At 72.5% G+C, this 114532-nt stretch carries 97 protein-coding genes, 3 tRNA genes and 1 pseudogene (2 of these 101 only partly in view); 53 read left to right on the top strand and 48 right to left on the bottom strand.

The features are described from left to right. The 3 genes from AC1DYZ_RS02350 to AC1DYZ_RS02340 form a co-directional block, all read right to left on the bottom strand. A protein-coding gene (locus AC1DYZ_RS02350; RefSeq protein WP_477063613.1) for a helix-turn-helix transcriptional regulator crosses the window boundary here: on the bottom strand, positions 1-1024 show its 5' portion. The gene continues 1715 nt to the left of window position 1, outside the view; only the first 1024 of its 2739 coding nucleotides appear in the window; it begins with the start codon at positions 1022-1024; the stop codon falls past the left edge of the window. 120 nt (positions 1025-1144) lie between these two features. After that, positions 1145-1396: a hypothetical protein gene (locus AC1DYZ_RS02345; protein ID WP_477063612.1), complete on the bottom strand. Its 252-nt coding sequence runs from the start codon at positions 1394-1396 to the stop codon at positions 1145-1147. Continuing rightward, positions 1393-2916, bottom strand: a complete 1524-nt coding sequence (locus AC1DYZ_RS02340) for an MFS transporter (protein ID WP_477063611.1) — start codon at positions 2914-2916, stop codon at positions 1393-1395. The genes AC1DYZ_RS02345 and AC1DYZ_RS02340 overlap by 4 nt, the downstream gene beginning before the upstream one ends. A gap of 113 nt (positions 2917-3029) precedes the next feature. Between AC1DYZ_RS02340 and AC1DYZ_RS02335 the strand changes: the two genes are divergently transcribed. The 4 genes from AC1DYZ_RS02335 (at position 3030) to AC1DYZ_RS02320 (ending at position 5392) form a co-directional block, all read left to right on the top strand. Next, positions 3030-3602, top strand: coding sequence for a TetR/AcrR family transcriptional regulator (locus tag AC1DYZ_RS02335; protein WP_477063610.1), 573 nt, complete (start codon positions 3030-3032; stop codon positions 3600-3602). A 2-nt stretch (positions 3603-3604) separates the two neighbouring features. Next, positions 3605-4522, top strand: coding sequence for a pseudouridine synthase (locus tag AC1DYZ_RS02330; protein WP_477063609.1), 918 nt, complete (start codon positions 3605-3607; stop codon positions 4520-4522). Positions 4523-4592: 70 nt separating this feature from the next. Next, positions 4593-4904 (top strand): YtxH domain-containing protein, encoded by a 312-nt coding sequence (locus AC1DYZ_RS02325; protein ID WP_477063608.1) that lies wholly within the window; start codon positions 4593-4595, stop codon positions 4902-4904. Then, a complete protein-coding gene (locus tag AC1DYZ_RS02320; protein WP_477063607.1) occupies positions 4901-5392 on the top strand; it encodes a DUF427 domain-containing protein in 492 nt (163 codons plus the stop codon). Before AC1DYZ_RS02325 ends, AC1DYZ_RS02320 begins: the two co-directional genes overlap by 4 nt. A 69-nt stretch (positions 5393-5461) precedes the next feature. Here AC1DYZ_RS02320 and AC1DYZ_RS02315 read toward each other — a convergent pair whose 3' ends face one another. After that, positions 5462-5968: a gluconokinase gene (locus tag AC1DYZ_RS02315; protein WP_477063606.1), complete on the bottom strand. Its 507-nt coding sequence runs from the start codon at positions 5966-5968 to the stop codon at positions 5462-5464. Positions 5969-6187: 219 nt separating this feature from the next. Here AC1DYZ_RS02315 and AC1DYZ_RS02310 point away from each other — a divergent pair, with 219 nt between their 5' ends. Beyond that, the gene (locus AC1DYZ_RS02310; RefSeq protein WP_477063605.1) at positions 6188-7471 is read left to right on the top strand and encodes an MFS transporter; all 1284 of its coding nucleotides are present in this window, start codon (positions 6188-6190) and stop codon (positions 7469-7471) included. Here AC1DYZ_RS02310 and AC1DYZ_RS02305 read toward each other — a convergent pair. The 5 genes from AC1DYZ_RS02305 to AC1DYZ_RS02285 all read right to left on the bottom strand — a co-directional run bounded on the left by AC1DYZ_RS02305 (position 7468) and on the right by AC1DYZ_RS02285 (position 12118). Next, positions 7468-9225, bottom strand: coding sequence for a pyruvate dehydrogenase (locus tag AC1DYZ_RS02305; RefSeq protein ID WP_477063604.1), 1758 nt, complete (start codon positions 9223-9225; stop codon positions 7468-7470). The genes AC1DYZ_RS02310 and AC1DYZ_RS02305 overlap by 4 nt on opposite strands. A 68-nt stretch (positions 9226-9293) precedes the next feature. Beyond that, on the bottom strand, positions 9294-9974 hold the full coding sequence (locus AC1DYZ_RS02300; protein WP_477063603.1) for an SRPBCC family protein: 681 nt from the start codon (positions 9972-9974) through the stop codon (positions 9294-9296). Between the two features lies 1 nt (position 9975). Beyond that, the gene (locus tag AC1DYZ_RS02295) at positions 9976-10572 is read right to left on the bottom strand and encodes an ArsR/SmtB family transcription factor (RefSeq protein ID WP_456824061.1); all 597 of its coding nucleotides are present in this window, start codon (positions 10570-10572) and stop codon (positions 9976-9978) included. A gap of 13 nt (positions 10573-10585) precedes the next feature. Further along, positions 10586-10726, bottom strand: coding sequence for a hypothetical protein (locus AC1DYZ_RS02290; protein ID WP_477063602.1), 141 nt, complete (start codon positions 10724-10726; stop codon positions 10586-10588). A gap of 78 nt (positions 10727-10804) precedes the next feature. Then, positions 10805-12118 carry an MFS transporter gene (locus AC1DYZ_RS02285; RefSeq protein WP_477063601.1) on the bottom strand — a complete coding sequence of 438 codons (1314 nt, stop codon included), beginning with the start codon at positions 12116-12118 and terminating at the stop codon, positions 10805-10807. Positions 12119-12176: 58 nt separating this feature from the next. Here AC1DYZ_RS02285 and AC1DYZ_RS02280 point away from each other — a divergent pair, with 58 nt between their 5' ends. Beyond that, positions 12177-12473 carry a GNAT family N-acetyltransferase gene (locus AC1DYZ_RS02280; RefSeq protein ID WP_477063600.1) on the top strand — a complete coding sequence of 99 codons (297 nt, stop codon included), beginning with the start codon at positions 12177-12179 and terminating at the stop codon, positions 12471-12473. A 4-nt stretch (positions 12474-12477) separates the two neighbouring features. On the opposite strand, the gene pgm is transcribed toward AC1DYZ_RS02280, so the two are convergent. Then, positions 12478-14151, bottom strand: a complete 1674-nt coding sequence (gene pgm, locus AC1DYZ_RS02275; protein WP_477063599.1) for a phosphoglucomutase (alpha-D-glucose-1,6-bisphosphate-dependent) — start codon at positions 14149-14151, stop codon at positions 12478-12480. A gap of 83 nt (positions 14152-14234) precedes the next feature. Between pgm and AC1DYZ_RS02270 the strand changes: the two genes are divergently transcribed. Both AC1DYZ_RS02270 and AC1DYZ_RS02265 read left to right on the top strand, forming a co-directional pair. Further along, on the top strand, positions 14235-15059 hold the full coding sequence (locus tag AC1DYZ_RS02270; RefSeq protein ID WP_477063598.1) for a DUF5926 family protein: 825 nt from the start codon (positions 14235-14237) through the stop codon (positions 15057-15059). A gap of 66 nt (positions 15060-15125) precedes the next feature. Further along, complete coding sequence (locus AC1DYZ_RS02265) at positions 15126-16058, top strand: glycosyltransferase family 2 protein (protein ID WP_477063597.1); 933 nt, start codon at positions 15126-15128, stop codon at positions 16056-16058. On the opposite strand, the gene AC1DYZ_RS02260 is transcribed toward AC1DYZ_RS02265, so the two are convergent. After that, positions 16021-18396: a hypothetical protein gene (locus tag AC1DYZ_RS02260; RefSeq protein ID WP_477063596.1), complete on the bottom strand. Its 2376-nt coding sequence runs from the start codon at positions 18394-18396 to the stop codon at positions 16021-16023. The genes AC1DYZ_RS02265 and AC1DYZ_RS02260 overlap by 38 nt on opposite strands. 90 nt (positions 18397-18486) lie before the next feature. Between AC1DYZ_RS02260 and pheA the strand changes: the two genes are divergently transcribed. Then, the gene (gene pheA, locus AC1DYZ_RS02255; RefSeq protein ID WP_477063595.1) at positions 18487-19437 is read left to right on the top strand and encodes a prephenate dehydratase; all 951 of its coding nucleotides are present in this window, start codon (positions 18487-18489) and stop codon (positions 19435-19437) included. A gap of 3 nt (positions 19438-19440) precedes the next feature. Here the strand turns inward: pheA and AC1DYZ_RS02250 are convergent, their stop codons facing one another. Next, positions 19441-20598, bottom strand: coding sequence for a diacylglycerol/lipid kinase family protein (locus AC1DYZ_RS02250; protein ID WP_477063594.1), 1158 nt, complete (start codon positions 20596-20598; stop codon positions 19441-19443). Between the two features lie 70 nt (positions 20599-20668). On the opposite strand from AC1DYZ_RS02250, the gene serS reads away from it, so the two are divergent. The 6 genes from serS to AC1DYZ_RS02220 all read left to right on the top strand — a co-directional run bounded on the left by serS (position 20669) and on the right by AC1DYZ_RS02220 (position 27227). After that, entirely contained in the window at positions 20669-21934 is a 1266-nt protein-coding gene (serS, locus tag AC1DYZ_RS02245; protein WP_477063593.1) for a serine--tRNA ligase, read from the top strand. Next, positions 21931-22728 (top strand): HAD family hydrolase, encoded by a 798-nt coding sequence (locus AC1DYZ_RS02240; RefSeq protein ID WP_477063592.1) that lies wholly within the window; start codon positions 21931-21933, stop codon positions 22726-22728. Before serS ends, AC1DYZ_RS02240 begins: the two co-directional genes overlap by 4 nt. Positions 22729-22939: 211 nt before the next feature. After that, complete coding sequence (locus AC1DYZ_RS02235) at positions 22940-24310, top strand: ABC transporter substrate-binding protein (RefSeq protein WP_477063591.1); 1371 nt, start codon at positions 22940-22942, stop codon at positions 24308-24310. 116 nt (positions 24311-24426) lie between these two features. Continuing rightward, the gene (locus tag AC1DYZ_RS02230) at positions 24427-25404 is read left to right on the top strand and encodes a carbohydrate ABC transporter permease (RefSeq protein WP_477063590.1); all 978 of its coding nucleotides are present in this window, start codon (positions 24427-24429) and stop codon (positions 25402-25404) included. A gap of 23 nt (positions 25405-25427) precedes the next feature. Beyond that, complete coding sequence (locus AC1DYZ_RS02225; RefSeq protein WP_477063680.1) at positions 25428-26336, top strand: carbohydrate ABC transporter permease; 909 nt, start codon at positions 25428-25430, stop codon at positions 26334-26336. 21 nt (positions 26337-26357) lie between these two features. Further along, the gene (locus AC1DYZ_RS02220) at positions 26358-27227 is read left to right on the top strand and encodes an EamA family transporter (RefSeq protein ID WP_477063589.1); all 870 of its coding nucleotides are present in this window, start codon (positions 26358-26360) and stop codon (positions 27225-27227) included. A gap of 6 nt (positions 27228-27233) precedes the next feature. Here AC1DYZ_RS02220 and AC1DYZ_RS02215 read toward each other — a convergent pair whose 3' ends face one another. Further along, the gene (locus tag AC1DYZ_RS02215; protein ID WP_477063588.1) at positions 27234-27755 is read right to left on the bottom strand and encodes a bacterial proteasome activator family protein; all 522 of its coding nucleotides are present in this window, start codon (positions 27753-27755) and stop codon (positions 27234-27236) included. Between the two features lie 66 nt (positions 27756-27821). On the opposite strand from AC1DYZ_RS02215, the gene AC1DYZ_RS02210 reads away from it, so the two are divergent. Continuing rightward, on the top strand, positions 27822-29051 hold the full coding sequence (locus tag AC1DYZ_RS02210) for an AGE family epimerase/isomerase (RefSeq protein WP_477063587.1): 1230 nt from the start codon (positions 27822-27824) through the stop codon (positions 29049-29051). On the opposite strand, the gene AC1DYZ_RS02205 is transcribed toward AC1DYZ_RS02210, so the two are convergent. Next, entirely contained in the window at positions 29048-30028 is a 981-nt protein-coding gene (locus AC1DYZ_RS02205; RefSeq protein ID WP_477063586.1) for an NAD(P)H-quinone oxidoreductase, read from the bottom strand. The genes AC1DYZ_RS02210 and AC1DYZ_RS02205 overlap by 4 nt on opposite strands. A 249-nt stretch (positions 30029-30277) precedes the next feature. Here AC1DYZ_RS02205 and AC1DYZ_RS02200 point away from each other — a divergent pair, with 249 nt between their 5' ends. From AC1DYZ_RS02200 to AC1DYZ_RS02175, 6 genes are all read left to right on the top strand, one after another. Continuing rightward, positions 30278-35119, top strand: coding sequence for a HAMP domain-containing sensor histidine kinase (locus tag AC1DYZ_RS02200; RefSeq protein ID WP_477063585.1), 4842 nt, complete (start codon positions 30278-30280; stop codon positions 35117-35119). A gap of 85 nt (positions 35120-35204) precedes the next feature. Further along, entirely contained in the window at positions 35205-35654 is a 450-nt protein-coding gene (locus AC1DYZ_RS02195; protein WP_028051268.1) for a roadblock/LC7 domain-containing protein, read from the top strand. A gap of 23 nt (positions 35655-35677) precedes the next feature. Then, positions 35678-36055, top strand: a complete 378-nt coding sequence (locus tag AC1DYZ_RS02190; RefSeq protein WP_456824043.1) for a DUF742 domain-containing protein — start codon at positions 35678-35680, stop codon at positions 36053-36055. Continuing rightward, the gene (locus tag AC1DYZ_RS02185; protein ID WP_055916480.1) at positions 36036-36647 is read left to right on the top strand and encodes a GTP-binding protein; all 612 of its coding nucleotides are present in this window, start codon (positions 36036-36038) and stop codon (positions 36645-36647) included. Before AC1DYZ_RS02190 ends, AC1DYZ_RS02185 begins: the two co-directional genes overlap by 20 nt. Before the next feature lie 86 nt (positions 36648-36733). Continuing rightward, entirely contained in the window at positions 36734-37309 is a 576-nt protein-coding gene (locus AC1DYZ_RS02180; RefSeq protein ID WP_477063584.1) for a type II toxin-antitoxin system VapC family toxin, read from the top strand. A 53-nt stretch (positions 37310-37362) separates the two neighbouring features. Then, positions 37363-38856, top strand: a complete 1494-nt coding sequence (locus tag AC1DYZ_RS02175) for a DUF2252 domain-containing protein (protein ID WP_477063583.1) — start codon at positions 37363-37365, stop codon at positions 38854-38856. Positions 38857-38867: 11 nt separating this feature from the next. Here the strand turns inward: AC1DYZ_RS02175 and AC1DYZ_RS02170 are convergent, their stop codons facing one another. Together AC1DYZ_RS02170 and AC1DYZ_RS02165 are read right to left on the bottom strand one after the other, a co-directional pair. Continuing rightward, positions 38868-39590, bottom strand: a complete 723-nt coding sequence (locus AC1DYZ_RS02170) for a copper homeostasis protein CutC (RefSeq protein ID WP_477063582.1) — start codon at positions 39588-39590, stop codon at positions 38868-38870. Continuing rightward, on the bottom strand, positions 39581-40345 hold the full coding sequence (locus AC1DYZ_RS02165) for a GntR family transcriptional regulator (RefSeq protein ID WP_477063581.1): 765 nt from the start codon (positions 40343-40345) through the stop codon (positions 39581-39583). Before AC1DYZ_RS02165 ends, AC1DYZ_RS02170 begins: the two co-directional genes overlap by 10 nt. 427 nt (positions 40346-40772) lie before the next feature. On the opposite strand from AC1DYZ_RS02165, the gene AC1DYZ_RS02160 reads away from it, so the two are divergent. Then, positions 40773-40864: transfer RNA gene (locus tag AC1DYZ_RS02160), tRNA-Ser, on the top strand. Between the two features lie 41 nt (positions 40865-40905). Here the strand turns inward: AC1DYZ_RS02160 and AC1DYZ_RS02155 are convergent. Together AC1DYZ_RS02155 and AC1DYZ_RS02150 are read right to left on the bottom strand one after the other, a co-directional pair. Continuing rightward, positions 40906-41628 (bottom strand): phosphatase PAP2 family protein, encoded by a 723-nt coding sequence (locus tag AC1DYZ_RS02155; RefSeq protein WP_477063580.1) that lies wholly within the window; start codon positions 41626-41628, stop codon positions 40906-40908. After that, complete coding sequence (locus AC1DYZ_RS02150; protein ID WP_477063579.1) at positions 41625-42302, bottom strand: phosphatase PAP2 family protein; 678 nt, start codon at positions 42300-42302, stop codon at positions 41625-41627. Before AC1DYZ_RS02150 ends, AC1DYZ_RS02155 begins: the two co-directional genes overlap by 4 nt. A 237-nt stretch (positions 42303-42539) precedes the next feature. Between AC1DYZ_RS02150 and AC1DYZ_RS02145 the strand changes: the two genes are divergently transcribed. The 4 genes from AC1DYZ_RS02145 (at position 42540) to AC1DYZ_RS02130 (ending at position 47605) form a co-directional block, all read left to right on the top strand. Beyond that, positions 42540-44327, top strand: coding sequence for a bifunctional metallophosphatase/5'-nucleotidase (locus AC1DYZ_RS02145; protein ID WP_477063578.1), 1788 nt, complete (start codon positions 42540-42542; stop codon positions 44325-44327). Positions 44328-44461: 134 nt separating this feature from the next. After that, entirely contained in the window at positions 44462-45940 is a 1479-nt protein-coding gene (locus AC1DYZ_RS02140; protein WP_477063577.1) for an RNB domain-containing ribonuclease, read from the top strand. Next, entirely contained in the window at positions 45937-46989 is a 1053-nt protein-coding gene (locus AC1DYZ_RS02135) for a nucleotide exchange factor GrpE (protein ID WP_477063576.1), read from the top strand. The genes AC1DYZ_RS02140 and AC1DYZ_RS02135 overlap by 4 nt, the downstream gene beginning before the upstream one ends. A 19-nt stretch (positions 46990-47008) precedes the next feature. After that, positions 47009-47605 (top strand): YdeI/OmpD-associated family protein, encoded by a 597-nt coding sequence (locus AC1DYZ_RS02130; RefSeq protein WP_477063575.1) that lies wholly within the window; start codon positions 47009-47011, stop codon positions 47603-47605. Here AC1DYZ_RS02130 and AC1DYZ_RS02125 read toward each other — a convergent pair. After that, a complete protein-coding gene (locus tag AC1DYZ_RS02125; protein WP_477063574.1) occupies positions 47602-49137 on the bottom strand; it encodes an MFS transporter in 1536 nt (511 codons plus the stop codon). The two genes, AC1DYZ_RS02130 and AC1DYZ_RS02125, sit on opposite strands and share 4 nt — an antisense overlap. A 296-nt stretch (positions 49138-49433) precedes the next feature. On the opposite strand from AC1DYZ_RS02125, the gene AC1DYZ_RS02120 reads away from it, so the two are divergent. After that, positions 49434-49522, top strand: a tRNA-Ser gene (locus AC1DYZ_RS02120). Here the strand turns inward: AC1DYZ_RS02120 and AC1DYZ_RS02115 are convergent. Next, complete coding sequence (locus AC1DYZ_RS02115) at positions 49504-50784, bottom strand: low temperature requirement protein A (RefSeq protein WP_477063573.1); 1281 nt, start codon at positions 50782-50784, stop codon at positions 49504-49506. The genes AC1DYZ_RS02120 and AC1DYZ_RS02115 overlap by 19 nt on opposite strands. 99 nt (positions 50785-50883) lie before the next feature. On the opposite strand from AC1DYZ_RS02115, the gene AC1DYZ_RS02110 reads away from it, so the two are divergent. Both AC1DYZ_RS02110 and AC1DYZ_RS02105 read left to right on the top strand, forming a co-directional pair. Continuing rightward, positions 50884-50956: transfer RNA gene (locus AC1DYZ_RS02110), tRNA-Arg, on the top strand. 146 nt (positions 50957-51102) lie between these two features. Then, entirely contained in the window at positions 51103-51501 is a 399-nt protein-coding gene (locus AC1DYZ_RS02105) for a hypothetical protein (protein ID WP_477063572.1), read from the top strand. A gap of 9 nt (positions 51502-51510) precedes the next feature. Here the strand turns inward: AC1DYZ_RS02105 and AC1DYZ_RS02100 are convergent, their stop codons facing one another. Both AC1DYZ_RS02100 and AC1DYZ_RS02095 read right to left on the bottom strand, forming a co-directional pair. Further along, positions 51511-52299, bottom strand: a complete 789-nt coding sequence (locus AC1DYZ_RS02100; protein WP_477063571.1) for a hypothetical protein — start codon at positions 52297-52299, stop codon at positions 51511-51513. Beyond that, entirely contained in the window at positions 52296-53741 is a 1446-nt protein-coding gene (locus tag AC1DYZ_RS02095; RefSeq protein WP_477063570.1) for an outer membrane protein assembly factor BamB family protein, read from the bottom strand. The genes AC1DYZ_RS02100 and AC1DYZ_RS02095 overlap by 4 nt, the downstream gene beginning before the upstream one ends. Before the next feature lie 144 nt (positions 53742-53885). On the opposite strand from AC1DYZ_RS02095, the gene lysX reads away from it, so the two are divergent. Continuing rightward, the gene (lysX, locus tag AC1DYZ_RS02090) at positions 53886-57257 is read left to right on the top strand and encodes a bifunctional lysylphosphatidylglycerol synthetase/lysine--tRNA ligase LysX (protein ID WP_477063569.1); all 3372 of its coding nucleotides are present in this window, start codon (positions 53886-53888) and stop codon (positions 57255-57257) included. Positions 57258-57259: 2 nt separating this feature from the next. Here the strand turns inward: lysX and AC1DYZ_RS02085 are convergent, their stop codons facing one another. Next, positions 57260-57655 carry a hypothetical protein gene (locus AC1DYZ_RS02085; RefSeq protein WP_477063568.1) on the bottom strand — a complete coding sequence of 132 codons (396 nt, stop codon included), beginning with the start codon at positions 57653-57655 and terminating at the stop codon, positions 57260-57262. 131 nt (positions 57656-57786) lie between these two features. Between AC1DYZ_RS02085 and AC1DYZ_RS02080 the strand changes: the two genes are divergently transcribed. Together AC1DYZ_RS02080 and AC1DYZ_RS02075 are read left to right on the top strand one after the other, a co-directional pair. Further along, entirely contained in the window at positions 57787-60294 is a 2508-nt protein-coding gene (locus AC1DYZ_RS02080) for a glycogen/starch/alpha-glucan phosphorylase (protein WP_477063567.1), read from the top strand. A gap of 124 nt (positions 60295-60418) precedes the next feature. Further along, positions 60419-60793: a DUF5997 family protein gene (locus tag AC1DYZ_RS02075; protein ID WP_456824139.1), complete on the top strand. Its 375-nt coding sequence runs from the start codon at positions 60419-60421 to the stop codon at positions 60791-60793. Positions 60794-60872: 79 nt separating this feature from the next. Here the strand turns inward: AC1DYZ_RS02075 and AC1DYZ_RS02070 are convergent, their stop codons facing one another. From AC1DYZ_RS02070 to AC1DYZ_RS02060, 3 genes are read right to left on the bottom strand one after another with little or no spacing between them, the layout of a single operon-like run. Continuing rightward, the gene (locus tag AC1DYZ_RS02070) at positions 60873-61619 is read right to left on the bottom strand and encodes a LysR substrate-binding domain-containing protein (RefSeq protein ID WP_477063566.1); all 747 of its coding nucleotides are present in this window, start codon (positions 61617-61619) and stop codon (positions 60873-60875) included. Next, complete coding sequence (trmB, locus tag AC1DYZ_RS02065) at positions 61616-62356, bottom strand: tRNA (guanosine(46)-N7)-methyltransferase TrmB (protein ID WP_477063565.1); 741 nt, start codon at positions 62354-62356, stop codon at positions 61616-61618. Before trmB ends, AC1DYZ_RS02070 begins: the two co-directional genes overlap by 4 nt. A 26-nt stretch (positions 62357-62382) precedes the next feature. Next, on the bottom strand, positions 62383-63165 hold the full coding sequence (locus tag AC1DYZ_RS02060; protein WP_477063564.1) for a VOC family protein: 783 nt from the start codon (positions 63163-63165) through the stop codon (positions 62383-62385). 106 nt (positions 63166-63271) lie between these two features. On the opposite strand from AC1DYZ_RS02060, the gene AC1DYZ_RS02055 reads away from it, so the two are divergent. Together AC1DYZ_RS02055 and AC1DYZ_RS02050 are read left to right on the top strand one after the other, a co-directional pair. Beyond that, positions 63272-64306, top strand: a complete 1035-nt coding sequence (locus AC1DYZ_RS02055; protein ID WP_477063563.1) for a cation diffusion facilitator family transporter — start codon at positions 63272-63274, stop codon at positions 64304-64306. Next, positions 64303-65577 (top strand): ion channel protein, encoded by a 1275-nt coding sequence (locus AC1DYZ_RS02050; RefSeq protein ID WP_477063562.1) that lies wholly within the window; start codon positions 64303-64305, stop codon positions 65575-65577. Before AC1DYZ_RS02055 ends, AC1DYZ_RS02050 begins: the two co-directional genes overlap by 4 nt. A gap of 3 nt (positions 65578-65580) precedes the next feature. On the opposite strand, the gene AC1DYZ_RS02045 is transcribed toward AC1DYZ_RS02050, so the two are convergent. Together AC1DYZ_RS02045 and AC1DYZ_RS02040 are read right to left on the bottom strand one after the other, a co-directional pair. Further along, entirely contained in the window at positions 65581-66456 is an 876-nt protein-coding gene (locus AC1DYZ_RS02045; protein WP_477063561.1) for a hypothetical protein, read from the bottom strand. After that, positions 66453-67397, bottom strand: a complete 945-nt coding sequence (locus tag AC1DYZ_RS02040; RefSeq protein ID WP_477063560.1) for an alpha/beta hydrolase — start codon at positions 67395-67397, stop codon at positions 66453-66455. Before AC1DYZ_RS02040 ends, AC1DYZ_RS02045 begins: the two co-directional genes overlap by 4 nt. 111 nt (positions 67398-67508) lie before the next feature. Here AC1DYZ_RS02040 and clpB point away from each other — a divergent pair. Continuing rightward, positions 67509-70097: pseudogene (gene clpB, locus AC1DYZ_RS02035) on the top strand (ATP-dependent chaperone ClpB); the annotation flags it as partial. Positions 70098-70684: 587 nt separating this feature from the next. Here the strand turns inward: clpB and AC1DYZ_RS02030 are convergent. Continuing rightward, positions 70685-72124 (bottom strand): outer membrane protein assembly factor BamB family protein, encoded by a 1440-nt coding sequence (locus tag AC1DYZ_RS02030; protein WP_477063559.1) that lies wholly within the window; start codon positions 72122-72124, stop codon positions 70685-70687. A 25-nt stretch (positions 72125-72149) separates the two neighbouring features. Next, the gene (locus AC1DYZ_RS02025) at positions 72150-73877 is read right to left on the bottom strand and encodes a glycoside hydrolase family 3 protein (RefSeq protein ID WP_477063558.1); all 1728 of its coding nucleotides are present in this window, start codon (positions 73875-73877) and stop codon (positions 72150-72152) included. Positions 73878-74102: 225 nt separating this feature from the next. Between AC1DYZ_RS02025 and AC1DYZ_RS02020 the strand changes: the two genes are divergently transcribed. Beyond that, positions 74103-74738: a TetR/AcrR family transcriptional regulator gene (locus AC1DYZ_RS02020; RefSeq protein ID WP_477063557.1), complete on the top strand. Its 636-nt coding sequence runs from the start codon at positions 74103-74105 to the stop codon at positions 74736-74738. Between the two features lie 122 nt (positions 74739-74860). Here the strand turns inward: AC1DYZ_RS02020 and AC1DYZ_RS02015 are convergent, their stop codons facing one another. From AC1DYZ_RS02015 to AC1DYZ_RS01995, 5 genes are all read right to left on the bottom strand, one after another. Continuing rightward, the gene (locus AC1DYZ_RS02015) at positions 74861-75424 is read right to left on the bottom strand and encodes a hypothetical protein (RefSeq protein WP_477063556.1); all 564 of its coding nucleotides are present in this window, start codon (positions 75422-75424) and stop codon (positions 74861-74863) included. A gap of 92 nt (positions 75425-75516) precedes the next feature. After that, entirely contained in the window at positions 75517-77757 is a 2241-nt protein-coding gene (locus AC1DYZ_RS02010; protein ID WP_477063555.1) for an aryl-beta-d-glycosidase, read from the bottom strand. Positions 77758-77836: 79 nt separating this feature from the next. Continuing rightward, on the bottom strand, positions 77837-78409 hold the full coding sequence (locus AC1DYZ_RS02005; protein WP_477063679.1) for a DUF4190 domain-containing protein: 573 nt from the start codon (positions 78407-78409) through the stop codon (positions 77837-77839). Between the two features lie 95 nt (positions 78410-78504). Next, positions 78505-79695, bottom strand: coding sequence for a DUF4190 domain-containing protein (locus tag AC1DYZ_RS02000; RefSeq protein WP_477063554.1), 1191 nt, complete (start codon positions 79693-79695; stop codon positions 78505-78507). Between the two features lie 75 nt (positions 79696-79770). Next, positions 79771-80562 carry an exodeoxyribonuclease III gene (locus AC1DYZ_RS01995; RefSeq protein WP_477063553.1) on the bottom strand — a complete coding sequence of 264 codons (792 nt, stop codon included), beginning with the start codon at positions 80560-80562 and terminating at the stop codon, positions 79771-79773. 125 nt (positions 80563-80687) lie between these two features. Here AC1DYZ_RS01995 and AC1DYZ_RS01990 point away from each other — a divergent pair, with 125 nt between their 5' ends. Next, entirely contained in the window at positions 80688-81443 is a 756-nt protein-coding gene (locus tag AC1DYZ_RS01990; RefSeq protein ID WP_477063552.1) for an SDR family NAD(P)-dependent oxidoreductase, read from the top strand. A gap of 147 nt (positions 81444-81590) precedes the next feature. Here the strand turns inward: AC1DYZ_RS01990 and AC1DYZ_RS01985 are convergent, their stop codons facing one another. Beyond that, positions 81591-82181: a TetR/AcrR family transcriptional regulator gene (locus tag AC1DYZ_RS01985; RefSeq protein WP_477063551.1), complete on the bottom strand. Its 591-nt coding sequence runs from the start codon at positions 82179-82181 to the stop codon at positions 81591-81593. A gap of 72 nt (positions 82182-82253) precedes the next feature. Between AC1DYZ_RS01985 and AC1DYZ_RS01980 the strand changes: the two genes are divergently transcribed. Further along, positions 82254-84554, top strand: coding sequence for an MMPL family transporter (locus AC1DYZ_RS01980; protein WP_477063550.1), 2301 nt, complete (start codon positions 82254-82256; stop codon positions 84552-84554). Positions 84555-84610: 56 nt separating this feature from the next. Here the strand turns inward: AC1DYZ_RS01980 and glpK are convergent, their stop codons facing one another. The 3 genes from glpK to AC1DYZ_RS01965 all read right to left on the bottom strand — a co-directional run bounded on the left by glpK (position 84611) and on the right by AC1DYZ_RS01965 (position 88836). Beyond that, positions 84611-86134 carry a glycerol kinase GlpK gene (gene glpK / locus AC1DYZ_RS01975; RefSeq protein WP_477063549.1) on the bottom strand — a complete coding sequence of 508 codons (1524 nt, stop codon included), beginning with the start codon at positions 86132-86134 and terminating at the stop codon, positions 84611-84613. A gap of 97 nt (positions 86135-86231) precedes the next feature. Next, entirely contained in the window at positions 86232-86954 is a 723-nt protein-coding gene (locus tag AC1DYZ_RS01970) for an MIP/aquaporin family protein (RefSeq protein ID WP_477063548.1), read from the bottom strand. A gap of 73 nt (positions 86955-87027) precedes the next feature. Continuing rightward, on the bottom strand, positions 87028-88836 hold the full coding sequence (locus AC1DYZ_RS01965; protein WP_477063547.1) for a glycerol-3-phosphate dehydrogenase/oxidase: 1809 nt from the start codon (positions 88834-88836) through the stop codon (positions 87028-87030). Positions 88837-88981: 145 nt separating this feature from the next. Here AC1DYZ_RS01965 and AC1DYZ_RS01960 point away from each other — a divergent pair, with 145 nt between their 5' ends. The 3 genes from AC1DYZ_RS01960 (at position 88982) to AC1DYZ_RS01950 (ending at position 91170) form a co-directional block, all read left to right on the top strand. Then, a complete protein-coding gene (locus AC1DYZ_RS01960; RefSeq protein WP_477051810.1) occupies positions 88982-89971 on the top strand; it encodes a sugar-binding transcriptional regulator in 990 nt (329 codons plus the stop codon). A 70-nt stretch (positions 89972-90041) separates the two neighbouring features. Then, positions 90042-90545 (top strand): amino-acid N-acetyltransferase, encoded by a 504-nt coding sequence (locus tag AC1DYZ_RS01955; RefSeq protein ID WP_456824004.1) that lies wholly within the window; start codon positions 90042-90044, stop codon positions 90543-90545. Between the two features lie 52 nt (positions 90546-90597). Then, the gene (locus AC1DYZ_RS01950; RefSeq protein ID WP_477063546.1) at positions 90598-91170 is read left to right on the top strand and encodes a GNAT family N-acetyltransferase; all 573 of its coding nucleotides are present in this window, start codon (positions 90598-90600) and stop codon (positions 91168-91170) included. 12 nt (positions 91171-91182) lie between these two features. Here the strand turns inward: AC1DYZ_RS01950 and AC1DYZ_RS01945 are convergent, their stop codons facing one another. After that, positions 91183-92085, bottom strand: coding sequence for an HhH-GPD family protein (locus AC1DYZ_RS01945; RefSeq protein ID WP_477063545.1), 903 nt, complete (start codon positions 92083-92085; stop codon positions 91183-91185). A 143-nt stretch (positions 92086-92228) separates the two neighbouring features. Here AC1DYZ_RS01945 and AC1DYZ_RS01940 point away from each other — a divergent pair, with 143 nt between their 5' ends. Together AC1DYZ_RS01940 and AC1DYZ_RS01935 are read left to right on the top strand one after the other, a co-directional pair. Next, a complete protein-coding gene (locus tag AC1DYZ_RS01940; RefSeq protein WP_477063544.1) occupies positions 92229-92843 on the top strand; it encodes a hypothetical protein in 615 nt (204 codons plus the stop codon). Positions 92844-92938: 95 nt separating this feature from the next. Then, a complete protein-coding gene (locus AC1DYZ_RS01935; RefSeq protein WP_477063543.1) occupies positions 92939-94252 on the top strand; it encodes an APC family permease in 1314 nt (437 codons plus the stop codon). On the opposite strand, the gene disA is transcribed toward AC1DYZ_RS01935, so the two are convergent. Further along, a complete protein-coding gene (disA, locus tag AC1DYZ_RS01930; RefSeq protein WP_477051798.1) occupies positions 94249-95367 on the bottom strand; it encodes a DNA integrity scanning diadenylate cyclase DisA in 1119 nt (372 codons plus the stop codon). The two genes, AC1DYZ_RS01935 and disA, sit on opposite strands and share 4 nt — an antisense overlap. A gap of 280 nt (positions 95368-95647) precedes the next feature. Between disA and AC1DYZ_RS01925 the strand changes: the two genes are divergently transcribed. The 6 genes from AC1DYZ_RS01925 (at position 95648) to AC1DYZ_RS01900 (ending at position 102253) form a co-directional block, all read left to right on the top strand. Beyond that, on the top strand, positions 95648-96823 hold the full coding sequence (locus AC1DYZ_RS01925) for an ROK family transcriptional regulator (RefSeq protein WP_477063542.1): 1176 nt from the start codon (positions 95648-95650) through the stop codon (positions 96821-96823). Positions 96824-96890: 67 nt separating this feature from the next. Then, positions 96891-98225, top strand: a complete 1335-nt coding sequence (locus tag AC1DYZ_RS01920; RefSeq protein ID WP_477063541.1) for an ABC transporter substrate-binding protein — start codon at positions 96891-96893, stop codon at positions 98223-98225. A 5-nt stretch (positions 98226-98230) separates the two neighbouring features. Next, positions 98231-99166, top strand: a complete 936-nt coding sequence (locus tag AC1DYZ_RS01915) for a carbohydrate ABC transporter permease (protein ID WP_477063540.1) — start codon at positions 98231-98233, stop codon at positions 99164-99166. Continuing rightward, positions 99163-99993: a carbohydrate ABC transporter permease gene (locus AC1DYZ_RS01910; RefSeq protein WP_477063539.1), complete on the top strand. Its 831-nt coding sequence runs from the start codon at positions 99163-99165 to the stop codon at positions 99991-99993. The genes AC1DYZ_RS01915 and AC1DYZ_RS01910 overlap by 4 nt, the downstream gene beginning before the upstream one ends. Continuing rightward, positions 99990-101255: a 6-phospho-beta-glucosidase gene (locus AC1DYZ_RS01905; RefSeq protein ID WP_477063538.1), complete on the top strand. Its 1266-nt coding sequence runs from the start codon at positions 99990-99992 to the stop codon at positions 101253-101255. Before AC1DYZ_RS01910 ends, AC1DYZ_RS01905 begins: the two co-directional genes overlap by 4 nt. Continuing rightward, positions 101252-102253, top strand: coding sequence for an N-acetylglucosamine kinase (locus AC1DYZ_RS01900; RefSeq protein WP_477063537.1), 1002 nt, complete (start codon positions 101252-101254; stop codon positions 102251-102253). The genes AC1DYZ_RS01905 and AC1DYZ_RS01900 overlap by 4 nt, the downstream gene beginning before the upstream one ends. Before the next feature lie 3 nt (positions 102254-102256). On the opposite strand, the gene AC1DYZ_RS01895 is transcribed toward AC1DYZ_RS01900, so the two are convergent. The 3 genes from AC1DYZ_RS01895 to radA form a co-directional block, all read right to left on the bottom strand. Beyond that, positions 102257-103318, bottom strand: coding sequence for a LacI family DNA-binding transcriptional regulator (locus AC1DYZ_RS01895; protein WP_477063536.1), 1062 nt, complete (start codon positions 103316-103318; stop codon positions 102257-102259). Between the two features lie 68 nt (positions 103319-103386). Continuing rightward, a complete protein-coding gene (locus AC1DYZ_RS01890) occupies positions 103387-103611 on the bottom strand; it encodes a hypothetical protein (protein ID WP_477063535.1) in 225 nt (74 codons plus the stop codon). A 189-nt stretch (positions 103612-103800) separates the two neighbouring features. Next, positions 103801-105222, bottom strand: coding sequence for a DNA repair protein RadA (gene radA / locus AC1DYZ_RS01885; protein ID WP_477063534.1), 1422 nt, complete (start codon positions 105220-105222; stop codon positions 103801-103803). Between the two features lie 333 nt (positions 105223-105555). Here radA and AC1DYZ_RS01880 point away from each other — a divergent pair, with 333 nt between their 5' ends. Beyond that, on the top strand, positions 105556-106365 hold the full coding sequence (locus tag AC1DYZ_RS01880; protein ID WP_477063533.1) for a hypothetical protein: 810 nt from the start codon (positions 105556-105558) through the stop codon (positions 106363-106365). 171 nt (positions 106366-106536) lie between these two features. On the opposite strand, the gene AC1DYZ_RS01875 is transcribed toward AC1DYZ_RS01880, so the two are convergent. The 4 genes from AC1DYZ_RS01875 to AC1DYZ_RS01860 form a co-directional block, all read right to left on the bottom strand. Next, positions 106537-106917 (bottom strand): VOC family protein, encoded by a 381-nt coding sequence (locus AC1DYZ_RS01875; RefSeq protein ID WP_477063532.1) that lies wholly within the window; start codon positions 106915-106917, stop codon positions 106537-106539. A gap of 320 nt (positions 106918-107237) precedes the next feature. Beyond that, positions 107238-108785 carry a sensor histidine kinase gene (locus AC1DYZ_RS01870; protein ID WP_477063531.1) on the bottom strand — a complete coding sequence of 516 codons (1548 nt, stop codon included), beginning with the start codon at positions 108783-108785 and terminating at the stop codon, positions 107238-107240. 14 nt (positions 108786-108799) lie between these two features. Next, a complete protein-coding gene (locus tag AC1DYZ_RS01865; protein ID WP_477063530.1) occupies positions 108800-109537 on the bottom strand; it encodes a response regulator transcription factor in 738 nt (245 codons plus the stop codon). 62 nt (positions 109538-109599) lie between these two features. Further along, entirely contained in the window at positions 109600-110253 is a 654-nt protein-coding gene (locus AC1DYZ_RS01860; protein ID WP_477063529.1) for a TetR/AcrR family transcriptional regulator, read from the bottom strand. Between the two features lie 144 nt (positions 110254-110397). On the opposite strand from AC1DYZ_RS01860, the gene AC1DYZ_RS01855 reads away from it, so the two are divergent. Together AC1DYZ_RS01855 and AC1DYZ_RS01850 are read left to right on the top strand one after the other, a co-directional pair. After that, positions 110398-112875, top strand: coding sequence for a beta-d-glucosidase (locus AC1DYZ_RS01855; protein ID WP_477063528.1), 2478 nt, complete (start codon positions 110398-110400; stop codon positions 112873-112875). A gap of 121 nt (positions 112876-112996) precedes the next feature. Then, positions 112997-114532, top strand: partial view of an ABC transporter substrate-binding protein gene (locus AC1DYZ_RS01850; protein WP_477063527.1) — the 5' portion only. The gene runs 147 nt beyond the window's last position; the window shows 1536 of its 1683 coding nt (coding positions 1-1536); it begins with the start codon at positions 112997-112999; the stop codon falls past the right edge of the window.

The following is a 114532-nucleotide window of genomic DNA, read 5'->3' as shown; positions in this document are numbered from 1 at the left end:
CGTGCGCCGCCCGGCGCGCGTCCGGCGCCGCGGAGCCGTAGATCGCCGAGCGCACCAGCKGGTGGCTGAACCGCACCTCGTCGCGGACCGAGCAGATCTCCGCGACCGTGGCCGGGTCGGCGTCCGTCGCGGTCAGGCCCCGCAGGTGCGCGGCGCGCCAGACGGTCTGCGGGTCGTCGGCCGAGGCGCAGGCCGCGACGAGCACGAACTCCTGCGTCGCGGCGGGCAGGGCGGCGACGGCGCGCAGGAAGTAGTCCTGGATCCCGCTGGTCATCGGCAACGGGTCGGGCAGCGCCGCCGTGCCGGCGCGCTGCTGTGCGCTCAGCGACTGCGCGATGGTGAGCACGGCGAGCGGGTTGCCGTTGCTGTGCTCGACGATGCTGTCGACGACGGCCGGGTGCATCCGTCCCGTCACCCGCTCGGCGAGCATGCTCGTGGCGGCCGGCGTGGTCAGCCCGGCGAGCTCGATCCGGTCCAGACCGTCGAGCGCCGCCAGGACGGAGGCCTCCTCCCGCGTGGCCAGCACCAGCGCGACGCGCTCGCGCTCCAGCCGCCGGGCGACGAACGACAGCGTGTCGAGCGACTCGCGGTCCAGCCAGTGCGCGTCGTCGACCACGCAAAGCACCGGAGCCGAGCGCCCCGCCGCACCCAGGACCGTGAGGGTCGCGAGCCCCACGAGGAACCGGCTCGGTGCCGGGCCGACCGTCTCGCCGAACGTGACCTGCAGGGCCGACCTCTGCGGTGGTGGGAGGCGCGCGACCTCGTCGGCCAGCGGACGAAGGATCCGGTGCAGGCCGGCGTAGCTCAGCTGCCGTTCCGGCTCCGACCCGGACACCCGCAGTGCCCGAGCGCCGAGCGCGGCGTCGACCATCTCCTGGAGGAGATGGCTCTTGCCGATCCCCGCTTCTCCGACGACGACGACCGACCGGCCGACTCCTGCGGTCGCGTCGGCGACCATCGAGCGCAGGGCGGTCGTCTCCGACTGTCGGCCGACCATGACGTCGGCCCCGCGTCCCTCGGCCATCGGTACGCCCTCGCTCTCGGCGACGCGTCACCGCGGCGGTCGATCCGAACGGTTGCCCCGTACAGCCGTGAACGTACCGCGCCACGCCGCCGGACGGGGCCCGTTCGGGCGACGCGTTCGCTACGGCCGCGCGGGCGCCATCCGGTCGGCCCGGGCGACCGCGTCGGGAATCGTCAGCCTCGTCACCCCACCGCCGTGCTTGTCGACCAGGCGCGGCCCGTTGGCGATCGGACCGGCCCCCCGCCCGCCGCTGGTGTCGAGGACCACCAGGAGGAACGACTCCGCGTCCTCCCGCGCCCGCCGGCGGTCGACGCGCAGGTACGCGGAGTCCAGAGTCGCTTCGACGGCCGCGACGGCCTCGTCCAGGGTCATGCCGCGATTCTCGCCGCTTCGGTCGGTGCGGCGGGCGAGGCCGGGCGCCGAGGCAGAGCGAGAGCCGCGACCAGCGCGACGCCGGCGAGCACCGCCGCGACCCAGAAGAGCGCCGACGAGCCCGTCGCGACCGCCGTCCGCGCCGCGTCCTGGACGGCGGTCGGCAAGGCCGCGACGACGCCGGGCGTCAGCGACGCGGCGTCGACGCCGTCCGGCATCGCGGCGGCGACCGTGCTCGAGAACAGCGCACCGAGCGCGCCCGCTCCGACGGCGGCACCGATCATCCGCATGAAGCCCGCGGCGCCCGTGGCCGCGCCGACCTCGCCGCCGGGCACCGAGTTCTGCACGAGCACCATGGGCGTCTGGAACAGGAGCCCGATGCCGAACCCGGCCAGCACCATGTAGGCCGCGGTGAGCCAACCGGACGTGTCGACGGTCATGGTGGCCAGCAGGACGCTCGCCGCCACGAGCAGCGACGTGCCGACCACCATGGTCGGGCGGAAGCGGGCGGGGCTCGTCGTGAAGCGGCCCGTGAGCACGCCGACCACGATCGCGGGCAGCAGCAGGGGAAGCAGCAGCAGGCCGCTGCTGCTGGCGGAGCGGCCCTGCACCAGCTGCAGGAAGACCGGCAGGTAGTTCATGGCGCTCGTCATGACGGCCCCCATGCCCAGGGCGAGCACGACGAACGAGAGCACGACCGAGCGGGTGCGGAACAGGTCCAGCGGGAGGACGGGGTGCGCCGCACGGCCCTCGACGACGACCAGCGCGCCGATGGCGACCGCGGCGACGAGGAGGGCGCCGATCACCTGCCACGAGCCCCATCCGTACCGGTGGCCGCCCCACGTCGCGGCGAGCACCAGGCCTGAGCTCGCGAACACGACCGCGACCAGCCCGGCGACGTCCACCCGACCGCCGCGGGGTCGCACGGGCAGACGGACGAACGCCAGCACACCGGCGATCGACGCCAGGACCAGCGGCACGTTCAGCAGGAAGATCCAGCGCCAGCCCAGGTGCTCGGTGATGACGCCGCCGGCCCACGGCCCGACGATCATCGACACCGGCGCGATCGCGCCGAGGATGCCCTGGTAGCGGGCCCGGCGGTCGGGCGGCGCGACGTCCGCGACCACCGCGAGCAGGCTGGTGAACGTCATGCCGGCTCCGAGGCCCTGCAGCGTCCGCGCGCCGATAAGGGCGCCCATGCTCGGCGCCAGCCCGGTGAGCACCGAACCGACGCCGAACGCCACAAGCGCGGCGAGCAGCAGGCGGCGCCGGCCGAACATGTCGCCCAGCCGGCCGGCGACGACCATGCCGATCGCCATCGCCAGGAGGTAGGAGGTGGTGATCCAGGCGAGGCTGTCGAAGCCGCCGAGGTCGCCGGCGATGGTCGGCAGCGCGGTTGCGGCGACCAGGGCGTCGAGCTGGAGGGGGACCAGGGCCAGCGCGAGGCTGACCATGATGAGCGCGATCCGTCGGGGCCTCAGGCCGTTCTCGGGCGGGCGTGGCATCGTGTCGGTGGCCATCTCGTCCTCGCTTACTTGTCGACCGGCTAGTAACGAGGTCGAGAGTAGACCCGGTTACTTGCCGGTCGTCAAGTAGGCTTGCTGAGAGCAGCCACAGGAAAGGAGCCCTGCCGATGCCCMGCGACGGGAGCGCCACCCGCGAGCAGATCGTGACGGTGGCCATGCGACGGTTCGTCGAGCACGGCTACGACAAGACGTCCCTGCGCGAGATCGCCGACGAGGTCGGCGTGACCAAGGCCGCGCTGTACTACCACTTCCGCACCAAGGAGGACATCGTCGGCAGCGCGATGTCCGGGTACACCGAGCGCTTCGAGGAGCTGGCGTCGTGGGCCGGGGCGGAGCCGTCGAGCCGAGCGCGCGACGAGGAGCTGGTCGACAGGCTGCTCAGCCTGGTGCAGTCGGACGGCGGGATCATCCTGCGGTTCGGGCAGACCAACCCCGCGGTCGTCGAGCGCAGCGAGTTCGGCGGGATGCAGATGGGGGTGCTGCGCACGCTCGTGACCGCCATCGCGGGTCAGGACCCCACGCCGGAGGCCTCCCTGCGCGCGACCCTGCTGTTCGCGGCGCTGGTGCTCGGCGCCGTCGGTGGGGAGTCGCCGCTCCCGATCGGCGGCGACCAGGCGGCTCGCACAGCCGCCGCGCGGGCGGTCGCTCTGGACCTGCTCGCGCCGCTGCGAGAGCCGTAGACGTGCCTCCTCGATCCCCTCTGCCGGCCCGGCACGGGCTGAGCGCCGCGTGGCTGCGCACCCCGGACCGCTCGCCGGAGGCGGGGTGGGCGACCATGGGCGACTGGCTCCGGGACCGGCTGCCGGCGTACGTCGACGTCGCGGAGATGCTGGTCAGCGAGCGTTTCGTCGACGAGGTCGGTCGGCCGGTCCTCGCCGACGACGCCTACGCCCCGCACCGGTTCGTGTGGTTCCACCGCGACCTGCGTGACGAGCCCGAGGTGACCGCGCCGATCCACGTGGTGCATCGCGACGAGCGCCTCGTGGTGGTGGACAAGCCGGCGTTCCTGTCGTCCATCCCGCGCGGTCGGCACGTGCAGCAGAGCGTCGTCGTCCGCCTGCGCGCCCAGCTCGGCCTGCCGGACCTGTCCCCGCTGCACCGCCTCGACCGGGTGACGTCGGGCCTGCTGATGCTGGCGACCGAGCCCCGCTGGCGCGGGCCGTACCAGACGCTGTTCGAGCACCGCGCGGTGCACAAGACGTACTGGGCGCTGGCACCGCTGCGCGAGGACCTAATCTTCCCGGCCGTGGTCCGCAACCACATCCGCAAGGAGCGCGGAGCCTGGCAGGCCGAGGTGGTGCCCGACGCCCCGGTCAACGCGGAGACCCGCGTCGAGCTCGAGTCGGAGGCGGACGGTCGCGGGGTGTACCGCCTGACGCCCCGCACGGGCCGCACGCACCAGCTCCGGCTGCACCTGCACGGCCTGGGCATCCCGATCGTCGACGACCCGCTGTACCCCGTGGTGCAGGACGTCGCGGTCGACGACTTCAGCAGACCGCTGCAGCTGTTGGCCGGGGGGCTCGCGTTCACCGACCCCGTCGACGGCACCGACCGACGGTTCCGCAGCGTCCGACGCCTCCCGCTGACGGCCGGGCACTGACCCCTCCTGCCGCGCGGTCCCGCCGAACCCTGCCTACGCTCGAACCTTGGGACGAGCAACGGAGGACCGCATGAAGAAGGTCGTGTTTCTCGCGGGCGTGGGCACCGCGTACCTGTTCGGCACCACGTCCGGCCGTCGCCAGCTGGCGAAGTTCAAGGTCTGGGCCACCGATGTGTGGCAGGACCCGCGCGTGCAGGACTACGTGCAGGAGTACGAGAGCAAGGCGACGGAGTTCGCGAAGACGCAGGGCGCCGCACTCTGGGAGAAGGCCGTCGACACGGCCACGGGCGCGATGTCGAGCTCGACCACCAAGTACGACCGCGACGACGTCGTCGTCGAGCCCCTGATGGACGCCGACGACGCCAACCCCGGACAGCGGTGACGCCGGTCCCGCTGTCGGCCGCACCCGGGCAGGAGTCGGTCTGGGACTACCCGCGGCCGCCGCGCGTCGAGCCCACGACGGAGCGCGTCGTCGTGACGCTCGACGGGCACCCGGTCGCGCTGACGACGGAGGCCGTCCGGGTGCTCGAGACGAGCCACCCGCCCGTGTACTACCTGCCCTTCGACGCGTTCGAGGCCGGCGTGCTGGAGGCGGCCGTCGGGTCGTCGGCCTGCGAGTTCAAGGGCATCGCCGACTACCTCTCGGTCCGCGCGGGCGGCCGTCTGCTGTCGCGCGTGGGATGGACCTACCCGACGCCCATGCCGGGCTACGAGGTCCTCGCCGACCGGGTTGCGCTCTACGCCGACGAGCTGACCTGCACCGTCGACGGCGAGCAGGTGCAGCCGCAGGCCGGCGGGTTCTACGGCGGCTGGATCACGTCGCGCGTCGTCGGCCCGTTCAAGGGCTCGCCGGGCACGCGCGGCTGGTGACCGGGTCGACGACGACCGCGCAGGGGCGGGGGTGGCCGCCCGGCGGCATCTCGTGCGAAACCCTCGGTCTCAGCGCGCCTCAGCCAGCAGCCGCAGGGCCTCGTCGGCGGTCTGCTCCGGGGTGCCGACGACCGGGACGTCCACGCCGTCCTCGTCGGGACCCAGGGGTTCGAGGGTGGCCAGCTGCGAGGCCAGCAGCGTCGCCGGCATGAAGTGGCCCGTGCGTTCCGCGAGCCGCCGGGCGAGCGTCTCGGGCGGGACCACCAGGTGCACGAACCGCACGCGGCCCTTCGCGGTCCGCAGGATGTCGCGGTAGGAGCGGCGCAGCGACGAGCACGTGACCACCGTCGACCCGCCCGTGGCCGTCATCGCGTCGCGGATCGCGCGCAGCCACGGGCCGCGATCGGCGTCGGTGAGCGCCCGGCCCGCGCGCATCGCCTCGACGTTGGCCGCGGGGTGGAGGTCGTCGCCCTCGATCATCGGCCACCCGAGCCTGGTGGCGAGGAGCGCCGCGGTCGTCGACTTCCCGGTTCCCGACACCCCCATGACGACGAGGTGCTCGACAGCGCTGCTCACGGGGCAAGGGTGGCACGCGATCCGCCGCCCACTGCGCGAACTCGTGGGTTTGCGACGAAGTCGTCAGTCGCAACCCGCGACCTCGTCGCGAACCCGCGACCTCGTGACTGCGCGTCGAGCTCGCCGGTTCGGACCGGCGAGATGGGCGGCGAGTCACGAGCTCGGCGCCGGCGCTGGACGTCGGGCGGGCTGCGTCGCCCGGGCAACTAAACTCGCCCGATGCCCTCGTTCGTCGTCGACACCACACCCCTGCGCGCCAGCCCGGCGTTCCGGCGGCTGTGGTGGGGGCTGTCGATCTCGAACCTCGGGGCGCAGCTCACCGTCGTCGCGGTGGGGCTGCAGGTCTACGAGCTCACCCAGTCGACCGCGTCCGTCGGCATCCTGGGGCTCTGCGCGCTGGTGCCGCTGGTGTTCTTCGGCCTGTACGGCGGCGCGATCTCCGACCACTACGACCGCCGCACGGTGGCGCTGATCGCGTCGTTCGTGGCGTGGGGCGCGACGATCGGGCTGGCCGTGCAGGCGTGGCTGGGCAACTCGCAGGTGTGGGTCCTGTTCCTGCTGGTCGCCGTGCAGTCGGGGGCCTTCGCGGTGAACGCGCCCGCGCGGTCGGCCATCATCCCGCGGCTGCTCGACCCGACGCTCCTGCCCGCGGCGAACGCCCTGCAGACGCTCGGGTTCAGCGTCGCGTTCACGGTGGGTCCGCTGCTGGGGGCCGCGCTGGTGGCCGCCTTCGACTACGGCGTCGCCTACACGCTCGACGCGGTGCTGTTCACGGCGGCGCTCGCGGCGGTGTTCCGCCTGCCCCCGCAGCCGCCGGAGCACTCCGAGACGCGCCGCGAGCGGGCCGGGCTCGCGTCCGTGGTCGACGGCTTCCGGTACCTGGGCACGCAGCGGAACGTGCGCATGACGTTCGCGGTCGACCTGGTCGCCATGATCACGTCGTCGCCGCGCGTGCTGTTCCCGGCCGTCGGCCTGGTGTACCTCGGCGGGGGTGCGACGACGACCGGCGTCATGGCGGCCTCGGCGGCGGTCGGTGTCGGGCTCGCGGGGCTGTTCTCCGGCGGCCTGACCCGGATCCGGTGGCAGGGCCGGATCATCGCGGTCGCCATCACGATCTGGGGTCTGGCCATCGCCGGGTTCGGGCTGGTGCTGGTGCTGGCCGGCCAGTCGCACCCCGACCAGGTGCTCTGGCTGGCGCTCGCGATCGCCGTGCTCATGCTCGTGGTCGCCGGGGCCAGCGACGCGATCAGCTCGGTGTTCCGGCAGACGATCCTGCAGACGGCCACGCCCGACGACATGCGCGGCCGCCTCCAGGGCGTCTTCATCGTCGTCGTCGCGGGCGGCCCGCGGCTGGGCGAGGCACTGCTCGGCGGGGCCGCGGCCAAGATCGGCGAGGGGTGGGCCGCGGTCATCGGCGGCTGCCTCTGCGTGGTGCTGCTGTGGGTCCTGGTCAGGTCGCAGCGCTCGTTCTGGGACTACGACGCGCGCCATCCGGTGCCTTAAGGCCGGGGCACGTTCCGCAGGTTCGAGCGCGCCATGGCCATGACCTCGCCGAGCCCGCCGCCGAGCACCTCCTTGCTCATGGCCGCGGTGAACCCGGAGACCTGGGCGCGCGTGATCTTCGGCGGCAGCGACAGCGCGCGCGGGTCGGTGACCAGGTCGATCAGCGCGGGGCCGTCGTGCGAGAACGCCTCGCGCAGGGCCACCCGGATGTCCGTGGGCTTCTCCACGCGGACCGCCGGGATGCCGATGGCTGACGCGATCGCCGCGTAGTCCACCGGCGGGGTGTCCGTCGCGTAGGACGGCAGGCCGTCGACGAGCATCTCGAGCCGGACCATGCCCAGCGTCGCGTTGTCGAAGAGCACGATCTTCACGGGCAGCTCGAGCACCTTCACGGTGATGAGCTCGCCCAGCAGCATCGACAGCCCGCCGTCGCCGGCCATGGCGACGACGTGCCGCCCGCCACCCGACAGGGCCGCGCCGATCGCGTGCGGGACCGCGTTGGCCATCGACCCGTGCAGGAACGACCCGATGACGCGGCGCCTGCCGTTCGGCGTGATGTACCGGGCCGCCCAGACGTTGCACATGCCGGTGTCGACCGTGAAGACCGCGTCGTCGGGGGCCTCCTCGTCCAGCAGCACGGCCGCGTACTCGGGGTGGATGGGCTCGGTGTGCTCGACGTCGCGCGTGTACGCGCCGACCACCCCGCTCATCGCCTTCGCCTGCTTCTTCAGCATCTGGTCGAGGAACCGGTGGCTCCGCTTCGGCTGCACCAGCTCCAGCAGCGCCTTCGCGGTCTCGCCGACGTCCCCGAGCACCACCAGGTCGTTGCGCGTCCGACGCCCGAGCCGGGTCGGCTCGATGTCGACCTGCGCGGTGCGGACACCGGACGGCAGGAACTGGTCGTACGGGAAGTCGGTACCGAGCAGGAGCAGCAGGTCGGCGCCCTCCATGGCGGACTGGCACGCGCCGTACCCGAGCAGCCCGGACATGCCGACGTCGAACGGGTTGTCGACCTGGATGTGCTCCTTGCCGCGCAGGCTGTGGCCGACCGGCGCGTGGAGCAGGCGGGCCAGCGCGAGCACCTCGGCCCGCGCGCCGCGCACCCCGGCCCCGGCGAAGATGGTCACCTTGCCGGCCGCGTCGATGGCCTCGGCGAGCGCACGCACGGCGCCTCCGTCGGGAACCACCCGCGGGGGTGGCGGGGGAGTGAGCACATCGATGCCGGCGTCGGGGGCGTCGAGGTCGGCGATGTCGCCCGGCAGCGTCAGGACTGCGACGCCCGGGGCGCCGTACGCGTGGTGGATCGCCGACCGGATGACCCGCGGCGCCTGCGCGGCCGTCGAGATCATCTCGGAGAACACTGAGCACTCGAGGAACAGCCGGTCCGGGTGCGTCTCCTGGAAGAACTGCGTCCCGATCTGCGCGCTCGGGATGTGCGACGCGATCGCCAGCACGGGGACGCGGGAGCGGTTGGCGTCGTAGAGGCCGTTGATCAGGTGCAGGTTGCCCGGACCGCAGGACCCGGCGCAGACGGCCAGGCGTCCGGTCAGCTCGGCCTCGGCGGCCGCGGCGAACGCGCCGGCCTCCTCGTGCCGCACGTGCACCCAGGTGATGTCGACGCCGTCCTCATGCGCACGCCGGACGGCGTCGACCACCGGGTTAAGGCTGTCGCCGACGATGCCGTAGATGTGCCGGGCGCCGGCGGCGACCAGCTGGGCGACGAGCAGGTCGGCGATGGATCGACGTCGTGCCACGGGGGCCTCCGGGTGCGGTGGGCGGTCGGCCCATCGTGTGCCCCGGTGGTCACGCCCGCACGCCGACGTCAGGCGTAGACCTTCTCCAGCCAGCCGTCCCAGGCCGCGGCCGTCGCCTCGGCGTCGGCCCCCGGTGCGAAGTCGTGCACGGCGACGCCCACCGGGGCGCCCCAGGCGTTGCGACCGAAGAAGCGGACCAGCGCCGTCTCGGTGCGCAGGCCGAGGAAGTGCTCGGTGTCGTAGTCGACGACCACCTCGGCCGGGCTGCCGGGCAGGGAGGTGAGGTCCAGCGCGTCCCGCAGTCGCGCGAACCCGTCGGGGGTGTTCGACGCCGCGGGAGCGTCGGTCGACGAGTAGACGACCGGGCGGCGGCTGAAGTGCGCGATGTACTCGGACAGCGTGTGCAGGTAGAAGTCGGTGTGCGCGCCGGCGCCGTCGTACTGGTTGTCCCAGTCGTCGACGAAGACCCCGGAGTGCACGTAGCGCAGATGGGTACGCCCGCCCTCGAGCGGCGTCAGCACCTCCTCGACCTGGTTGAACCAGCCGTCCGGGCCCTCCATGCGTCCCGAGAGGTGGCGCGGCGGGTCCCACGCGACGACCGTGCCACCGAACGCGGCGGCGCCGCCGACGCGGGGCTCGTACTCCATGGGCCACAGCCAGCCGCCGTTCCCGTCGGTGATCGCGTCCCAGACCTCCTCCGCGGGGGCGTCGATGTCGTGCTCGCGGACGATCTCGAACTCGCGGGCCATGTCAGTTCTCCTTGGTCGAGGTGATCGGTGTCTTGAGGGCGGGGTGCAGGGCGACGACGAACCGGTGGTCGCGGCCGTCGGGGGCGTCGTACCTGCCGACGAGGTCGGCGAGCAGGACGGACAGCTCGTCGGCGAACGAGGCGCGGGAGGCCGCGCTGGCGAACCGAACCTGGCCGTCGACGGCGTAGGTGGCCAGCCGCTGGCCGGCTTGCTGGGCGCCGATGATGAGCGAGCCCATCTCGTGCACGAGCCGGGCGCCGAGCGCGAGCATCCACTGCGCGGAGAGCTGGTCACGCAGGGCGTCGGCGTCCGGCGCCACGGCGGGCAGCGCGACGGGTGAGATCACGTACGACGCCGCGGTCGCCTGGAGCACGCGCTCGGTCATGTTGCCCTTGCGGCGCTCGTCGACGAGGACGACCAGGCCGTGCTTCTCGAGCGTGCGCAGGTGGTAGTTGACCTGCTGGCGGGACAGCCCGAGCGGACCCGACAGGGACGTGGCCGACCCGGGCGAGGCGAGCGCCGCCAACAGCCGTGCGCGGGTGGGGTCGAGCGCGGCCTCGGCGACGGCGGGGTCCTCGATGACGGTGATGTCGAGCATGGGGACGACCGTGTCACCGAAAACAAGTCATGTCAAGAAAGAGGCTGCTTTCAAGCCAGGCCGCCAGCGCCACGTGGAGGTTCGCCGAGACCGTCGCGCGGTGGCCGTCGACCCAGTCGCCCTCGAACTTCCGCGGGGTGATCTCGATCGCCATCGAGGCAGTGCCGCATCCGGTACAGCTCGAGCCGCGCGGCCGCGGACGGGCTGGTGACGAGCTCGCGGAGGGCGTCGATCACGGCCCGAGGGTACCGACCGCCCGCGCCGGTTCCACGGCCTCCGCGACCTCGCACGCCGCCACGGCCGCGCCACCGGTCGCGGACGGGGACCCGGCCTCGACGGAGTCGTGGACGTGCTCGCCGGCGTCGCCGCGCAGGGTCCGGAAGGCCGCCAGCGTGGCGACGACCGCGAACCCGGCGGACACGACGACCACCAGGAACCCGGCGTGCGACCCGTTCGCGTCGATCTGCGCGCCCGCGATGGACGACCCGACCGACACGCCGACGCCGAGCGAGGTGCCCACCCAGGTGAGCCCCTCGGTCAGCCGCTCCCGCGGCACCAGGTCCTGGACTAGCCCGTTGCCGTTGATCAGCGTCGGCGCGATGGCGAACCCGGCGACGAACATGACGGCCGCCAGCGCGACGAGGGACTGCACGAGGAAGAAGAAGCAGACGCCGACGGCGAGCGCGACGACGCCCGTGGCGAACCGCAGGTGCAGCGGCCGCTTCCACTGCCGGGTGCCGTAGAGCAGGCCGGAGATGAGCGAGCCGAGCGCGAAGATCGCCAGGATGATGCCGGCGGTTCCCTTGTGACCGGACTCGTCGGCGAAGGCCACGGTCGAGACGTCGGTGGCGCCGAAGATCGAGCCCATGGCCACGAACACGAGCGCCAGGACGATCATGCCCGGCCTGGCCAGCACCGAGCCGCGGGGGCGCGGGCTGCCGACCGGGGCGGCCGGGGGCTCGGTGTGCCGCAACGAGAGGAACCAGTAGCCGCCGACGATCATCGCGACGAGGGGCACGACGAGCCCGGCGGTCGGGGCGACGCCGGTGGCGAGGAGCGTGGCGAGCACGGGGCCGACGATGAAGACCAGCTCGTCGAGCGCCGACTCCAGCGAGTAGGCGGTGTGCATCCGGTGGGCGTCGTCGCCGAGCACCCGCGCCCAGCGCGCCCGGACCAGCGACCCGAACGACCCGATGGCCGCGCCCGTGACGACCGCCGCGAGGTACAGCCAGGCCTCGTGGGCCTCCGTCGAGGCCGCGACCACGAGGCCGACCAGCCCGACGGCCGCGATCGCGATGGCGGGGCGCATGACCCGCGACTGCCCGTGCCGGTCGACCAGGCGGGCCAGCTGGGGCGAGCACAACGCCTGCGCGACGACGTACACCGCGGAGACCTTGCCGGCCAGGCCGTAGGAGTCGTAGAGCGACGAGACCATGAGCACGATGCCGATGCCGACCATCGACATGGGCAGCCGGGCGACCACGCCCGAGCCGGAGAACGCGAGCGCCCCGGGACGCGACAGCACGTCTCTGTAGGGCTGGAGCATGAAGTCAGTGTGTCATCAGGTCTACCGCCGTCGCCCGTCGTGCCCCACCATCGATGACATGACGGATGTGCAGGTCAGCGACGCTCCCGACGAGCACCGGTTCGAGGCGCGCAGCCCGGACGGCGAGCTCATGGGGTTCTCGGTGTACGACACGATCGGCCCGACGGTGATCTTCACGCACACCGAGGTCGACCCGAAGTTCGAGGGGCAGGGCGTCGCGTCGACGCTGGTGAAGGCAGCCCTCGACGCGGTCCGCGCGAGTGGCCGGGACGTGGTCGCGTTCTGCCCGTACGTGAAGGCGTGGATCGCCCGGCACCCCGACTATCAGGACCTGCTGCGCCCCGTCCGAGGCTGACGCGCTACCCGCCCAGGGCTGCCGACACCACGTCCTTCGCCTCCGCCTGCACCTGCGCCAGGTGCTCGGCGGACACGAACGACTCGGCGTAGATCTTGTAGACGTCCTCGGTGCCCGACGGCCGGGCGGCGAACCAGGCGTTCTGCGTGGTGACCTTGAGGCCGCCGATCGCCGCGCCGTTGCCGGGCGCGTTGGTCAGCTTGGCGGTGATCGTCTCGCCGGCCAGCGACGTGGCGGTCACCTGGTCGGGCGTGAGCTTCGACAGGGTCGCCTTCTGCTCGCGGGAGGCGGCCGCGTCGACCCGCGCGTACCAGGACTCGCCGAACTCGGCGACGAGGTCGCGGTGGTGCGCCGACGGCGACTTGCCGGTGGTCGCCAGGATCTCCGAGGCCAGCAGTGCCGGCAGGATGCCGTCCTTGTCGGTGGTCCACACGGTGCCGTCCTTGCGCAGGAACGACGCCCCGGCGGACTCCTCGCCGCCGAAGCCGACCGACCCGTCCACCAGCCCGGGCACGAACCACTTGAACCCCACGGGCACCTCGAGCAGCGTCCGCCCGAGCTTGCCGGCCACGCGGTCGATGAGGCTGGACGAGACGAGCGTCTTGCCGATGGCGGTCCCGGCCGGCCAGCCCCGCCGCGCCCCGCCGTACAGGTAGGAGATGGCGACCGCGAGGTAGTGGTTCGGGTTCATCAGGCCGTCGGGCGTGACGATGCCGTGCCGGTCGGCGTCGGCGTCGTTGCCGGTCGCGATGTCGAAGGGTGCGGGGTCGCCGGCCATGCGGGCGACGAGCGACGCCATCGCGTACGGCGACGAGCAGTCCATCCGGATCTTGCCGTCCCAGTCGAGCGTCATGAACGCCCACCGCGGGTCGACGGTCGGGTTCACCACGGTGAGGTCGAGCCCGTAGTACTCGCCGATCTCGCCCCAGTACTCGACGGACGCGCCACCGAGCGGGTCGGCGCCGATGCGCACGCCCGACGCGCGGATGGCCTCGACGTCGATGACGTTGGCCAGGTCCGCGACGTACGACGACAGGTAGTCGTGCTTGAGGGTGGTGTCGGCCGCCAGCGCGGTCTCGGCGCTCACTCGCGGGACGCTCTTCCACCCGGTCGAGAGGATCTCGTTGGCGCGGTCGGCGATCCACCCGGTAGCCTCGGACCCCGCGGGACCGCCGTGCGGCGGGTTGTACTTGAAGCCGCCGTCGCGCGGCGGGTTGTGGGACGGGGTGACGACGATGCCGTCGGCCAGGCCCGGTCCCTGCGTGCGGACGCCCTCGGAGCTGCCGGCGCCGTTGTGCCGCAGGATCGCGTGCGAGACGCCCGGCGTCGGGGTCCACGAGTCGCGGGCGTCGACGTGCACCTCGACGTCGGCGGCCGCGAGCACCTCGAGCGCGGACCGCCAGGCCGGGTCGGACAGCGCGTGGGTGTCGCGGCCGATGAACAGGGGACCGTCGGTGCCCTGGTCCCGGCGGTACTCGACGATCGCGGCCGTGATGGCGACGATGTGCGCCTCGTTGAACGCGGTGTCCAGCGCCGACCCACGGTGGCCGCTGGTGCCGAAGACCACGCGCTGCGCCGGGTCGTCGAGGTCGGGTTCACGGTCGTAGTACGCGCCGGTCAGGGCGTCGAGATCGACGAGGTCGGACGGTTGGGCGGGTGTTCCGGCACGCGGGTCCATGTCGCGATCCTCCCTTAACGCCCGGTGTCACGCGACCCCCTCCCCGGCTGGTCGCCCTGGTGAGGACCGGTAACCTTTCCCGCATGGCCAAGAACTCGTCCGACTTCGTGCTGCGCCCGTTCGAGGGGCTCCCCGGTGAGCCCGACTGGGTCGCGCTCAAGGAGCTGGTCCCCGCGGCCACCGCGACCGCCCGCACGAGGAAGGAGCACGGCGCGCGCGAGGTGCTGGTCACCACGGTCCTGCCCACCAGCTGGCCCGCCCTGCACCGCGCCGACGGCGTGATCCTGCTGGCGCTGCAGACCACCAGCAGCTCCAACGACGTCAGCCGCGACCTCGCGCACGCGCTGCTCGAGGCCCTCGAGGTCGAGGCCGGCACCGCCGTCGAGACCGTCGGGCTGCCCGAGCCCGGCCCGCGCCTGCAGGACGTGCTCGACCTGTCCGTGCCGTTCGACGTGACCGTGCAGGACTCGTTCGCCTACTGGCTCGCCCCCGACACCGAGCGCACGCCCGACCTGCAGGCCGCGATCGAGGAGGCCGACGGCGGCATCATCGACACGGTCAAGCTCGAGTCCGCCGACGCGGCGTACTGGTGCCGGATGGGCGCCCGCGAGTTCCTCCGCTGGGCCCAGCCGCACGAGGAGCAGGTCGTGCTCGACGGCCTCGCCCGCCTGCACGCCAAGCGCGAGTCCGGGTTCGAGGGCGCGAAGTTCGTCGGCTACTTCCGCTCCGCGGGGCTCGTGGTCCCGGTGTGGGAGCTGGCCAAGGGGTCGGAGGCCGAGGACATCGAGAAGCCCGTCGCCGACTTCCTGCCCCGGTTCACCGCCGCCCTGGAGGACTCCTCGCCGCTCGACGCGAACGAGCGCCGCGCGCGCGCCGGACTCGTCGCCCGCCAGGTCACGCTGCGCTGACCACCCGTCCACAAGACGGTGTCGCCGCGGGCGGCGCTCGCGGCGATGGATAGGGTGGCGGACGTGATGCGCAAGGGCCGACAGGCCGCCGACCAGCCGGCGGGAACCTCCGTGCCGACCCCCGACGACGCCACCGCGACCGAGGTCATCGACCCGCCCGCGACGCCCGTCGCCGCGCCGCCCACCGCCGCCGACGTGCGCAAGGCCGCGGTCGACGAGCGCAAGGCGGCCGCGCACAAGGCCCGCCAGCGGGTCGCCGTGATCATCCCCGCCAAGGACGAGTCCCGGCGCATCGCCGCGACCGTCCGGTCGGCGCGCGCGATCCCCCACGTGGACCTGGTCCTGGTGGTCGACGACGGCTCTGAGGACAACACCCAGCACGTCGCGCGCGAGGCCGGCGCGGTCGTCGTCCGGCACTCGCACAACCGCGGCAAGGCGGCCGCGATGGAGACCGGTGCCGCCGTCGTGGCGATGCGCGACGCCCCGGACCGGCAGCCGCGGATCCTGCTCTTCATCGACGGCGACCTGGGCGAGACGGCGGTCAACACCGCGCCGCTGGTGCCGCCGGTGTTCGAGGGCCACGCCGACCTCGCGATCGCCCTGATCCCGCCGCAGCCCGGCGCGGGTGGTCGGGGGATCGTCGTCGGCGCCGCCCGTCGGGCCATCGCGTCGATGACCGGCTGGACGCCGACCCAGCCGCTGTCCGGCATGCGCTGCCTGACCCGCGCGGCCTTCGAGGCGGCGACGCCGCTGGCCCACGGCTGGGGCGTCGAGACGGGCATGACGATCGACCTGCTGCGCCGCGGGTTCCGCGTCGTGGAGATCCCGTGCGACCTCAAGCACCGGCCGTCGGGGTCGGACCTCAAGGGCCAGATGCACCGCGCCGCGCAGTACCGGGACGTCCAGCTGGCGGTCAACGCGCGCCGCGTGCGCCGCGCGGCCGGTGCCGTGAAGCGGACCGTCACACCGGCGCAGAAGCCTCCGCAGACTCACCGGTAGACGCCGAGCCGGTCGACCCCGAGCCGGTCGTCCCCGAGCCGGTCGTCCCCGAGCCGGTCGACGCCGAGGCGTCCTCCTCCAGCTCGCCGTCCGGCGCGCCCAGCCGCCACTGCGCGGCCGCGGCCACGAGGCACGGCACGGCGAGCGCGATGCCCGTGGCCGGCACGACGATGCCGGAGTCGTTCATGAGGAACCCGATGGTGAGCGCCGCCGCGATCGCCGCCACCGCGGGCCGCAGGAGCGGGACGGCGCGCTGCAGGCCGGCCATCGAGCTGCCCGTGCCCATGAGGGCGCCGCGTCGGGGTCTGCCGCCGGCGATGACGAGCCAGGTCAGCAGCACGCCGCCGATGGCGAGCACGAGGTAGCGCCAGGACGTCAGGACGCGCAGGTTCACCGCGATCTTGCGGCCGACGACGTCCCACAGCCCGCCGTCCAGCACGGTGGCGAAGAACCGGCCGAGGTGGGTGCGGTCGGCGGGCGGGCGCAGCCAGTCGAGGACCGCGAAGCCGCCGACGACCACGACCCCCGCCAGCGCGATGAGCCCTATCCACTTCCAGCTGACCTTGCGCCCGCTCACGACGATGGTGAGCATCGCGAACGCGAGGATGAGCGCGGGCGGACCGCCGAAGTCGCTGCCCAGCCCGGGGGTGCCGTCGACGACCACGAGCAGCAGCCCGAGCCCCGCGACCGCAGCGGTGGCCAGCCGCCGACGACCGCGGCGCAGCAGCGGGTCCGCGATCGCGACCGCGAGCAGCAGCCCCGCGGCCGTGAGCAGCGCGAACGCCTGGTTGCTCATGCCGTAGAACCGCGCGGCGAGGACCCGGTGGGCGCCCATGGGGGAGTCGATGACGAGGTTCGAGCCGGTGCACGCGTCGACCACGAGCACCAGCACCGTCACCCCGGCGACGATGCCCGTGGGCCCGAGCAGGTTGCGCCGCCACGGCCCGACCAGGGCGACCACGGTGATGAGCGCGATCCACCCGAGGAGCACCCACCAGAACGTCGTGACGGGCCGGTCCGAGCGCCACCACGGCACGAGGTTGGTGAGGAACGACGCCACGGGCGCCGCGGCGAGGGCCAGCGCAGCGACCCGCAGGACCCGCAGGGCGGGCCGCAGGGGCGTGCGGTCGGAGCGGCCCTTGCGGGTGAGGATGATCGCCGCGGCGATGAACAGCACGGCCTGGACGAGGACCAGCCGGGTCGAGTACGCGCCGGCCACGCGGGTGACCATCGTCGCGTGCCGCTGGATGTCGAGGAGCCGGTCCACGCGGGCGGTCGCGGCGGCGGTCGACGGGCCGGGCAGGATCACGGCACCGCTCAGCGCCACGGCGCTGTCGTCGAGCCCGATGCCGTCGAGCAGCGTCGGCGTGACGTCGACCGTCTGGATGAGGCCGGCCTGCCGGGTGGAGCCCGAGGTCAGCAGGCTCTCGGCGTACTCGGCGCCGTTCGGCGCACGCCCCGTCGCGGCGGCCAGCTGCAGGGCCGTGCGGCCGGAGTCGGCGAGGGAGACGACGAGGACGGTCGCGCCCGAGCGCTGCGCCCCCGCGATCGCGGCGCCGATCCGGTCGTCGATCACCTGGGCCTGCAGGGCGCGCGACGGCTCGATGATCGCGTCGGGCGTCGACACCTCGGGCGCCACGGGCTCGTCGACGTCGTCGCCCGGCGCCGACTCGGTGGGCTGCGGGGTGCTGGGCCGGGCGGCGGTCGCGTACCCGGGGTCGCGCAGCGAGCCGGCGTCGATGACCACCAGCTGCGAGGCGTCGAGGGCGTCGCGCACTGCGCTCGTGATGCCGGAGCCGGTCGTGGGCAGGTTCATGTACGGCCCGACGGGGACGCCCTGCTCGTCGGCCAGCGCGATCGCAGCGCCGGGCCCGATGCCGGTCACGTCGGAACCCGCGTCCGCGAGCATGTTCCCGAACAACCCCGGGGTCGCACCGTACGACTCCGCGTCCGCCGCGGCGACGTAGTCGTCCCAGCCGGGCACCTTGCCGCTCTCGTCGGGGTCGCGCAGGGTCCGGCACGTCCCGTCGTCGGCCCGCACGTCGGCCGCGCGGGTCCCGGTCGAGACCGCCAGCCAGCCGTCGGCCGGGCAGGAGCGGGACGCGACGCTGCGGGCGGCGACCAGACCGACCGAGCCCTCGCGCGACATGTTCCACAGCGCGGGCGTCGTGAGCGTGGTGACGTCGTCCCACCGGACCCCGGTCACGCCGACCAGCAGCACCGGGGGCTCGTCGGCCGCCTGCGCCGGGGTGGCCAGGAGCAGGCCCGCCAGCCCGAGCACGAGGGTGAGCACCACGCCGCGGAGCAGGGACGCGCGCGAGCGGGCAGGGGTCAGCACCGTTCCAGCCTACGGGCGCACTACCCTCGACCCCGGCGGCGCTGCGGGGTATCCGTGCAGCGTGCACATCATCTGCACGGGAGGAACGCCATGTCGAAGGGGCTGCCGAGGTACGCCTACCTGGGCCCGGCCGGCACGTTCACCGAGGCCGCGCTGCGGCAGGTGGTGCCCGTGGGTGCGTGCGTGGACCTGCCCGTGTCGGACGTCGCCTCCGCGATCGAGGCCGTGCGCACCGGTGACGCCGACTTCGCGGTCGTCGCCATCGAGAGCACGGTCGAGGGCGGTGTCACCGCCACGCTCGACAGCCTCGCGGGGGGCGACCCGCTGGTGATCCTGCGCGAGATGCTCGTGCCGGTGCAGTTCACGCTGGCCGCCGCGCCGGGCGTTCGGCTCGCGGACGTGCAGCGGATCTCGGCCCACCCGCACGCGTGGGTGCAGTGCCGGCGCTGGCTCGCGCACCACCTGCCGAACGTCGTGCACGTCCCCGCGACCTCCAACACCGCGCCCGCGGCGCTCCTCGCGGAGCGGCCCACGGCGGACCTCGGCTTCGACGCCGCGCTCGTCCCGCCCGCGGCCGTCGAGTCGTACGGGCTCGTGCCGCTCGCGCAGGACGTGGCGGACAACGTCTCGGCGCAGACGCGGTTCGTCGTCGTCGGTCACYCCGGTGACGTGCCGCCGCCCACCGGCGCGGACAAGACCACCCTCGTGGTGCACCTGCCCGACAACGAGGCCGGGGCGCTGCTCGCGATGCTCGAGCAGTTCGCGGTGCGCGGCGTGAACCTGTCCCGCATCGAGTCGCGACCCATCGGCGACGCCCTCGGCCGGTACTCCTTCTCGCTCGACGCGGAGGGGCACATCACCGACGAGCGCGTCGGGGAGGCCGTCATGGGCCTGCACCGGCGCTGCCCGTACGTGCGGTTCCTCGGGTCGTACCCGCGCGCCGACGCCGTCGAGCCGACCGTTCACGTGGGCACCGCGGACACGGACTTCGTCGGCGCCCGCGCGTGGCTGCAGGGGGTCCGGGGCGGCACCGCGACCTGACGGTCAGAAAGCCACTCGCACCACGAGCGCGGCGTGGTCCACGCGGGCCGACAGCTCGGTGACCCGGCCGACGATGTCGCCGTCCACCTGCACGTGCTCGCCGCCCTGGACGACGACGCGCACCTCCTGCGCACGCGTGTGGTCGATGCGGCCGATCTTGGCCGGCAGGTCGTTCCGCATCCCCGCGCCCTGCATCATCACCTCGCCGAACAGCTGCGCCCAGCCGGCGATCCCGCCGCGGGTGTCGATGGCCGCGACGTCCAGCCAGCCGTCGTCCAGCACCGCGTCCGGGAGCAGGGTGATCCCGCCGGGCAGCTTCCCGCAGTTGCCGATGAGCAGGCTGCGCAGCCGCGTCGTGGTCATCGGCTGGTCGTCGAGCCGCACGTGCATGCGCGTCCGGCGGCCGTGCAGGTGGCGCATGCCGGACACGAAGTAGGCGATCCAGCCGACCCGGCGCTTGAGCTGCTCGTCGGTGTCGGCCACCATCGCGGCGTCGAAGCCAAGGCCGGCGATGACCAGGAAGATGTGGTCGCGCGGGAGGTCCTCCTCGTCGGGGAGGTCGTCGACCGCGTCGGTGACGGCGTCGTCGATGTCGGACTCCCAGCGCAGCACCCGCAGCCAGCCGACGTCGATGGTCCGGTCCCGGCCCTCCAGCGCGATCCGCATGGCGCCGAGCGGGTCGCTCAACGGCAGGTCGAGGTTGCGGGCCAGCAGGTTGCCGGTGCCCAGCGGCATGAGGCCCATGGGCACGCCGGTGCCGACGAGGCCCTCGGCCACCGCGCGCACGGTCCCGTCCCCGCCGATGGCCACGACGACGTCGGCCCCCTGGGCGACCGCCGCGCGCGTCTGCCCGACGCCGGGGTCCTCGATCGTCGTCTCGAACCAGAGGGGTTCGCGGTACCCCTCGGCCTCCCGCGCGCGCAGGATCGCCGCCTTGAGGGCGAGCACGTCCGACTTGGACGGGTTGGCGACGAAGGCGACCACCTGCCCGGCCTCCTCGACGTCCCGCGCCAGGCGCAGAGCCCGGGCGCTGGTCCCGGCGCCCGGCGACTCGATCCGCCTGCGCAGCTCGCGCTGCCGGACCCACAGCACCAGCACCAGGACGAGCGCCGCGAGCGCGGCGATGCCCGCTGCGACCGCGACCCACGCCTCCCACGTCATGCGGAGAATCTACGGCCCCGCCCGCGGACGGCCGGAAAAGCAGGTGCGCGCGGGTCTGTAGGGTTCTTGGGTGATCGATCTGCGGCTCCTGCGGGAGGATCCCGACCTCGTCCGGGCGAGCCAGGTGGCGCGGGGGGACGACCCCCACCTCGTCGACCAGGTTCTCGACGCCGACGCGCGGCGACGCTCCGCGCTGACCGAGTACGAGACGGTGCGGGCCGAGCAGAAGTCCCTGGGCAAGCAGGTCGCGCAGGCGCAGGGCGAGGCGAAGCAGGCGCTGCTGACCCGCACCAAGCACCTGGCGGAGCAGGTCAAGGCGCTGCAGGCCGACGCCGCCGCGGCCGAGACGCACGCGACCGAGCTGAGCCGGCGGATCTCGAACGTCGTCGAGGACGGGGTCCCGACCGGCGGCGAGGACGACTACGTCGTGCTCAAGCACGTCGGCGAGGCGCGCGACTTCGACTTCCCCGTGCGCGACCACCTCGAGCTGGGCGAGGGCCTCGCGGCCATCGACACCGAGCGCGGCGCCAAGGTGTCGGGCGCGCGGTTCTACTACCTCACCGGCATCGGCGCGCGCCTCGAGCTCGCGCTGCTCAACGCGGCCGTCGACAAGGCCCTGTCCGCGGGGTTCACGCCCGTCATCACGCCGACGCTGGTCAAGCCCGAGATCATGGCCGGCACCGGGTTCCTCGGCGCCCACGCGGACGAGATCTACCACCTCCCGGCCGACGACCTGTACCTCGTCGGCACCAGCGAGGTCGCGCTCGCGGGCTACCACTCGGGCGAGATCCTCGACCTGTCGAAGGGCCCCAAGCGGTACGCGGGCTGGTCGGCGTGCTACCGCCGCGAGGCGGGCTCGTACGGCAAGGACACCCGCGGGATCATCCGGGTGCACCAGTTCCACAAGGTCGAGGCGTTCAGCTACACGACGATCGAGGACGCCTACGACGAGCACCGCCGCATCCTCGCCTGGGAGGAGGAGATGCTGGCCCTCGCCGAGCTGCCGTACCGGGTGATCGACACCGCCGCGGGCGACCTGGGCTCCAGCGCCGCCCGCAAGTTCGACTGCGAGGCGTGGCTGCCCAGCCAGCAGCGGTACCTCGAGCTCACCTCGACCTCCAACTGCACGACGTTCCAGGCTCGCCGCCTCGGCGTCCGCGAGCGCACCGCCGACGGCTCGATGCGTCCGGTCGCGACGCTCAACGGCACCCTCGCGACGACGCGCTGGATCGTCGCGCTGCTCGAGAACCACCAGCAGGCCGACGGGTCGGTGCGCGTCCCGGAGGGGCTGCAACCGTATCTCGGGGGCCTCGAGGTGCTGGAGCCCGTGCGATGACCCGCTGCCGCCTCGTCGCCCTCGACGTCGACGGGACGCTCATGTCCTACGACGGCGTGATCTCCGACGAGGTGCGCGAGGCGGTCCGCGCCGTCCGCGACTCCGGGCTGCACGTGGTGCTCGCGACCGGCCGGGGGGTGCACTCGGCGGCGCCCGTGGCCGTCGAGCTCGGCCTGACCGACGGCTGGGTCGTCTGCTCGAACGGCGCGGTCACCGCGCGGCTCGACCCGACCACGGACGTCGGCTACGAGATCGTCCGCGTCGTCACCTTCGACCCCGGGCCGGCGCTGCGGGCCATCGCGCTCGAGCTGCCGGACGCCCTGTACGCCGTCGAGGACCTCGGCMTGGGCTTCCGGGTCTCGGCCGACTTCCCCGACGGGGAGCTGTCGGGCGACCTCGAGGTCGTGTCGTGGGAGGAGCTGACGTCGACCCCGGCCACCCGCGTGGTCATCCGCAGCCCCGACAGCACGCCCGAGCTGTTCCACGAGCTGGTCGAGCGGGTGGGTCTGCACGAGGTCGAGTACGCCGTCGGCTGGTCCGCCTGGCTCGACCTGACCCCGGGCGGCATCTCCAAGGCCAGCGCGCTCGAGGAGGTGCGCCAGCACCTCGGCGTGCAGCCGCACGCGACCGTCGCGATCGGCGACGGTGGCAACGACGTGCAGATGCTGCGCTGGGCGGCCCGCGGGGTCGCGATGGGCCACGCGCCAGAGGCGGTCCGCGCCGCCGCCGACGAGGTCACGGGCGGTATCGAGGACGACGGGGCCCTTGCGGTGCTGCGGAGCCTGCTCGTCTGAGCCTGCGCACGATCCGGTCATCTCGTCGGTCTGCCGCATGAATCCGGGCCATCTCGGCCGCGCCCGGCCTCCGTGCTCGGGTCGTGACTGAATCGTGACCGGTTTGCCCGGTCTTTCCTGTTGCGCCGGTGTTGTGTAACGGCTTGCATCGCTTGCAAGGGCGCGGGGGTTTCACCTGCGCTCAACCGGTGCATGACGACGTGGAGGTCTCATGAACGGCACGCGAAAGCGTCGCGGGTACGTGGCAGCAGCGGCAGCGAGCGCGGGGTTCGCGCTCGTGCTGACGGGGTGCTCGAGCGGTGGCGGGGGAGACGACGAGAGCTCGGCCAACCCGTCGTCGGACTGCTCGATCTACGACACGTACGGAGATCTGAGCGGCAAGACCGTCTCGATCTACGCCGGCATCACCACCCCGGAGGACAAGCCGTACACGGACTCCTTCAAGGCGTTCGAGGACTGCACGGGCGTGAAGGTCGACTACCAGGCCGACAAGAGCTTCGAGCAGCAGATCCTCGTCCAGGCGCAGGCGAAGAACACGCCGGACATCGGCATCGTCCCGCAGCCCGGCCTGCTGGCCCAGCTGGTGGCGACGGGCACGGTCGTTCCCGCGCCGAAGGCGGTCGAGGACAACGTCGACAAGTTCTGGCAGCCGGCCTGGAAGGACTACGGCTCGGTCGACGGCACGTTCTACGCCGCTCCGTCGGGCGCCAGCGTCAAGTCGCTCGTCTGGTACTCGCCGAAGCAGTTCAAGGACAACGGCTGGGAGGTCCCGACGACGCTCGACGAGCTGCAGAAGCTCTCCGACGACATCGCCGCCACCGGGATCAAGCCGTGGTGCGCCGGCATCGCGTCGGGTGACGCGACCGGCTGGCCGATCACCGACTGGATGGAGGACATGATGCTCCGGGTCGCCAGCCCGGAGTCCTTCGACAAGTGGGTCTCGCACGAGGAGGCGTTCAACTCGGCCGACCCGACCAAGGCGCTCGACGCCGTGGGCGACTACCTGAAGAACACCAAGTACGTGAACGGTGGCTTCGGCGACGTCACGTCCATCGCGAGCACCGCGTTCCAGGACGGCGGCCTGCCGATCCTCGACGGTCAGTGCGCGCTGCACCGTCAGGCGTCGTTCTACGCGGCCAACTGGCCCGAGGGCACCAAGGTGGCCGAGGACGGCGACGTCTTCGCGTTCTACCTGCCGGGCGTGAAGGCCGACGACCACCCGGTGCTCGGCGCCGGCGAGTTCGTGACCGCGTTCAGCGACCGTCCCGAGGTGCAGGCGCTCCAGACGTTCTGGTCGACCGACACCTGGGCGAACATCAAGGCGAAGGCGAGCTCGGAGGACACGGGCGGCGGCTGGATCACCGCCAACAGCGGGCTCGACAACGCCAACCTGGTGAACCCCATCGACCTGCTCTCCGCCAAGATCCTGCAGGACCCGAACTCGGTGTTCCGCTTCGACGGCTCGGACCGCATGCCGGCCGCCGCGAACACGGCGTTCTGGAAGGAAGCGACCAACTGGATCACGGGGCAGGACACGAAGTCGACGCTCGACAAGATCGAGGCCGCCTGGCCGGCGTCCTGAGCTGAGGCCCGTCCCCGGGAGTCGTCCGTGGCTCCCGGGGACCGGCCTGCACTCCGACAGTGCCGTCGTCCGTCGCCGGCCGCCGTTGTCCGTCGTCGTCCCCGTCCGGAGGTCCGATGCAGCTCGCCGACAAGCTCGGAGCGATGGTGCTCGCGCTGCTCGCGTTCACCGTCGTGATCGGTCTGATCCTGTTCGTCGTCTCGCTCCTGGAGAAACGAGGCGTCAAACGGGTCGCCTGGTTCTTCGTCGGGCCGACGTTCCTGCTCCTCCTGCTCGGCCTGGTCTACCCGGCCGTGCGCACGATCATCCGCTCGTTCTTCGACGCCGCCGGCAAGGCATTCATCGGCGTCGACAACTACACGGCGATCTTCACGTCCCCCGACCAGCTCGTGGTCCTGCGCAACACCGTGCTCTGGGTGCTCGTGGCCCCGGTCGTCGCGACGGTCGTCGGCCTCATCTACGCCATCATCGTCGACGGCGCCAAGGGCGAGGCGCTCGCGAAGTCGCTGATCTTCCTGCCCATCGCCATCTCGTTCGTCGGCGCGTCGATCATCTGGAAGTTCGTCTACGAGTACCGGTTCTACGACCCGACGCTGAAGGTGAACCCCCAGCAGATCGGCCTGCTCAACCAGATCATCGTGTGGCTCGGCGGCACACCCCAGCAGTTCCTCATCAACCAGCCGTGGAACACCTTCTTCCTCATCGTGGTGATGATCTGGATCCAGGCAGGTTTCGCCATGACGATCCTCTCCGCGGCGATCAAGGCGATCCCGGCGGACATGGTGGAGGCGGCGCGGCTCGACGGCGTCTCGTCGTGGGGGATGTTCCGGTTCATCACCATCCCGACCATCCGGCCCACCCTCGTGGTCGTCCTGACCACGATCGCCATCGGCAGCCTCAAGGTCTTCGACATCGTGCGCACCATGACCGGCGGCCAGTTCGGCACCAGCGTCGTGGCCAACGAGTTCTTCACGCAGAGCTTCAGCGCGGGCAACCAGGGACTGGGTGCGGCCCTGGCCGTGCTCCTGTTCATCCTGGTGATCCCGATCATCGTCTACAACATCCGGCAGATCCGGCGATCGGAGGCACGATGAGCACCGTCGGACCCCAGCTGGACATGACCGGCGTCGTCCGGGGCACGGACGACCAGGCCGGCGACGTCCGGGGTGTCGCGGAAGCCACGAAGAAGCGGCTGACGTCCCCGTGGGCCTCGCTGGCCGCCGTGGTGCTGGCGGTCGTGTGGACCGTGCCGACCCTCGGGCTCTTCATCAGCTCGTTCCGGCCGGCCGAGGACATCAACAAGTCGGGCTGGTGGACCGTCTTCACCAACCCGAACTTCACGCTCGAGAACTACCAGACGGTGCTGTCGTCCGACAGCTCGTCGTCGCTCGCGCCGTACATCATCAACTCGATCGTCATCACCATCCCGGCCGTGGTCATCCCGCTGCTCATCGCCTCGCTGGCGGCGTACGGGTTCGCGTGGATGAACTTCCGCTTCAAGAACGCGCTGTTCGTCGCCGTGTTCGCGCTGCAGATCGTGCCCATCCAGGTCACGCTCATCCCGCTGCTGACCATCTACGCGGACATCAACATCGCGGGCACGTTCTGGGCGATCTGGCTGTCGCACACCATGTTCGCCCTGCCGCTCGCGGTGTTCCTGCTGCACAACTTCATGAAGGAGATCCCCGGCGAGCTGATCGAGGCCGCTCGCGTCGACGGCGCGGGGCACGTGACGATCTTCTTCCGGCTGATGCTGCCGATCCTCAAGCCCGCGCTCGCGGCCTTCGGCATCTTCCAGTTCCTGTGGGTGTGGAACGACCTGCTCGTCGCGCTGACCTTCGCCGGGTCGTCCCAGAAGGTCGCGCCGCTGACCGTCGCCCTGTACAACCTCACGGGTCAGCGGGGGACGCAGTGGTATCTGCTCACGGCCGGGGCGTTCGTCTCGATCATCATCCCGGTGATCGTGTTCCTGAGCCTGCAGCGGTACTTCGTCCGCGGGCTGCTCGCCGGGTCCGTGAAGGGGTGAGGCCTCGCCTAGCCTGAGGCCGTGCCCGCGCCCCTGCTGTTCGTCCTGTCGGGGCTGACCCAGTACCTCGGGGCGGCGCTCGCCGTCGGCATCTTCGGCACGATCGCCGCCGGCACGGTCGCGTGGCTGCGCATCGCGGTGGCGGCGGTCGTCCTGCTCGTGTGGCGACGACCGTGGCGGTCCCGCGCCCTGTGGACGGGCCCGGAGCTGCGCACCGCCGTGGTGTTCGGCGTGGTGCTGGGCGTGATGAACGTGGCGTTCTACATCGCCATCGACCACCTGCCGCTGGGCACCGCGGTGTCGATCGAGTTCCTCGGGCCGGTGGCCGTGGCGGCCGTGACGGGACGCGGCTGGCGGGACCGCGTGGGCATCGCGATCGCGGCCGTCGGCGTCGTGCTGCTGGCCGGGGTGAGCCTGGACGCCGGGCCGGACGCGGTGATCGGGCTCGTGGCCATCGGCGTGGCGGCCGCGTGCTGGGCGGCGTACATCCTGCTGGGCCGGCGCGTGGCCCGGGCCGCGTCGGGCGGGATCACCGGCCTGTCGGTGGCGATGGCCGCCGGGGCCGTGGTGCTCGCGCCGTTCCTGGCCGGCGGTGCCGGCCCGGTGCTGCACGACGCCCGGCTCGCCGCGCTCGTCGTCGCGATCGCCGTGTGCTCGTCGGTGATCCCCTACGCGCTCGAGCAGGTGGTGCTGCGGCGCGTGCGGGCGGCGACCTTCGCCGTGCTGCTGGCGATGCTGCCCGCGACCGCGGCCGTCGTCGGGGCGGTCGTGCTCGGGCAGGTGCCGCACGGGCTCGAGGTGGTCGGGCTGCTGCTGGTCTCCGGCGCGATCGTGCTCACCGGCCTGGACCGCGAGGAGCCGGCGACCGACGAGGCGCCGCCGCCGGCGTGAGGTGCGCTACAGGTACTGCCCGGTCGACGGGTCTCGGCGGCCGACGTCCGCCGGCGGGCCCGCGACCTGGCCGGGCGGCAGCTGGCGACGGATCCCCGTCAGCTGCGACTGCGCCGCCATCTGCTGCGCCACCAGCGCGGTCTGGATGCCGTGGAACAGTCCCTCGAGCCACCCGACCAGCTGCGCCTGCGCGATGCGGAGCTCGGCGTCGGACGGGGCCTGGTCCTCGACGAACGGCAGCGTGATGCGGTGCAGCTCGGCGACGAGCTCGGGCGACAGCCCCTCTTCGAGCTCGTGCAGCGACCGCTCGTGGATCTCCGCGAGGCGGGCGCGGGCGGCGTCGTCGAGCGGCGCGCTGCGCACCTCGTCGAGCAGCTGCTTGATCATCGTGCCGATGCGCATGACCTTGGCGGGCTGGCCGACGAGCGAGGTGATGTCCTCGGGGGCGTCGTCGTCCTGCGGGGCGTCGAGCACCACCACGCGGGGTTGCTCGTCCTGGGGGGCGTCCTGCGAGTCGTTGTCGGTCACTCGGGCATTCTGACCGACTCCGGCGCTCGGCGCAGGGGGTCGGGTGCCGTCGCTAGGGTGGTCGCCATGGCCTGGCTCACCACACCCGCCCACGCCCGCTGGCTCGAGGCCGAGACCGACCGGCTCCTCGCGTTCGGCCGCGCCTCCGTGGTCCCCGGCGGGTTCGCCCGGCAGGACGAGGCGGGGCTCGCGGTCGAGGGACCCCTGGAGCTCTGGATCGCCTGCCGCATGACGCACGTGTACGCGCTCGGTCACCTGCTGGGCCGGCCCGGCTCGGCCGCGCTGGTCGACCACGGCCTCGCGGCGCTCTCCGCCACGTTCCGCGACGACGAGCACGGCGGCTGGTTCGCCGAGGTCGAGCGCGACGGGACCCCGCGGGACACCGCGAAGGCCGCCTACCCGCACGCGTTCGTCATCCTCGCGGCGTCGAGCGCGGTCACCGCGGGCCGGCCGGGCGCCCGCGCGCTGCTGGACGAGGCGCTCGCCGTCTCCGAGCAGCGGTTCTGGGACGACGAGGCCGGCATGGTGGTCGAGGAGTGGGACCGGACGTTCACGACGTTGGACGGCTACCGCGGGGTCAACGCGAACATGCACACGGTCGAGGCCTACCTCGCGGCCGCCGACGTCACCGGGCAGCGCATATGGCTGGACCGCGCGCTGCGGATCGTCGAGCGCGTGGTGCACGGCTGGGCCGCCGGGAACTCGTGGCGCATCCCCGAGCACTTCGACGCCGACTGGGTGCCGGACCTCGAGTACAACGTCGACACCCCGGCGCACCCGTTCCGTCCCTACGGCGCCACCATCGGCCACTGGCTCGAGTGGGCCCGCCTGACCCTGCACGCGCGCGCCGCCGTCACCGCGCGGGGCGATGTCGCTCCGGCCTGGCTGCTCGCGGACGCGATCTCGCTGTTCGACGCCGCCGTCCGCGAGGGGTGGGACGTCGACGGCGGCCCCGGCTTCGTCTACACGGTCGACTGGTCTGGGGCGCCCGTGGTGCGCGAGCGCATGCACTGGGTGGCCGCCGAGGCCGTGGCCGCAGCCGCCGCGCTGCACGCCGCGACGGGCGAGGAGCGGTTCGACGCCGCCTACACGCAATGGTGGGAGTACATCGGCGAGCATGTGCTCGACCGGGTCGGCGGGTCGTGGTGGCACGAGCTCGGCACCGACAACCAGGTGTCTCGGACGGTCTGGGCGGGCAAGGCGGATCTCTACCACGCGGTCCAGGCGACCTTGATCCCGCGCCTGCCCCTGACCCCGGTGATCGCCCCGGCGCTGGCCGCAGGCCTCCTGGACTAGGGGATCAGCAGGACCTTGCCGAAGGCCTCGCCGGTCTCCAGCAGCCGGTGGGCGTCGGCCGCCTGGTCGAACGGCAGCCGAGCGTGCACGACCGGTCGCACGGAGCCGTCGGCGACGAACGGCCACGCGTGCCGGCGTACGCCGTCCATGATCGCGACCTTCTGCTCCAGCGGGCGCGAGCGCAGCATCGTGCCGAGGATGCTCGCCCGCTTGCCGAGCAGCACCGCCAGGTCCAGCTCGCCCCGCCGGCCCTGCTGCATGCCGATGACGACGAGCCGGCCGTCGTCCGCCAGCATCGCGAGGTTGTCCGCCAGGCCGCCCGCGCCCAGCACGTCCAGCACGACGTCGACGCCGCGGCCGTCGGTCGCCTCGAGCACGCGGTCGACCAGGCCGGGCTCACGGTGGTCGACCACCACATCGGCCCCGAGGTCACGCACCCGGGCGCACCGCTGCGGGCCGCCGGCCGTCGCGATCACGCGGGTGCCGAGCGCGTGCCCCAGCTGGACGGCCGCGGTCCCGACGCCGCCCGAGCCGCCGCGCACGAGCAGGGTCTCGCCCGGGGACAGGCGGGCCGCGCGCAGGTTCGACCAGACGGCGGCCAGCGCCTCGGGCAGCGCGGCGGCGTCGACGGTCGACACACCCTCCGGGATCCGCAGCGCGAGCGCGGCGGGCACGGCGACCCGCTCGGCGTATCCGCCGCCGGCCAGCAGGGCGGCGACCCGGTCGCCGACGGCGAGGTCGTCGGCACCCAGGCCGTCCCCGCGCGCGACGACCGTCCCGGACACCTCGAGTCCCGGCCAGGCGGGGGCTCCGGAGGGCGGGGGATAGTGACCGGCGCGCTGGAGGAGGTCGGCCCTGTTGACTCCGGCGGCCGCGACCTCGACTATCAGGTCCAGCGGTCCGGGGGCGGGTTCGGCCACCTCGTCGACTGCGAGGACGTCCGGATGACCCGGCTTCGTGATCACCACCGCACGCACGTCCGCACAGTAACCCGCACAGAACCCAGGACCTTGCAGGCCCGGCTGCTAGCACACGACACCCGAAAGGGCCGTCAGGTCGCCGTATCCCACCGGGTGAGGTCCATGGCAAACTCTGCCGCGGGCTAATGGTCCTACGTCCAAGAGCCGATGAAGGGCAACGGGACACCTCGCGGTCCGACTGACCAGAGGGCACCACCGGCACGACTTGGCGGCAACACCTGTTGCCGGAAGACGGAAGGGAACGACATGCTGCGACGGCTCGGCATCCGCGCCAAAGTGATGGCTGTCCTCGCCGTCCCCATCCTCGTCATCTTTGGCGCCGGCGCGTACATCTCGTTCGGTGCCCTGCAGGACCTGCGCTACGCGAAGGCCGCCGAGGGCGTCGTCACCACGCTCGAGGCTTACGGCCCGCTGGCGACCGCGGTCCAGATGGAGCGGATCCTGTCGCTCAACGGCGGATCGACCGAGCAGATCGCCGCGGCGCGTGCGGAGACGGACGCGGCTCTGGCCTCCGTCCGACCCAACACCGCGAAGCTCGACCTCTCCCAGTTCCCGCAGCCGGTCGTCAACCAGTTCCTCGCGGTCCAGTCGGCGTACAACACGATGCTCCCCTCGCTGCGTACCCGCGTGGACACCAAGGCCCAGCGCGCCCTGATCCAGCGCAACTACGGCGACCTCATCACCGGCCAGGTCTCCCTCGTCGAGCAGGTCTCGAACTCCCTGCACAACCGCGAGCTGTCCTCGTACGTGACGGCCTACCAGGAGACCAGCCAGACGGCCGACAACCTGGTCGCCGAGCTCATCAACGGCGTCGCCCTCTGGAGCTCCCGGGCCGAGGCGCCGGCACTGCTGCGCACCTTCACCAACAGCACCGCTGCCACCGAGCTCTCCCGCGGCCGCGCCCGGAACTCCGTCTCCGGCCTCGGCGTCCCGGACCTCGCGCTGCCGCAGAAGGACCCGACGTCGCAGTTCACGCAGATGCGGTCCCTGCTCTCGCAGGGCAACGCGCAGGGCTTCGCCGCGGTCGATCCCACCGCCTTCGCGGGAGACGTCCAGTCTCAGCTGGCGAACCTGTCCGCGGTGAACGACAAGATCCTGGCCGCGGCCGGCGACGTCGCTTCGCAGGCCGCCGCCGACGCCCAGACCCGGGCGTTCGTCACCATCGGCGCCGCCTTCCTCGCCGCGTTCCTGTCGCTGCTCCTCGCCCTCGTCGTCTCCCGCTCGATCATCGTCCCGCTGCGCCGCCTGACGAAGGCCGCCGGTGACGTCCGCGAGCAGCTGCCGCGACTGGTCGAGCAGGTGGCCGTCCCCGGTGAGGGCCCCGAGATCACGCTGGCGCCCATCCCCGTGACGTCCCGCGACGAGGTCGGCCAGCTGGCCGCCGCGTTCAACTCGGTGAACCAGACCACGGTCCAGGTCGCCCAGGAGCAGGCCGCGCTGCGCGGCTCCATCGCGGAGATGTTCGTCAACGTCGCCCGTCGCGACCAGGTCCTGCTCAACCGCCAGCTGTCGTTCATCGACTCGCTGGAGCGTGCTGAGGAAGACCCGAGCACCCTGGCGAACCTGTTCCGCCTCGACCACCTCGCCACCCGCATGCGTCGTAACGCGGAGTCGCTCCTCGTCCTCGCCGGCATCGACTCGGGCCGTCGCCTGCGCGACGCCATGCCGCTCTCGGACGTCGTCCGCACGGCCTCCTCGGAGATCGAGCAGTACGACCGCATCGAGCTCGACCTGCAGGTCGACCCGCACATGCACGGCTTCAACGCCCTCGGCGCCGCGCACCTGCTCGCCGAGCTGCTCGAGAACGCGACGATCTTCTCCGAGCCGGAGACCCCCGTCATCGTCACCACCGGCGTCTCGGGCCAGTTCGTCGTCGTCCGCGTCCTCGACCAGGGCCTGGGCATGAGCGACCAGGAGCTCGAGGCCGCGAACGCGAAGATCTTCTCGACCTCGGCGAGCGACTCCCTCGGCAACCAGCGCCTCGGCCTCTTCGTCGTCGGCCGCATCGCCCAGCGCCTCGGCGCCGAGGTGAAGCTCCTCAAGGCCGCGCACGGCACGGGCACCGAGACGATCGTCAAGTTCCCCGCCACGCTGTTCGTCGCGAACGAGACCGCCCTCTACGGCGGCGGCGCGCCGGCTGCCCTCGCGGCCCCCAGCAACGACGCCGGCGTGCCGCAGATCGAGGCCCCCGTCGTCCAGGAGGTCGACCTCGCGTCGCTGACCGACGGCCAGACGCCCCTCGGCCTGCCGCACCGTCGTCGTCGTGAGGACGGCTCGGACGAGCACGCCGGACCCATCCCGGTCACCGAGCTCGCGCAGTCCACCGGGCTGCCGACGCGGTCCAAGAAGACGTTCGACGAGGACAACCTCGTCCTGCCCGAGGCCCCCGACGGCCGCATCGCGCCCGAGATCCAGGCCGCCGGCTCCGACTGGCAGCCCGCGACCCTCGCGCCCGAGAAGGGTGGCCTGCCGAGCCGCAGCCGCGCCTCGACCTCCGCCTGGGCCCAGCCGGAGGAGGCGACGTCGTCCGCTGCGTCCGCCGCCGCGCCGGCGCCGGCGGCCCGTGCCGGACTCTTCTCCGGCTTCCGTGGCCGCACCGAGACGCCCGCCGCGACCACCGACGCCGACGAGAACATGGTGGTGCCCGCCCTCGAGTCCGAGGACGAGCGCGCCCTGCCGCCGGCCCAGTCGAACGCGGTCCGCGCCCCCTGGATGTCGAGCGGTGCGCACGCTGCGCCGGCCGAGCCCATGGTCGTCCCGCAGCTGGTCGACGACGAGGACTCGTGGGAGGCGCAGGAGGCCGAGCACCGCGAGGCCCAGAACGTCGCCGCCGCGGCGCTGGCCGAGGCCGCACCCGAGGCCGACGAGGCTCCGGCGTGCGCGCCGACCGCCGCGTGGGACGCCGCTGAGGCTGAGGCTCCTGTCGAGGAGGCTGCCGCGTGGGCGCCGACCGCCGCGTGGGACACCGCTGAGGCTGAGGCTCCTGCCGAGGAGGCTCCCGTCTGGGCGCCGACCCCCGCGTGGGACGCCGCTGAGGCTGAGGCTCCTGCCGAGGAGGCTCCCGCGTGGGACGCCGCTGAGACCGAGGCCCCTGTCGAGGAGGCTCCCGTCTGGGCGCCGACCGCCGCGTGGGACGCCGCTGAGACCGAGGCTCCTGTCGAGGAGGCTCCCGTCTGGGCGCCGACCCCCGCGTGGGACGCCGCTGAGACCGAGGCTCCTGTCGAGGAGGCTCCCGTCTGGGCGCCGACCCCCGCGTGGGACACCGCCGAGCTCGACACGCCCGCCGAGCAGGAGCCCGCGTCGTGGGAGGCTCCCGTCGAGGAGGCTCCGGCCTGGGAGGCGCCGACCGCCGCGTGGGAGACCGCCGAGACCGAGGCGCCCGAGGCCGAGGCGCCCGCGGCCGAGGCTCCGGCCTGGGAGGCGCCCGTCGCTCAGGAGACCCCTGCGTGGGAGCCGCCCGCGGCGTCTGACACTCACGCATGGGACCAGGCGATCGTCGACGACGAGCCGGCCTGGGAGGCGCCCGTCGTCTCCGAGGAGGCTCCTGTCGCGCTGACCGCGCGCGTCGCTGCACCAGCGGCCGCTGCCGAGGCCGAGGTGGCCGAGGTTGCTCCCCCGGTCGAGACCGTTGCGCCGGTCCGGAGCTTCACGTCGTACAGCGGCTACTCGGGCTGGGGCGCACCCGCCTCCGACGTGCCCGCGCCGTACGTCCCGTTCGAGCGGACGCTCGACGAGGCCCGTGCCTGGCACACCGGCGCCATGCCGATCGTGCCGGAGCCCGCCGCCGAGGTCGCTGCACCGGTCGAGGAGCCCGCAGCCGAGGAGCAGCAGTCGGAGCCCGTCGCCGACGACGCCGCGTGGCCGACCCCCGCCTGGGAGCCGCCGACCTGGCAGGCGCCGCAGTGGCAGGAGCAGGCCGCCGAGGCTGTCGCCGAGGTCGCGCCGGAGCCCGAGCCCGAGCTGGCCGTCGTCGATGGTGTCGCGTTCCAGCGCGTCTACCTCGAGCCCGACATCGAGTCCGAGGTCGAGGCCGAGTACCAGGCCGAGACCGAGGTCCCGGCAGAGCCCGAGCCGCAGCCCGTCGCCGAGCAGGAGGCACCCGCGTGGGCGGCTCCTGTCCAGGAGGCGCCGGCGTGGCCGGCCTTCCAGGCGCCGCTGGCCGGGGTCGACTCGCCGACGCAGCTGTTCAGCCCGATCGAGGCGGAAGCCGCCGTCACGCCGGAGCCCGCTGCCTTCGAGCCGCAGGCCCCCGCGTACCAGGAGGCACCGGTCGCGTTCGCGGCACCGGAGCCCGTCGCCGCTCCGGCGTGGGCACCGACCGCAGCCCCGGCTGCGCCGGCTGAGGCGCCGTTCGCGGAGCTCGTGCAGACGCCGTCGGACGACGCCAAGGGGCGTCGCCGCTGGAGCCTGTTCGGCAAGAAGAAGGCCGCCGAGCAGGCTGCCCCCGAGGTCGCCGCCCCGGTCGCCCAGGCACCTGTGGCCGCCCCCGCGCCGGTCAACCCGGCCGCGCCCGTGCGCACGTCGGCATGGACGTCGGAGGCGGCTGCCCCGCAGTCGCCCGTCGGCGCCGACTCGTCGCAGTCGTGGATGGCGTCGACCGCCTGGCCTGCCCCCGCGGCTCCGGCCCCTGTCCCGGCCGCTCAGACCCCGACGGCGCCGGCTCCTCTTGAGCCTGCACCGGCCGGTTCGTGGCAGCCGCCCGAGTGGGCTGCTCGTCCGGGTGGCAACCCGACACCCGCCTCGACGGTCCCGCAGCCCGCGCTGCCGCCGTCGGTGGCACCCCGCGTCGGCACGCTCGACGACGAGGTGGCGGCGATGCTCGCGCTCCGTTCGGACATCCAGGAGCAGGCACTCTCCGAGCTCTCCCAGCTCTCGGCCTACCGGCCGGCGGCATCGGGTGGCAACGCGGAGCGCCTGACCAAGCGTGTCCCCACAGCTGTCCCGGCGACGACCGTCACCGAGGACGAAGGGAAGCCCGTGCAGCGTGACGCGGACCAGCTCCGGTCGCGTCTGTCGAGCTTCCAGTCCGGGACCACCCGTGGCCGTCGCGCCATGGAGGACCCGTCCGGCCAGAACGGCGTGAGCTGATGACTGCCCCGCACCCCACAACCGTCGTCACCGCCATGGTGGCGTCTGACCCCGCAGTCATCGACTGCACCAGCAAGGAGGAAGTGTGACCGCGCTCAGCACCGAGGCAGCCAACTTCGGCTGGCTCCTGGACAACTTCGTCCGGACCGTGCCCGGCACCCGCCACACACTCGTGGTGTCTGCGGACGGTCTTCTCATGGCGATGTCCGAGCAGCTCGACCGCACCAGCGGCGACCAGCTCGCGGCCATCGTCTCCGGGATGTCGAGCCTGACCCGTGGCGCCGCGCGCCAGCTCCGTGCGGGGGAGGTGCGTCAGGCGATCATCGAGATGGACAACTTGTTCCTCTTCCTCATGAGCGTCTCGAACGGCTCCGTCCTCGCCGTCGTGGCGGAGTCCAGCTGCGACGTGGGCCTCATCGGCTACGAGATGGCGATGCTCGTCTCCCGTACCGAGGCGACCCTCACGCCGCAGCTCATCTCCGAGATGCGCGGTCAGCTTCCCGTCGACGGCGCCACGCGCGCGCCGGTGGCCTGACAGCCACGAGGAGAGACTGACTCATGAGCGAGCACATCGAGTACGAGGCCAGAACGGTCCGGCCGTACGCCGTGACCGGTGGCCGCGTGCGCTCGGCGCGCTCCGACCTGCCTCTCGAGGCACTGGTCGAGGTGATGCCCGGCGCCGTCGCGAGCCAGGGTCTGCCGCCCGAGAAGCGAGCGATCCTGCAGCATGCAGCGTCCAACTACATCTCGGTGGCAGAGCTCTCCGCTCTGCTCCACCTGCCACTCGGCGTGATCCGGATCCTGGTATCCGACCTGTCAGACCAGCAGTACGTGCGCGTGCACACCTCACAGCCGGTCGAGGTCAACACCGGTGAGTCCCCTGCCCTGTCCCTCAGCGTGCTGGAGAGTGTTCTCAATGGCATTTCCGCCCTCTGACGCCGCTGTGGCCGCTCCGGCGGGCACGGCAGGAAGCGTCGCACCCACAGTCGTGAAGATCGTCGTCGCCGGCGGGTTCGCCGTCGGCAAGACGACCTTCATCGGCTCCATCTCGGACATCGAGCCCCTCAACACCGAGGCCGCGATGACGGAGCACTCGGTCGGCGTCGACGACGCCGGCGGCGTGTCGGACCGCAAGACCACCACGACGGTGGCGATGGACTTCGGTCGGATCGCCCTGCCGGGCTCGCTCTGGCTCTACCTGTTCGGCACCCCCGGCCAGGACCGGTTCCTGTTCATGTGGGACGACCTGGTCCGCGGCGCCATCGGCGCCGTCGTGCTGGTGGACACCGACCGGCTCGACCAGTGCTTCCCGGCCGTCGACTACTTCGAGAGCCGTGGCATCCCGTTCGTCGTGGGTGTCAACTGCTTCGACGGCGTCGCCAAGCACCAGCTGGACGACGTCCGCGAGGCGCTCGCCATCCCGGCGCACGTGCCGGTGCTCTACACGGACGCCAGGTCGCGTGCGGCCACGAAGCAGGCGCTCATCTCGCTCGTGCAGCTCGCGATGGAGCGTCTGCGCAGCCGGTGACCACAGAGGTCACACCCGACGGCGGCCGGCCCCTGCAGGGGGGCCGGCCGCAGTCGTCTGCCGGTGAGCTGGGGGATCATAGAGGGGTGCCCGACTCGTCCTCCGTCCCGCCGCCACGTCCGCGTGGTGGCGACGGCACGGGCGTGCTCCCGCAGCCGCGTGCGGCGCGCGACGACGAACCCGCAGGCTCGGCACCGCCGCTCCGCGCCTCCGATCCAGCATCCCGTCGGAGCGCCCCGCCGACGCAGCGCGTCTACGCCGACGGCTCCGCGCTCTCCCGGTACCTCGAGGGTGCGCCGTGCCGCGCGCAGTGGCTGGCGTGGGCGGCCGACCACGAGGCGCAGCTCCTCACGACCCCGCTCGGCCTGACCGAGCTGCGCCGTGCCGCGCGCCCCCGGGGTGTCGAGGCGAACGGTGTGGCCCACGACGTCGAGGAGCGCGTCGAAGTCATCCGCTTCTCCGACCAGACGCTGCGCGCGGCGACGAGGGTCTCGGGCGTGCTCCCCCCGTTCGTCGCGCTGCACGTCGGCGCGGCGTTGGCGCACCCCGAGGTCGGGAGCGTCGCGACGTACGACGTGCAGCTCGCCCAGGTCTCGGCGCTGCACGGGCTCACGGTCGTCTCGCCCGGCTGGCCGGCCCACTGGTGGGAACGGGTCGGGTGAACCTGCTGCTCAGCCCCCTTCCCCGCAGGCCACAACCGGCTTAGTTTCAGGAAATGAACCAGAGCGCCGGTGCGCAGCCCCCGATCGTCCTGCCCCCAGGAGCCCCGCGTTCCGTGCCACCGCTGCGGCCGCACCGCCGCCGGGCCGCCGACCCGGTGACCCACCTCAGCCGCGACGAGCGCGCTGCCCGCGGTGCCGCGGCCAGGGTCCTGCTGCCGCGCGAGGCGCTCGCCGACGTCGGCTCCGGCTTCTCCCGCCCCGACCCCATCGAGCTGCTGGTCTCCCAGGGTCACACCCGCCTGCCCGAGCTGGTTCCGCTCCGGTACGGCCGGATGGTGGCCACCCCGTTCACCTTCTACCGCGGCGCCGCGTTGATCCAGGCGTCGGACCTGGCGGCGACGCCCGACACCGGCCTCGACGCGCAGCTGTGCGGCGACGCGCACCTGTCGAACTTCGGCCTGTACGGCACCCCGGAGCGTCGGATGCTGTTCGACCTCAACGACTTCGACGAGACCCTCCCGGGCCCGTTCGAATGGGACGTCAAGCGGCTCTTGGCCAGCGTCGAGATCGCCGCCCGTGGCAACGGATTCAGCCGCAAGGAACGCCGCGACCTGGTGCTGAGCGTCGCCAAGGCCTACCGGACGACCATCCGGGAGTTCGCAGCCAAGCCGAACATCGACGTCTGGTACGCCCGGCTCGACGTCGACGACTTCCTGGCGAAGAACGGGACCACATTCGGCAAGGCCCAGGCCAAGTCTGCCCAGTCCACCGTGAAGAAGGCGCGCACGCGCGACCACCTGCAGTCCGTGGCGAAGCTCACCGAGGTGGTCGACGGCCACCGGCGCTTCCTCTCGGACCCGCCCCTGGTCACCTCGATGTCCGAGCTGCTGGGCGAGGAGGGCGCCGCGCGCTTTGCCACCGGGATGAACGACCTGGTGCGTGCCTACCAGGCGAGCCTGCAGCCGGACCGGCGGCACCTGGTGGGTCAGTACCGCGTGGTCGACATGGCGCGGAAGGTCGTCGGCGTCGGAAGCGTCGGGACGCGCGCCTGGATCTTGCTGCTGGAGGGAGCCGACGGGGACGACTACCTCGTGCTTCAGGCCAAGGAGGCTCAGGCGTCCGTGCTGGAGCAGTTCCTCGGAGCCAGCGAGTACACGCAGTCCGGGCAGCGCGTGGTCGAGGGCCAGCGGCTGATGCAGGCRGCCAGCGACACCATGCTCGGGTGGCAGCGCAACGAGGGGATCGACGGCGTCACCCGGGACTTCTACGTGCGCCAGCTGCGCGACTGGAAGGGCTCGGCCGTGGTCGAGACCATGGTGCCGGTCGGCATGCGGGACTACGGGGCGCTCTGCGCCTGGACGCTGGCCCGGGCCCACGCACGGTCGGGGGACCGCGTCGCCATCGCCGCGTATCTCGGCGGGTCCAAGGTGGCGGACGAGGCGTTCGCCGACTTCGCCGCCGGCTACGCCGACCGCACCGAGAAGGACCACGCCGCGCTGGTCGCCGCCATCGCCTCCGGGCGGCTCGAGGCGGTCCAGGGCGTCTGAACCGGCTCGGTTCAGTCGCGCCCGAGGGCGGCGACGGCCTTGGCCACCAGCGCCGGGTCCGTCGTCGTCCAGCCCGACGAGCCGCCCCCCGGACCGCCGGACTCGTCGACGTGCCGGCTTGCCGAGAGGTGCACGGCGTCGACGCCGGCCGCGACGAGCGTGGGGATGTCGGCGGGCCGCACCCCGCCGCCGGCCATGACCTGCAGGCGACCGGCGGCCAGCGCCACGGTCGAGGCGAGCCGGTCGACCCCGTCGATGCAGCGCGCCGCACCGCCGGACGTCAGGACGCGGGTGACGCCGAGCGACGCGAGCGCGTCGAGCGCCGGACCCAGCGACGAGACGGTGTCGAGCGCGCGGTGGAACGTGACCTCGCGCCCGTCCGCGGCCTCCACCAGCCGTCCCAACGCGGCCTGGTCCACGATGCCGGCGGAGGTGAGGGCGCCGACCACGACGCCGGCCGCCCCCGCCGCGACGACGGCCCGCACGTCCCTGACCTGCACATCGAGCTCTTCCGGGGAGTAGACGAACGACCCCGGCCGGGGTCGCACGAGGACGTGGACGCCGACGTGCGCGGGGACGGCGGCGAGGACCGCGTCGAGCAGCCCGATCGACGGCGTGAGGCCGCCGGTCGCGGCGAGCGCGGCGCAGAGCTCGAGCCGGTCGGCCCCCAGCGCGGCCGAGATCGCCGCACCGCCGACGTCCTGGACCGCGATCTCCAGGCGGGTCACGACCACGACACGTCCACCGCGGGGCGGCGCGGCACGGGCGCCGGTCGGCGAGCCCGCAGGGGGACCCGGACGCTGTAGCGGTCGGCGCGGTAGCAGGCGCGGGAGAGCATGGTCGTCGCGTCGACGGAGTAGGTGCGCCGCTCGGCGCGCAGCACCGCCCGCGCGTCGACGAGCCCGAGCAGCGACGCCTCGGTGTCGGTGGCCTCGTCGGCGGACAGCGTGTCCTCGCCCCACTCGGGGGCCAGGCCCAGACCGCGCAGCGCCTCGTACACGCTCGGGGGCGGTCCGGCGTCAAAGAGCGACGGCGCGAGCGCGACGGGCACCCAGACCTGCTCGACGCAGATGGGCGTGCCGTCGGCGCTGCGCACCCGGTAGAGAAAGTGCACCTTCTGGCGCGGCTCGATGTCGAGCGCGGTCGCGACGTCCGGGGTTGCGGCGACCACCTGGGCGGTGAGCACGGTGGTCGCGGGTTCCATGCCCCGGCGGCGCATCTCCTCATCGAACGTGGTCAGCCGCAGCTCCACGTCGATGCGCTGGGGGGCGACGAACGTGCCGCGCCCGTGCTCGCGGACGAGCACGCCGTCGGTGACGAGGGTGTCGACGGCGTGCCGCACGGTCATCCGCGAGAGGCCGAACTGCAGGCTGAGGTGGCGCTCGGAGGGGATCGCGTCGCCCTCCCGGAGTTCCTGCGCAACGAGGCCGGCGAGGTGGTCGCGCACCACGAGGTACTTGTGCCCGGCGCCCTGCTCCGGTTCGTCCACGTGCGACCTCCTGCGTGTGCCTTCGTGCGCACGGACCGGCACAGCCCCGCACGTGGCGACCCGACCCTTGCCGCCATCATGAGGTCTAGACCAGTCACGGCGCAACTGGTCCAGCACTCTTCCCCATGCACGCCGTCGCCACCCCACGAGTGCTCCATGACCACGGTCTCTGCGAGCGCGGCCGAGAAGTAAGGCATCCGCCTCGCGCGGCCCCGGTCGCGCTGCGAAGCCCAGGCTGCCGGAGTTCTGACTAGGTCAGGCGACGTGGTGGCCGAGGCTCGAGGGAACTGGCCGCCGCGGCCGTCGGCCGTCTCACCCTGACCGCAAGGAGCGAGGCGCGCGGACCCTAGGGAATCTACTGGTCTAGACCATATTCTCGCGAGGGCTTGTGGGAGACTCGTGCCGCGACGGGCCGAGGGCTCGCGCGGGAGGGCTGTCTGAGCGGCCGAAAGAGACGGTCTTGAAAACCGTTGGAGCGGGACAACCCCGTTCTCGTGGGTTCGAATCCCACGCCCTCCGCCCGGCGAACCCTGCCGTTCCTCACCGCTCCTTCGCGACGCTCACACGTCCCGCCGCAGGTACCGCCAGGCGAGGAACGCGCACACGAGGCCGTTCGCCATGCCGACGAGGACGTCCGTGGGGTGGTGCATGCCGCGGTACAGGCGCGCCGTCGCGACCGCGAAGGGGACGAGGAGGCAGACCACCGTCAGCCCCCACCGCAGCCACGGCCGGCTGATCCGCTGGCAGAGCAGGGTGAGCGACACGTAGAGCGCCGTCGACGCGCTGGTGTGGCCGCTCGGGTACGCCGTGGTCGGCGGCGAGTTGTCGAGCAGCTCGACCTCGGGACGCCCGCGGCCGACGAGCAGCGACGCGGTGAAGAAGAGGATGGACTGCAGTCCGAGCGCGATCGCCGGGACCGCGGCCAGCCACCACTGCCTCGTGCGCCACCAGAACAGCGCCACCACGAGCACGCACACGGCGATGGCGTACTGCGTCTGGCCGAAGTTCGACAGCACCAGCGTGAGGGAGTTGAGGCCCGCGATGCGGCGCGCCGCGAACCACCTGTCGACCCCGGTCTCCGCGGGCAGGTCGTGGAGCGGCCCGACGATCAGGAGGCCGGTCCCGACCATGACGACCCACCACAGGACGGCGGGGAGCGCCGCCCGCGTGGCGAGGTCGCGGCACGCCGAGCCGAACGTGGGTGCGGACGTGTCGAGCTCGTAGCGGTGCACGAACGTGCTGGCGGAGCTGCGGCTCTTCCGCTCGCCGACGAGGAGAGTCATGAGACCCCTTCTGTGGAGGGCGGCAAGCTCCAGCCCTGGTAGCCGATGTACGAGGCGCCGGCCATCGCGGTGCCGAGCAGGATGCCGGCGATGACGTCGGACGGGTAGTGCACGCCAAGGAACACCCGGTCCGCGGCGGTGATCAGGGTGACGGTGCCGCCGACGACCGGGACGACGACCCGTCCTCGCCGTCCGAGCAAGGGCCAGACGAGAAGCGTCAACGTGAGGGCCGCGGCGGCCGTGTTCGTCGCGTGACCGGAGGGAAAGCTCGACCCCGGCGCGTGCTCGAGGGCGTCGTCCACCACGGGCCTGGCCCGCTGCACGAGCGCCTTCGCGCCGACCTGCAGCGCCCACGCGGACATCAGCGTGACGAAGGCCCACAGCGCGCGGGTGGCCAGGCCGTGCCGTCGCCAGACCCACAGGCACACCAGGCCGCCGGCGAGGTTGACCCAGACGGGTCGCAGCAGCTTCTCCCACACCACGAGCGCCCGGAGGAATGCAGGGTGCTCACGGGTGAACGAGGTCGCGGCGGCGATCGTCTCCTCGTCGAACCGGATCAGCCCCGGCGCCTCCGCGCGCACCAGGTAGGCGAGGACGAAGACGGGCACGGACACGCCGACGCCGAAGCCGACGGCCCGCAGGAGGGCTCGGCGGCGGGATCTCGGCTGGAGCATCCCCGCAGGCTAGGAGACGGCGGGGAGTTCGGCGCGCTGGGGGGACCTGCTCGGGGGATCCAGGCGGGGACAGCGCCCGCCGTGAAGCACCGTCGGAGCGGGACAGCCCCGCCTTTCGCCCGCTTTGCCCCATTCCCAATCCGGCCCACGGGATGGGAGCATCAACGCGCTCAATCGTGCTCGACGACGACGTCGGAGGAATCTATGTCTCGGTGGCCCGTGCGACTCGGAACGACGATGGCTGTGGCGGGGCTCGCCGCGGCGTCAGGACTGCTGGCGGGGCCGGCGTTCGCGGGACAGGGGCCTGGTGACGATCCCGGCGAGCAGAGGTACAAGGACATCCAGCTGCTCGCCATCAACGACTTCCACGGCAACCTCGAGCCGCCCACAGGATCGTCGGGCACGGTGACCCGGCTCAACCCGGACGGCACGACGACGGCGCAGACCGTGGGAGGTGTCGCGTACCTCTCGACGCACCTGGCCCAGGCGCGGCAGGGCCACGACCGCTCGCTGACCATCGCTGCCGGCGACCTGATCGGCGCCAGCCCGCTGCTCTCGGGAGCGTTCCACGACGAGCCGACCATCGAGGCGATGAACGCGCTCGGGCTCGACGTCACCACCGTCGGCAACCACGAGTTCGACGAGGGCTCCACGGAGCTCAAGCGGATGCAGAACGGCGGCTGTCGCACCAACCCGGACGGGACGCCCGCGGCCGACAGCTGCCCCGCCGGTCCCGGCTCGTTCACGGGGGCCGACTTCCCGTTCCTGTCCGCGAACGTCGTGGTCACCGACACCGGCAAGACCCTGTTCCAGCCGTATGTCGTGAAGAAGCTCAACGGCGTCAAGATCGGCTTCATCGGCATGACGCTCAAGGGCACGCCGGACATCGTCACCGCGGCCGGCGTCCAGGGGCTGTCGTTCCTCGACGAGGTGTCCACCGCGAACAAGTACGCGACGGAGCTGCAGCGCGAGGGCGTGGAGTCGATCGTGGTCCTGCTGCACCAGGGCGGCTCCCCGGCCAGCGGCGCCTACAACTACGACTGCAACGCCGGCGGCGGACTCGGCCTGAGCGGCGACATCGTGCCGATCGCCCGGCAGATCAGCCCGGCCGTCGACCTCATCGTCACGGGCCACACGCACACCGCCTACACGTGCAACATCCCCGACCCGCAGGGCCAGCCGCGCATGGTGACCAGCGGGTCGTCCTTCGGCCGCCTGTACACCGACATCGAGCTGAACTACGACCCGCGGACGAAGGACATCGTCCGACCGTCGGTGGTCGCGACGAACATGCCGGTCCTCCGCGACGTCACGCCCGCGCCGGCCGAGACGGACATCATCAGCCGCTACAACACCTACCTCGGTCCGATCGCCAACACTGTCGTCGGCTACATCGGCGGGACGATCCTCGGCCGTGGCTGCACCGTCGTGCTGTGCCCGGCGTCGGGTGAGTCGCCGGCCGGCGACCTGATCGCCGACGCGCAGCTGGAGGGCTTGAAGACGGACCCGCTCAACACCGGTGGCGCGGACTTCGCGATCATGAACCCCGGAGGCATCAGGGGCGACTTCGTCTGCACCCCGGCGGGCTCTCCGTGTGCGCAGACGTACAGCCAGGCGTTCACGGTCCAGCCCTTCACCAACATCATGAACGTGATCTCGATGACCGGGGCGGACGTCCTCACCATGTTCGGCCAGCAGTGGGTGGGCCAGGGTGCCTCGCCCAAGGTCCTGCAGGTCTCGGCGAACGTCAGCGAGGTCGTCAAGCCGTCCGGGGTGGTCAACGAGAACCGGCTGGTGTCGGTCGCGATCAACGGTGTGCCGGTGAACCCGACGGCGACCTACCGCGTCGCCATGAACGAGTTCCTCGGCGGGGGCGGCGACAACTTCACCGCCATCAGAAGCGGCACCAAGGTGTTCGTCGGCAAGAGCGACCTCGACGTGCTCATCGCCTACCTGGGCAAGCACTCCAGCCAGGCCGTGCCGTACCCGGTCCCGACGGGTGGGCGCATCACGTTCCCTCAGTAGGCAACGCCCGGTGGATGGCCCTCGCCGCCGACGGCGCGCGAGGGCCATCCGCCCCGGGGCGGATCGCCCGCGCGCGTCGACGAGCCGACCGCATATGACGGGCGTCCGCCCCGGCGCCCGCCTAGGCTCGCGACGTGCCCCGACGCCACGTCCAGCTGCACGCCCGCCCGCCGCAAGAGGCGCACGGGGAGGCGGTCGACGTCCTCGTCCGGCGGGGTCTCGACGCGCTGCGCCGCGAGCTGGACGTCCCCGCCGACTTCCCGCCGGGCGTGCTCGCGGAGGCGTCGTCCGCGATCCGCCGCGGGCCGAACCTCCCGCGGGTCGACGCCACCGACGTCCCGTTCGTCACCATCGACCCCGAGGGTTCGAAGGACCTGGACCAGGCCGTCCACCTCGCCCGCCGGGGCGACGGCTTCCGCGTGCAGTACGCGATCGCCGACGTCGCCGCGTGGGTCGATGCGGGCGGCGCGATCGACGACGAGGCCCGCGAGCGCGTCGAGACCCTGTACGCCCCCGACGGCCGCACGCCGCTCCACCCGCCTCTGCTCTCTGAGGGGGCCGCCAGCCTGCTCCCGGACCAGGTGACCCCGGCGCTGCTCTGGACCATCGACCTCGATGCCGCGGGTCAGCCCGTGTCCACGACCGTCGTGCGCGCCTCGGTACGGAGTCGCGCCCAGCTGACGTACGTAGGCGCCCAGGCCGCGCTCGACGACGGTTCCGCCGACGAGTCGCTGCAGCTCCTTCGCGAGATCGGCACCCTCCGGGAGGCGGCGGAGCGCGCGCGCGGCGGCATCACGCTCCCCACGCCGGAGCAGGTGGTCGAGCAGGGCGCCGACGGCGTCTGGACGCTGGGCAGCCGCGCGACCCTGCCGGTCGAGGAGTGGAACGCGCAGATCTCCCTGCTCACCGGCATCTGCGCGGCGCGATTGATGCTCGACGGACGCGTGGGCATCCTGCGCACCCTGCCCGACGCCGATCCCCGCGACGTCGCACGCCTCCGCCTGTCCGCCCACGCGCTCGGCGTGCCGTGGCCCGACGGCGCCACCCCGGCCGACGTCATCCGGGACCTGGACGCGGCCAACCCCGCGCACGCGGCGCTGCTCACGGACGCCACCTCGCTGCTGCGCGGCGCCGCGTACGTCGCGTTCGACGGCGAGCTCCCCGCGTTCACGATGCACGCGGCGATCGCCGCCCCCTACGCGCACACGACGGCGCCGCTGCGCCGGCTGGTGGACCGGTTCGTCGGCGAGACCTGCCTGGCCCTCAGCGCCGGCACGCCCGTCCCCACCTGGGTCCGCGACGCGCTGCCCGAGCTGCCCGGGCTCATGGCATCGGGGGACAAGCACGCCGCCGAGTTCGAGCGCGGGTGCATCGACCTTGTCGAGGCCGCCCTGCTCACGGGCCGGGAGGGCGAGGTGTTCGAGGGCGCGATCGTCGATGTCCGCGCCGACCGCGACGCCGGCGTCGTCCAGCTTCGCGACCCCGCCGTCCGCGGCCGCATCGAGGGCGCGGGCCTGCCGCTCGGCGAGGACGTCCGCGTCCGGCTCCTCGAGGCGTCCGTGCCACAGCGCAAGGTCCGCTTCGAGCTGGAGACCCCACGGGTCGGACCGTGAGCGACTTCGACGACGTCGTGGACGACCTCTACGGGGGAGCACCCGCGGAGTTCATCCCGCGACGCACGGCAGCGGTCAAGGCGGCGAAGGCCGACGGCGACAAGGAGCTGGCGGCCGCTATCGGCGACCTGCGCAAGCCGACGGTCTCGGCCTGGCTGGTCAACCTGCTGGTCCGCGACGACCCGGCGCTCGCGGGCCAGATCGTCGCGCTCGGGGAGGGCCTTCGGGAGGCGGAGAAGTCACTCGACGGCCCGGCCCTGCGCGAGCTGTCATCACAACGCCGTCAGCTGGTCCGCTCGCTGGTGGCCCGCGCGCGGCGGCTGGCGCAGCAGAAGATCGGCGACGCCGTCACCCAGGAGCTCGACGCCACCCTCACCGCGGCGCTGGCGGACCCGGAGGTCGCCCGGGACGTGGTCTCCGGACGGCTCACGGCCGCGCGCGAGTACTCGGGCTTCGGCAGTGCGGGCGGCGCATCGGTGACGACGGGCGGGAGCTCGTCGGCAGGCTCGTCGAAGAAGGCAGACGCCGCGCCGCCCAAGCCGCCCGCCCGGCCGCGCCTCACCGTCGTCGGTGGCTCGGGCTCCTCGCGCCCCACGCGTGCGACAACCGACGAGGCCCCCGAACCCGAGGAGAGCGCGGAGACCCGCGCCGAGCGCGAGCGGCGCGAGCGGCGCGAGGAGCGCGAGCAGCGCGCGCGGGACGAGGCCCAGGCCGCCTGGGAGAAGGCCGACCGGGCCGCACGGGAGGCGCGGGAGCGGCACGATGCCGCCGTCGCCGCCCGCGACGACAGCGTCGCGCAGGTGTCCCGTGCCGAGGAGGCCGCCCGGCGCGCGCACGAGGAGGAGGACGACCTGGTCCGCGAGCTGGCCGAGGTCCGCCGTCGGCTCGCGGCCGCCGGCAAGGCCGCCGTCGCCGCCGACCGCGAGGTCGGCCTGGCCCAGCAGAACCTGCGCCACGACGAGCGCGAGGTCACGACGACGGAACGTGAGCTCACCCGGGCCGACCGAGCCCGCGCCACCGCAGCCGCAGCCCGCGACGCCGCGCCGTAGCCTCGAAGAGGAGGAGGCAATGGTCGGCAGAGACGACGCCCCGTGGGTGCACGTCGAGACGGTCCAGGAGTGGCGGGACTGGCTCCTGGCGAACCACGCGACGTCGTCCGGCGCGTGGCTGGTGTCGTGGAAGGCACCCACCGGCAGGCCGGCGGTGAAGTACGAGCTGGCCGTCGAGGAGGCGCTCTGCGTCGGCTGGATCGACTCGGCCGGCCGCACGATCGACGACGAGCGCCACGCGCTCTGGTTCACGCGGCGCAAGCCGGGCAGCGGCTGGGCACGGACCAACAAGGAGCGGATCGTGCGGCTCGAGGCCGACGGTCGGATGACCGACGCGGGCCGGGCGCTCATCGACGCGGCGAAGGCGGACGGTTCGTGGACGCTGCTCGACGACGTCGAGAACCTGGTCGTGCCCCACGACCTCGCCGCGGCGTTCGACCGCTACCCGGGCTCGCGCGCGCAGTTCGACGCGTTCCCGCCGTCGGCCCGCCGCACGATGCTCGAGTGGCTCGTGCACGCCAAGCGCCAGACGACGCGAGCCGCGCGTCTCGAGGAGATCGCGCGGCTCGCGGCGGAGGGCCGGCGGGCGTACCCGCCGTCCCCACGGACTGCTTAGGCGGCGACCGCAGACTCCGCCGGCAGGTCGTCCTTCTTGGCCGTGATGAGCGTCAGCGCCGCGACGAAGCCGAGGGCCAGCAGGATCGCGCCGCCGAGGTAGGCCACGTGGAAGCCGGCGACCTGGGCGCTCGCGAGCGTCGTCGCCGCCGAGGCGTCGGCCCMGCCGGCGGTGAGGTCGGCCAGCTTGTTCGCCGTCGCGCTGAGGGAGAACGTGCTCAGCAGCGCGAGGCCCAGCGAGCCGCCGACCTGCTGCGACGTGGTGAGCAGGGCGCTGGCGACGCCGGCGTCGTGCTTGCCCACCCCCACGAGTGCGGTGCTCGACGCCGGGATGAAGACCGCGGCCATGCCGAGGCTCATGACGACGATGCCCGGCAGCACGCTCGTGGCGTAGGACGACTCCGGCGTGGTGCGCAGCAGCAGGAGCATGCCGGTGGTGGCCAGGGTCAGGCCGACCAGCATGAGCGGCTTCGGCCCGACGCGCGGCAGCAGCTGCGCGACCACGCCGGCCATGGCGATGATCCCGATGCTGAACGGCAGGAACGCGAAGCCGGCCTTCAGCGGCGTGTAGCCCAGGACGTTCTGGAAGTAGAGCGTCATGAACAGGAACATCGAGAACAGGCCGGCGCCGACGAGGAAGAACACCAGGTACGAGCCGCCGCGGTTGCGGTCCAGCGCGACGCGCATCGGCAGGAGCGGGTTCTTCACGCGGGTCTCGACGACGACGAACGCCACCAGGCACAGGACCGCGAAACCGAGGAAGCCGAGCACGGTGGGATCGGTCCAGCCGACCGCCGCCAGGGTGCCGTCGGCAACGACCTCCTGCTTGGCGGCCTCGGTGAACCCGTAGACCAGCGTGGCCAGGCCGAGGCTCGCCAGGATGGCACCGGGGACGTCGAGCTTGGTGTCGCCGGGCGCCTTGGACTCGCGCAGGTAGCGGACGGCGAGCGCACCGGTGACCAGCGCGATCGGCAAGTTGACGAAGAGGCACCAGCGCCAGTTGAGGTACTCGGTGAGCACGCCGCCGAGCAGCAGGCCGATAGCGGCGCCGCCACCGGAGATCGCGCCGAACACGCCGAACGCCTTGGCGCGCTCGCGGCCCTCCGTGAAGGTCACCGTGATGAGCGCGAGCGCGGCGGGCGCGAGCAGCGCGGCGAACGCGCCCTGCAGCGCGCGAGCGGCGAAGAGCAGGCCCTCCGTCGCCGCGGCGCCGCCGAGGCCCGAGGCGAAGGCGAAGCCGACCAGGCCGATGACGAACGTGGTCTTGCGGCCGAGGTAGTCGGCGATGCGCCCACCGAGCAGCAGCAGCCCGMCGAACGCCAGCGTGTAGGACGTGATCGCCCACTGGAGGTCCGCGGACGCGATGCCGAGGTCCTTCGCGGCGGACGGCAGGGCGATGTTCATGATCGACGAGTCGAGCACGATCATCAGCTGCGCGACGGCGATGATCCCGAGGATCAGCCAGCGGCGGGGGTCGGGGGTCTCGGTCATGGACGGCGCGTCCGCGACGGACGTGAGGGCAGGCTCGGACATAGAGCACTCCGATGTGGAGAAGGGGGCGGCGTCGCCAGGGGAGAGGGGGACCGCTGGGGGTCCGAGGGGCGGACCCGACGAGACGGGCGCCGGGCTCAGCACATCAGTGCCGCCGGGGCCGGTCAACGAGTTTTCGGCCGGGTCCGCAGCGATCCTCTCAGCCGTTCCGCAGAAAGTTGCGGTCGGCAAGCTGTGGCGATGTTCACGGTCGTCGGCGGGAATGAAACGACGCGCCGCCGCAGGTCAGCCCCCGCTTTGGAGGTGGGCCGCCCGCACGGGTACCCTGTGCTGGTCCTGGAGACGTCGCATAGCCCGGTCTAGTGCGCGACCCTGCTAAGGTCGTGAAGGCGTAAGCCTTCCGTGGGTTCAAATCCCACCGTCTCCGCTCTGTGAATCACTGCTTCCCGAAAGCCCGGTCCTTGGACCGGGCTTTCGTTGTCTCCGGCCCAGCACGACGTCGCCGACGATGACCGCGAGCAGGACCGCGTTCGACACCCAGTTCAGCGCCAGCGGCGTGATCGCGTCCCGCAGCAGGAAGACCGCGAGCACCACGACGACGCCGGTCAGGTGCGGCACGGACCACCGGCCACCGGTCGCTCGTCGGAAGAAGGCGTTGCCCAGCAGGTAGACCGCCGCCGCCCCGCAGACCAGCCCCGCGGTCCACGTGCTCGTGTGCCCCAGGGGGTGCTGCAGGACGAGCTCGTCGGCGACAGCGGTCAGGACGATGCCGACGATCAGTAGGAACGGCACGTAGGTGTAGGCCGTCTGCGCGACCATGCCGGGTTCTTCCTGCTGGGAAAAGTAGGCCGTGGCGGACTGCTCGGAGCGGTCGAAGAACAGCAGCCACATGAGGACCGTGCTGACGAACGCGGCGAGGAACGCGAGCAGCGTCGTGCCGGTCAGCTCGAGCTCCGCGAACGCGGAGCCGGTCACGATGATCGACTCGCCGAGGCTGATGATGAGGAACAGGGACACCCGCTCGGCCATGTGGTCCCCGCGCACGGCCCAGGTCGTGGGGTCCGTCGGGCCCATGAAGGGCACCCAGAACAGCGCGCGGGGCCCGGCGAGGTCGATCAGGGCCGCGATCACCCAGAGCACCAGCCGGACGTGCTCGTCGGCGAGGGCGCCGGCGATCCAGAACGCGCCGGAGACGCCCAGCCAGACGGCGATCCGCACGAAGTTGACGGCGTTCTCGGGCCAGTGCCGGCCCATCGCCCAGAGGGTGAACAGGGTGCGTCCGAGCTGGATCGCGACGAACGGGACCGCGAACACCAGCGCCTTCGACTCGAACGCCTCCGGGATCGCGCTCGACATGAGCAGCCCGAGCAGCATGAGGACCAGCAGCATCGCGCGGACGGGCACCTTGTCGGGGTCCAGCCAGTTGGTCACCCACGTGGTGTCGATCCACAGCCACCACACCGCCCACCCGAGCACCACGGTGTGCAGCAGCGTGGTGAGGTCGGGGTGCGCGATCAGGGAGTGCGACAGCTGCGTCACCGCGAACACGAACACCAGGTCGAAGAACAGCTCGACGTACCCGACGCGGCTGCTGTCGCGCCCGTCGCCGTGCCGCAGCACGTCGGCCCGCATGCCCCACGTGCCGCCGCCGGTGCCGAGTCTCCCCGGGGCCGCCCCCGCCGTCGCCATGCGCGCGATCCTGCCATGACCGTGTCCCGGGTCACGGTCATCCGGTTTGGGCGACCGGGCCTCTGGCCTGTATCGTCGTCTCCGGCCCTGCGGGGCCATGCGCCCGTAGCTCAATGGATAGAGCATCTGACTACGGATCAGAAGGTTGGGGGTTCGAGTCCCTTCGGGCGCACATCACAGAGGCGCACCGCGGTCACGCGGTGCGCCTCTCGCGTTCCCGGGTGACGCCACGCCGCCCTTCCCGGCGTCGACGCCGAGGAGGACACTCGGTGGGGAGGGGGCCCGAGGTCGCCGCGAGGCGACGAGTGGAGGCGCGCCGTGCGACGACGACGGCTGATCTTCCGGTCGACGGTGGTGGTGCTCGCGCTCGGCGCGGTGGTCGGGCTCGTGATCCCGATGACGGGCGGCGGCCAGTTCGGCATCGGCCCGGCCCTCCTGGCGATGGTGTTGGCCGCGGTGGCGTTGGCCGAGGTCGGCGCGCTCGTCGGTGCCATCCGGGACCGGAGTGCGCCGGAACGCCCGCCGAGCCACACGTGGTGGGTGTGCGAGCTCCCCGTCGACCATCCGTTCGTGCTCGTCGCGGCGTCGACCGCGGACAACCCCACCTGGCGGTGCAGGCGGTGCGGCACGGAGCGGCACACCCCGCCGCCGCGGGCGGTCGTCGACTCGATCTCCTCCGCGGAAACCTCGTGGGTCGAGCGGCGCGACGCCTTCTGAGGGGCGCCGTCAGCGGGCGGGGCTGTGGGTCCGCACCGCGCGCGCGAGCGTCGCGTCGAAGACGACCAGGTCGCCGAACTCGACCCACCGGCACGAGCCGGGCGGCAGGCCGTGCTGCGCCGCGAGGTCGTCCCGCGCCGCCCGCATCGACCGTCGCCACACGACGATCGAGGCCACGAACCCCGTCGTCCCGACGGCCGCGAGGACCCACCCGGTCGTCGGACCGTTCACCGCCCCGAAGACCCAGGACACGAAGAGGACGACGAACGACAGCCAGGCCGTCAGCCGTGCGAGCTGGACCACGAGCAGGCGGCGTGCCGCGTAGGGGCTGAGACGGGTCTGCCACTCGGCCGAGATCCTTGCGGCGCGGGGGTCGCGGGGCGGGCGCGGCATCGACGCGACCCACGCGCGCACGGACATGGTTCGCAGGAGGAGCAGGGGGACGCCGCCCGCCGCGAGGCACGCCGCGGCGACGGTCGCGGACCCCGCCGAGCGCTCGACCAGCGAGTCGATGGCTCCCCAGACAGCGGCCAGCAGCAGCATCACGAAGGGCGCCGAGACCAGCACCGTCCGCCCCGCCCGCCAGAGCGCGCGCGCGCCGAACGCGAGCATCAGCGCCATCGCGACGAGGAGCTCGGCCACGGCGAACACGCCGCGGTCGACGAAGTTGTTCTCCCACGAGGTCACCGGCACCCACGCGTGGGCGACGACGACGGCGGCGCAGCCGATCAGACCGGCGGCGACCAGGACAGCCCACACCACGACCACGCGGACGGCGACGGGGCGCGGCGCGCTCACTCGAGCATCACGTACTCGTCGGCCGCCAGGTCGCGTCCGACCAGCGTGCTGCCGATCGCCGCGACCTCGGTGACGCCGGGCGGGTAGGGCACCCGGAAGTCCTCGTGGCCGCCCACGGGGTCGTAGGCCACCAGCGCGGGGGTCGCCCCGTCGAGGGCGGCCAGCACGTGCTGGCCGTCGGTCAGGATGGCGCGCGGCTGCAGGTCGGTCTCCCGGCTCGTGGTCCACAGGACCCGGCCGGTGCGACCGTCGAGCGCGACGACCTCACGGCTGGTCGCGAGGTAGACGCGGCCGCGCAGAACGAGGGCGTTCGAGACGAGCGCGACATCCTGCGTCCACCGGCTCGCGCCGGTGTCGGCGTCCCAGGCGTGCACGCCATCGTCGGACGTCAGGAGCAGGCCGCGGACGCTGCCGTCGTCGACCGTCACCTGCAGCGGCTGCCCGTCGACCGTCACGTCGCTGTCCGGGTCGCCGTCGGCCGCGACGAACGTCGTCCGCGGGGAGCCCGCCGCGTCCCCGCTCTGCATGACGAGCTCGCCGGTGCGCGGATCGATCATCCAGCCCCAGCTGCTGTCGCCGACCGTGTCGCTCATCCGGCGGACCACGGTGCCGTCCGGGCCGACCAGCTGCAGCGATCCGCCCGACGGGGCGTACCCGAGGAGCTCCCCGGCGCGGAAGATCGAGACGTACCGCACGCCCGGGTCCGAGAGGGCGAACCCCTCGGGCTGCCGGTCCACGTGCGACCACCGCAGCTCGCCGGTGAGCGAGACGTACGCCGTGAGGGTGGTGTCCCGGGGGGTGGCGGACCCGAGCACCACGCCGCCGGAGAAGAGCGCCATGCTGTCGCCGTGGTCGACCGGCCACTGGGCGAGCACGGCTCCGTCGCTGGCAGACAGGACGACGACCCGGCGCACGGTCGCCGGGACCTCGGCGAACCCGCTCCCGCCGTCGACGATCGAGCCCCCGTCGGTGACCAGGCACACGAGGTGCGCGGCGGTGCTGGGCTCGGCGCCCGGAGCGCTGTCCATCTCGCACGTCGTGCCGATGAGCACGTCGCCTTCGGCGTCGGCGAACCTCTCGTCGGCGCCCGCGAGCTCCGTGGTCCACCCGTTCCAGGTGACGGTCTGCGAGCCGTCGCCGGCGACGTGCACGACTCCGCCGGTGTCGCCGTACAGCACGCCGAGCTCGGCGGGGGGAACCCGGCGCGCGACCGCCAGGGTGTCGTCGACCGGCCTGAGCACCCCCGGCACCTCGGCCAGCCGCGCCACCGCGGCGCGCTCGCGGGCCACCCCCACCCACTGGGTCAGGGCGACGGTGATGACGGTGGCGATGCCGGCCACGACGAGCCACCGTCGGGCGATCCGGTGCTGTTCGGGGCTCGGTGCGGCGGCGCCGTCGTCATCGAGGAGCTCGACCTCGAGCATCCCGCCTCCGCGTGCCATGGCGAGACAGTACCCACGCGGCGGCCACCCCGTTCTCTCCGGTGCCGGGTGAGGCCCAGGAAGCGATCTAGCGCGATCATCCGTGCGCCGTTAGGTTCCACAGAAGGCTCGCCGGGCGGGCGGCGCACGGAGAGCGGGGAGTACATGGCCGACGTCGTCACCACGACAGGCGGGGACGACGCGGCGGTCGTCGTGCCGCTGGACCGCCGCCCGAAGGTCGGCGACAGCGCCCGCCTCGACGACCGGTGGCCCGACCGGTTCGCCGCGGTGATGTTCCTGGCCAGCGCCCTGGTGCTGGTCGCCGCAGCGGTCCCCCCGTGGCGGCAGTACTTCGCGCGCGAGGACGACCTCGTCTCGATGCTGGCGCTGCCGATCATCCCGAACCTCATCTATGCGGCGCTGCTCGCCAGCGTCGGGATCGCCCTGCACCGCCGGATGCGGTCGGCCTGGTGGATCCTCGTCGTCTGGTGGGTCGTGCTCCCGCAGCTCGACCGGGTCCTGCGGCTGTTCGAGGGCGGCTCGCCGGTCAACCTGGTCGGCTTCGTGCTCATCACCGCGGTCTTCGTCGTGCTGCTGCGCTCGCGCCGGCAGTTCGGGGCCAAGGCGGTCCGGGGCAGCTTCCTGCGGGCGCTCGCGCTGTTCCTCGTGGGCGGCACGGTGGTGCTCATCATCGGCTCGTGGCTGGTCGCGACCTTCGGCCATGCGCCCACCGCGGGCTCGTCGGCCCTGTTCGTGTGGGACAGCATGCTCGGCGACATCGGCGAGGTGGACGACGCGAGCGCCGCGACCGCGCCGCTGTGGGTGCGCGCGGTGATCAACCTGCTCGCGGCGGCGACCGTCGTCGGCTCGACCGTCCTGCTGTTCCGCTCGCCGGCGTACACGCGCACGCTGGACGCCGCCGACGAGGCACGGGTCCGCACGCTGCTGCGGGAGTTCGGGTCCGAGGACTCGCTCGGGTACTTCGCCACCCGCCGCGACAAGTCGGTGGTCTGGGAGTCGGGGGCGGCCGCGACGGCGCGCGCGGGGGTGTCCTACCGCGTGGTCGGCTCGGTCAGCCTGGCCAGCGGGAACCCCGTCGGCGATCCGCTCTTCTGGGCGGCCGCGATCGACCAGTGGCGCCGCCAGGCCCGGACCAACGGGTGGTCGCTGGCGGTGATGGGCGCGGGCACTGCGGGCGCGCTCGCGTACACCGAGGCCGGGCTGACCGCGTGGGAGATCGGCGACGAGGCGATCCTCGACATGTCCACGTTCTCGCTCGCCGGGCCCGGCATGAAGGCGGTGCGGCAGTCGGTGACCCGGCTCCAGCGGCGCGGGTACACCACGCGAGTGTCGAAGCACGAGTCGCTCGACGCCGAGCAGTTCGCCGCGCTCGACGCGGCGGCCGCGCAGTGGCGGGGCGACGGCGGCGACGAGCGGGGCTTCTCGATGGCCCTCGGCCGGCTGGGCGACCGGCTGGACGGTGACTGCGTGCTGGTGGAGGCGTTCGACGACGACGGGCAGCTGCGCGGGTTCCTCAGCTTCGTCCCGTGGGGGCGCACCGGCGTCTCGCTGGACCTCATGCGGCGCGACCCGACCGCCGACAACGGGCTCGTCGAGCTCATGCTGGCGTCGCTGGCCGAGCGGGCGACCGCGTTCGGCGCCGGCCGGGTGTCGCTCAACTTCGCGATGTTCCGCGAGGCGTTCGAGCGCGGCGCCGAGGTGGGCGCCGGGCCCATCGCGCGGCTCTGGCGGCAGTCGCTGGTGCTGGCGAGCCGCAACTGGCAGCTGGAGTCGCTGTACCGCTCGAACGCGAAGTACCTGCCCGAGTGGCAGCCGCGCTTCATCTGCTTCGAGTACACCTCGGACCTGCCGCGCGTCGGCACCGCCGCGGGCAGCGCGGAGGGCTTCCTTACGCGGCCGTCGCTGCGCCTGCTGAACCGGCGGGGCAAGACCACCGACGCCCTCGATCGCGCCGGGGACGAGTACGCCGCCGCCGTCGAGGCGCAGATCCCGCAGGCCCCGGACGCGGTCGAGGAGGCGTTGTCGGGCCACCGGCTCCCGGAGCAGCAGCGGGTCCGCCGCGAGAAGACCGACCGGCTGCGCGCCCGCGGCATCGACCCGTACCCGGTCACCTACCCGCGGACGCACACGCTGGCCGCCGTGCGCGCCGAGGCGGGGGACCTTCCCCCCGACACGGTGACCGGGCGGACCGTGTCGGTGACCGGGCGGCTCATCCGCAAGCGCGACGGCGGGAAGCTGGGCTTCGGCACGCTGCGAGACGGCAGCGGCGACCTCCAGGTCATGGTGGGCGCGGACTTCGTCGGCGCCGACGACCTCGACCTCTGGCGGCACGACATCGACCTCGGCGACCACGTCGGTGTCACCGGCGAGGTGGTCACCACCCGTCGGGGAGAGCTCTCGGTGCGGGCCGCGTCGCTCCAGATCACGAGCAAGTCGCTGCGGCCGCTGCCCGACAAGCACAAGGGCCTCATCGACCCCGAGGCGCGCATCCGCGCCCGCTACGTCGACCTCATCGTCCGGCCGGCGGCGCGCGACATCGCCTACACCCGCGCGACGGTCGTGCGCAGCGTGCGGGACTCGCTGCACGTCCGCGGGTTCACCGAGGTCGAGACGCCGATGCTCCAGGTGGTCCACGGCGGTGCCAACGCGCGGCCGTTCGAGACGCACATCAACGCCTACGACATGGACCTCTACCTGCGGATCGCGACCGAGCTGCACCTCAAACGGCTGGTCGTCGGCGGCATGGAGAAGGTGTTCGAGATCGGCCGGCAGTTCCGCAACGAGGGCGTGGACTTCAAGCACAACCCGGAGTTCACGTCGCTCGAGCTGTACGAGACGTACGGCGACTACGACACCATGCGGGTCCTGACGCAGGAGATCATCCAGGAGGCCGCCACCGCGGTGTACGGCTCACCGGTCGCGCGCCGGACGGACGCGGACGGCGTCGTCACCGAGTACGACCTCTCGGGCACCTGGCCGGTCAAGACCGTCTGCCAGGCGGTCTCGGAGAAGCTCGGCGACGAGATCACCGCCGACACCCCGCTGGAGGTCCTGCTCCGGCACGCCGACGCGATCGGCCTGGAGCTCGAGCCGGACGCGACCTGGGGCGTGGTGCTCGAGGAGATCTACGGCGAGCTCTGCGAGAGCACCACCACGACGCCGGTCTTCTACACCGACTTCCCCAAGGAGAACGCGCCGCTGACCCGCGAGCACCGCGTCGACCCGCGGCTGGCAGAGAAGTGGGACCTGGTGATCTTCGCCTCCGAGCAGGGCACCGCCTACTCCGAGCTGATCGACCCGCTGGACCAGCGCCGCCGGCTGGTCGCCCAGTCGTTGCTCGCCGCGGCCGGCAACCCCGAGGCGATGCAGGTCGACGAGGACTTCCTCACCGCGCTCGAGTACGCGATGCCGCCCACCGGGGGCATGGGGATGGGCGTCGACCGGCTGGTGATGAACCTGACGGGCCTCAGCATCCGGGACACGATCCTCTTCCCGCTGGTCAGGCCGACCCGCTGAGGTCAGGCCGCCGCCGCGCGGTTCTTGTCGATCCGGTTGCGCAGGAAGATCAGCGGCAGGACCAGCGTGGCGAGCATGGTGACGAGCCAGACCGTGAGCGAGCCGAAGACCCAGGCGGTTCCCGTCTTGATCGTGATCGAGTTGTTGATCAGCGTCGCGATCCAGAGCGACACCACCGTCGAGACCAGCCCGACCGCGCCCGTGAGCGCGTTGGCGTACTTGCGCGTCATCACCACGAACCACGGCGTGAGGATGCTCTGCAGGGCCGCGAACACGACGACCGCGACGAGGAAGCCTTCGGCGCTCACCGAGAAGTCGTCGACGATCAGCGAGGCGATCCACAGCCCGAGGGCGGCGGAACCGAGGAAGATCAACGCGCGGATGAGGAAGACGACCATGGGCGCACGCGCTCCTTCGTCGGCGGCAGCGGGAGGGTCCTCCCTGAGAGCCACCCTAGAGACAGGCCCCGGCGAGCGGAATCCCCAGCAGCGGTGTGACCAGTCCGTTTGTTACGAGTGATCGCCTTGTCATGACCTGTTCACACTCGCCCGCTACGGTGACAAGGGTGACGGACAACACGACACCCATCGCCACCCCCGAGCACACCGTGGAGGGGTTCGTTCGCGAGTTCCTCAGGGAGCTCAACTTCGGGCAGGGCACGGACCTGACCAAGGCCTCGGTCAACGACAAGTACCTGGCGATGGCGCGGACGGTCCGCCATTACCTGATGGTGCGGTGGATCGCGACGCTGCGACGGCAGTTCGAGATCCAGGCGAAGTCGGTGGCGTACCTGTCGGCGGAGTTCCTGCTCGGCCGGCAGCTGGACAACGCGCTGCTGGCGTCGGACCTCGAAGGGGTCGTCGAGGACGGGCTGAAGTCGCTCGGCATCGACCTCGCGGAGCTGCGCGAGGCGGAGGTCGAGCCCGGTCTCGGCAACGGCGGCCTCGGGCGGCTGGCGGCCTGCTTCATCGACTCGCTGGCGACGATGAACGTGCCCTGCATCGGATACGGCATCCGATACGAGTACGGGATCTTCCGGCAGACGTTCGTGGACGGCTGGCAGGTGGAGAAGCCGGACAACTGGCTCGCCCTCGGCTCGCCGTGGGAGTTCCCGCACCCGGAGTCGGCCGTCACGGTGGACTTCGGTGGCCACACCGAGCACTACGACGACGAGGGGGTCGAGCGCTCGCGGTGGGTGCCGGGCTGGAGCGTCCTCGGCGTGCCGTACAACTACATGGTCCCGGGCTACGAGAACGGCCGCGTCAACACGCTGCGGCTGTGGAGCGCGCGCGCGACGCGGGCCTTCGACCTCGAGATCTTCAACGCCGGTGACTACGCGCAGGCGGTCCGGGCGCAGACCTTCGCGGAGAACATCTCCAAGGTGCTGTACCCGGAGGACTCCACGCCGCAGGGCAAGGAGCTGCGGCTCCAGCAGCAGTACTTCTTCGTCGCGTGCTCGATCCGCGACTTCATCGACCAGGTGCTGCCGCCGGACTTCGACCTGCACAAGCTGCCCGACCGCATCATCTTCCAGCTCAACGACACCCACCCGGTCATCGCGATCCCCGAGCTCATGCGGATCCTCGTCGACGAGCGCAAGTGGGAGTGGGACGACGCCTGGGCCATCACCCAGAAGTGCTTCGCGTACACCTGCCACACGCTGCTGCCCGAGGCGCTCGAGGTGTGGTCGGTGGACCTGCTGGGCAAGCTGCTGCCGCGGCACCTCGAGATCATCTACAAGATCAACGAGGGCTTCATGGAGGAGCTGCGCGAGACGTACCCCGACGACGAGCTGCGCGTGCGCCGCATGTCGATCATCGCTGAGTACCCGGAGCGGGCCGTCCGGATGGCCTACCTGGCCACGGTGGCCGGTGCCAAGGTCAACGGCGTGGCCGCGCTGCACTCGCAGCTGCTCAAGGACAAGGTGCTGCACGACTTCTCCGACTACTACCCGGACAAGTTCACCAACGTCACCAACGGGGTCACGCCGCGCCGGTTCGTGCGCCTGGCCAACCCGGGCCTGTCGGAGCTGATCACGGCGGCCATCGGTGACGGCTGGGTCACCGACCTCGAGCGCCTCAAGGAGCTGGAGCCGCTGGCGGAGGACGCCGAGTTCCGACGGGCGTTCCGCGAGGTCAAGCGCGCGAACAAGCTGCGGCTGGTGGACGTCCTCGCCGAGCGGGACGGCATCACGATCGACCCCGACACGATGCTCGACGTCATGGTCAAGCGGCTGCACGAGTACAAGCGGCAGACCCTCAAGCTGCTGCACGTGGTCACGCTGTACGACCAGGTGACGTCCGGCGCGGTCAAGATCGAGGACGTCACGCCGCGCACCTTCGCGTTCGGCGCCAAGGCAGCCCCCGGGTACCGGATGGCGAAGCAGACGATCGGTCTGATCAACGCGGTCGGGCGCACGATCAACTCGGACCCGGCGCTGCAGGGCCGGCTCACCGTGGCGTTCCCCGCCAACTACAACGTCACCCTCGCGGAGAAGCTCATCCCGGCGGCCGACCTGTCGGAGCAGATCTCGCTCGCCGGCAAGGAGGCGTCCGGCACGGGCAACATGAAGTTCGCGCTCAACGGGGCACTGACCATCGGCACCGACGACGGCGCCAACGTCGAGATCCGCGAGCTCGTGGGCGACGACAACTTCTTCCTGTTCGGGCTGCTCGAGCCGGAGGTCTCCGAGATCGTCGACGCCGGCTACCACCCGACGTCGTACTACGAGAAGAACCGCTCGCTGCGGCACGCGCTCGACCTCATCGCGTCCGGGGCGTTCTCGGGCGGGGACCGGGCGACGTTCGAGCCCATCGTGTCGAACCTGCTGTCGGAGGACCGGTTCCTGGTGCTCGCGGACTACCAGGCGTACATCGACGCCCAGGAGCGCGTGGACGTGGCGTACGCGGACACCGAGGCGTGGACGCGGTCGGCCGTGCTCAACGTCGCCCGGTCCGGGTTCTTCTCGTCCGACCGCAGCATGCGCGACTACATCGACCGCATCTGGCACACCAACCCTGTCCCGCCCGAGCGCTGACCCAGCCCGACACGCAACGTCCGAGGAAGTGGCTGCCCTGGCGCGCACTTCCTCGGACGTTGTGAGGGGTGGTGGGCGTCGGGCCTACCCTTGACGCGTGACACCCGCGAAGAAGTCCCAGGAGATGAAGGCGTCGACCGCCGCCGCCAAGCTCGACGTGTACCTGCCGGCGACTCCGGAGGACTTCCAGAACCGGATGATCACGCGCGACGAGCTGACCGACCTGCAGCGCACGCCGCCGCAGTGGTTGGTCGACCTGCGCCGTGACGGGCCGCACCCGCGCAGCGTGATCGCCGGCCGGCTGCGCATCTCGATCAGCGGGCTGGCCCGTGGCGGCGTCACGGACGCGCTGACCACCGCCGAGATCGAGGCGCTGCAGGCGGACCCGCCCAACTGGCTCGTGCGCGAGCGCGAGATCGCGGCACAGGTCCGGCTGGAGGAGCGTCTGCAGGAGTCCCGCGAGGCCGACCGCAAGGCCGCCGCAGCCCGCGAGAGCTGAGCGAGCGAGGCACGTACACCGAGAACAACATCGGATCCGTCCTCCACCGTCGGAGCGGCTCCAGTGGTGTTCTCGCCAATCACCGGGGGCGCGGCTTGCGCGGGTTCGGCTTCGGCTTGCCCTTCGTCCGGCCGGATGAGCCCTTGGCCGGTGTCGCGGCGCGAGGCTTCGACGGCGGGGCGGGGGCCGGGACCGGGGCGCCGATGCCGCGGCTCGAGGTGGCGGTGCGGCCGCGGACGATGCCGATGAACTCCTCGGTGAACTCGTCGTAGCGGTCGGTCACCCAGGCGAGTCCCACGGCCGACCCGGGGGCGTCGCGCACCACCCGCGCGGTGAGCCCGCGGCGCTGGTGCAGCCGTCCGAGCGACTGGGGCAGGACGATCACGCCGACGCCGGCGGCGACCAGCTCGATCGCGTCCGGGGTGGTCGGGACGGGGTCGCCGGCGAAGGGCGTGCCGGGCGGGTCCGTCCAGCGCAGCGTGTCGTCGAGCGGGACGACGAGGGTCTCGTCGGCCAGGTCCGCCGCGTCGATCTCGTCGACGACGGTGACCACGTGGTCCTTCGGCACGACGACGACGGTCGCCTCGGTGTAGAGCGTGATGACCGACAGGTCGTCGCCGGTGGCCGGCAGCCGGAGCAGGGCGACGTCGGCGGCGCCGGACCGCAGGAGGTCGGCGGCGTCGGCGGGCTCGGTGTGCACCAGTTCGACAGGTACGGTCCGGAGCCGCTCCGCCCACACCCGCAACCAGCGGTCGGGGTTGACGCCCGGGACGAGGGCGACCCGGAACACGCGCGGCCCGAGGCGTGTCGGTTCGTCCAGGCTCATCGGACCCTCCGGAAGACGAGATCTCGCACCTCGTGGCCGAGGTCCAGCCCGCGCTGCTCGAACTTGGTGACGGGGCGGTCCGACGGTCGCGGCGCAAACCCGTCGGCCGTGTTCTCGAGCCCGGGATCGGCGGTCAGCGCGTCGAGCATGGCTTCGGCGTAGTCGACCCAGTCCGTCGCACAGTGCAGGGCGCCCCCGACGCGCAGGCGGGAGCGCAGCAGGGCGACGTGCGACGGCTGCACGAGGCGGCGCTTGTGGTGCCGCGCCTTGGGCCAGGGGTCGGGGAAGAACACGTGCACGGCGTCGAGCGAGCCGTCGGGCAGCACGGTCCGGACCAGGTCGAGGGCGTCGCCGTGGGCGATCCGGACGTTGGTCAGGCCGGCGCGGTCGATGAGGCCGAGCAAGTTCGCGACGCCCGGCAGGTGGGCCTCGACGGCCAGGTAGTCGCGCGTCGKGTCCGCGGCGGCCATGGCGGCGGTCGTCTCGCCCATCCCGGACCCGATCTCGAGCACCAGCGGGGCGGTCCGACCGAACAGTGACGCGGTGTCGAGGGAGCCGTCGGCCTCGCGCGGGATCGGGGAGCGCGCGTCGTGCACGGAGAACCCCAGACGCGGCCACAGCACCCGCAGAGCCTCCTCCCGCTCCGGCCCGAGGGGTGCGCGGCGCGGGTGGAACGTGCGCAGCGGCTCGTGGGGCCGCGAGGCGACGTGCCGGAACGCGTCGGACGGGAGGCTCATGATCGACCAGCCTAGGTGGCCGGACGTCAGCCGCCGACGACGGGTCCCATGAGCGCGAACACCTCGCCGAACGGCCCGGCCGCGATCGCCATCCGACCGAACGGGGTGTCGGTGGGCGGGCTGACGACCGTCCCGCCGAGCTCGGTGACGTGCGCGGCCGAGGCGTCGGTGTCCGTGACCGCGAAGTAGAGGGTCCACGCCGCAGGCGCGTCCGTGCCGGCCTGCGCGCCGTAGCCCCCGACGCCCGCGAGCGGCGCGCCGCCCAGGGAGATCGACGCGTACTCGAACCCGGGTGCGCTGAGGTCCTCGACGGAGTACCCGAACACCCGCTGGTAGAACGCGAGCGCGCCGGGCTGGTCGTGCACCATGACCTCGGACCAGACGACCGCGCCGGGCTCCTCGACCACGTCCCAGCCGGTGTGCGAGCCGGGCTGCCAGACCCCGAACACGGCCCCGGCCGTGTCGACGAAGATCGCCATGGTGCCGAAGTCCATGATCGACATGGCGGGCACGATCTCCTGCCCGCCCGCCTCGGTGATGGCGGCGGCGGCCGCCGCGAGGTCGTCGGCGGCGAGGTACACGCACCAGGCCGGGGGAGGGGCGGGCTCCGTGCCCATGGGCTCGCCCAGCCCGACGACGCGCCTGCCGTCCACGAACGCCTGCGTGTAGCCGCCGACGTCCGGACCGCCCACCTCGAACTCCCAGCCGAGCAGGGGGCCGTAGAAGGCGCGGGCGACCGTGAGATCGGGGACGGTGATGTCGGCCCAGGCCGGGGTACCGGTGGGCCAGGCCGCGCGGTGGGTGGTCATGGTGCCAGCCAACACCCGTGCCCGTCGACGTGCCAACAGGCGCTCGGACCAGCACAGATGCGGCGCAATGGGAGACATGCGACATCTCGTGTGCTAGTCACGTCTCATGGCCGACGCACCTCCCGACGAGAGCGAGCCGGCCGTGGATGTCGCCGGCGGGTCGCCCGCACCCGAGGGGAGCGAGAGCGCGCTGACCGTCGTCCTCGCGTTCGGCGCCAACCTGCTCATCGCCGTCGCGAAGTCGGTGGCCGCGGCGATGACGGGGTCGGCGTCGATGCTCGCGGAGGCCGCGCACTCCTGGGCGGACACCGGCAACGAGGTGTTCCTGCTCATCGCGCAGCGCCGGGCGGCCAAGCCGGCCGATCCGACCCACCCGCTGGGGCACGGCCGCGAGGTCTACGTGTGGTCGCTGTTCGCCGCCATCGGGCTGTTCGCCGTCGGCGCGGGCGTCTCCATCACCCACGGGATCTCCGAGCTGTCCAACCCGGAGCCGGCCGGCGACTTCGGCGTCGCGTACGTGGTGCTCGCGGTGTCGTTMGTGCTCGAGGGCGTCTCGTTCTTCCAGGCGTCGCGGCAGGCCAAGCGGGGGGCCGCGCGGCAGGACAAGGACCTCGTCGCGCACATCCTGCAGACCTCCGACCCGACCGTCCGCGCGGTGTTCTTCGAGGACGCCGCCGCGCTCGTCGGCATCGTCATCGCGGCCGTGGGCATCGGGCTGCACCAGGCGACCGGCTCGCCCGTGCCCGACGCGATCGGCTCGATCCTGGTCGGTGTGCTGCTGGGCGTCGTGGCGATCGTGCTCATCGACCGCAACCGCCGGTTCCTGGTGGGGCAGGTGGTGGACCCGCAGCTGCAGGCCGCGGCGGTGCAGGCGCTGCTCGAGCTGCCGGAGGTCGAGCGGGTCACCGAGCTGAGGCTCGAGTACGTCGGCGCCCGGCAGGTCTACCTGACGGGCGCGGTCGACCTCACGGGCAACATGGCGGAGGACGAGGCGTCGCACGTGCTCGCGTCGCTCGAGCGCCGGATCGCGCGGACCCCGGCGGTCGTCGGCGCGATGCTCTCGCTGTCCGAGCCCGAGGACCCGAGCCTCGACACCCATCGCGACGCCGTACCGACCGCCGACGAAGGAGCACCGTCATGACGGAGCCGACCGCCCCCGCAGCGCCGTTCCACGTCCCGGTCAGCAACCTGCTCAAGCTCGCGATACCGGCCGTGATCGTCGGCATCGTGTCCGCGTTGACGCTCTACGGGCTGAGCAAGCTGGCCAAGCTCGTCGAGGACTGGGTGTGGGACGACCTGAGCGCGGCCGTGGGGGTGAGCTCGGACTCGGCCTGGTGGATCATCGGCGTGCTCACCGCGGCCGGTCTCGCGATCGGGCTGGTGGTCCGCTACATCCCCGGCCACGCCGGCCCCGACCCCGCGACCCTCGAGCTGGTGGCCGAGCCGCTGAAGCTCAAGGTCCTGCCGGGCCTGGCGCTCGCCCTGGTGCTCATGCTCGCCAGCGGTGTGAGCCTCGGCCCGGAGAACCCGATCATCGGGATCAACGTGGGCCTCGCGGTCGCGCTCGGCATGCGGTTCCTGCCCAAGGTCAACGCGCCGATGTGGCTCGCCATGGCCGTCGCGGGCACCATCGGCGCGATGTTCGGCACGCCCGTGGCGGCGGCTCTGCTGTTCTCCGAGCTGGACGCGGGCGACCGCCGCATCCCGCTGTGGGACCGGCTCTTCGCGCCGCTGGTGGCAGCGACCGCGGGAACTCTCACGATGCTGCAGCTGGAGTCCTTGAGCCTGGCGGTCACCGCACCCGCGTACACGTACGGCGGGCTCGAGGACCTCGGCTTCTCGGTCCTCATCGCCCTCGGGGCTGCGGCGCTCGGGCTGGTCGGCGTGTACCTCTTCGTGCCGCTGCACCGCGCGTTCCTGCGGATCGGCCACCCGGTGCTGATGCTCACCGTCGGCGGCCTTCTGCTGGGCCTGCTGGGCGCGCTCGGCGGCGAGGTGACCCTGTTCAAGGGCCTCACACAGATGCAGGAGCTGCCCGGGCTGGCCGCGACGACCACCGGGGCGGGGTTCCTGGCCCTCGCCGGCATCAAGCTGCTCGCCATGCTGGTCGCCGCGACGTCGGGGTTCCGCGGCGGGCGCATCTTCCCCACCCTGTTCGTCGGGGTGGCCCTCGGGTTCGCGATCAACGCCGTGTGGGACGCCGTCCCGCTGGCCCTGGCGATCGGGGCCGCGGTCGTCGGGATCATCGTCGCCGCCACGCGCAACGGGTGGCTGAGCCTCTTCATGGCGGTCGCGGTGGTGCCGCAGGTGTCGCTGCTGATCGGGCTGCTGCTCGCCGCGCTCGCGGCCTGGCTGCTGGTGACCAACCGCCCGCCGCTGCTCGACCCGGTCGAGGAGCGGGCGCCCGCCTGAGGGTCAGACGGTCTGCCAGGTCACGGAGTCGTCGCGCCCGCGGACGAGACGCCCGAGGACGCCCTCGTCCTGCGCGCACGCCTGACCGATGACGCAGGCCAGCACCAGCGCGAAGCTCAGCGCGAACAGCCACCCGATGTAGGCGAACACCAGGCCCAGCACGCCGAACTGCTTGGCGCCCGACACCAGGACGATCGGCAGGTAGAGCTGACCGGCCAGGCTGAGCAGGCCGAGCAGCAGCGACGTCACGCCGCCGGTGAATGCGAGGACGCGGACGGGGATCTCGGCGCGCAGCAGCGCCCAGGGGATGTACGTCCACACGACGGCCCACACCACGACCCGCACGAGGAAGTCCCACAGGGCGGGCAGCGGGATCCCCTCCGTGGCCTCCCGCGTCAGCTCGATCAGGGCGACCGCGAGGACCACCGCCAGCACGGTGGCCAGCCAGCGCCACGCCGACCGCAGTCCGGGACGCCGGACCTGCCAGACCTTGGCGTACATGCGCTCGAGGGCCCGGGAGTAGGACGTCGCGCTGATGAGCGCCACCAGGAAGCCGAGGATCCCGACGCTGCTCCCGACGCTCGCGCTGGCGCTCACGCTGCCGGCGAGCGTGTCGCGCGTGGCCTCGGAGAGCCCGAGGCTGTCGGCCATGAAGAAGCCGAACCCGTCCTGCTTGTTGGGCCGGAGCGCCGCGGTCACGATCATCACGGGGACGATCGAGACGAAGGCCTGCGCCGCGAGGGTCATCGCGCGGTCGAACGGCTCGATGTCGACGAAGCCGGTGTAGCCCCGCTCGACCAGCGCGCCGATCGGAGTGAGCCGCAGCCGGGCGGCGATCCGCAGACCACGCAGCCGCCAGCGTGCGATGGTTCCCGTCACGGCAGCCGAGCGTCGAGGAATGCGAGCACCTCAGCGACGTACGTCTCGCGGGCGGGCAGCGGGGACAGCGCGAGGTCGTGCGCGCCGCCGGGTACCTCGACGAAGGTGACGTCGGGGCCGAGGTGGGGCGCGAGCCGCGCCATGTCCGCGACGTCGAGCACGGAGTCCGTGGTCACCAGCGCGTCGTGGAAGACGTCGTCGGGACCCGAGGCGTCGGAGGCCAGGACCAGGACGGGCACGTCGATGGCCAGGCCGCGCGCCACCCGCTTGTGCCCGCGGCGGACGGTCCGGATGAAGCCGGCCCGCACCGGGAACCCGTCGAGCGGCTTCCAGTCGAGCTCGTACGCCCACTCGCCGCCGGTGCCCTCGTGCAGCGCGCGACCGTAGTGCGGGCCGAGCTTGGCGATGGGCAGGCTCGGGGCGACCTTGCCGACGACATCCAGCGCGCCCGTGAGCACCGTGCGCTCGAGCCGCGAGCCGCGCAGGTCCAGCCACGGGCTGTTGAGCACGAGGGCGTCGATGAGTCCCTCACCCCGGCGGGAGTCGGCCCACAGCGACGTGACCAGGCCGCCCATCGAGTGGCCGAGCAGGACGACCTCGTCGTGGTCCTCCCGGATCACGCGGATGGCGGCGTCGATCTCCTCGGCGAACGTGCCGAGGTGCGTGACGTAGTTGGCCGGGCGGCCGTCGCGGATGGAGCGCCCGTAGTCGCGCAGGTCGAGCGCGTACACGTCGTAACCGTGCGCCGCGAGGGCGTCGCCGAAGCCGGTGTGGAAGAAGTAGTCGACGAACCCATGGACGTACAGGAGCGCGCGTCGGCTGGGGGAGCCGACGCGGTGGACCAGGGTGGCGACCGGGTCCGGGGTGCCGCCGTCGGGCCGCAGCGGGAGGGTCCGGGAGGTCCAACCGGGGCCCAGCACGTCCGGGACGTCGTCGCTCATGGCGTGATCGTGCCATGGTGTCGCTGCTCGGGCGGGGTGAACAGACTTGAGCGGAATAGACTCAAGTCTGAACGTCGTTGCCAAGAGCAGACACGACACACAGGAGGTCACGTGGACGCCAAGTTCACCACCCGGTCCCAGGAGGCCCTGGGCGACGCCATCCAGCAGGCTTCGGCCGCCGGCAACCCCCAGCTCGAGCCCGCCCACGTGCTCAGCGCGCTGCTGCAGCAGGAGGGTGGGGTGGCCAACGGGCTGCTCGACGCGGTCGGCGCCGACCGCGCGACGCTCGGCCGCACCGTGCGCGGCATGCTCGTCAGCCTGCCGACGGCGAGCGGGACCGCCGTGGCCCAGCCGACCGCCTCGCGCGCCCTGGCGACGTCGCTCGAGGCCGCCTCGTCCGAGGCCCGCTCGCTGGGTGACGACTACGTCTCCACCGAGCACCTGCTGCTCGGCCTCGCCACCGGCCAGTCCGGCGTGGCCGACGCGCTGCGCGCCCAGGGGGCGTCGCGCGAGGCGCTCGCGGCCGCGCTGCCGGCCGTCCGGGGCTCCGCTCGCGTGACGACGCCCAACCCGGAGGGCACGTACAAGGCGCTCGAGCAGTACGGCCTCGACCTGACGCAGCGGGCGCGCGAGGGCAAGCTCGACCCGGTCATCGGCCGCGACGCAGAGATCCGCCGCGTGGTGCAGGTGCTGTCCCGGCGCACCAAGAACAACCCCGTGCTCATCGGCGAGCCCGGCGTCGGCAAGACCGCTGTCGTCGAGGGCCTCGCACAGCGGATCGTCGCCGGCGACGTGCCCGAGTCCCTGCGCGGCAAGAAGCTGGTCGCGCTCGACCTGGCCGCGATGGTCGCGGGCGCCAAGTACCGCGGCGAGTTCGAGGAGCGGCTCAAGGCCGTGCTGGCCGAGATCACCGGCTCGAACGGGGAGGTCGTGACCTTCATCGACGAGCTGCACACGGTCGTCGGCGCGGGTGCCGGCTCCGAGGGCGCCATGGACGCGGGCAACATGCTCAAGCCCATGCTGGCGCGCGGCGAGCTGCGCCTGGTGGGTGCCACGACCCTCGACGAGTACCGCGAGCGCATCGAGAAGGACCCGGCGCTCGAGCGGCGGTTCCAGCAGGTGTTCGTCGGCGAGCCGTCGGTGGCGGACACCGTCGCCATCCTGCGCGGGCTCAAGGAGCGCTACGAGGCGCACCACAAGGTGACCATCGCCGACTCCGCGCTGGTGGCCGCCGCGACCCTGTCCGACCGGTACATCACCGGCCGGCAGCTGCCCGACAAGGCCATCGACCTGGTCGACGAGGCCGCGTCCCGCCTGCGCATGGAGCTGGACAGCTCGCCCATCGAGATCGACGAGCTGCAGCGCGCCGTGACCCGGCTCGAGATGGAGGAGGTCGTGCTCTCGGAGTCCGACGACCCCGCCTCGGCCGAGCGGCTGGAGCGCCTCCGCAAGGACCTGGCCGACCGGCGCGAGGACCTCGCATCGCTCACCGCACGGTGGGAGAAGGAGAAGGCCGGGCACAACCTGGTCGGCGACCTCAAGGCGCGGCTCGACACGCTGCGCACGGACGCCGAGCGGCTGCTGCGCGAGGGCGAGAACGAGAAGGCCGCGCGCATCCTGTACGGCGAGATCCCCGCGCTGCAGGAGCAGATCTCAGTCGCCGAGGCCGAGGAGGCGTCGGCCGACGTCGCACCCGACGGCCCGCCGATGATCGCCGAGAAGGTCGGTCCCGACGAGGTCGCCGAGGTGGTCGCGCAGTGGACCGGCATCCCCGCCGGGCGGCTGCTCGAGGGGGAGACCGCCAAGCTGCTGCGCATGGAGGAGGTCCTCGGGGAGCGGCTCATCGGCCAGCGTCCCGCCGTCGCCGCCGTGTCCGACGCCGTCCGACGCGCCCGGGCCGGCATCTCCGACCCCGACCGCCCGACGGGCAGCTTCCTGTTCCTCGGGCCGACCGGCGTCGGCAAGACCGAGCTGGCCAAGGCGCTCGCGGACTTCCTGTTCGACGACGAGCGCGCCATGGTGCGCATCGACATGTCGGAGTACGCCGAGAAGCACTCGGTGGCCCGGCTCGTCGGCGCCCCTCCCGGGTACGTCGGGTACGAGGAGGGCGGGCAGCTCACCGAGGCCGTCCGTCGCCGGCCGTACTCCGTGGTGCTGCTCGACGAGGTGGAGAAGGCGCACCCCGAGGTGTTCGACGTGCTGCTGCAGGTCCTCGACGACGGCCGGCTCACGGACGGCCAGGGGCGCACCGTCGACTTCCGCAACGTGATCCTGGTGCTCACGTCCAACCTCGGCTCGCAGTACCTGGTGGACCCTCTGCTCTCCGACGACGAGAAGCGTGACGCGGTCATGTCCGCGGTCCGCACCTCGTTCAAGCCCGAGTTCCTCAACCGGCTCGACGACGTGGTGCTGTTCGACCCGCTGTCGCTCGACGAGATCGGGCACATCGTGGACCTGCAGGTGGCGCTGCTGGCCCGTCGACTGACGGACCGCCGGCTGACGCTCGAGGTCTCGCCCGCCGCGCGCGAGTGGCTCGCGCTCGAGGGGTACGACCCGGCCTACGGCGCGCGGCCGTTGCGGAGGCTGGTGCAGCGCGAGATCGGCGACCGGCTGGCCCGCCAGCTGCTCTCCGGGCAGGTCCACGACGGCGACACCATCGTGGTCGACGCGGAGCGCGGTGCCACATCGCTCAGCGTCGTCAGCGATCGAGTTCGGCAAGTCGCAGCCTTGGATGAGTTGCGACAAGCGTTGGGGACCTCGGCCAATGCGATCGACGATGTTCGCTCACGCGTGACCGATGTCGCTGGACATGTGGGCGACTTGGTGAGGCGGGCGAACCGTCACGGTGCCGAGCTCTCCGGTGCAATCGCCGAGCTCGCGGAGACGAGGACCGAACTAGCCAATCTGAATGCTCGCTTGGATGGAGCGGAATGGCAAGCAGCAACGACCGTTGAGGAACTCCAGGGCGCGATTGAGGTCGCAGCGGAAGTCGAAGGCCTCCGCCGCATGGTCGAGCGGCTAGAGAGCGAAATTACCCGCGTTGAGCGGGTGGCCAAGGGAGCGCCGGGCAGTGGTGGCGGCGTCTCGACAGAAGATTCCCCCAGCCGACGCGCGTTTCGCGGTCGTGAGCGTTCCAGGGCCAGGCGAAGGCTGCTTCTGGGTGCGCGGCCGACTGCGCCAGGTCGAGCACGTCGCTGACGCCAGGCTCAAGAGCTCCACGGAGACCCGACTCCTCGCATCTAGGAGTCGGGCCTCCCATGTCCCAGCCAAGCGGTCGTGGTGGTGCTTCAGCCGATCCCGACGACCTGCGTGCCCTGCCCGCTGATGAGCCGGTGGCCGGCGACGAACGCGGACGTGGTGCCGGCAGGCAGCGGGGTGCGGCGCAGGGCGGTGCCGTTGCGCCGGTCCATGACCAGGAGGTCGCCGGTGCCGGAGGGGTCGAGAGGTGACTGCACCAGGAGCAGGTGGCGTCCGTCGGTGAGCAGCTCCCCGCCCGTCGTCGACGGCGAGCGGGGGGTGCTCCACACGACGGTCCCGTCGCGCCCGTCCAGGGCGACCACGGCGTCGACCGTCGGCAGATAGACCCGCCCTTGCAGCACCATCACCTGGTCGCCCGCGTTCCTGGCCACGACGACGTCCGCCTGCCAGAGCTGCTTGCCGGTGCGCCCGTCCCACCCGCGGGTCGTGATGCCGGTGGTCACCTCGAGGCCGGGCACGCTGCCGTCGTCGACGGTCCGGCGCAGCAGGTCGCCGGTGACCTCGAGCGGCGGCTCGCCGGGGCGCAGCACGTGCACCAGCTTGTCGCCGCCGTCGGGGTTCGGACGCGACCACGTGAGCCACCCCTCCGGGGTGGTCGCCCACGTGTCGGTGCTCTCGTCCGGCTCGAGCCGATCGCCGTCGGCGGTCAGGACGAGCGGGCCGCTGGGCCGGTTGTAGACGACGATCACGTCCCCGGCCTCGCCCAGGGCCGCCGGGCCGTCGCCCCTGTCCCGCCATGGCTGGTCGTCGCGGAAGCGCCAGAGCTCGTCGCCGGTCATCGGGTCGCGGGCGACCACGACGAGCCGCTGCTGGTCGTCGACCTCCGCCGTGGCCACCAGGTCGGGCAGGACGGCGAGCGTGTCCACCGGGGCGACCGGGTGGTCGGCCAGCACGCGTCCGTCGGCCAGATCGAGCACGACGACGTGCGCCTGCGTGGCCGGTCGACCGGTGTCGTCGGCGGTGTCGGAGAAGCGCTGGTAGCCGTCGGTCACCAGGCAGACCGCACGGTCGTGCGCGGTGGTCCGGCAGCCGGTCGTCGTGCCGTTCAGCGGGTCGGTCAACGCCGGGTCGGGGCCGCGCAGCGTGGTCGACCACGCCCGGGCCCCCGTCTCGAGGTCGAGCGCCGTGTAGGTGAGCGAGCCGTCGGGGCCGACGAGCACGCCGTGCAGGGCGTCGTGCGCGACCCCGCCCCACGCGAGGGCACCGGTGCCGGGGTCGCTCTGCCAGACGGTCTCGAGCCGGCCGCCGACCGGCTCGATGACGCCGGGCAGCGCTGCTATCCGCGCGTCGGCGGCGCGCTCTCGGGCGTCGATCAGCTGCTGCGTGCCGAGCGCGAGCCCGACGACCGCGACGGGGACCGCGAGCAGCCACCACCGGCGCCTCGTGCGGGTGGGCGCGGCGTCGTCCTGCGGCTCGAGCTCGTCGTCCTCGAGGAGCTCGACCGGGGCGAGGTCGACGCGGCGGTGCATGTGCGGACACTACCCATCGCGGACGTCAGACCGTCAGCCCGTGCCCGAACCGGAACAGCGGGTCGGCGGTGTCGAAGGGGACGTCCTCGCGGGACGCCTCGACCGCGGCCATCGACCGGGGGAGGTCGAACGGCAGCCTTCCGCGGGCCGCCCCGGCGAGCGCGTCGAGCAGCGGGCCGTCGCCGGCACCGAAGTTCACGACGACCGCCGCGGCCGTCTCCACCAGCGGCGTGAGGATCGCGGGCCGGTCGAGGTAGACGTCGAGGATCGTCGGCACCACCGACGCGATTGCGGTGATCCGCGCGATCTCGTCGGCGGGGAAGTCCAGCGAGCCGGCGTGGAAGAAGGCCTCGAACCCGGGCCCGCGCTGCTCGTAGGGCGCCCTGAGCCGCAGGATCGCGACGTCGGCGTCGGCGGGGTCGTCGACGGTGCCGTCGAAACCCTCGGCGTAGATCCGCAGGCCGGGCGCGAGGGGGAGGATGCCGTCGTTGGTCAGGACGGTCACCGCGGCGGACTGGGCCGCGATCCCGGCCGCGCGGAAGTCGTCGTTGCCGACGATGGCCGATGCCGCCTCGACGTCCACGTACCGGCGCTCGTCGAAGAGCCCGAGCAGGAACTTCTCCCGCAGGAGCCGGCGGACCGACTGGTCGATGCGGTCCTCGGAGACCTGTCCGGAACGCACCAGCGACACCACGACCTCCGGGCAGAACTCGCCGCCCAGCTGGTCGGCGCCGGCCTCGAGGATCAACGCCACGCGGTCCTCGACGGACAGGTGCTCGACGCCCCATGCGCGCGCCGGGAACGGCTGCCCGAACACCTCGGCGTCGGACACCAGGCCCCAGTCGGTGCAGATGATGCCGTCGAAGCCGAGGTCCTCCCGCAGGAGGTCCAGGATCGGCTTGTTGAAGCCGAACCCGACCTCGGGGATCCCCGGCAGCCCGACCGGCATGCCGTAGTACGGCATCATCTGCCGCGTCCCGGCGGCCAGCAGCGCCTTGAACGGCTCGAGGTGCTCGGCGAACCGGCCGCCCGGATAGACCTGCTCGCGGCCGTAGGCGAAGTGCGGGTCCTCGCCGTCCTTCTGCGGGCCACCGCCGGGGAAGTGCTTGGTCATCGTCGAGACGCTGTCCACCCCGAAGTCGGGACCCTGGAAGCCGCGCACGTACGCGGCACCCATGCGGCCGGTCAGCTCGCCGTCCTCGCCGAACGTGCCGTTGGCGCGGGCCCAGCGCGGCTCGGTGGCCAGGTCGACCTGCGGGTGCAGCGCGGTGCGCAGGCCCACGGCCAGGTACTCCTGCCGCGCGATGTCGGCGTGCTGCTCCGTGAGCGCCTCGTCGCGCGTCGCCGCCAGGCCCAGCGTCTCCGGCCACTGCGAGAACGGGCCGGACAGCAGCGCCGTCCCGGGGTTGTCGGTGAACGCATGGCGGGGGTCGGTGGCGATCGTCGCGGGGATGCCGAGGCGCGTCGTCTCCAGCAGGGCCTGGAGGCGGTTGTGCCACTCGGCGATCTCGCGAGCGCTGCCCGGCACACCCAGCAGGTTCCAGTGCGTCATGTGCTTGCCGTGGACGTACTCCTGCGCCGATGGCAGGCCGAAGATCGGGTCGCTCTCCTCCAGGGGCCCGGCCGTGATCATGTGCTGGAAGAGCTGGCCGGCCTTCTCCTCGAGCGTCATGCGGCCGAGCAGATCCTCGACGCGCTCGGCGACCGTCCTGGACGGGTCCTGGTAAGCCAGCGTCTCGTTCGTCCTCGTCATGCTCAGCGCACTCCCTTGATCCGGTAGACGAGCAGGGCGCCCGCCAGCGCGACGACGCGCCGAACAGGTACCACGTGGGTACTCACCCATCGGCAGGGTGGTACCGGCGGCCAGGATGGCAGGTGCCATCGCGCCGGGGTTGGAGCGTCCTTGAATCCCGACCACCGGGTAAGGAAGGAAGTTACCATCTGGTCGGAATTGGCGCCGTCGTGCGATCCTGTCGCCATGACGACCGAGGTCACGACCGCATCGACGCCGTCGTCCCCGCGCTCGGGCGGCTACGCCAAGGGGCGCGCGACGCGCGAGGAGATCCTCGACGCGGCCATGCAGCTGTTCGGCGAGGTCGGGTACCACACCGCGTCACTGCGCGAGGTGGCCTCCCGCGTCGGCATCTCCCACCCCGGGCTGCTGCACCACTTCCCGAGCAAGGCGGCGCTGCTCGAGGCCGTCCTGACGCGTCGCGACGAGATCGACGAGGCGCTGTTCGCGGCCGACGTCGCCGCGGGCCACGACTACTTCGACAGCATGTCGCTGCTCATCGAGCGCAACGCCGCCCGCCCGGGCATCGTCGAGCTGTTCGCGACGCTGTCCGCCGAGGCCACGTCCCCCGACCACCCGGCGCACGCGTACTTCCAGGACCGCTACCGCCGGGTGCTCGCCCTGACCGCGACCGAGTTCGAGCGCTGGCGCGACCTGGGGAAGCTCCGGCCCGGGATCGACCCGCTGACCGCCGCCCGCCTCACCGTCGCGGCGATGGACGGCATGCAGATCCAGTGGCTGCTCACCGCCGACACCCCGGACAGCCGGCCCGACATGGCGACCGCGCTGCGCGCCCAGTTCACGGCGCTGCTCACGGACTGAGGCCGGCGCCGAGCTCGTGACTCCGAGTCGAGCTCGCCGGTTGCAGCTCACGAGGTCGACTCGGAGTCACGAGCTGGTGGGCTGCAGGTGCGGGGCTCGACCGAGCGGCTGAGCTCAGCGGCTCACATCTGCGCCGGGTCGATGCCGTCGACGAGGTCGGACCAGAACGGGACGCGGCGTGACCCGTCCTGCGTCGGGACCGGTGAGGACCGGTGGAGGAACTCGCGGGCGAGGTAGTCGGCGAGGTCGGAGCCGTAGTGGATGACGTCCGTCCCGTAGATCGAGAAGACCGGCGTCCCCGAGGGGGCCGGGGCACTGGGCAGGAAGCGGTGCGAGTACACCGGGACCATCGTCGGGACCCGCTCGAGGTATCGACGGGCCGCCGCCTCGCGCTCGTCGTCGGGCCGGGGTCCCCAGGACGCCGGCCAGAAGTCGGCGTGCAGGACGTCGTGCACGACCCCGTCGACGGGCCAGGCCAACCGGTCGCGCAGCGGCGCCTCGTCGTCGTCCAGCCAGTCCGGCCAGCCGTCGCCGATGGGCACCGCGAGCGTGAGCAGCGCGCGGTGGTCGGCGCAGAACGTGAACCCGAACCGGCGCTCGACGTCCGCGACCTCGTCGTCGGTCAGCCCGGGATCGAGCCAGACCCCGGCCGCGTCCAGCCCTACGAGCACCGCGTCGAGGTCCATGGAGCGAGTGTCCCAGGGTTGAGAACGGCAGATCGCCGCGAGAACGGCACTGTGCGGTGCCGTTCTCGCGGCGACGCGACGGTCTCGGGGGGTCAGCCCGCGGCGACCTTGGCGACGAGGATGTCGAGCGCCTCGCGGTCGAAGCCGCCCAGCCCGAAGTCGGCGATCACCTTGGCCGGCATCTGCATGATCATCGCCTGCATGGTGTCGTCGAGCGGGCCCATGTCGGCGGGCGGCACCAGCGCGGCCTGGAGCAGCGGTCCGCCGACGGGGTGCGCGAACCACTCCTCGATGGTCGACATCGGCGTCAGCTCGCCCCAGAGCGGCTCGCCCTCGACGTCCAGCGTGACGGACCCGCGGATGTCGCGGGACGACGCCCCGACCTCGATCACGAACTCGCCGCCCTCGACCACCCAGCGGTGCAGGCCGGGGTGCCAGTACGAGAGGTCGCGGCCGGTCAGGGAGAACGTGACCTCGCGCGACTCCCCGGGCTCGAGGGCGACCTTGGCGAACGCCTTGAGCTCGCGCGTGGGGCGCAGCACGGCGGCCTGCGGGTCGCCGACGTAGACCTGGACCACCTCGGCACCGGCAACCGAACCGGTGTTCGTGACGGTCGCGGTCACGGTGACGTCGGTCCCGTCGGCCGTGGCCGTCACGTCCCCGTAGGCGAACGTCGTGTACGACAAGCCGTGCCCGAACGGGTAGGCGACGTCCATGGCGCGGGTGTCGTACCAGCGGTAGCCGACGAGCACGCCCTCGCCGTAGCGGACGACGCCGGCCTCGCCGGGGAAGTTGCCGAACGCCGGGGTGTCCTCGAGGCGGTGGGGGATCGTCTCGGTGAGCTTGCCGGACGGGCTGCGGACGCCGAGCAGGAGGTCGGCGACGGCCGAGCCGCCCGCCTGACCGCCGAGCCACGTCTCGAGGATCGCCGGGGCGAGGTCCCGCCAGCCGGTGACACTGACGGCCGAGCCGTTGGCGAGCACGACGACCACCCGGGGGTTGACCTCGGCGATCGCGCGCAGGACCGCGACCTGGTTGTCGGGCAGGCCGAGGCGGGGGCGGTCGTAGCCCTCGGACTCGTCGGGGCCGGGCAGGCCGAGGAACACCACGACAGTCTGCGCGGCGCGTGCCACGTCCACGGCCTCGACCAGGAGGTCGTCGTCGGAACCGTCCGGCCCGCCCGCGATGGTGAAGCCGGCCGCGAACGGGAAGGCACCCCCGGCCGCCCGCAGCGCGTCGAGCGGGACGTCGAGCCGCGTCGGGTTCACCTGCGACGAGCCGGCGCCCTGGTAGCGCGGCGTGCGGGCGAACTCGCCGATCACCGCGACGCCGTCGGTCGAGGCCAGCGGCAGGAGACCACCGTCGTTCTTCAGCAGCACGGACCCCGCGGCGGCGGCCTCGCGAGCGAGCTCGTGGTGGGTGTCGACGTCGAAGGAGTCGTCCGCCTCGATGCCGGGCAGCGCCTTGGCGATGAGGTCGAGCACCCGGCGCGCGGCGACGTCGAGCACGGCCTCGTCGAGCGAGCCTGCGCGGACGGCGGCCACGACCTCCTCGTCGGGACGCGGACCCGCGGCGGGCATCTGCAGGTCGAGCCCTGCGGCCAGCGCGGGCACGCGGTCGTGCACGGCGCCCCAGTCGGAGACGACGAGGCCCTCGAAGGCCCACTCGTCACGCAGGATCTCGGTGAGCAGCCAGTGGTTCTGCGACGCGTACGTGCCGTTGACCTTGTTGTACGCGCACATCACGGTCCACGGCTGCGCGTTCTTCACCACGCGCTCGAACGCCGGCAGGTAGATCTCGCGCAGGGTGCGCTCGTCCACCTCGGCCGAGACGCGCATGCGGTCGGACTCCTGGTTGTTGGCCGCGAAGTGCTTGAGCGATGTGCCGACGCCCTGGCTCTGGATGCCGCGGACGATCGCCGTGGCCACCTCGCCCGCGACCACCGGGTCCTCCGAGACGTACTCGAAATTGCGGCCGCCGAGCGGGGTGCGCTTGATGTTGACGCCCGGGCCCAGCAGCACGGCGACGTCGTTGGCGCGGGTCTCCCGTCCGAGCGCCTCGCCGACGCGGGTGACCAGGTCGACGTCCCACGACGAGCCGAGCGCGGCGGCGGTGGGGAAGCACGTGGCCGGCACCGAGTTGCCGAGGCCGAGGTGGTCGGCGTCCTCCGCCTGCTTGCGCAGGCCGTGCGGGCCGTCGGTCACCATGACGGCGGGCACCCCGGCGCGCTCGACGCCCTGCGTGTGCCAGAAGTCGGAGCCGGACGTCAGCGACGCCTTCTCCTCCAGGGTCAGCTGAGCCAGCACGCGTTCGACATCGAAGACCTGCGACATTGCGGGGCACCTTCCTCGGCGGGGTTCGTCGTCCGCCACCATAACCCAATTCCTACCGCGTGGTAAGTGTCGGGTCGGGTCAGGGGAGCGTCGCGGTCCCGTCGAGGAACGAGCCCGTGACCTTCCCGCCGTCGACGACGGCCAGGCACAAGCCGAGGCGGTCGCCGTCGGCCCACGAGCGCTCGGTCGGCGACCACGTCACGGTCCGGACCCCGCCGGTGACCTCCGCGTCGTCGAGCACGCACGCGCGCGCGACGCGGGCGTCGGCCGATTGCTGACCGGGCCACACGGCGTCGTCGGCGAACCGGTACTCGGTGATCACCTGCGCCACGTGCGGATCGGCGCACGGGACCACGCGGACCGAGTCCACCGGGCCGTTGCCGGGGATGTCCGAGAGGCAGTTGCCCGTCACCAGCTGCTGCGCGTGCGCGCTCCGGGTCGCGGGCACGTCGGCGGGCAGAGGGCGGGTGGCCATCGAGGTGAGCACGAGGACCGTGCCGACGGCGGCCAGGGCTACCGTCCCGAGGACCCCGAGCACCCCGCCCGCGATCGCCAGACCGCGGCCGCGCGTGTGCCGGGCACGGATCCTGCGCAGGGCGACGGCGGCCAGCACCAGCGCGACCGGCCCGAGCCCGAGCAGGCCGGTGACCAGCGACCAGACGGCCGTCGGCTCGAGCGGCGGGCGCGGGGGGACCCACCCGGGCGCGTAGTGCGGCTCGGGGTAGGAGTAGGCCTGGCTGCTACTGCTCAGGATGCCGTCCCCGCGCCGGACAGCTGGAGCGTCCCGGCCGTCGCCGACCCGGTCATGCCGGGCTCGTCGCCGTAGTAGACGCAGTACGCGTCCGTGCTGCCGGCGGCGAAGTCGTCCGGGTGGGGGTAGTACAGGCTGACGTCGCCGGACGAGAAGTAGTCGGGCAGCAGTCCCTCGGTGAGCTGGTCGCAGGCGTCCCAGGCGTCCCAGTACGCCGGGTCGTTCTCGTCCTCGGCATCCAGGCTCACCGGGGCGGACATCGGGATCAGCCCGACGACCTCGGCGTCGTGGGGGACCTCGCAGCCGACGGGCTCGGTGTCGCTCATGTCGTACGTCGCCGCGTAGGTGGTCAGGCACGTGCCCGTGGTCAGGTCGGTGCGCAGCGTGAAGTCGGGAAGCTGGGAGCCGCCGTCCGTCCCCGTCGACCCGTCCGTGCCCTCGTCGATCCCCTGCTGGACCTCGTCCCAGCCGCCCGACGAGCTGATGGCGCTCCCGAGGACCAGCGCGACGACGACGATGTAGGCGACGATCGCGAGCAGCCACAGGATCCCGACGGCGCCGATGATGATGCCCGCGATGGCCCACCCGCGGCCCGCCTTGCCGGAGACCCTGATGCGGCGCAGCGCCGCGATGCCGAGCCCGAGACCGACCGGGCCAGGCAGACCGCCGAGGAAGAGCAGCCCGGCGGTGCTGGTGACGAACGAGGCGATGGCCATGCCCTCGGTGGGCGGCGTGACGTACGGCTGGCCGTAGCCGTAGAGCTGTGTGCCGTACGGAGGTTGCGGCTGGTCGTAGCCGGGCGCCCCGTACTGCGCCGCGCCGTACGGAGGTGCGCCGTACTGAGGCGCCCCGAACTGGGGCGCGCCGTACTGAGGGGCTCCGTACTCGGGCGCGCCGTACGCGGGCGCGGCAGGCTGGGGAGCACCATACGGACCGGGCGCCGGAGCGCCGTACGGACCGGGCGCCGGAGCGCCGTACGGACCGGCTGCGGGAGCACCGTACGGGTCGGGCGCGGGAGGGCCGTACGGACCGGGCTGCGCGGGCGGGACCTGCGCGCCGTACGGCGGCACCGGCGCCTGGCCGCCGGCCGCCGGCTGCGAKCCGCTCGGCGGAACCGGGGAGGCGGCCGGCGCGGGGACGGCGTAGGGGTCGGGAACCGGAGCCGGCCCCCCAGGCTCGTTGCTCATGCGCGCAACCTAGCCCACGGCGCCCCCGCGCCGACCGGTCTTTCCACCGACATCACCCGAGAGCGCCCGGGGCCGTCAGTCGGCGATCTCGAGCACGACCGGCACGTGGTCGGACGGTGCCTTGCCCTTGCGCTCGTTGCGCTCGATGGTCACGCCGGTCACGCGGGCGGCCAGCGCGGGCGTCGCGTAGGTGAGGTCGATGCGCATGCCCTCGTTCCGGGGGAACCGCAGCTGCTGGTAGTCCCAGTACGTGTAGGTGTGCTCGGCCGGGATGTGCACGCGCGACACCTCGGTGTACCCGGCGCCCCCGATCGCGGTGAAGGCGTCGCGCTCGGCCGGCGTCACGTGCGTGCGCCCGGCGAAGAAGTTGATGTCCCACACGTCGGTGTCGAGCGGCGCGATGTTCCAGTCGCCGACGAGGGCCACCTGCGCCTCGGCGTCGGCGGCCAGCCAGCCCGCAGCGGCGTCGCGCAGCCGACCGAGCCAGTCGAGCTTGTAGGCGTAGTGCGGGTCGTCGACCTCACGCCCGTTCGGCACGTACAGGCTCCACACCCGCACGCCGCCGCACGTGGCGCCGAGCGCCCGGGCCTCCGCCGCCGCGGGGTCGCCCCACGTCGGCATGCCCGGGAACCCGACCTCGACGTCCTCGATGCCGACCTTGCTGACGATGGCGACGCCGTTCCACTGGGAGAACCCGCTGGTGGCCACCTCGTAGCCGAGCGCCTCGAACGCCTCCCGCGGGAACTGCTCGTCCTTGACCTTGGTCTCCTGCAGGGCCAGGACCTCGACGCCCGTCCGCTCCAGGAAGGCGACCGCGCGGTCGGTGCGGGCACGGATCGAGTTGATGTTCCAGGTGGCCAGACGCATGGGGCAGGACGTTACCGGGCGCCGACGACATGCCTGCATCCGGATGATTCGGACATCCCGGTGTTGAGCAGGGCGAACCGCTCCCGTACGGTGCGCACAACGCCCAGCCACAGGAGGTTGAGAAGGTGGAGCAAGCGCTCACCGGCCGTCGCGCGCTCGTCACGGGCGGAGCCTCGGGGATCGGGCGCGCAGCCGCGCTCGCGCTGGCCCGGGCGGGTGCCGACGTGGCGATCACGTACCTGTCGCACGACCCCACCGACGTCGTCGCCGAGATCAAGGGCGAGGGCCACATCGCGGCGTCGTTCCAGGTGGACGCCCGGCGCAGCTGGGACGTGGACAAGGCGATCAGCGACGCGGCGGGCGCGCTCGGCGGCGGCATCGACATCCTGGTCAACAACGTGGGTGGTCCCGTCGAGCGCCGCAACGTCGCGGCGATGGACGACGCCCACTGGCACGGCGTGCTCGACCTCAACCTGTCGTCGGCGTTCTACGTCACCCGGGCCGCGCTCGCGGTCATGCCCGACGGGGGCCGGATCATCACCGTCGGCGCGCAGGCGGCCCGCAGCGGCGGCGGCACCGGGATGGTCGCGTACTCGACCGCGAAGGCTGCCCTCGAGGGATTCAGCCGGGCGTTGGCCCGCGAGCTCGGGCCGCGGCGGATCACCGTGAACGTCGTCGCGCCCGGCTTCGTCGCCGGCACCCCCCTGCACGCGGCGCACACGCCCGAGCCGGCACAGCGGGCCGCGGTGGCCGCGTCGCCACTGAACCGGGCGGGCGCCGCCGACGACATCGCCGAAGCCGTCGTGTACCTCGCCTCGGACGGCGCGGCGTTCGTCACGGGCACGGTTCTCGACATCAACGGCGGCGCCTACTTCAGCTGACCCTCCACGAACCAGCGACGTCCGCACATCCGGTCGTCGGGACCCGCGAATCTGCGGACGTTGCGAGTCCGTCCGCGTTGCGTCCGCACTTTCGGTCGTCGGGACGCGCGAATCTGCGGACGCTACCGATGGGGGCGAGCGGCGCGGTCAGCGCTCCGGGGGCCAGCCGCTGACCGCCGACCACGCCCAGGACGCGGCGTCGTGGGCCGGGGGGAGCGGATCGCGATCCAGCCACGCGACGAGGACCCCGATGACGGACCCCGCCAGCGCGGCCGCGGCGATCGGCCGGGGCAGGGAGGCGAGCGCGGGAGGGGAGCCGTGCAGCTGGAGGCCCTCGAGCGCGAGCGCCTCGATGCGCCGGCGCAGGCGGGCCACCGCGACGGGCGAGCCGTGCTCGCCCAGCGCGCAGCGGTAGAGGGCGACGTTCTCGGCGACGTGGGAGGCGTACCGGACCAGCACGTCCGGGGCGTCGTCGGCCGCCGCACCGGGATGGATCTGGGTGAGGTCCGCGCCGACGAGCGCGGCCTGCGCGTCGAGCGCGTCCGCCAGCAGCGTGTCAGTGTCGGGGTAGTGCTGGTAGAACGTGCTCCGGTTCACGGTCGCGCGGTCGGCGACGTCGGCGACGGTGATCTCGTCGAGACTGCGTTCCCTGGCGAGTGCCAGCAGGGCATCCTGGAGCAGGCGGCGCGTGCGCAGGACCCGGGGGTCGACGCGGGCGCCCTCGTCCTGGATGGTCACGCACCCCATCTTGCCACCGACGTATAACCAACACTCGTCGGGTAACCTGCACCGGTCGACCAAGGAGTGAACATGGCACGCGTGCTGGACCGTCTGGGCCGGGGAAGCTACCGGCACCGTTGGATCGTGCTGATCACCTGGCTGGTGATCCTGACCGCCGCGGGGCTCGGCGCGGTTGCGTCCGGGCTCCACCTGTCGAACACGTTCTCGATCCCGGGCACCGAGTCCGACCGCGCGCAGGCGCTCGTCGCCGAGCGGCTGGGCACCCAGGCCGCGGGCGTCGGCGGCAACAACGCGGCGGACGCGCAGGACTCGACAAAGCCGGCGAGCTCCCGCGTCGTCGTCGCTGCGCCCGAGGGCGAGTCGTTCCTCACCGGCACCGGCATCCAGGACGTCATGACCGCGTTGGCGCCCGTGGCCGACGCTGAGGACGTCGCCGGCATGTCCGACCCGGTGTCCAGCCAGGCCGTCGCCCCCGACGGCAGCGTCATGTACGTCGACGTACAGTTCACGGTCGCGGCCGATGACGTCCCGACGGCCACGACCGACACCCTCGAGACCGCAAAGTCGAGCCTCGAGGCCGACGGCTACGAGGTGGCGCTGGCGGGTGGCCCGTTCACCGAGCCGCTCAAGCTGGCCGGTCCGACCGAGGCCCTCGGACTCGTCGTCGCCCTCGTGGTGCTCGTGGTGACGTTCGGGTCGCTCCTCGCGGCCGGCATGCCGATCCTCACAGCCCTGCTGGGCGTCGGCATCGGCGTCGCCGGTGTGCTGTCGCTGTCCGGGATCACCGACATCTCGTCGTCGACCCTGACGCTCGCGCTCATGCTCGGCCTCGCCGTCGGCATCGACTACGCCCTCTTCCTCCTGTCTCGGCATCGCCAGCAGCTGGCCGACGGGATGGACCCGCTGCAGTCGGCGGGGCACGCCGTCGGCACCGCCGGCAGCGCGGTCGTGTTCGCCGGCACGACCGTGGTCATCGCCCTCGCCGCCCTGACGATCACGGGCATCCCGTTCCTCGCCGCCATGGGCCTCGCCGCCGCCGCGACCGTCGTCATCGCCGTGCTCGTCGCCGTCACGCTGCTCCCCGCCCTCATGGGCTTCGCCGGCGAGCGCCTGCGGCCGAAGGGTCGCGCGATGCGGCAGGCCGAGCACTCCCGCGAGGCGCGCAACCGCTGGGGTGCGTTCGTCACGACGCACCCGATCATCACGCTGGTCCTCGGCGCTGCGCTCCTGCTCACGATCGCGATCCCGGCCCTGAGCCTGCGGCTCGGCCTGCCCGACGCGGGCCGCGAGCCCGAGGGCTCGGGCGACCGCCGCGCGTTCGAGATGCTCGCCGAGGGATTCGGCCCCGGCTTCAACGGCCCGCTCGTCGTGCTCGTCGACGCGCAGGAGGACCCGTCCGCGCTGCCCGCGGCCGTCGAGTCCGTGACCGCGACGGTCTCCGCCCTCCCGGACGTCGCCTACGCGGCGCCCATCGCCGCGCCTGGCGCCAGCGAGGGGGCCAAGGCCGCGCTCGTCGTCGTCATCCCGACCGGCGCGCCGGACTCGGAGGAGACCGCCGACCTGGTGCACGCGATCCGCGACGCCCGCCCGGCGCTCGAGGAGAGCACCGGCACCCAGCTCTGGGTGACCGGTGCGTCCGCCGCCAACATCGACATCACGGAGAAGCTGGCCGCCGCGTTCCCGCTGTTCCTGCTCATCGTCGTCGGGCTCGCGATCGTGCTGCTGCTGGTCGCGTTCCGGTCGCTGCTGGTCCCGGTCACCGCCGTGCTCGGCTTCCTGCTGACGATCGCCGCCGCGTTCGGGGCGACGACCGCCGTGTTCCAGTGGGGCTGGCTGTCGTCGGTGTTCAACGTCGACTCGACGGGTCCGCTGCTGAGCTTCCTGCCGATCCTGCTGGTGGGCGTGCTGTTCGGGCTGGCCATGGACTACCAGGTGTTCCTGGTGTCCCGGATGCGCGAGGAGCACGTGCACGGCGCCGATCCGACGACCTCGGTCCGGCTCGGCTTCGCCCACGGCGCCCGCGTGGTGCTGGCCGCGGCGCTGATCATGATCTCGGTGTTCTCGAGCTTCGTGTTCAGCGGCTCGGCGCAGATCGGCCCGATCGCGTTCGCGCTGGCCATCGGCATCCTCTTCGACGCCCTCGTGGTCCGGATGACCATGATCCCGGCCGCCATGACCCTGCTGGGCGCGTCGGCCTGGTGGCTGCCTCGCTGGCTGGACAGGATCATCCCGAACGTGGACATCGAGGGGGCAGCGCTGGACCAGGCCGGCTCGCACGCGGCCGCCGCGCCGGTCGACCAGGTGCCCGACGACGCCCACCACGGCACCCACGCGGCGCACGGCGTGCACGCCGCTCCCGCCGACGACTGACGCGACGAGGGCCGGGGCGCCTCGTCGCACCCCGGCCCTCGCCCGTCGATCGGACGTCAGCTCACGTCGTCGTCGACCCAGTCGAAGGTCTTGGTGACGGCCTTCTTCCAGTTCCGGTACTGCCGGTCGCGCTCGTCGTCGGCCATCGCCGGCTCCCAACGCTTGTCCTCGGCCCAGTTGTCGATGACGTCCTGCTCGCCGTTCCAGAACCCGACGGCGATGCCGGCCGCATAGGCAGCGCCCAGGGCGGTGGTCTCCGCGACCTTCGGCCGGACCACGGCGACGCCGAGGATGTCCGCCTGGAACTGCATGAGCAGCTCGTCCTGGACCATGCCGCCGTCCACCTTGAGCTCGGTCAGGTCGACGCCCGAGTCGGCATTCATGGCGTCCAGGACCTCGCGGGTCTGGAACGCCGTCGCCTCGAGCGCGGCCCGGGCGATGTGGCCCTTGTTGACGTACCGCGTGAGCCCGACGAGGGCGCCGCGGGCGTCGGACCGCCAGTACGGCGCGAACAGGCCCGAGAACGCCGGCACGAAGTACGCGCCGCCGTTGTCGTCGACGGTCTTGGCCAGCTCCTCGATCTCGGGTGCCGAGGAGATGATGCCGAGGTTGTCGCGCAGCCACTGCACGAGCGAGCCGCTCACGGCGATCGAGCCCTCGAGCGCGTACACGGTCGGCTGGTCGCCGATCTTGTAGCAGACCGTCGTCAGCAGGCCGTTCTTCGACGGGACCGGCGTCGTGCCCGTGTTGATGAGCATGAAGTTGCCGGTGCCGTAGGTGTTCTTGGCCATGCCGACCTCGAAGCACGCCTGCCCAAAGGTGGCCGCCTGCTGGTCGCCGAGGATGCCGGCGATCGGGACGCCCGGGACCATGCCGCCCTCGCGGCCGACCCCGTAGACCTCGGAGGACGACCGGATCTCGGGGAGCATCGACAGCGGGATGGTCATGTCGTTGGCGATGTCCTCGTTCCACGTCAGCGTGTCGAGGTTCATCAGCATGGTCCGCGACGCGTTGGTCGGGTCGGTGACGTGCACGCCGCCGTCGACCCCGCCGGTCATGTTCCACAGCACCCACGAGTCGGTGTTGCCGAACGCCAGCTGGCCGGCCTCGGCCTTCTCCCGGGCGCCCTCGACGTTGTCGAGGATCCACTTGACCTTCGGGCCCGAGAAGTAGGTGGCCAGCGGCAGGCCGACCTTGTCCTTGTACCGGTCGGCGCCGCCCCCGAGCGCCCCCAGCTCGTCGGCGATCTTCTGCGTGCGGGTGTCCTGCCAGACGATCGCGTTGTAGACGGGCTTGCCCGTGGTCCGGTCCCAGACGACCGCCGTCTCGCGCTGGTTGGTGATGCCGACCGCGGCGAGGTCCTTGTAGGTGAGGTTGGCGCGGGTGAGGGCGAGGCCCACCACCTCGCGGGTGTTCTTCCAGATCTCCTCCGCGTTGTGCTCCACCCAGCCGGCGCGGGGGAAGATCTGCTCGTGCTCGATCTGCCCGGTCTCGACGATCTGGCCGGAGTGGTCGAAGACGATGGCGCGGGAGCTCGTGGTGCCCTGGTCGATGGCAAGGACGTACTTGGTGTCGGGCATGGTGAAGATTCCTCCGGGTGGTTCTGGGGATCCGGACGGCGCTCACCGGGGCTGGTGGCGCGCCGTCCGGACGGGGTCGACTGTGTGGTGGCGGGTGTCAGATGTACGCGGCAGCCACGAGGCCACCGATGACGCCACCGACGAGGGGGCCGAAGATCGGGACCCAGGAGTACGCCCAGTCGCTCGAGCCCTTGCCCCGGATGGGCAGGAGGGCGTGTGCGATGCGCGGACCGAGGTCACGAGCAGGGTTGATGGCGTAGCCGGTGGGGCCACCGAGGCTGGCACCGATGCCGACCACGAGCAGGGCGACGGCGAGCGGGCCGAGACCCGAGGGCGTCTTGCCGAACGCCAGGATGACGAAGACCAGCACGAACGTGCCGATGACCTCCGTGATGAAGTTCCACGCGTACGAACGGATCGCCGGACCGGTCGAGAAGACGGCGAGCTTGGTGGCGCCGTCGGCGTCCTCGTCGAAGTGCTTCTTGTAGGCGAGGAAGCAGAGCAGGGCGCCGATTGCCGCGCCGAGCATTTGTGCGGTGACGTAGAGGAAGCCGTTGGCTGCCGTGACCGGCACCCCTGGCGCGAAGTCGGCCGCGCCGCTGGCCCAGATGCCGATCGTCACTGCTGGGTTGAGGTGTGCCCCCGACTTGAAGGCGGTATAGACGCCCGCGAAGACCGCGAGGCCCCATCCGAAGTTGATGAGCAGCCAGCCGCCGTCGAACCCCTTGTTCCTCGGCAGGATGACGTTAGCGACGACGCCGGTACCGAGCAGCACGAGCATGCCGGTGCCGAGAACCTCGGAGAGGAAGACCTCTCCCATTGTGTAGTCCACTGTCGACCCTTTCTGACGGACGTCGTTGTCACGTGCGCCCCGCGGAGGACCGCGGGGAGTTTCAGGTTCCGGCGGGACCGGAGGAGCCCGGGCCGGGCGGCGAGCCGGGCTTGGTGCCGGCGGTGACCGGCTCGTCGGAGAGCATCGGCGACACGTCGGCKGCCCGCAGCCGGACCTTCTCGGCCTCGGCGTCGTCCAGCTCGAGCGCGGCGGCGTCCTCGGCCTCGCACCGCGCGCGGTACGCCTCGATCTCCTGGCTCCGCTGGTGCGCGTCCCAGCCGAGGACCGGGGCGACGAGGTCCGCGATCTCCTCCAGGGCACCGACGCCCTTGTCCGCCTGCTCGTAGTTGAGCCGGGTGCGGTGCATGAGCACGTCGTCGAGGTGCAGGGCACCCTCGTGACTGGCCGCGTAGACGATCTCGGCGCCGATGTAGGCCTCGGCGTTCTTCAGCGGCTCGGCCAGCGACGGCGTCTCGTCGACGAGGTCGATGAGCTCGCCCACCAGTGACCCGTACCGGTGCAGCAGGTGATCCATGCGCGGCCTGGTCCACCCGTACTTCAGGCCGATCGCCCGCGCCTGCCGCTGGAACACCTGCAACCCCTCGGCGCCGACCAGCGGGAGGTCGTTCGTGATGGAGGGGAGGCTGGTGGCCCGGCTGCCGATCGCGAAGTCGACCGCGTCCTTGGCCATCACGCGGTAAGTGGTGAGCTTGCCGCCGGCGATGACCGTGAACCCAGGGGCGGGGGAGGCGACCGTGTGCTCGCGCGACACCTTGGCGCTGCTGGTGCCCGCCTTGACCTGCGGCTGCAGCAGCGGGCGCAGGCCGGCCCAGGTGCCGATGATGTCCTCGCGCGTGATCGGCCGGGACAGCACCGCGTTGGCGTGCTCGATGACGTAGTCGATGTCCGCGCTGGTGGCGACGGGGTGCGTCAGCTCCTGCTTCCACGGGGTGTCCGTGGTGCCGATCACCCAGTACCTCGACCACGGGATGATGAACAGCACCGACTTCTCGGTCTGCAGGATCAGCCCGACGTCGCCGGCGATGCGGCTGCGCGGCACGACGATGTGCACGCCCTTGCTGGCCAGCACCCGCAGGCCGCCCTCGGCGCCCGCCAGCGACTCGGTCTGCTCCGTCCACACACCCGTCGCGTTGATGACGGCCCGGGCCCGGACGTCGATGTGCTCACCCGTCTCCAGGTCCACCACCTCGGCACCCGTCACGGCGCCGCCGGTCGTGGTCTGCAGGTCGAGCACCTGCGTGCGGGACGCAGCGTGCGCGCCATAGCTGACCGAGGTGCGGACCAGGGTCTCGACGAGCCGGGCGTCGTCGACGCTGGCGTCCCAGTACCGGACCGCGCCGATCGCGGCGTCGTGGCGCAGGTCGGGGAACAGGCGCTCCATGCCCTTGCGGGACAGGTGGCGGTGCATCGGGAGGGCGCGCTTGGACCCGGTGACCGAGGCGAGGGTGTCGTACAGCGCGACGCCGGCGCCGACGTAGGCCCGCTCCCAGACCCGGTTCTCCAGCGGGTAGAGGAAGCTCACGGGCTTGACCAGGTGCGGGGCCAGGCGGTTGATCAGCAGGTCACGCTCGGTGAGCGCCTCCCGCACCAGGTGGAAGTCGAGCATCTGCAGGTAGCGCAGGCCACCGTGCACCAGCTTGCTGGACCGGCTCGATGTGCCGCTCGCCCAGTCCTGGGCCTCGACGATCGCCGTCGACAGCCCCCGAGAGACCGCGTCGAGCGCAATCCCGGCGCCGGTGACGCCTCCTCCGATCACCAGGACGTCGAGCTCGTTCCCGCGTTCAGCGCTCCCGCGCATCGCGTCGAGTGCGTCCTGTCGTGCTTGGGCCGTCAGCGGCGCCGTCCTCATCCGAAGTACCCCCGGTGGTTCTGTTGTCGCACTTTGTCCCACTCGCCCGGTACGGGCTTGCTCGCTATCGTCGTCACCAGGCGAACGAACGCGCAACAGCAGTGCACAAACGTGCAGCGCCGATCGCGTCCGGGAGGGGGTTCCGATGTACATCGAGCGGGAGCAGGACGTCCTGCGGGCGGCGTCCATGTACTACCTCCAGGACATCAAGATGGAGGTCATCGCCCGCCACCTGGGGACCTCGAGGTCCACCGTCTCCCGGCTCATCAAGCGCGCGCGCCAGTCCGGGCTGGTCGAGATCACGCTGCGCCCGGCGAGCACGCGTGCACCCGGCCTCGGCCGCACCATCGCCGCGGCGTTCGGCATCGACACCTACGTGGTGCCGGTCCCGGACTCGGCCAGCCACATCGAGCGCCTCGACCAGGTGTCCATCACCGCGGCACGCCTGCTGTCCTCGTGGTTCGACTCCGACATGGTGCTCGGCGTCGCCTGGGGGACCACGCTGGCGTCGGTCTCCCGGTACCTCGCACCCAAGCCGACGCGCGGGTCGGCGGTCGTCCAGCTCAACGGCGCCGCGAACATGCGCACCAGCGGGATCGAGTACGCCAGCGACCTCATCTCGACGTTCGGCACCGCGTTCGCCGCGGCCGTGCACCACTTCTCGGTGCCCGCGTTCTTCGACTACCCCGACACCAAGGCCGCGATGTGGCGCGAGCGGTCGGTCCGCCGGGTGCTCGACATGCAGCGGCGCGCGGACATCGCGGTGTTCTCGGTCGGCGCGGTCGCGGGGGCCGTGCCGTCGCACGTCTACTCGGCCGGGTACCTCGACGACGCCGACGTGAAGAACCTGCACGACGAGGGCGTCGTCGGCGACGTGTGCACGGTCTTCCTGCGCGCCGACGGGTCGTGGCAGGACGTGCACCTCAACGAGCGAGCGACCGGCCCGACGCCCGTCGAGCTGCAGCGGATCCCGCGGCGAGTCTGCGTCGTGGCCGGCGACAACAAGGTCGCACCGCTGCTGGCCGGCCTGCGCGCGGGGGTGGTGACCGACCTGGTGGTCGACGAGATCACGGCCACCGGGCTGCTCGACGCGGCCGAGCCGCCGCACCCGCGGCGCGTGCGCGCACGGGTCTAGCCTCGCGTTCCCCATCTCGGGAACCGGGCGGCTCCGCGTTCCGGGCCAGCCCCGCCACTACCTTGGCCCGATGTCCTTCCGTGTCCGCCCCGCCCTCCCGGCCGACGTCCGCGCCATCCGCGCGCTCGTCGAGCCCTACGCCGCCGAGCGGATCCTGCTGGCCAAGGAGTGGGTCGGGTACTACGAGGCGGTCCAGGAGTTCCTCGTGGCCGAGGCGGACGACGGCACCGTCATCGGGTGCGGCGCGCTGCACGTCATGTGGCAGGACCTCGCCGAGATCCGCACGCTCGCGGCCGATCGCACCCGGCGCGGCACCGGGGTCGGGCACGCCCTGCTCGACGCCCTGCTGGAGCGCGCCCGGCAGATCGGGTTGCGACGGGTCTTCTGCCTGACCTTCGAGGTCGCGTTCTTCGAGTCCCACGGGTTCCACGTCATCGAGGGCACGCCCGTGACCCCGGACGTCTACCTCGAGCTGCTGCGGTCGCACGACGACGGCGTCGCCGAGTTCCTCGACCTCGCGCGCGTGAAGCCGAACACCCTCGGCAACACGCGGATGCTCATCGAGCTCGACTGAGGCCTCGAGGAAAGCGCTGGGCTGCCCGACCCCGCTCGGGCACGATGGCGCCGTGCACACCTATCTGGAGACCGAGCGCCTGACCCTGCGCCCCTTCGCGGCCGACGAGGCCGACCTGCTGATCGAGCTGGACAGCGACCCGGCCGTGATGCGGTACCTGTCCGGGGGCGAGCCCACCCCGCCCGAGTTCGTCCGCGATCTCGTCCTGCCGAGCCTCCTCGCCGCCTACGAGAGGTGGGGCGGGAGGTTCGGGCTGTTCGCGGCGTTCGAGCGCGACGGCGGCGCCTTCGTCGGCTGGTTCTGCCTGCGCCCCGAGCGGGAGGGCCCCTTGGACGAGGTCGAGCTCGGGTACCGGCTGCGCCAGGACGCCTGGGGCAAGGGGTACGCCACCGAGGTCTCAGCGGCGTTGCTGGCCAAGGCGTTCACGGAGCTCGATGTGCGGGTGGTCTGGGGCGAGACGATGGCGCTGAACCTCCCCTCGCAGAAGGTGATGGAGAAGGTCGGCATGACGGTCGCGACGACGGTCGACACGCCCGAGGACATGCTGATGGTCGAGGGCGCGGAGCGTGGGGGCTTCCGGTACGAGATCACTAAGGAGCAGTGGGAGCGCCTGGCGACGCGGTGACGCCGGGCTCCGTCAGGACGGCAGCCGGTATGTCGCCGGGTCGTCGTCGCTCGGCGCCGGGTCGCGGGTGATCAGGCCGTCGGCGAGCAGGCCGTCGACGCAGCGGGAGAGCTGGCGGGCGTCCGGCCAGACCGCGTCGACCGCGGCCGCCGGAACCGGGCCGAGCGCCTCGCGCAGCAGCGCCATCACGCGCCCCCGCACCTGCCGGTCGGTGCCCTCGAAGGTCTGGGTCCGTCGGCGGCCGGCGTGCTCGTCGGCGGGACGTCCCGCGGCGTACCAGGCGCAGACGTCCTGCACCGGGCACGCCTCGCACCGGGGCGAGCGTGCGGTGCAGACGAGCGCCCCGAGCTCCATCGAGGCCGCGGCCCAGCGGGCGGCCTGCGCGTCGTCGGGCGGAACGAACGCCGTCGCCCGGCGGACCTCGTCGACGGTCTGGCTCGGAGCGGGCAGCGCGACCCCCTCGACCGTGCGCGCCAGCACCCGGCGCACGTTGGTGTCCAGCACCACCGACCGCCGCCCGAACGCGAAGGCGAGCACCGCGGCGGCCGTGTAGGAGCCGATGCCGGGGAGGTCTCGAAGTTCGCTCTCCGACGGCGGGACGTCGCCTCCGTGCCGCTCGACGATCGCCCGCGCGCACTCCTGCAGGCGCAGCGCGCGGCGGGGGTAACCCAGCCGGTCCCACGCGCGCAGCACGTCCGCGGTCGAGGCCGCGGCCAGGTCCGCAGGCGTCGGCCAGCGCGACAACCACGAGCGCCACGCCGGCTCCACCCGGACGACCGGGGTCTGCTGGAGCATCACCTCGCTGACCAGCACGCCCCACGGGGTCCGGTCGGCGGAACGCCACGGCAGGTCGCGCGCATGCACGTCGAACCAGGCGAGCACCGGCTCGCGCAGCTGTACGGGGGACGGCGGCACCGCAGCATCCTGCCCCACGGCCCGCGCTCTCGGCGCCGCACCGCGCGTCGGCCGCGCGAGCCGGCGAACCTGCCTCTACGGTGGTCGCGCCGCGGGAACGGTGCGGCACGCACAGGACGTAGTCGAGACGGGCCGGAGGACGCATGAGCGAGTCGCGACGCCTCCCCGCCCGCGTCTACTGGGTGCGCCGGCTCGTCGTCCTCGGCATCCCGCTGCTGGTCGTCCTGCTCGTCGTGTGGCTCGTGGTCGGTCGGGGCGACGGCGAGGACCCGACGCCCGCGGCGCAGACCACGACGACGTCACCGCCGGCCGAGCAGCCCGCAGACCCGGCCGCCAGCGCGACGCCGAGCGGCGACACGTCGGGCGTCGCGGACTGCGCCCCCACCGCGCTGGTGCTCGCGATGACGGCGGACGCCGAGACGTTCGCCGCAGGCGTCAGCCCCACCTTCTCCGTCGCGATCACCAACACCGGGACCGACCCGTGCCTGGTGGACGCGGGCGAGGCGCAGCGCGAGATCGTCATCACCTCCGGCGACGACCGGGTGTGGTCGAACCGCGACTGCATCGTCGCCGGCACGGAGTCCCGGACCCTCCTGCTGCCCGGCGGCGGCAACGACACGACGCCGTTCGCCTGGAACCGGGTCCGCTCGGCGGAGGGGTGCCCCGAGGGGCTGCCGGCGCCGGGGGCGGGGACCTACTCGGCGCAGCTGAACCTCGCCGGGGCGAGTGCCCCGCCGGTCGTCTTCGGGCTGGGCTGACCGGCCCGGCTCGATCTCCTCCGCGACACCCGTCGACGCCAGTAGGGTCGATCGTGCCGACCGCGGCACCGGCGGTCGCACCCGAGGGAGAGCCCATGTCCGAGACCACCCCGGCGGCGAAGGCGCAGCTGAGCGTGCGCGGTGCGGTCGTGCTCGGGGTKGGTGCGATGGTCGGCGCGGGGATCTTCGCGCTGCTCGGGCAGGCCGGCGAGGTCGCCGGCTCCGCGGTRTGGCTCTCGTTCCTGCTGGCCGGCGCGATGTCGGCCACGCTGGGGTACACGCTGGTGAGGTTCGCGATGCGCTGGCCGTCGTCCGGCGGGCTGATCGTGTACCTGCAGCACGGCTACCGCAGCCGCCGCGTGGTCGGGGTGGCGGCCTGGCTCGGGTACCTCACCGCGATCGTGGTCGTGGGCGCGATGGTCGCCGCCTCGTTCGGCGACTACGCCGCGGTGGTGCTCGCCGACGGGCCGTCCGGCGGCTGGCTGTCCAAGCTCTGCGCCGTGGCGCTGGTGGTGTTCGGGGCGTGGCTCACGGTCGCCGGGCCGCGTCTGGTCGACCGGGTGCAGTCGGTGATCGTCGGCCTGCTCCTGGTCGTTTTTACGGTGTTCGTCGTCGGCACGCTCCCGCAGGTCGACTTCGGGCTCCTGGCGCCGAGCACGTACCCGGGCGCGAACGACATCCTGGCCAGCATCGCCCTCACGTTCTTCGCCTACCTCGGGTTCGCGGTCATCTCGTTCGTCGGCGACGACCTGGCCGAGCCTCGGCGGCAGCTGCCCATCGCGATGTACTCGGCGCTCGCCCTCACCACGGTGCTCTACGTGGCGGTGGCCGTGTGCGTGTTCGGGACGCTCCCGGTGGCCGAGGTGGTCGCCGCCGGGCCGCGCGCGCTGGCGGTCGCGGCGGAGCCCACGCTGGGGCAGGCCGGCTACGTGATGATGACGTGCGCCGCGCTGCTGGCGACCGCGTCGACCGTGACCGCGATCCTGTACAGCTCGGTCGGGCTGACCAGGGCGCTGGCCAGCTCGGGGACGTTCCCGCCCGCGTTCGGCTCGGGCACCCGGCTGGGGCGGCACGGCGGCCTGCTGATCACGGCCGCGCTCATGGTCCTGATGGTGACGTGTCTCAGCGTGGGCGCGCTCGCCTCGGTCGGCAGCGCGGTGTCGCTGGCGGTGTTCGTGCTGGTGGCCATCGCGGCGTTCAGGCTGCGCAAGGAGCTCGGCGCCTCGCCCGCACTGACGGCGACGGCGGTCGCGGTCTCCGGGGTGGTGCTGGTCTGGTTCGTCGTCGACCTGTACGTGTCCCAGCGGCGCTCGTTCTGGATCATGCTGGCGCTGATCGTGCTCGCCGTCGTGGTCGACGCGGCCTGGGCGCGGCGACGAGGTGCCGCCGCTGTGGGGGCCGAAAGCTAGACGTACCGCTCGAGGATGCTCGACTCGGCCAGCCGGGACAGGCCCTCGCGCACGGCCCGGGCACGCTGCTCGCCGACGCCGTCGACGGCCATGAGGTCGTCGATGCCCGCCGCGAGCAGCTTCTGCAGGCCKCCGAAGTGCGCGACGAGGCGGTCGACGATGGCACCGGGCAGGCGGGGGACCTTGGACAGCAGGCGGTAGCCACGCGGGCCGGCGGCCGCGTCGAGGGCGTCGCCGCCACCGGGCAGGCCGAGCACGCTGGCGATGCGCGCGTTGTCCAGGAGCTCGGTCGAGTCGAGCTCGGCCAGCGCGTCGAGCACGGAGTCGACGTCGCGTCGGCTGGTGTCGACGTAGTCGCGGATGATCAGCGCGCGGTCGGAGCCGATGCCGCCGACCAGCTCGTCCAGCTGCAGGGTGAGCAGGCGGCCGTCGGTGCCGAGCTCCACGACGTAGCCCTCGATCTCCTCGGAGATGCGGCGGACCATCTCGAGGCGCTGGACCACGGCGGACACGTCGCGCACGGTCACCAGGTCCTCGATCTCGAGGGCTGACAGCGTGCCGCTGACCTCGTCGAGACGCGACTTGTACCGCTCGAGCGTGGCCAGGGCCTGGTTGGCGCGGGACAGGATCGTGGTCGAGTCCTCGATGACGTGCCGCTGGCCGCCGACGTACAGGGCGATGATCCGCATGGACGCGGAGACCGACACGACCGGCAGGCCCGTCTGCTTGGCCACGCGCTCGGCGGTGCGGTGCCGGGTGCCCGACTCGGAGGTCTCGATCGTCACGTCGGGGAGCAGCTGCACGGCCGCGCGCACGATCCGCGAGATCCCCGCGTCGACGACGACGGCGCCGTCCATCTTGGCCAGCTCGCGCAGGCGGGTGGCGGAGAACTCGACGTCGAGCACGAAGCCGCCCGAGCAGATGCTCTCGACGGTCTTGTCGAAGCCGAGCACGATCAGGGCGCCCGTCCGTCCGCGCAGGATCCGCTCGAGCCCGTCGCGAAGCTCGCCGCCCGGGGCGACGGCAGCGAGGGTCGACCTCAGGAGGTCGTCGGGAGCGTGCGGCACGGTTGCATGGTAACGACGCGCGGCCGCGACAGCCCGTGCGACCCGCATGACGGACCCGATCGCCTGCAGGTGTTCGCCCGTTCGCCGCCGAGTGGCGTCCGAGCCTGCCGCACATGGTGCTGGTGGGGCGCATGGGGTGACGTCCCGTCCCGGGAGCGACGTTCCGTCACCAGCGCGGCAGGATCCGCCGCCGGCAGAAGTAACCGAGCCGTTACCCGACCGAGACGCGGCCGACGCGCGCAGAGGGTTGTCTGTTAGGAAAGTTGCCTGTTAGTTTGACGAGGTCGCGCAGAGGCGGCCTCGATCAACGACGATCGGACGAGTGGACATGAGCGGCACGCCCAGCCAGCCGGGAACGCCCGGGCTGTTGCGCGCCATGAACGACAAGGCCGCGCTCGGCCTCCTGCTGGAGCACGGACCGCTCACGCGCGCGCAGATCGGGGAGCTCACGGGCCTGTCCAAGCCCACCGCCAGCCAGGTGGTCACGCGGCTCGAGCAGCTGGACCTCATCGACACGGTCGGTTCCGTCGCCGCCGCGCGTGGCCCCAGTGCCGTGACCTACGCGGTCCGGACCGACCGGGCCCACGCGGTCGCCGTCGACGTCCGGCCGTACGGCGTGCTGTCGACGCTGGTCGACGCCGCCGGGACCGAGTACCCGATCGCGGAGCTGCCTCTGGCGCGGGCGGCCGCCGAGCGGTCGGCGGTCGGCGACATCAGCGCGGCGATCCGGGCCGCGTGCGACGCGGCAGGCACGACGCCCGACACCGTGGTCACCGTCATTGTCGGCCTGCAGGGCGCCGTGGACCCGCGCACCGACGGCCTCGCGTTCGTGGGCCTCATCCCCGGCTGGCCCCGGAAGGCCGTCCGAGCGCAGCTGGAGGACGGGCTGGGCGTGAGCGTCCGCATCGACAACGACGTGAACCTCGCGGCGGTCGCCGAGCGGGTCGAGGGCGCCGGCCGGGACGTCGACGGGTTCGCGCTGCTCTGGATGGGTGACGGCCTCGGCCTCGCCGTCGACCTCGGTGGCAGCCTGCACCGCGGCGCGTCGGGAGGGGCGGGCGAGATGGGCTACCTGCCCGTCCCGCGCGCGGCCGCCGAGCTGGTCCCGTCGGCCAAGGACCTGCAGGACCTCATCGGCGGCATCGCCGTCGGCAAGCTGGCCCGGGCGCACGGCGTCCGGGGCCGGAGCCTGGACGCCACGCTCACGGACCTCGCTGCGCACCCCGCGCGCCCGACGGTCCTGAGTGAGCTCGCGACCCGCGTCGCGGTCGGCGTCATCCCCGTGCTCGCCGTGCTCGACCCTCCCGTGGTCGTGCTCGGCGGACCGACCGGCGCCGCCGGCGGTCAGAACCTCGCCGACCTGGTGCGAGGACACATCCGCAGGACCACCCGGTGGTCCCCGCACATCTCCGTGAGCACCGTGGCTGATCACCCGGTGCTGCGCGGTGCGCGATCCGTCGTCGGGGCCGACCTGCGCTCTCGCCTGCTCGACCTCGTCCCCTAACCCACATCGACGCACGGCGACCCCGGCCGACCGGGTGCCCCGTCGCGCCCCGAATCAGGAGCCCACGATGAGAACACGCACGTCCCTGCTCGTCGTCCCCGCGATCGCGGCCGTCCTCGCACTGGCCGCCTGCAGCGGTGGATCCTCCGCCGGCCCCACCGCCGAGGCCAGCGCCCCGGCGGAGGTGACCGGCGACGTCCAGTTCTGGCACTTCTTCACCGACCGCGAGGCCGACGTCATCCAGTCGGTGGTCGACGACTTCGAGAAGGCCAACCCCGGTGTGACCGTGACGGTGAAGTCGGGCCAGGACGACGAGAAGATGCGCAAGGCGATCTCCGCCGGGCAGCCCATCGACGTCGGCCTGTCCTACTCCACCGACCAGGTGGGTCCGCTGTGCTCGTCGGGCGACTTCGCCGACCTGACCACCTTCATCGAGCGCGACGACGTCGACCTGACCCAGATCCCCGACACGGTGCTCGGCTACACGTCCTACGACGGCAAGCGCTGCACGATGCCCGCCCTCGCGGACGTCTACGGGCTGTACTACAACACCGACCTGCTGGCCGCGGCGGGGTACACCGAGCCGCCGAAGACGCTCGCCGAGCTGTCCGACATGGCCGTCAAGCTCACCACGTTCAACGACGACGGCTCGATCAAGCAGCTCGGCTTCATGCCCCTGCTCGGGTACTACGAGAACGCCGAGGCGCACTGGGGCCCGGCCGCCGACGCGGAGTGGCTCAACGAGGACGGCACGTCGGCCATCGGCTCCTCGCCGGGCTGGACCGCGATCCTCGAGTGGCAGAAGGACCTCATCGACCGGCTCGGCGGCTACCAGAAGCTCGCCGACTTCCAGGCCGCGCTCGGTCAGGAGTTCTCTGCCGAGAACGACTTCCAGACCGGCCGCGTCGCCATGAACATCGACGGCGAGTACCGGACGGCGTTCATCGACGACCAGGCGCCGGACCTCAAGTACGGCACCGCGCCGATCCCGTCGGCCGAGGGCTACGAGGACAGCTACGGCGCCGGCTACATCACGGGCAACATCGTCGGCATCGGCAAGGGCTCGAAGAACCCCGAGGCCGCCTGGGCGCTCATCAAGTACCTGACCACCGACACGGCCGCCCAGGTCAAGCTGTCCAACGGCCTGAAGAACGCGCCGACGACGCACGACGCGATCGCCTCGCCGGACCTCGAGGTCACGCCGCAGTTCCAGACGTTCCTCGACATCTTCGAGGACCCGACGTCGTCGACCACCCCGCCCAGCGCCATCGGTGCGGAGTACCAGACGATCTTCGGCACCCACACGGCCAAGTGGCAGCAGGGTGACGTCGCGGACCTGCCGGGCATGTTCACGCAGGTCGACGACGAGATCGACGCCGCCGTCAAGCTTCAGGCCGGCTGACGCCCGTGGCCTCGACGATCCAACGCCGACGGAGCAGGGCGGCGCTCGCCTTCCTGACCCCGTCGCTGCTCGGCATGCTGATCTTCTTCGTGTTCCCGCTGGTCATGACGGTCTTCTACTCCTTCACGGCGTTCGACCTGTCGAACCCGCCGCGCTGGAACAACTTCGCGAACTGGAAGTTCCTGTTCACGAGCGACCCCCTGATCGGCACCGCAGTGCTCAACAAGCTGTGGTTCGTCGCGATCCTCGTGCCGGTCCGGATCGTCGGGGCCATGGTCGTCGCCTGGGTGCTCACCCGGGCGCGGCGCAGCTCTGGTGCGCTGCGCACCCTGTACTACCTGCCGGCCCTCATCCCGCCGGTGGCCGCCACGATCGCCTTCGTGTTCGTGTTCAACCCCGCCACCGGCCCGGTCAACGAGCTGCTCGGCAAGGTCGGCATCGACGGGCCGGGCTGGTTCACCGACCCGGCCTGGTCGAAGCCCTCGCTCGTGCTGCTCGGGCTCTGGGTGCTGGGCGACATCATGATCATCTTCCTGGCCAGCCTGCTCGACGTCCCCTCCGAGCAGTACGAGGCCGCCGAGCTGGACGGCGCCAACGGCTGGCAGCAGTTCAGGTTCGTCACCGTGCCCAACATGACGCCCGTGCTGCTGTTCGCCCTGATCACCGGCATCATCGCGGCGCTGCAGTACTTCACCGAGCCCGCCGTCGCGGCGACGACCGCGCAGGGCAAGGCCTCCGTGGGCGCGGGTGCGGCCGGCGCGCTCGGCTGGCCCGACCAGTCGACGCTCACCTACGGCCAGCTCCTGTACTCCAAGGCCTTCGGCGCCAACCTGCTGGGTTACGCGTCTGCGATGGCCGTCGTCCTGTTCGTCGTCGCCGCCGTCGTGATGGCCTTCCTGCTGCGCCGCTTCAAGGCGTTCACCCCGGAGGTGGCGTCGTGACCCGACATCGCTCGCCGCTGGTGTGGGTGGCGGACCACGCGATCTTCGTCGCGCTCTGCGTGCTGTTCCTGGCGCCGTTCGTGTTCATCCTGCTGACGTCGGTCATGTCGCCCGAGCAGGCCGGGACGGCGTTCGGGTGGCCGACGTCGTGGCACTGGGACAACTTCGCGCTCGTGTTCGAGAAGTTGCCGATGCTCAAGTACACCGGCAACTCGTTCGTGTACGCGGGGCTGGCGACGGCGTTCATGCTCGTCTCGTCGGTGCCCGCCGGGTACGCCCTGGCGCGGATCCAGTTCCGCGGCTCGAGCCTCTACCTGGTGCTCATCATCGCGATGATGCTGCTCCCACCCCAGGTCACGAGCGTGCCGCTGTACGTGATGTGGTCGAAGCTCGGGCTCACCGGTTCGCTCTGGCCGCTCATCCTGCCCAACCTGCTGGGCGACGCCTTCTCGATCTTCCTGCTCCGGCAGTTCTTCCTGACGATCCCCAAGGAGTACACCGAGGCCGCCCGGCTGGACGGCTGCGGCGAGCTGCGGACGCTCCTGCGGGTGATCGTGCCGATGGCGAAGCCGGGCATCGCGGCGACCGCGATCTTCCTGTTCTTCACGTCGTGGAACGACTACTACGGCCCGCTGCTCTACACGTCCGAGAACGAGTCCGCATGGCCCGTCTCCTACGCGCTCGCCCAGTTCCGCGGCACCCGCGCCGTGGACTGGAACCTCACGATGGCCGCGACCCTGATCGCGATGGTCCCCGTCGTCCTCATCTTCTTCCTCGCACAACGGACCTTCGTGCGCGGCGTGACACTGACAGGGGTCAAGGGATGAAGCTCACCGTCATCGGCGGCGGGTCGACGTACACGCCCGAGCTCGTCGACGGGTTCGCGCGGCTGCGGTCGCTGCTGCCGCTCACCGAGCTCTGCCTGGTCGATCCGTCTTCTGATCGGGTTGCGCTCGTGGCCGGCGTCTCCCGCCGGATGTTCGCCCGGTACGGGTACGACGTGCGGGTCACCGCCACCTCCGACGTCGTCGCCGGGGTGTCCGACGCCTCCGTCGTGCTCTTCCAGCTGCGCGTCGGCGGGCAGGTGGCCCGGCACACCGACGAGACGTTCCCGCACGCCTGCGGGTGCCTCGGTCAGGAGACGACCGGCCCCGGGGGGTTCGCGAAGGCGCTGCGGACGGTGCCCGTGGTGCTGTCGCTCGCCTCGCTGGTGCGGCGTTTCGCACGGCCCGACGCCTGGATCGTCGACTTCACCAACCCCGTCGGCATCGTCACTCGCGCGCTCCTGCAGGAGGGGCACCGGGCCGTCGGGCTGTGCAACGTGGCCATCGGGTTCCAGCGCCGGTTCGCCTCGATGCTCTCTGTCGAACCGTCGGCCGTGGCGATCGACCATGTCGGCCTCAACCACCTCACGTGGGTGCGCGGGGTCACCGTGGACGGCGTCGATCGCCTGCCCGGTCTGCTCGCTTCACGGCTGACCGAGCTTGCCGACGAGGTCGAGCTCCCCGCGTCGGCGCTGGCGCTGCTCGGCTGCGTCCCTTCGTACTACCTGCGCTACTACTACGCGCACGACGAGGTCCTCGCTGAGCAGACCGCGCCCGGCGCGGTGTCGCGGGCGCACGCCGTGACCGACGTCGAGAACGAGCTGCTCGCCCTCTACGCCGACCCCGCCGTCGACACCAAGCCCGAGGCCCTGACCCGGCGAGGCGGCGCGTTCTACTCCGAGGCCGCCGTCGACCTGCTCGCTTCCCTGACCGCCGACCGCGGCGACGTCCAGGTGGTCAACGTCCGCAACGCCGGCACGCTGCCCTTCCTGCCCGACGACCACGTCATCGAGGTGCCGGCTCGTGTGGGCAGCTCCGGCATCACGCCGCTGCCGGCCGCGCCGCTGGCCGACGACCTCGCGGGCCTGGTCGCCCACGTCGCCGGGTACGAGCGCCTCGCGCTCGATGCGGCCGTGCACGGCGGCCGGGACCGGGTCACCCGCGCGCTCCTGGCGCACCCGCTGGTGGGGCAGTACGACAAGGCGACGGCGTTGACGGACGCCCTGCTCGCGGCCAACCGCGACCACCTCGCGTGGGCCCGGTGACCGGCGTCCTGCTCGCGGTCGACGGGGGAGGCAGCAAGACCGACGTCCTCGCGCTCGCACCCGACGGCACGGTCCTCGCGCACACCCGCGGCGGCGGCTCGTGCCCGCAGGTCATCGGCGTCGCGCCGGCGCTCGAGGTGGTCGACGCGCTGGTCCGCGAGGCGTTGTCGCTGGTCAATCGACCTCGCGTGCTGCGCGTCGGCGTCTACCTGTCCGGCCTGGACCTGCCGGTGGAGATCGAGACGTTCTGTGCCGCCCTGCAGGCGCTGCCGTGGTTCGTGCAGGCCGCCGGTGTCGTCGTCGACAACGACACGTTCGCCCTGCTCCGGGCCGGCACGGCCGAGCACGAGGCCGTCGCCGTTGTGTGCGGGACGGGGATCAACTGCGTCGGTCGGCGCGCCGACGGGGCCACCGCCCGGTTCCCGGCGCTCGGCCGGATCTCCGGCGACTGGGGCGGCGGCTTCGAGCTGGGCGAGCAGGCGGTCTGGCACGCGGCGCGGGCCCTCGACGGCCGCGGACAGCCGACGATCCTCGCGCAGCTGGTGCCCGCCGCCCTGGGTCGGCCGACGATGACCGCGGTGATCGAGGACCTGCACTTCGGGCACCTGGACCACGACGACGTCGCGCGCCTCTCGCCCGTCCTGCTCGACGCGGCCGGCCGCGGGGACTCGGTCGCGATCGGCGTGGTCGAGCGCCAGGCCGACGAGGTCGCCGCCCTCGCGCTCGCCGCCCTGCGCCGGCTCAACCTGCTGGACGCGTCCGTGCCCGTGGTGCTCGGCGGGGGAGTGCTGGCCGCCCGCGACCCCGCGCTGACCGAGGGCATCCGCTCCCGGATCGCCGCCGGCGCACCGGGCGCGCACCTGGTGTTCGTCGCGGACCGGCCCGTGCTCGGCGCGGMGTTCCTGGTGCTCGAGGCGCACGGTGCGACGTCGTCGGCGCTCGACGTCGCCCGGGTGACGCTGACCGCCCGCGGCGTGAGCGAGGCCGTGGCGAGCTGAGGCTCAGGCGCCCGCGGGGGGTGCCGTGCTGTCGCGGACCACCAGGTCGACCAGGATGCGGTGCTGCTGCGGGTCGGGTGCGGCGCCGGCGCGGAACCGCGCGATCGACGACGTCAGGGCGTCCGCGGCGGCCTTGCCCTTCGCGGCGAAGTCCTGGTGGATCGTGGTGAGCGCCGGGCGCAGGCGGCGGGCCAGCGGCGAGTCGTCGAACCCTACGACGGAGACGTCCTGCGGCACCCGGAGCCCGAGCTCCTCGGCGGCGTGCACGACCGCGGCCGCCATGAGGTCCGAGAAGCACAGGACCGCGGTCGGCCGGTCGGGTCGGGAGAGCAGTGCGCGGGCGCCCTCGGACACGTACGGCTCCACGTTGTCGTGGACCTCCATGACGAGCGGCGTGACGCCGGCCGCGTCCAGGGGCTCCATCCAGCCGATCTGGCGCTCGCGCGCGACGAACCCCGACCCGGCCGTGGCGGGATCCGGCGCGAACCCGGGCGGCACCTCGACGTTCATGGTGAGGATGCCGATCCGGCGGTGGCCGAGGTCGAGCAGGTGCTGGGCGCCCAGGCGGGCGCCGTGCTGCTCGTCCAGCAGCACGCTCGCGGCGCCCGCGGTCGGCTCGCCGTCGACGAACACCAGCGGGAGCCTGCGCTTCACGAGCCAGTCGACCGCGGGGTAGTCGGCGGCGCACCCGTAGACCAGGGCCCCGTCCATGGGGATGTCGCGGGCCGGGATCGTCCCCTCCGAGCCCGTTGACGGGAGCAGGACCACGGCCAGCCCGGTGGGGGCCAGCTCCTCGGCGACCGCCCCGAAGAACGCCGCGGCGATCGGGTCCCGGAACGCCGCCCCGATGGACTCGGTGAGCAGCACGCCGACCGCGCCGGTGGTGCCGCGGGCCAGCGCGCGCGCCGAGGGGTCGGGGCCGACGTACCCGAGGTCCGCCGCGGCCGCGAGGATGGTGCGCCGCATGTCCGCCGAGAGCTGGTCGGGGCGGGAGAACGCGTTCGACACGGTCATCCGGCTGACGCCGACCTTGTCGGCGATCGTCTGCAGCGTCACCCGCGACATGACGCCACCCTGTTCCGCTCCATGCGGGACAGGGTAGGTCGCCGGGAGGGGTCCCGGTGGGGAGAGCGTCATCGGGCGGGGTGGCCGGCCCCGGTGGTGGAGGCGGGGGCGACCGCGTCGGCCAGGTGGTGCAGTGCCCCCGCCAGAGTGCGGCGGGTGCGCGGTGCGCGGGACCGGGGCGCGCGGTGGCGTCGTTCGGGTTCCGGGACCTCAGGTGCCCAGGGTCGTGCGCTGTCGACCTCGTGCTGCGCGACGTTCACGCCGAGCAGCAGACCGAGCTGTGAGCTGTCCATCGACATCAGGGTTTCTCCTGTCGGTTCGTCCTTCTCTATACCGATAAAGTAACCCCCGACTCTGTACCGGTCAAGATGTTTTCGGAAGTCGGGTGAAGTCGCCGAGAGGCGGTCTGTGACGGGGTGCGCGTCGGCGTCCGTGACATCGATACGCCGAGCCGGGTCGACCCCCGCCGAAGCCGAACGCGGTCAGCGCCGCCCGGTCGAGGCGGTCTCCGGCACGAGCCCCGCGGCGGTCACGGCCTCGATGAGGTCCGCCGCCATCAGCACGGTGATGCCGGCCGGGGGAGTCGCGCCCTCCAGCGCACCGGCTGGCACGATCGCGCGCGTGAACCCGAGCCGCGCGGCCTCGGCCAGTCGCCGCCCGACGCCGGACACCGTCCGGATCTCGCCGGCCAGCCCGATCTCCCCGATGGCGACCAGTCCGCGCGGCAGCGGCACGTTCTCCCGCGAGCTGAGTGCAGCCAGGGCGAGCGCCAGGTCGGCCCCCGGCTCCGCGACGCGAGCGCCGCCGATGGTCGAGACGTACACGTCCTGGTCCGCCAGCCGCGCGCCGAGCCGTCGCTGCAGGACGGCGAGGACCATCGCGAGCCGGCTGCTGTCCACGCCGCTGGTGGTCCGCCGCGGGTTGGGGACTGCGCTCGGTGCGACCAGCGACTGCACCTCGGTGACCAGGGGCCGGCGACCCTCGAGCGTCACGGTCAGGCACGTCCCCGGCACCGCGTGCAGCGCCTGCGAGACGAACAGGCCGCTGGGGTCCGGCAGGCCGACGATCCCGGACTCCGACAGGTCGAAGCAGCCCACCTCGTCGGTCGGGCCGTAGCGGTTCTTGGTCGCGCGGAGCATGCGCAGGCGCGAGTGCCGTTCGCCCTCGAACTGGCAGACGACGTCCACCAGGTGCTCGAGCGTCCGCGGCCCGGCCACCGACCCGTCCTTGGTCACGTGCCCGATGAGCACCACGGGCATGTCCCGCGCCTTGGCGGCCTGGATCACGGCCGTGGCCACCTCGCGCACCTGGGACACCCCGCCGGCCGTGCCCTCGACCTGCGCGGATGCGATGGTTTGGATCGAGTCGAGCACCAGCAGGTCCGGCTCGACGTGCTCGATGTGGCCGAGGACCGTGCCCAGGTCGGTCTCCGCGGTGAGCAGCAGCCGAGGGTCGAGCGCGTGGATCCGACCGGCCCGCAGGCGCACCTGCGCGGCCGACTCCTCACCCGTCACGTAGAGCACCGTGCGACCGGTCCGAGCCGCGCGCGCCGCAACGTCGAGCAGGAGCGTCGACTTGCCGACGCCCGGCTCGCCGGCCAGCAGCACCACGGCGCCGGGCACGATGCCGCCGCCGAGCACGCGGTCCAGCTCGTCGACACCCGTGGGCCGCGACCTGGCCGTCTCGACGTCGATCTGGTCGATCGGCTGGGCCGGCGAGCGCGTGGGTGAGGTGGCGACCGTGCGCGGTGCGCCGCCGCCGGGGCCGGTGTCCTCGACCACCGAGCCCCACGCCTGGCACTCGCCGCAGCGACCGACCCACTTGCTCGCGGTCCAGCCGCACTCGGTGCAGCGGAAGCCCGGGCGGGCGCTGCGGTCGGGGCGCTTGGTGGAGGTCGAGGTCACGCGGTGCACGCTAACCGCTGGGTCCGACACGATCGCCCGACCGCGCCGGTCACCGGCCCGACCGGAGGAGATGGCCACGCGCGGCGCGGTCGTGCTGGCCGGCCCCTGGCACGGGTTTGGCCCCGCGCCGCCACGCGCGGTGCGCCGCTGTGGCGCGGGTTCGCCAGGCGGAACCTCTCGCACGATGCGGGTCAGGTGGCCAGGTGCAGCCGGCGGGGTTTGATCCGGCGGCTCGCGGCATACCGGCGTCGTGGCATGGAGGGACGAGTTTGCGTCGGTAGGCTGCGGGCGTCCGACGAGGGTTCGGGCGACGCGATGCAAGGGGGAGCCCCGATGAGCGACACCGGCCGTCCCGGCCCCGAGCGGCCGACGCCGCCGATCACGAACTGGCAGGCAGTGCCGCCGACGACCCCGGTGCCGCCCGCCCCGTCGCCTTCCGCAGGTCCCTCGCCCGAGACGTCCGCCGCGAGCTCGGCGTCCGCCGCCCCGGTCGTCGAGCAGGAGCCGCCCGCCGCGCCCTCGTCCGGTCGGCCGCGCTGGCTCATCCCGGTGATCATCGGCGTGGTCGTGCTGCTGGCCGCCGCGATCATCATCGCGATCGTCACCGGCTCGAAGGGCGACTCGACGGACACCCCGCCCCCGGCGGCGGCATCGACCGTGCTCCTGCCGTCCCCGACACCCACCGTCGCCCCGGTCGCCCGCCCGGCGACCACCGCGTTCGCGTCCGCCCTGCCGACGAGCGTCCTGCAGTACGCGCTCGCCACGTCCGCGCCCGACACCGAGTGGCAGGCCGCCGGCGCCATCGAGGCGTACACCGAGACGTACACCGACGGCGGCAGCGGGACCGTCACCGTCCGGTCGGGCCAGTGGGAGACGCCCGAGGAGGCGACGGCGTTCGCCGCGACGCTCGTCGCGGCGCTCCCGGCGGCGCCCGCCGCGCCCTCGCCCTCCGCCTCGAGCGACGCCCCGGCCCTGCCTACCAGCGGGGACGTCACGGCGGGCGGCGCCAAGGCCGGCACGTACTCGATCGCCGACGCCGGCGACGGCACCGGCATCGCGGTGTGGACCAACGGCACCACGGTCTTCCAGGCCACGGTCCCGGTCGAGGACGTCGTCGACTTCTACAACGCGTTCCCGCTGTAGCCGGGAGGCGGCGAACCCGACGTGAGTGACGCGAACGAGCTGTTCGGCGCCACTCACGTCGGGTTCGTGGCCAGAAAGCCGTGGGGGTCGCGACGAGCGTGCTTGGCGACGGTCAGGGCTTGGTCGTCGCGATGACCGTGCTTGGCTTGGTGGTCGCGGCCGCTGTGCGACTCAGCTGGCGGCGATGATCGACAGGACGTTGCCGGCCGGGTCCGTGAACCAGGCGATCAGCGGGCCGCCCTTGCGGAACACGAAGTCGTCGTCGGTCTCGCCGGGCGTGCCCTCGTACTTCTCGAACCGCACGCCGCGCTCCCGCAGCTCGGCGACCGTGCCGGGCACGTCCTCGACCGGGAAGTTGAGCACCGTGTAGGTCGCGGGAGCATGCGCACGACCCTTCGGGTAGACGAGCACCTCGTGCCCGCTCTCGAAGTGCAGGAAGAGCATCCCGTTCTCCTCGGTGACGTCGAGCCCGAGCACGTCGGCGTAGAACTCCCGCGCGGCCGAGACGTCGTCGGTCGAGAACCCGCTGAACGCCTTGCTGAGATCAGCCATCACCACTCCTCGAAGGATTCGTCGGACTCGGTCCCAGGCTCCCCCGCCACGAGTGCCGCGGCCACCGGAGCTTCGGAACGTCCGAGCAAAGGAGGCCCAGGGCCCCCAACAGCTCGGACGTTGGCGGGGTGAACGGGGACGTCCGAGCAAAGAGGGCTCAGGGCCCCCACGAGCTCGGACGTTGGCGGGATGGATGGGGACGTCCGAGCAAAGGGACCCCGGGGGCTGCATCTGCTCGGACGTTGTGCGGGGCGGGGCGTCCGCACATTCGCGCGTTCCGACGACCGGATGAGCGGACGTTGCGACGACGGGGGGAGCGGTCAGAGGCGGGCGGGGGTGCGGGCGGTCGGCGTTGCGGGGGCCGGGGCCGTCGCCGCCGGGAGGGTGACCGTGAACGTGGTGCCCGCGCCCGAGGCACCGCTGTCGACCGTGATGGTGCCGCCGTGGGCCGTGACGACGGCGTGCACGATCGCGAGGCCCAGGCCGGTGGAGCCGGYGGCGCTGTTGCGCGAGGCGTCGCCGCGGGTGAACCGCTGGAACAGGCTCTCGCGCAGGGCGGGCGGGATGCCGGGGCCGTCGTCGGCGACCTGCACGACGACCGCCGCGCCGGTCTTGCGGACGCGGACGGTCACGGCGGTGCCGGCGGGCGTGTGCAGCCGGGCGTTGGACAGCAGGTTCGCCAGCACCTGGCGCAGGCGGTGGTCGTCGCCGGTCACGAGGATGAGGTCGTCGTCGGAGGGATCGGGCAGGTCCAGCCGCCAGTCGTGGTCGGGGCCAGCGGCGTGGGCGTCGGTGACGGCGTCGATGGCCAGCACGGTGAGGTCCACGGGTTCCGACTCCAGCGGGCGGCCGGCGTCGAGACGCGCGAGCAGCAGCATGTCCTCGAGCAGCGCGGTCATGCGCAGCGACTCGGACTCGACGCGCGACATGGCCTGCAGGGCGCCGACGGGCATCTCCTCGGGCGACCGGCGGACCAGCTCGGCGTATCCGCGGATCGACGCCAGCGGCGTGCGGAGCTCGTGGCTCGCGTCGGCGACGAACTGGCGCACCTGCGACTCGGACTCGTGCCGGGAGGCGAGCGCCTGCTCCACGTGCCCGAGCAGCTGGTTGAGGGCCGCACCCACCTGGCCGACCTCGGTCGCGGGGTCGGTGTCCTCGGCGGGCACGCGGTCGGCGAGCACGACCTCGCCACGGTCGAGGGGCAGCGTGGCCACGCGGTTGGCGGTGTCGACGATGCGGTCGAGCGGCCGCAGCTCGCGGCGCACGAGCACGACGCCCACGGCCGCGGCGGCGAGCAGGGCGAGCGCGGCGACGACGCCCTCGACGACCACGAAGGTGGTGACGGTGCTGGTCAGGGCCGCGGTGGGCAGCGCGGTGACGTTGGTGGTGCCGTCGTCGTCGACGCTGGCGACGGCGCGGTAGGCGCCCAGGCCCGCCAGGGTGATCGAGTGCGCGTCGCCGTCGGCGGGGACGGCGAGCATCTGCGTGGCCTGCTCGGTGGTGAGCGCCGTGGGCGTGCCGTCGTCGCCGACGTAGCCGGCCTGGAACGCGGTGAGGTCGGCGGGGTCGACGCCCGCGGGCTGCTCGACGTTGACGGTGCCGGCGTCCTGCCCCGGCCGGAAGTTGCCGGAGCCCACCGCGGGCGGCTCGAAGATCTGCCCGGGGGAGCCCGACAGACCGCCCGCCCGGACGGGTCCGTCGGCCGCGCGGTGGTGCGCCGCGGCGAGCTTCTCGTCCAGCTGCGTGATCAGGGAGCTGTGCAGCGCGAGGGTCGAGACGGTCCCCATGGCCGCGGCGACCACGGCGACCAGCGCGACCACGACCACGACGAGGCGTCGGCGCAGCGTCCATCGGGGACGTGTGCCCATACCGACGGCCGACCTCAGATCGACGGCTTCAGCACGTAGCCGACCCCGCGCAGCGTGTGCAGCATCGGCGTGCGGCCCTTGTCGATCTTGCGCCGCAGGTAGGACACGTAAAGCTCGACGATGTTGGCCTGGCCGCCGAAGTCGTACTGCCAGACGCGGTCGAGGATCTGCGCCTTGGACAGCACGCGCTTGGGATTGCGCATGAAGTAGCGGAGCAGCTCGAACTCGGTGGCGGTGAGGCGGATGTCCTGGCCGTCGCGTGTCACCTCGTGGCTGTCCTCGTCCATGGTCAGGTCGCCGACGACGAGCACCGCCTCGTCGCGGGTCGACATCGCACCCGTGCGGCGCAGGAGGGCGCGCAGGCGCGCGACGACCTCCTCGAGGCTGAACGGCTTGGTCACGTAGTCGTCGCCGCCGGCCGTGAGCCCGGCGATCCGGTCCTCGACCGCGTCCTTGGCGGTGAGGAACAGGACGGGGACGTTCGGGTGCGTCGCGCGGACGCGGCGGAGCACGTCGATGCCGGACAGGTCGGGGAGCATGACGTCGAGCACGATGACGTCGGGGTCGAGGGCCTTGGCGGCGCGGACGGCGGCGTGGCCGCTGAGCGCGTGGTCCACCTGCCAGCCCTCGTAGCGCAGGGCGGTCGAGAGCAGCTCGGCGAGGGTGGGCTCGTCGTCGACCACGAGCGCACGGACGGGGGAGCCGTCGGCACGGGTCAGGGCGTCCGGTCGGCGGAGTGCGGTCGTCGTCATGACCACAGACTCCGACGGGATCCTGGCGTGCGCCTGGACCGAACCTGTGAAATGCCTGAGGGTCAGTCGAGCGGGTGCGGGCGCTCGGCGCCCAGCAGGGCGGCCGTGAGGATCGCCTCGATGGCGAACTGGGTCGCGGCCGGCAGGTCGACGCCGTCGTCGAGGAGCCACTGCACCTGCAAGCCGTCCATGACGCCGATGATCGCGCTGGCGGCGCAGGCGGCGACGTCGTCGGGCACGGTCCCGCCGCTGACCTCGACGAGCGCGGCGCGGATCTCCCCGCGCAGGACGGTGAAGCGGTCGGTGACCCAGCCGCGGGCGGGGTGGTTCTCGGTGACGGACTCGCCGGTGAGCACCGAGTAGCCCTGCACGATGCCCGGGCGGTCGACGTTCATCCGCGCGGTGCGCATGAGGTGGCGGAACAGCTCCATGCCGTTGGGGATGTGCTGGCCCTCGAGGTCCCGGACGTCCTCCTTGTCGCGGAACTCCAGCACCTCGACCAGCAGCTGCTCCTTGGAGCCGAAGTGGTGCAGCACTCCGGCGTGCGTGATGCCGACCTGCTCGGCGACCTCGGTGAGCGACCCGTTCTTGTACCCCTTGGACCCGAAGGTGTTGGCGGCGGCCCGCAGGATCTCCGCGCGGCGCTCCGCGGTGGCCTGGCGGGGCTGCCGCGCGCGGCGCTGCGGCGCTGCGGCGGGGGGAACGGCGTCGTCCATGACTGAAACCATACTGTGATCATCGCACTTACTGACAGGTCAGTAAGTTGTGCTTTCATTCTCGGCAGAAGACAACGACGTCCGATCGGAGCACGCGCTGTGTCACTCGACACGGCCACCCAGCCGCCCACGGCTGAACGGCCCATGAACGACAACGAGAGCCGCCTCGCTGCTCTGTTGTCCGTCCTCTCCCTGGAGGAGAAGGTCCGCCTCGTCGTCGGTGCCGGCCTGTGGTCCACCACCGCGATCCCGCGCATCGGCCTGCGGTCGATGCACGTCTCCGACGGCCCCGCCGGGGTGCGCGGCGTGTCCGAGTCCGCCGACGAGACGTCGGCCTCCTTCCCCGCGCCGAGCGCGCTCGCCGCGACCTGGGACGTCGACCTGGCGGACCAGGTGGGCCAGGTGTTCGCCGCCGAGGCGCGCCGGCACGGTGTCGACGTCGTCCTCGCCCCGCAGGTGAACCTGCAGCGCACGCCCGTCGGCGGGCGGCACTTCGAGTGCTACTCCGAGGACCCGCTGCTCACCGGTGCGATGGCCGTGCACGTGGTCCGCTCGGCCCAGGACCGCGGCGTCGGCATGTGCGTCAAGCACTTCGTCGCCAACGACTCCGAGACGCAGCGCACCACCTACCTGTCGCGCGTCGACGAGAAGACGCTGCGCGAGGTCTACCTCGCCCCGTTCGAGCAGCTGGTGCACGAGGCCCAGGCGTGGTCCGTGATGAGCGCGTACTCGGGCGTCGACGACGGCACCACGGCGGCCACCGTCGCCGAGCACCGCCCGCTGCTCACCGGGATCCTCAAGGACGAGTGGGGCTTCGACGGCGTCGTGCTCAGCGACTGGGTGGCCACCAAGTCGGTGGTCGGTGCCGCCGAGGGCGGGCTCGACCTGCAGATGCCCGGGCCGGACGGCCCCTGGGGCGACGGGATGCTCGACGCGGTCCGCGCCGGCGACGTCAGTGAGTCGCTGCTCGACGCCAAGGTGCTGCGCCTCCTGCGGCTCGCCCAGCGGGTGGGTGCCCTCGAGGGTGTCGAGCCGTCCGGGGCGGAGCGCGACCGGGTGGCCGACGTCGACGTGCGCGGCGTGCTGCGCGAGCTGGTGTCCCGGTCGATGGTGGTGCTCCGCGACGACGAGCACGCGCTGCCCGTCTCACCCGACGACGTCACCCGGATCGCCCTGCTCGGGCCCAACGCCGTTCACCCGTTCGTGCAGGGCGGCGGCTCGGCGTTCGTCCGTCCGGACCACCTGTCGACGCCCGAGGCCGCGCTGCGCGAGGCGTTCGGCGAGGTCTCGATCGAGACGCACCCCGGAGCGGTGTCCCGGCTGCTGCCCCCGTCGCTCGACCTGGCCGGCCGCTGCACGACGCCGGAGGGGCACGTCGGCGCGCTCGGCGAGCTGCTCGACGCGGACGGCACCGTGCTCACCGCCGCCGACGTGACCGAGTGGAACGGCTGGCTGCGCGAGGTCCCGGGCCCCGCCGCGGCGCTGCGCATCCGCACCACGGTCCGGCTGGACGAGCCGGGGCGGCACGAGGTCGGCGTCGGCACGGTGGGCAAGCACTCGATCCGCGTCGGCGGGCAGCTGCTGTCGACCGGCGACCGCGTCGTCGGCGCCGAGGTCATCCTGGACTCCTCCGTGAACCAGCCGCCGCCCGCCACCCTGGTGATCGACGTGACCGAGCCGACGACCGTCGAGATCGACGCCGTCGTGCAGGCCGTCCACCCGGTCGGGTACTCGAGCTTCGCCCGCGCCGAGCTGGTGCACCGGATCCCCGGCACGTCGCCCGACGAGCTGCTGGCCGTGGCCGTCGAGGCCGCCGCCGCGGCCGACCTCGCGGTGGTCGTCGTCGGCACCAACGAGGAGATCGAGTCCGAGGGCTACGACCGCACGAGCCTGGCGCTGCCCGGCACGCAGGACCAGCTGGTCAAGGCCGCGCTCGCCGCGAACCCCCGCACGATCGTCGTCGTCAACGCCGGCGCCCCGGTGCTGCTGCCCTGGCTGGACGAGGTGCCGTGCGTGGTGTGGGCGTGGCTAGGCGGGCAGGAGTGGCCCGAGGCGCTCGCGGACGTGCTCACCGGTGTCACCGAGCCCACCGGCCGGCTGCCCTGGACGCTCCCCGCGCACGAGTCCGACGTGCCGGTGCCCCACGCGGTCCCGGTCGACGGGGTCGTCGACTACCACGAGGGCATCCACGTCGGGTACCGCTCGTGGCTCAAGCTCGGGCGCACCCCCGCTGCGCCCTTCGGTCACGGCCTCGGCTGGACCACGTGGGAGTACGACGCGGTGACCTATGTCGTCGAGGCGGACGGATCCGTCGTCCTCGACGTCACCGTCCGCAACACCGGCGCCCGCGACGGCCGCGAGGTCGTCCAGGTCTACGTCGAGCCCGGCGGCGAGGGTGACCGCCCCGTCCGCTGGCTCGGCGGCTTCGCCGTCGTGCACGCCGCCGCAGGCGCGCACGCGAACGTCCAGGTGAGGGTAGACGCGCGAGCGTTCCGCACCTGGGACTCGGCACAACCCGGCTGGGTGACCCCGGCCGGTACCTACCCGATCCGCGTGGGCCGGTCCTCGACCGACCTGCGCCTCACGGTCGACGTGACTCTCCCCAGGAGCGCGCCGGCGTAGTCGCACAGCCCTGCAGCCCGACCAGGCACAGCAGCCACGGTCCGACGAGATCCGCAGTCCCGTCGGGCCGGGACCAGAAGTGAACGACCCGCAGTTCCGACATCAGTGCAAGGAGGCACTCGTGAGAATCCGCAAGCTCTCGACGGTGGTCGCTACGGCAGCCACCCTCGCGTTGCTCGCTACCGCCTGCTCCGGCGGCGGGGGCAGCAGCGACGACTCGTCCGGCGGTACCGGTGGCGCCTCGGACAAGATCCTGACGATCGGCATGCCGAACGGCCCGCAGCAGCCCAACCAGAACCCGCTCGCGACCGGCTCCGCGTCGCTCTCGCTCGGGTACGCGTTCGCGGTGTACGAGTCGCTCATGCAGGTCAACGAGCTCAAGCCGACGGACCCCCCGACGCCCTGGCTCGCCGAGTCCGTCGAGTGGAACGCCGACTCGACGCAGGCCGTCATCACCGCTCGCGACGGCGTCAAGTGGTCGGACGGGACGGACTTCACCGCCGACGACATCGCGTACTCGATCCAGCTCCGCAAGGACAACAAGGAGCTGAACACCGACTTCCCCGACCAGTACGGCGACATCACCGTCGACGGCAACAAGGTCACGGTGAACTTCGTCTCGGGTCAGTACGTCAACCGCGACAAGCTGCTCAAGCTCCTCATCGTCCCGAAGCACCTGTGGGACGGCCAGGACCCCGTCAAGTGGACCGACGACGAGATGGTCGGTACCGGCCCGTTCAAGCTCAAGTCGTTCACGCCGCAGTCGGTGACGCTGGAGCCCAACACGGACTACTGGGGCACCAAGCCGCTCGTCGGCACGCTCCGGTACGACACGTTCAACGACAACGCGGGCCTGACCACCGCCCTCACCACCGGTGAGGCGCAGTGGGGCTGGACGTTCATCCCGGACTACGAGAACACGTTCATCGCCAAGGACCCCGACCACTTCCACCAGGTGGCGGGCGGTGGCTTCGGCGTCGACGTGCTCTACCTGAACAACGGGACGAAGCCGTTCAACGACGTGGCGTTCCGCACGGCGCTGAACATGGTCGTGGACCGCTCGGACATCTCGGAGACCGCTGGCTACGGCGTGTGGCCGCAGATCAAGAGCGTGACCGGCCTGCCGCAGCCCTCGGGTGACGCGTTCATCTCGGACGCGTACAAGGACAAGGAGCTGTCGGTCGACGTCGACGGGGCCAAGCAGGTCCTCACCGACGCCGGCTACACGTGGGACGGCGACGCCCTGGTGGACCCGGACGGCGAGAAGGTCACCTTCAAGCTCCAGAACCCGACCGGCTGGACGGACTACCTGGACGCGCTCGGCATCATCGGCGAGGGTGCCAAGGCGCTCGGCGCCGAGGCCACGGTCGAGGGCGTCGTGCAGGACACGTGGTTCAACGACATCATCCCCTTCGGCAACTTCCAGGCCTCGCTGCACTGGACCGACGGTGGCTCGACGCCGTGGAACATGTACTCCAACATCATGGACGGCGCGTCCTACGTGCCGCTCGGTGAGTCGGCGACCTGGAACTTCGGTCGCTACCAGAACGACGAGGTCACGACCGCACTGGCCGACTACAAGGCCGGCACCACGGACGAGGACCGCGCCGCTGCCCTGGACGTCGTCCAGAAGCACTTCGTCGAGGACGTCCCGGGC

The organism is Cellulomonas sp. P1_C4, assembly GCF_056406355.1.
The sequence above is the reverse complement of the archived record's forward strand: the minus strand, read 5'-3'. Positions and strand labels throughout refer to the sequence as shown.

Bases quoted from the DNA above. Each gene is read 5' to 3' on its own strand.
- AC1DYZ_RS02060 (WP_477063564.1), bottom strand. From the start codon at position 63,165: ATGACCACCCACCGCGCGGCCTGGCCCACCGGTACCCCGGCCTGGGCC.
- AC1DYZ_RS02295 (WP_456824061.1), bottom strand. From the start codon at position 10,572: ATGCTCGACATCACCGTCATCGAGGACCCCGCCGTCGCCGAGGCCGCG.
- AC1DYZ_RS02190 (WP_456824043.1), top strand. From the start codon at position 35,678: ATGAGCGAGCACATCGAGTACGAGGCCAGAACGGTCCGGCCGTACGCC.
- AC1DYZ_RS01980 (WP_477063550.1), top strand. From the start codon at position 82,254: ATGGCACGCGTGCTGGACCGTCTGGGCCGGGGAAGCTACCGGCACCGT.
- AC1DYZ_RS02210 (WP_477063587.1), top strand. From the start codon at position 27,822: ATGGCCTGGCTCACCACACCCGCCCACGCCCGCTGGCTCGAGGCCGAG.
- AC1DYZ_RS02300 (WP_477063603.1), bottom strand. From the start codon at position 9,974: ATGGCCCGCGAGTTCGAGATCGTCCGCGAGCACGACATCGACGCCCCC.
- AC1DYZ_RS02310 (WP_477063605.1), top strand. From the start codon at position 6,188: ATGCCCTCGTTCGTCGTCGACACCACACCCCTGCGCGCCAGCCCGGCG.
- AC1DYZ_RS02325 (WP_477063608.1), top strand. From the start codon at position 4,593: ATGAAGAAGGTCGTGTTTCTCGCGGGCGTGGGCACCGCGTACCTGTTC.
- lysX (WP_477063569.1), top strand. From the start codon at position 53,886: ATGGCCGACGTCGTCACCACGACAGGCGGGGACGACGCGGCGGTCGTC.
- AC1DYZ_RS02340 (WP_477063611.1), bottom strand. From the start codon at position 2,916: ATGGCCACCGACACGATGCCACGCCCGCCCGAGAACGGCCTGAGGCCC.
- AC1DYZ_RS01880 (WP_477063533.1), top strand. From the start codon at position 105,556: ATGAGCGACACCGGCCGTCCCGGCCCCGAGCGGCCGACGCCGCCGATC.
- AC1DYZ_RS01890 (WP_477063535.1), bottom strand. From the start codon at position 103,611: ATGGACAGCTCACAGCTCGGTCTGCTGCTCGGCGTGAACGTCGCGCAG.
- AC1DYZ_RS02145 (WP_477063578.1), top strand. From the start codon at position 42,540: ATGGCTGTGGCGGGGCTCGCCGCGGCGTCAGGACTGCTGGCGGGGCCG.
- AC1DYZ_RS02290 (WP_477063602.1), bottom strand. From the start codon at position 10,726: ATGGCGATCGAGATCACCCCGCGGAAGTTCGAGGGCGACTGGGTCGAC.
- AC1DYZ_RS02050 (WP_477063562.1), top strand. From the start codon at position 64,303: ATGACGGAGCCGACCGCCCCCGCAGCGCCGTTCCACGTCCCGGTCAGC.
- AC1DYZ_RS02150 (WP_477063579.1), bottom strand. From the start codon at position 42,302: ATGCTCCAGCCGAGATCCCGCCGCCGAGCCCTCCTGCGGGCCGTCGGC.
- AC1DYZ_RS02235 (WP_477063591.1), top strand. From the start codon at position 22,940: ATGAACGGCACGCGAAAGCGTCGCGGGTACGTGGCAGCAGCGGCAGCG.
- AC1DYZ_RS01860 (WP_477063529.1), bottom strand. From the start codon at position 110,253: ATGGACGACGCCGTTCCCCCCGCCGCAGCGCCGCAGCGCCGCGCGCGG.
- AC1DYZ_RS02230 (WP_477063590.1), top strand. From the start codon at position 24,427: ATGCAGCTCGCCGACAAGCTCGGAGCGATGGTGCTCGCGCTGCTCGCG.
- AC1DYZ_RS02095 (WP_477063570.1), bottom strand. From the start codon at position 53,741: ATGGCACGCGGAGGCGGGATGCTCGAGGTCGAGCTCCTCGATGACGAC.
- AC1DYZ_RS02040 (WP_477063560.1), bottom strand. From the start codon at position 67,397: ATGAGCGACGACGTCCCGGACGTGCTGGGCCCCGGTTGGACCTCCCGG.
- AC1DYZ_RS02250 (WP_477063594.1), bottom strand. From the start codon at position 20,598: ATGACGTGGGAGGCGTGGGTCGCGGTCGCAGCGGGCATCGCCGCGCTC.
- AC1DYZ_RS01895 (WP_477063536.1), bottom strand. From the start codon at position 103,318: ATGTCGCGGGTGACGCTGCAGACGATCGCCGACAAGGTCGGCGTCAGC.
- AC1DYZ_RS02280 (WP_477063600.1), top strand. From the start codon at position 12,177: ATGACGGATGTGCAGGTCAGCGACGCTCCCGACGAGCACCGGTTCGAG.
- AC1DYZ_RS01865 (WP_477063530.1), bottom strand. From the start codon at position 109,537: ATGACGACGACCGCACTCCGCCGACCGGACGCCCTGACCCGTGCCGAC.
- AC1DYZ_RS01940 (WP_477063544.1), top strand. From the start codon at position 92,229: ATGAGCGAGTCGCGACGCCTCCCCGCCCGCGTCTACTGGGTGCGCCGG.
- AC1DYZ_RS01925 (WP_477063542.1), top strand. From the start codon at position 95,648: ATGAGCGGCACGCCCAGCCAGCCGGGAACGCCCGGGCTGTTGCGCGCC.
- AC1DYZ_RS02225 (WP_477063680.1), top strand. From the start codon at position 25,428: ATGACCGGCGTCGTCCGGGGCACGGACGACCAGGCCGGCGACGTCCGG.
- AC1DYZ_RS02270 (WP_477063598.1), top strand. From the start codon at position 14,235: ATGGCCAAGAACTCGTCCGACTTCGTGCTGCGCCCGTTCGAGGGGCTC.
- AC1DYZ_RS02265 (WP_477063597.1), top strand. From the start codon at position 15,126: ATGCGCAAGGGCCGACAGGCCGCCGACCAGCCGGCGGGAACCTCCGTG.
- AC1DYZ_RS02070 (WP_477063566.1), bottom strand. From the start codon at position 61,619: ATGAGCCTGGACGAACCGACACGCCTCGGGCCGCGCGTGTTCCGGGTC.
- AC1DYZ_RS01920 (WP_477063541.1), top strand. From the start codon at position 96,891: ATGAGAACACGCACGTCCCTGCTCGTCGTCCCCGCGATCGCGGCCGTC.
- AC1DYZ_RS01960 (WP_477051810.1), top strand. From the start codon at position 88,982: ATGTACATCGAGCGGGAGCAGGACGTCCTGCGGGCGGCGTCCATGTAC.
- AC1DYZ_RS02085 (WP_477063568.1), bottom strand. From the start codon at position 57,655: ATGGTCGTCTTCCTCATCCGCGCGTTGATCTTCCTCGGTTCCGCCGCC.
- AC1DYZ_RS01855 (WP_477063528.1), top strand. From the start codon at position 110,398: ATGAACGACAACGAGAGCCGCCTCGCTGCTCTGTTGTCCGTCCTCTCC.
- AC1DYZ_RS02285 (WP_477063601.1), bottom strand. From the start codon at position 12,118: ATGCTCCAGCCCTACAGAGACGTGCTGTCGCGTCCCGGGGCGCTCGCG.
- AC1DYZ_RS01995 (WP_477063553.1), bottom strand. From the start codon at position 80,562: ATGCGTCTGGCCACCTGGAACATCAACTCGATCCGTGCCCGCACCGAC.
- AC1DYZ_RS02345 (WP_477063612.1), bottom strand. From the start codon at position 1,396: ATGACCCTGGACGAGGCCGTCGCGGCCGTCGAAGCGACTCTGGACTCC.
- AC1DYZ_RS02200 (WP_477063585.1), top strand. From the start codon at position 30,278: ATGCTGCGACGGCTCGGCATCCGCGCCAAAGTGATGGCTGTCCTCGCC.
- AC1DYZ_RS02185 (WP_055916480.1), top strand. From the start codon at position 36,036: ATGGCATTTCCGCCCTCTGACGCCGCTGTGGCCGCTCCGGCGGGCACG.
- AC1DYZ_RS01905 (WP_477063538.1), top strand. From the start codon at position 99,990: ATGAAGCTCACCGTCATCGGCGGCGGGTCGACGTACACGCCCGAGCTC.
- AC1DYZ_RS02130 (WP_477063575.1), top strand. From the start codon at position 47,009: ATGGTCGGCAGAGACGACGCCCCGTGGGTGCACGTCGAGACGGTCCAG.
- AC1DYZ_RS01955 (WP_456824004.1), top strand. From the start codon at position 90,042: ATGTCCTTCCGTGTCCGCCCCGCCCTCCCGGCCGACGTCCGCGCCATC.
- AC1DYZ_RS02015 (WP_477063556.1), bottom strand. From the start codon at position 75,424: ATGGACCTCGACGCGGTGCTCGTAGGGCTGGACGCGGCCGGGGTCTGG.
- AC1DYZ_RS01970 (WP_477063548.1), bottom strand. From the start codon at position 86,954: ATGGGAGAGGTCTTCCTCTCCGAGGTTCTCGGCACCGGCATGCTCGTG.
- AC1DYZ_RS02030 (WP_477063559.1), bottom strand. From the start codon at position 72,124: ATGCACCGCCGCGTCGACCTCGCCCCGGTCGAGCTCCTCGAGGACGAC.
- AC1DYZ_RS02155 (WP_477063580.1), bottom strand. From the start codon at position 41,628: ATGACTCTCCTCGTCGGCGAGCGGAAGAGCCGCAGCTCCGCCAGCACG.
- AC1DYZ_RS02020 (WP_477063557.1), top strand. From the start codon at position 74,103: ATGACGACCGAGGTCACGACCGCATCGACGCCGTCGTCCCCGCGCTCG.
- AC1DYZ_RS02080 (WP_477063567.1), top strand. From the start codon at position 57,787: ATGACCTGTTCACACTCGCCCGCTACGGTGACAAGGGTGACGGACAAC.
- AC1DYZ_RS02025 (WP_477063558.1), bottom strand. From the start codon at position 73,877: ATGACGAGGACGAACGAGACGCTGGCTTACCAGGACCCGTCCAGGACG.
- AC1DYZ_RS02010 (WP_477063555.1), bottom strand. From the start codon at position 77,757: ATGTCGCAGGTCTTCGATGTCGAACGCGTGCTGGCTCAGCTGACCCTG.
- AC1DYZ_RS02115 (WP_477063573.1), bottom strand. From the start codon at position 50,784: ATGGCGACGGCGGGGGCGGCCCCGGGGAGACTCGGCACCGGCGGCGGC.
- pgm (WP_477063599.1), bottom strand. From the start codon at position 14,151: ATGGACCCGCGTGCCGGAACACCCGCCCAACCGTCCGACCTCGTCGAT.
- AC1DYZ_RS01875 (WP_477063532.1), bottom strand. From the start codon at position 106,917: ATGGCTGATCTCAGCAAGGCGTTCAGCGGGTTCTCGACCGACGACGTC.
- AC1DYZ_RS02075 (WP_456824139.1), top strand. From the start codon at position 60,419: ATGAAGGCGTCGACCGCCGCCGCCAAGCTCGACGTGTACCTGCCGGCG.
- glpK (WP_477063549.1), bottom strand. From the start codon at position 86,134: ATGCCCGACACCAAGTACGTCCTTGCCATCGACCAGGGCACCACGAGC.